At 66.2% G+C, this 115,343-nt stretch carries 86 protein-coding genes, 1 tRNA gene, 3 other RNA genes and 2 pseudogenes (1 of these 92 only partly in view); 53 read left to right on the forward strand and 39 right to left on the reverse strand.

Features of this window, described 5'->3' with window-relative positions:
• Window positions 1–56: the end of a cytochrome P450 gene (locus tag QRM89_RS10700; protein ID WP_103700140.1), read on the forward strand. 1,138 nt of this gene lie to the left of the window's left edge; 56 of the gene's 1,194 nt are visible here — the last part of the coding sequence; the start codon falls outside the window, past its left edge; the stop codon is at window positions 54–56.
• A gap of 222 nt (window positions 57–278) precedes the next feature.
• Here the strand turns inward: QRM89_RS10700 and QRM89_RS10705 are convergent, their stop codons facing one another.
• From QRM89_RS10705 to QRM89_RS10720, 4 genes are all read right to left on the reverse strand, one after another.
• Window positions 279–2,678: a TonB-dependent receptor gene (locus QRM89_RS10705; protein ID WP_103700141.1), complete on the reverse strand. Its 2,400-nt coding sequence runs from the start codon at window positions 2,676–2,678 to the stop codon at window positions 279–281.
• A 331-nt stretch (window positions 2,679–3,009) separates the two neighbouring features.
• On the reverse strand, window positions 3,010–5,397 hold the full coding sequence (locus QRM89_RS10710; protein ID WP_225041171.1) for a TonB-dependent receptor: 2,388 nt from the start codon (window positions 5,395–5,397) through the stop codon (window positions 3,010–3,012).
• A 275-nt stretch (window positions 5,398–5,672) separates the two neighbouring features.
• Window positions 5,673–6,098, reverse strand: a complete 426-nt coding sequence (locus QRM89_RS10715) for a VOC family protein (RefSeq protein ID WP_016944029.1) — start codon at window positions 6,096–6,098, stop codon at window positions 5,673–5,675.
• Between the two features lie 187 nt (window positions 6,099–6,285).
• Window positions 6,286–8,667: a TonB-dependent receptor gene (locus QRM89_RS10720; protein ID WP_285448007.1), complete on the reverse strand. Its 2,382-nt coding sequence runs from the start codon at window positions 8,665–8,667 to the stop codon at window positions 6,286–6,288.
• Window positions 8,668–8,845: 178 nt separating this feature from the next.
• Here QRM89_RS10720 and QRM89_RS10725 point away from each other — a divergent pair, with 178 nt between their 5' ends.
• Both QRM89_RS10725 and QRM89_RS10730 read left to right on the forward strand, forming a co-directional pair.
• Entirely contained in the window at window positions 8,846–10,762 is a 1,917-nt protein-coding gene (locus QRM89_RS10725; protein ID WP_285448008.1) for an ABC-F family ATP-binding cassette domain-containing protein, read from the forward strand.
• Between the two features lie 50 nt (window positions 10,763–10,812).
• Window positions 10,813–11,313 (forward strand): YcxB family protein, encoded by a 501-nt coding sequence (locus QRM89_RS10730; protein WP_285448009.1) that lies wholly within the window; start codon window positions 10,813–10,815, stop codon window positions 11,311–11,313.
• Window positions 11,314–11,335: 22 nt separating this feature from the next.
• Here QRM89_RS10730 and ampR read toward each other — a convergent pair whose 3' ends face one another.
• On the reverse strand, window positions 11,336–12,211 hold the full coding sequence (gene ampR / locus QRM89_RS10735; RefSeq protein WP_285448010.1) for a LysR family transcriptional regulator AmpR: 876 nt from the start codon (window positions 12,209–12,211) through the stop codon (window positions 11,336–11,338).
• A 100-nt stretch (window positions 12,212–12,311) separates the two neighbouring features.
• On the opposite strand from ampR, the gene bla reads away from it, so the two are divergent.
• The 3 genes and pseudogenes from bla (at window position 12,312) to QRM89_RS10750 (ending at window position 14,439) form a co-directional block, all read left to right on the forward strand.
• Window positions 12,312–13,202: a class A beta-lactamase gene (gene bla, locus QRM89_RS10740; RefSeq protein ID WP_285448011.1), complete on the forward strand. Its 891-nt coding sequence runs from the start codon at window positions 12,312–12,314 to the stop codon at window positions 13,200–13,202.
• A 135-nt stretch (window positions 13,203–13,337) separates the two neighbouring features.
• Window positions 13,338–13,421: pseudogene (locus QRM89_RS10745) on the forward strand (iron dependent repressor); the annotation flags it as partial.
• A 43-nt stretch (window positions 13,422–13,464) separates the two neighbouring features.
• Window positions 13,465–14,439 (forward strand): alpha/beta hydrolase, encoded by a 975-nt coding sequence (locus QRM89_RS10750; RefSeq protein WP_285448012.1) that lies wholly within the window; start codon window positions 13,465–13,467, stop codon window positions 14,437–14,439.
• A 100-nt stretch (window positions 14,440–14,539) separates the two neighbouring features.
• Here the strand turns inward: QRM89_RS10750 and QRM89_RS10755 are convergent, their stop codons facing one another.
• The 4 genes from QRM89_RS10755 to QRM89_RS10770 form a co-directional block, all read right to left on the reverse strand.
• A complete protein-coding gene (locus QRM89_RS10755; RefSeq protein WP_285448013.1) occupies window positions 14,540–16,687 on the reverse strand; it encodes a phospholipase C, phosphocholine-specific in 2,148 nt (715 codons plus the stop codon).
• Between the two features lie 410 nt (window positions 16,688–17,097).
• Window positions 17,098–19,506: a TonB-dependent receptor gene (locus tag QRM89_RS10760; protein ID WP_285448014.1), complete on the reverse strand. Its 2,409-nt coding sequence runs from the start codon at window positions 19,504–19,506 to the stop codon at window positions 17,098–17,100.
• Between the two features lie 169 nt (window positions 19,507–19,675).
• The gene (gene ggpS, locus QRM89_RS10765) at window positions 19,676–21,970 is read right to left on the reverse strand and encodes a glucosylglycerol-phosphate synthase (protein ID WP_228418280.1); all 2,295 of its coding nucleotides are present in this window, start codon (window positions 21,968–21,970) and stop codon (window positions 19,676–19,678) included.
• 59 nt (window positions 21,971–22,029) lie between these two features.
• The gene (locus QRM89_RS10770) at window positions 22,030–23,271 is read right to left on the reverse strand and encodes an MFS transporter (protein ID WP_042594817.1); all 1,242 of its coding nucleotides are present in this window, start codon (window positions 23,269–23,271) and stop codon (window positions 22,030–22,032) included.
• A gap of 893 nt (window positions 23,272–24,164) precedes the next feature.
• Here QRM89_RS10770 and QRM89_RS10775 point away from each other — a divergent pair.
• Together QRM89_RS10775 and QRM89_RS10780 are read left to right on the forward strand one after the other, a co-directional pair.
• Complete coding sequence (locus QRM89_RS10775; protein ID WP_115577487.1) at window positions 24,165–24,476, forward strand: zinc ribbon domain-containing protein; 312 nt, start codon at window positions 24,165–24,167, stop codon at window positions 24,474–24,476.
• On the forward strand, window positions 24,473–25,150 hold the full coding sequence (locus QRM89_RS10780) for a hypothetical protein (RefSeq protein WP_285448015.1): 678 nt from the start codon (window positions 24,473–24,475) through the stop codon (window positions 25,148–25,150). Before QRM89_RS10775 ends, QRM89_RS10780 begins: the two co-directional genes overlap by 4 nt.
• 4 nt (window positions 25,151–25,154) lie before the next feature.
• On the opposite strand, the gene QRM89_RS10785 is transcribed toward QRM89_RS10780, so the two are convergent.
• A non-coding RNA gene (locus tag QRM89_RS10785) (sX9 sRNA) lies at window positions 25,155–25,229 on the reverse strand.
• Window positions 25,230–25,450: 221 nt separating this feature from the next.
• On the reverse strand, window positions 25,451–26,221 hold the full coding sequence (locus tag QRM89_RS10790; protein ID WP_115006266.1) for a DUF3011 domain-containing protein: 771 nt from the start codon (window positions 26,219–26,221) through the stop codon (window positions 25,451–25,453).
• A gap of 160 nt (window positions 26,222–26,381) precedes the next feature.
• On the opposite strand from QRM89_RS10790, the gene aspS reads away from it, so the two are divergent.
• The 19 genes from aspS to QRM89_RS10885 all read left to right on the forward strand — a co-directional run bounded on the left by aspS (window position 26,382) and on the right by QRM89_RS10885 (window position 43,848).
• Window positions 26,382–28,148: an aspartate--tRNA ligase gene (gene aspS / locus QRM89_RS10795; RefSeq protein ID WP_285448016.1), complete on the forward strand. Its 1,767-nt coding sequence runs from the start codon at window positions 26,382–26,384 to the stop codon at window positions 28,146–28,148.
• Window positions 28,149–28,495: 347 nt separating this feature from the next.
• A complete protein-coding gene (locus tag QRM89_RS10800; RefSeq protein WP_011038144.1) occupies window positions 28,496–29,023 on the forward strand; it encodes an N-acetyltransferase in 528 nt (175 codons plus the stop codon).
• A gap of 124 nt (window positions 29,024–29,147) precedes the next feature.
• The gene (locus QRM89_RS10805) at window positions 29,148–29,807 is read left to right on the forward strand and encodes an alpha/beta fold hydrolase (RefSeq protein ID WP_285448017.1); all 660 of its coding nucleotides are present in this window, start codon (window positions 29,148–29,150) and stop codon (window positions 29,805–29,807) included.
• Between the two features lie 75 nt (window positions 29,808–29,882).
• Window positions 29,883–30,611, forward strand: coding sequence for a YebC/PmpR family DNA-binding transcriptional regulator (locus tag QRM89_RS10810; protein WP_042594807.1), 729 nt, complete (start codon window positions 29,883–29,885; stop codon window positions 30,609–30,611).
• Between the two features lie 129 nt (window positions 30,612–30,740).
• A complete protein-coding gene (gene ruvC, locus QRM89_RS10815; RefSeq protein WP_011038141.1) occupies window positions 30,741–31,265 on the forward strand; it encodes a crossover junction endodeoxyribonuclease RuvC in 525 nt (174 codons plus the stop codon).
• 112 nt (window positions 31,266–31,377) lie between these two features.
• Window positions 31,378–31,962, forward strand: a complete 585-nt coding sequence (gene ruvA / locus QRM89_RS10820) for a Holliday junction branch migration protein RuvA (RefSeq protein WP_006450983.1) — start codon at window positions 31,378–31,380, stop codon at window positions 31,960–31,962.
• A gap of 198 nt (window positions 31,963–32,160) precedes the next feature.
• The gene (locus QRM89_RS10825) at window positions 32,161–34,068 is read left to right on the forward strand and encodes a potassium transporter Kup (RefSeq protein WP_228439452.1); all 1,908 of its coding nucleotides are present in this window, start codon (window positions 32,161–32,163) and stop codon (window positions 34,066–34,068) included.
• Window positions 34,069–34,070: 2 nt separating this feature from the next.
• Complete coding sequence (locus QRM89_RS10830) at window positions 34,071–35,192, forward strand: SMI1/KNR4 family protein (protein WP_285448018.1); 1,122 nt, start codon at window positions 34,071–34,073, stop codon at window positions 35,190–35,192.
• Window positions 35,193–35,231: 39 nt separating this feature from the next.
• Entirely contained in the window at window positions 35,232–36,272 is a 1,041-nt protein-coding gene (ruvB, locus tag QRM89_RS10835) for a Holliday junction branch migration DNA helicase RuvB (RefSeq protein WP_012437668.1), read from the forward strand.
• Window positions 36,273–36,324: 52 nt separating this feature from the next.
• Complete coding sequence (ybgC, locus tag QRM89_RS10840; protein WP_285448019.1) at window positions 36,325–36,783, forward strand: tol-pal system-associated acyl-CoA thioesterase; 459 nt, start codon at window positions 36,325–36,327, stop codon at window positions 36,781–36,783.
• An 11-nt stretch (window positions 36,784–36,794) separates the two neighbouring features.
• Window positions 36,795–37,574 (forward strand): protein TolQ, encoded by a 780-nt coding sequence (gene tolQ, locus QRM89_RS10845; protein WP_011038137.1) that lies wholly within the window; start codon window positions 36,795–36,797, stop codon window positions 37,572–37,574.
• 91 nt (window positions 37,575–37,665) lie between these two features.
• Window positions 37,666–38,115, forward strand: a complete 450-nt coding sequence (gene tolR / locus QRM89_RS10850; protein WP_011038136.1) for a protein TolR — start codon at window positions 37,666–37,668, stop codon at window positions 38,113–38,115.
• Window positions 38,105–39,142: a cell envelope integrity protein TolA gene (tolA, locus tag QRM89_RS10855; protein WP_011038135.1), complete on the forward strand. Its 1,038-nt coding sequence runs from the start codon at window positions 38,105–38,107 to the stop codon at window positions 39,140–39,142. The genes tolR and tolA overlap by 11 nt, the downstream gene beginning before the upstream one ends.
• A gap of 263 nt (window positions 39,143–39,405) precedes the next feature.
• Window positions 39,406–40,725, forward strand: a complete 1,320-nt coding sequence (gene tolB / locus QRM89_RS10860) for a Tol-Pal system beta propeller repeat protein TolB (protein ID WP_014508613.1) — start codon at window positions 39,406–39,408, stop codon at window positions 40,723–40,725.
• A 57-nt stretch (window positions 40,726–40,782) separates the two neighbouring features.
• Window positions 40,783–41,301, forward strand: a complete 519-nt coding sequence (gene pal, locus QRM89_RS10865) for a peptidoglycan-associated lipoprotein Pal (RefSeq protein ID WP_011038133.1) — start codon at window positions 40,783–40,785, stop codon at window positions 41,299–41,301.
• A gap of 6 nt (window positions 41,302–41,307) precedes the next feature.
• Window positions 41,308–42,126: a tol-pal system protein YbgF gene (gene ybgF / locus QRM89_RS10870; RefSeq protein WP_285448020.1), complete on the forward strand. Its 819-nt coding sequence runs from the start codon at window positions 41,308–41,310 to the stop codon at window positions 42,124–42,126.
• Window positions 42,127–42,170: 44 nt separating this feature from the next.
• Entirely contained in the window at window positions 42,171–42,854 is a 684-nt protein-coding gene (queE, locus tag QRM89_RS10875) for a 7-carboxy-7-deazaguanine synthase QueE (protein ID WP_115530919.1), read from the forward strand.
• Between the two features lie 196 nt (window positions 42,855–43,050).
• Window positions 43,051–43,725 carry a 7-cyano-7-deazaguanine synthase QueC gene (gene queC, locus QRM89_RS10880; RefSeq protein ID WP_042594792.1) on the forward strand — a complete coding sequence of 225 codons (675 nt, stop codon included), beginning with the start codon at window positions 43,051–43,053 and terminating at the stop codon, window positions 43,723–43,725.
• A gap of 47 nt (window positions 43,726–43,772) precedes the next feature.
• Window positions 43,773–43,848: transfer RNA gene (locus QRM89_RS10885), tRNA-Lys, on the forward strand.
• Between the two features lie 321 nt (window positions 43,849–44,169).
• Here QRM89_RS10885 and QRM89_RS10890 read toward each other — a convergent pair.
• Both QRM89_RS10890 and QRM89_RS10895 read right to left on the reverse strand, forming a co-directional pair.
• The gene (locus QRM89_RS10890) at window positions 44,170–44,481 is read right to left on the reverse strand and encodes a hypothetical protein (protein ID WP_147424108.1); all 312 of its coding nucleotides are present in this window, start codon (window positions 44,479–44,481) and stop codon (window positions 44,170–44,172) included.
• A 195-nt stretch (window positions 44,482–44,676) separates the two neighbouring features.
• Complete coding sequence (locus QRM89_RS10895; RefSeq protein ID WP_285448021.1) at window positions 44,677–44,982, reverse strand: hypothetical protein; 306 nt, start codon at window positions 44,980–44,982, stop codon at window positions 44,677–44,679.
• A 340-nt stretch (window positions 44,983–45,322) separates the two neighbouring features.
• Here QRM89_RS10895 and QRM89_RS10900 point away from each other — a divergent pair, with 340 nt between their 5' ends.
• Together QRM89_RS10900 and QRM89_RS10905 are read left to right on the forward strand one after the other, a co-directional pair.
• Window positions 45,323–46,330, forward strand: coding sequence for an HWE histidine kinase domain-containing protein (locus QRM89_RS10900; RefSeq protein ID WP_029628883.1), 1,008 nt, complete (start codon window positions 45,323–45,325; stop codon window positions 46,328–46,330).
• On the forward strand, window positions 46,327–46,677 hold the full coding sequence (locus QRM89_RS10905) for a response regulator (RefSeq protein WP_042594790.1): 351 nt from the start codon (window positions 46,327–46,329) through the stop codon (window positions 46,675–46,677). The genes QRM89_RS10900 and QRM89_RS10905 overlap by 4 nt, the downstream gene beginning before the upstream one ends.
• Window positions 46,678–46,812: 135 nt before the next feature.
• Here QRM89_RS10905 and QRM89_RS10910 read toward each other — a convergent pair whose 3' ends face one another.
• On the reverse strand, window positions 46,813–48,066 hold the full coding sequence (locus QRM89_RS10910; protein WP_285448022.1) for a lipase family protein: 1,254 nt from the start codon (window positions 48,064–48,066) through the stop codon (window positions 46,813–46,815).
• A gap of 566 nt (window positions 48,067–48,632) precedes the next feature.
• On the opposite strand from QRM89_RS10910, the gene QRM89_RS10915 reads away from it, so the two are divergent.
• Window positions 48,633–50,432: a chloride channel protein gene (locus tag QRM89_RS10915; protein ID WP_285448023.1), complete on the forward strand. Its 1,800-nt coding sequence runs from the start codon at window positions 48,633–48,635 to the stop codon at window positions 50,430–50,432.
• 72 nt (window positions 50,433–50,504) lie between these two features.
• Here QRM89_RS10915 and QRM89_RS10920 read toward each other — a convergent pair whose 3' ends face one another.
• Window positions 50,505–51,422 (reverse strand): LysR family transcriptional regulator ArgP, encoded by a 918-nt coding sequence (locus QRM89_RS10920; RefSeq protein ID WP_285448024.1) that lies wholly within the window; start codon window positions 51,420–51,422, stop codon window positions 50,505–50,507.
• 106 nt (window positions 51,423–51,528) lie between these two features.
• Here QRM89_RS10920 and QRM89_RS10925 point away from each other — a divergent pair, with 106 nt between their 5' ends.
• Together QRM89_RS10925 and QRM89_RS10930 are read left to right on the forward strand one after the other, a co-directional pair.
• The gene (locus QRM89_RS10925) at window positions 51,529–52,155 is read left to right on the forward strand and encodes a LysE/ArgO family amino acid transporter (protein WP_285448025.1); all 627 of its coding nucleotides are present in this window, start codon (window positions 51,529–51,531) and stop codon (window positions 52,153–52,155) included.
• 166 nt (window positions 52,156–52,321) lie between these two features.
• Window positions 52,322–52,747 (forward strand): annotated as a pseudogene (locus QRM89_RS10930) (GNAT family N-acetyltransferase).
• 162 nt (window positions 52,748–52,909) lie between these two features.
• Here the strand turns inward: QRM89_RS10930 and QRM89_RS10935 are convergent.
• The 3 genes from QRM89_RS10935 to QRM89_RS10945 all read right to left on the reverse strand — a co-directional run bounded on the left by QRM89_RS10935 (window position 52,910) and on the right by QRM89_RS10945 (window position 56,677).
• Window positions 52,910–53,257 (reverse strand): hypothetical protein, encoded by a 348-nt coding sequence (locus tag QRM89_RS10935; RefSeq protein ID WP_285448063.1) that lies wholly within the window; start codon window positions 53,255–53,257, stop codon window positions 52,910–52,912.
• Window positions 53,258–53,657: 400 nt separating this feature from the next.
• Entirely contained in the window at window positions 53,658–55,826 is a 2,169-nt protein-coding gene (locus QRM89_RS10940; protein ID WP_285448026.1) for a methyl-accepting chemotaxis protein, read from the reverse strand.
• A 644-nt stretch (window positions 55,827–56,470) separates the two neighbouring features.
• The gene (locus QRM89_RS10945) at window positions 56,471–56,677 is read right to left on the reverse strand and encodes a hypothetical protein (protein WP_042594779.1); all 207 of its coding nucleotides are present in this window, start codon (window positions 56,675–56,677) and stop codon (window positions 56,471–56,473) included.
• 185 nt (window positions 56,678–56,862) lie between these two features.
• Here QRM89_RS10945 and QRM89_RS10950 point away from each other — a divergent pair, with 185 nt between their 5' ends.
• Entirely contained in the window at window positions 56,863–57,573 is a 711-nt protein-coding gene (locus tag QRM89_RS10950; protein ID WP_103700164.1) for an rRNA pseudouridine synthase, read from the forward strand.
• 1,418 nt (window positions 57,574–58,991) lie between these two features.
• Here the strand turns inward: QRM89_RS10950 and QRM89_RS10955 are convergent.
• The 4 genes from QRM89_RS10955 to QRM89_RS10970 all read right to left on the reverse strand — a co-directional run bounded on the left by QRM89_RS10955 (window position 58,992) and on the right by QRM89_RS10970 (window position 62,798).
• Window positions 58,992–59,396 (reverse strand): response regulator, encoded by a 405-nt coding sequence (locus QRM89_RS10955; protein WP_011038072.1) that lies wholly within the window; start codon window positions 59,394–59,396, stop codon window positions 58,992–58,994.
• 78 nt (window positions 59,397–59,474) lie between these two features.
• The gene (locus QRM89_RS10960; protein WP_014508595.1) at window positions 59,475–59,957 is read right to left on the reverse strand and encodes a hypothetical protein; all 483 of its coding nucleotides are present in this window, start codon (window positions 59,955–59,957) and stop codon (window positions 59,475–59,477) included.
• Window positions 59,958–60,096: 139 nt separating this feature from the next.
• Window positions 60,097–61,899, reverse strand: coding sequence for a DNA helicase RecQ (recQ, locus tag QRM89_RS10965; protein WP_285448027.1), 1,803 nt, complete (start codon window positions 61,897–61,899; stop codon window positions 60,097–60,099).
• Window positions 61,900–62,246: 347 nt separating this feature from the next.
• Window positions 62,247–62,798: a Dps family protein gene (locus QRM89_RS10970; RefSeq protein ID WP_011038069.1), complete on the reverse strand. Its 552-nt coding sequence runs from the start codon at window positions 62,796–62,798 to the stop codon at window positions 62,247–62,249.
• Window positions 62,799–62,885: 87 nt separating this feature from the next.
• On the opposite strand from QRM89_RS10970, the gene hrpA reads away from it, so the two are divergent.
• A complete protein-coding gene (hrpA, locus tag QRM89_RS10975) occupies window positions 62,886–67,001 on the forward strand; it encodes an ATP-dependent RNA helicase HrpA (RefSeq protein ID WP_285448028.1) in 4,116 nt (1,371 codons plus the stop codon).
• Between the two features lie 198 nt (window positions 67,002–67,199).
• Here the strand turns inward: hrpA and QRM89_RS10980 are convergent.
• The 10 genes from QRM89_RS10980 to pqqA form a co-directional block, all read right to left on the reverse strand.
• Window positions 67,200–67,274: non-coding RNA, sX9 sRNA (locus QRM89_RS10980), on the reverse strand.
• 116 nt (window positions 67,275–67,390) lie between these two features.
• Window positions 67,391–70,027: a TonB-dependent receptor gene (locus tag QRM89_RS10985; RefSeq protein ID WP_285448029.1), complete on the reverse strand. Its 2,637-nt coding sequence runs from the start codon at window positions 70,025–70,027 to the stop codon at window positions 67,391–67,393.
• 106 nt (window positions 70,028–70,133) lie between these two features.
• The gene (locus QRM89_RS10990; RefSeq protein ID WP_285448030.1) at window positions 70,134–71,168 is read right to left on the reverse strand and encodes a glucokinase family protein; all 1,035 of its coding nucleotides are present in this window, start codon (window positions 71,166–71,168) and stop codon (window positions 70,134–70,136) included.
• Window positions 71,169–71,510: 342 nt separating this feature from the next.
• On the reverse strand, window positions 71,511–72,998 hold the full coding sequence (locus QRM89_RS10995) for a PhoPQ-activated protein PqaA family protein (RefSeq protein ID WP_285448031.1): 1,488 nt from the start codon (window positions 72,996–72,998) through the stop codon (window positions 71,511–71,513).
• Window positions 72,999–73,260: 262 nt separating this feature from the next.
• Window positions 73,261–73,773, reverse strand: coding sequence for a hypothetical protein (locus QRM89_RS11000; RefSeq protein WP_042594766.1), 513 nt, complete (start codon window positions 73,771–73,773; stop codon window positions 73,261–73,263).
• 60 nt (window positions 73,774–73,833) lie between these two features.
• Window positions 73,834–74,964 carry a pyrroloquinoline quinone biosynthesis protein PqqE gene (pqqE, locus tag QRM89_RS11005; protein ID WP_285448032.1) on the reverse strand — a complete coding sequence of 377 codons (1,131 nt, stop codon included), beginning with the start codon at window positions 74,962–74,964 and terminating at the stop codon, window positions 73,834–73,836.
• Window positions 74,961–75,239 (reverse strand): pyrroloquinoline quinone biosynthesis peptide chaperone PqqD, encoded by a 279-nt coding sequence (gene pqqD, locus QRM89_RS11010; RefSeq protein WP_076054311.1) that lies wholly within the window; start codon window positions 75,237–75,239, stop codon window positions 74,961–74,963. The genes pqqE and pqqD overlap by 4 nt, the downstream gene beginning before the upstream one ends.
• On the reverse strand, window positions 75,236–75,988 hold the full coding sequence (pqqC, locus tag QRM89_RS11015; protein ID WP_285448033.1) for a pyrroloquinoline-quinone synthase PqqC: 753 nt from the start codon (window positions 75,986–75,988) through the stop codon (window positions 75,236–75,238). The genes pqqD and pqqC overlap by 4 nt, the downstream gene beginning before the upstream one ends.
• Window positions 75,985–76,884, reverse strand: a complete 900-nt coding sequence (pqqB, locus tag QRM89_RS11020) for a pyrroloquinoline quinone biosynthesis protein PqqB (protein ID WP_285448034.1) — start codon at window positions 76,882–76,884, stop codon at window positions 75,985–75,987. The genes pqqC and pqqB overlap by 4 nt, the downstream gene beginning before the upstream one ends.
• 66 nt (window positions 76,885–76,950) lie before the next feature.
• Entirely contained in the window at window positions 76,951–77,031 is an 81-nt protein-coding gene (pqqA, locus tag QRM89_RS11025) for a pyrroloquinoline quinone precursor peptide PqqA (RefSeq protein WP_002812057.1), read from the reverse strand.
• A gap of 305 nt (window positions 77,032–77,336) precedes the next feature.
• Here pqqA and QRM89_RS11030 point away from each other — a divergent pair, with 305 nt between their 5' ends.
• Window positions 77,337–79,496 carry a bifunctional (p)ppGpp synthetase/guanosine-3',5'-bis(diphosphate) 3'-pyrophosphohydrolase gene (locus tag QRM89_RS11030; RefSeq protein WP_285448035.1) on the forward strand — a complete coding sequence of 720 codons (2,160 nt, stop codon included), beginning with the start codon at window positions 77,337–77,339 and terminating at the stop codon, window positions 79,494–79,496.
• Window positions 79,497–79,582: 86 nt separating this feature from the next.
• Window positions 79,583–81,097, forward strand: coding sequence for a hypothetical protein (locus tag QRM89_RS11035; protein ID WP_285448036.1), 1,515 nt, complete (start codon window positions 79,583–79,585; stop codon window positions 81,095–81,097).
• A gap of 74 nt (window positions 81,098–81,171) precedes the next feature.
• On the opposite strand, the gene QRM89_RS11040 is transcribed toward QRM89_RS11035, so the two are convergent.
• Window positions 81,172–83,274 (reverse strand): glycosyltransferase, encoded by a 2,103-nt coding sequence (locus QRM89_RS11040; protein ID WP_285448037.1) that lies wholly within the window; start codon window positions 83,272–83,274, stop codon window positions 81,172–81,174.
• Between the two features lie 95 nt (window positions 83,275–83,369).
• On the opposite strand from QRM89_RS11040, the gene mrcB reads away from it, so the two are divergent.
• From mrcB to QRM89_RS11070, 6 genes are all read left to right on the forward strand, one after another.
• Window positions 83,370–85,814: a penicillin-binding protein 1B gene (mrcB, locus tag QRM89_RS11045; protein WP_076054322.1), complete on the forward strand. Its 2,445-nt coding sequence runs from the start codon at window positions 83,370–83,372 to the stop codon at window positions 85,812–85,814.
• Between the two features lie 12 nt (window positions 85,815–85,826).
• Window positions 85,827–86,351, forward strand: a complete 525-nt coding sequence (locus tag QRM89_RS11050; RefSeq protein WP_285448038.1) for a hypothetical protein — start codon at window positions 85,827–85,829, stop codon at window positions 86,349–86,351.
• Between the two features lie 486 nt (window positions 86,352–86,837).
• Window positions 86,838–88,844, forward strand: a complete 2,007-nt coding sequence (locus tag QRM89_RS11055) for an ATP-dependent DNA helicase (protein WP_285448039.1) — start codon at window positions 86,838–86,840, stop codon at window positions 88,842–88,844.
• Window positions 88,845–89,042: 198 nt separating this feature from the next.
• Window positions 89,043–89,117, forward strand: a non-coding RNA gene (locus QRM89_RS11060) — sX9 sRNA.
• 202 nt (window positions 89,118–89,319) lie between these two features.
• A complete protein-coding gene (tsaB, locus tag QRM89_RS11065; RefSeq protein ID WP_115540771.1) occupies window positions 89,320–90,039 on the forward strand; it encodes a tRNA (adenosine(37)-N6)-threonylcarbamoyltransferase complex dimerization subunit type 1 TsaB in 720 nt (239 codons plus the stop codon).
• On the forward strand, window positions 90,039–90,962 hold the full coding sequence (locus QRM89_RS11070; protein ID WP_285448040.1) for an ADP-ribosylglycohydrolase family protein: 924 nt from the start codon (window positions 90,039–90,041) through the stop codon (window positions 90,960–90,962). The genes tsaB and QRM89_RS11070 overlap by 1 nt, the downstream gene beginning before the upstream one ends.
• 217 nt (window positions 90,963–91,179) lie before the next feature.
• On the opposite strand, the gene QRM89_RS11075 is transcribed toward QRM89_RS11070, so the two are convergent.
• Window positions 91,180–92,055, reverse strand: a complete 876-nt coding sequence (locus tag QRM89_RS11075) for an energy transducer TonB (RefSeq protein ID WP_115556537.1) — start codon at window positions 92,053–92,055, stop codon at window positions 91,180–91,182.
• Window positions 92,052–93,002, reverse strand: a complete 951-nt coding sequence (gene gshB, locus QRM89_RS11080) for a glutathione synthase (protein ID WP_076054329.1) — start codon at window positions 93,000–93,002, stop codon at window positions 92,052–92,054. The genes QRM89_RS11075 and gshB overlap by 4 nt, the downstream gene beginning before the upstream one ends.
• 237 nt (window positions 93,003–93,239) lie before the next feature.
• Here gshB and pilG point away from each other — a divergent pair, with 237 nt between their 5' ends.
• From pilG to QRM89_RS11125, 9 genes are all read left to right on the forward strand, one after another.
• Entirely contained in the window at window positions 93,240–93,641 is a 402-nt protein-coding gene (gene pilG, locus QRM89_RS11085) for a twitching motility response regulator PilG (protein WP_011038048.1), read from the forward strand.
• A 17-nt stretch (window positions 93,642–93,658) separates the two neighbouring features.
• The gene (locus QRM89_RS11090; RefSeq protein ID WP_011038047.1) at window positions 93,659–94,021 is read left to right on the forward strand and encodes a response regulator; all 363 of its coding nucleotides are present in this window, start codon (window positions 93,659–93,661) and stop codon (window positions 94,019–94,021) included.
• Window positions 94,021–94,551, forward strand: coding sequence for a chemotaxis protein CheW (locus tag QRM89_RS11095; protein WP_014508568.1), 531 nt, complete (start codon window positions 94,021–94,023; stop codon window positions 94,549–94,551). Before QRM89_RS11090 ends, QRM89_RS11095 begins: the two co-directional genes overlap by 1 nt.
• A gap of 39 nt (window positions 94,552–94,590) precedes the next feature.
• Window positions 94,591–96,627 carry a methyl-accepting chemotaxis protein gene (locus tag QRM89_RS11100; protein WP_011038045.1) on the forward strand — a complete coding sequence of 679 codons (2,037 nt, stop codon included), beginning with the start codon at window positions 94,591–94,593 and terminating at the stop codon, window positions 96,625–96,627.
• A gap of 113 nt (window positions 96,628–96,740) precedes the next feature.
• Window positions 96,741–103,718, forward strand: a complete 6,978-nt coding sequence (locus QRM89_RS11105) for an Hpt domain-containing protein (RefSeq protein ID WP_285448041.1) — start codon at window positions 96,741–96,743, stop codon at window positions 103,716–103,718.
• A 7-nt stretch (window positions 103,719–103,725) separates the two neighbouring features.
• Window positions 103,726–104,907: a chemotaxis protein CheB gene (locus tag QRM89_RS11110; protein ID WP_116921598.1), complete on the forward strand. Its 1,182-nt coding sequence runs from the start codon at window positions 103,726–103,728 to the stop codon at window positions 104,905–104,907.
• A 34-nt stretch (window positions 104,908–104,941) separates the two neighbouring features.
• Window positions 104,942–105,418 (forward strand): chemotaxis protein CheW, encoded by a 477-nt coding sequence (locus QRM89_RS11115; RefSeq protein ID WP_012437706.1) that lies wholly within the window; start codon window positions 104,942–104,944, stop codon window positions 105,416–105,418.
• A 161-nt stretch (window positions 105,419–105,579) separates the two neighbouring features.
• Window positions 105,580–105,729 (forward strand): hypothetical protein, encoded by a 150-nt coding sequence (locus QRM89_RS11120; RefSeq protein ID WP_285448042.1) that lies wholly within the window; start codon window positions 105,580–105,582, stop codon window positions 105,727–105,729.
• Entirely contained in the window at window positions 105,726–106,298 is a 573-nt protein-coding gene (locus QRM89_RS11125; protein ID WP_116921599.1) for a GNAT family N-acetyltransferase, read from the forward strand. The genes QRM89_RS11120 and QRM89_RS11125 overlap by 4 nt, the downstream gene beginning before the upstream one ends.
• 240 nt (window positions 106,299–106,538) lie before the next feature.
• Here QRM89_RS11125 and QRM89_RS11130 read toward each other — a convergent pair whose 3' ends face one another.
• The 3 genes from QRM89_RS11130 to QRM89_RS11140 form a co-directional block, all read right to left on the reverse strand.
• On the reverse strand, window positions 106,539–108,416 hold the full coding sequence (locus QRM89_RS11130; RefSeq protein ID WP_343237680.1) for a hypothetical protein: 1,878 nt from the start codon (window positions 108,414–108,416) through the stop codon (window positions 106,539–106,541).
• The gene (locus QRM89_RS11135; protein WP_042594995.1) at window positions 108,413–108,985 is read right to left on the reverse strand and encodes a sigma-70 family RNA polymerase sigma factor; all 573 of its coding nucleotides are present in this window, start codon (window positions 108,983–108,985) and stop codon (window positions 108,413–108,415) included. The genes QRM89_RS11130 and QRM89_RS11135 overlap by 4 nt, the downstream gene beginning before the upstream one ends.
• An 87-nt stretch (window positions 108,986–109,072) precedes the next feature.
• Window positions 109,073–110,557 carry a VWA domain-containing protein gene (locus tag QRM89_RS11140; protein ID WP_285448044.1) on the reverse strand — a complete coding sequence of 495 codons (1,485 nt, stop codon included), beginning with the start codon at window positions 110,555–110,557 and terminating at the stop codon, window positions 109,073–109,075.
• Window positions 110,558–111,154: 597 nt separating this feature from the next.
• Here QRM89_RS11140 and QRM89_RS11145 point away from each other — a divergent pair.
• Entirely contained in the window at window positions 111,155–112,219 is a 1,065-nt protein-coding gene (locus tag QRM89_RS11145) for a N(4)-(beta-N-acetylglucosaminyl)-L-asparaginase (RefSeq protein ID WP_285448045.1), read from the forward strand.
• Window positions 112,216–112,959 carry a copper homeostasis protein CutC gene (locus tag QRM89_RS11150; RefSeq protein ID WP_161962010.1) on the forward strand — a complete coding sequence of 248 codons (744 nt, stop codon included), beginning with the start codon at window positions 112,216–112,218 and terminating at the stop codon, window positions 112,957–112,959. Before QRM89_RS11145 ends, QRM89_RS11150 begins: the two co-directional genes overlap by 4 nt.
• A gap of 127 nt (window positions 112,960–113,086) precedes the next feature.
• Here QRM89_RS11150 and QRM89_RS11155 read toward each other — a convergent pair whose 3' ends face one another.
• Window positions 113,087–114,154 (reverse strand): sialidase family protein, encoded by a 1,068-nt coding sequence (locus tag QRM89_RS11155; protein ID WP_285448046.1) that lies wholly within the window; start codon window positions 114,152–114,154, stop codon window positions 113,087–113,089.
• Between the last annotated feature and the right edge of the window lie 1,189 nt (window positions 114,155–115,343).

Consider the following 115,343-nt stretch of genomic DNA (forward strand, 5'->3'; position numbering starts at 1 on the left):
ACTGGAACGATCGCGCCAACCTGCGCGGAGTGGATGCGCTACTAGCGTCCTGGTGACGGAGCATTGCTGCAGGGCCTGCGCTGCGGCGTGCAGCACCTGCTGCGCATGCATGTGCATGCAGGCTCGAAAATAAAACAGGCACCACAGCGTTAGCAGTGATGCCTGTTGCATGCATGCGTTGGTCGCCATCGCGATCAACGCAGGCGTCTTGAGTCGCTAAGACCTAGCGCGCGTTGCGCATGCACACCGCGCGCAGGCCCTTCGGTCTACGAGCTCGATCAGAACCGGTAGGTCACCCGGCCATACCAGTAACGGCCGTTGAAGCCGAACGGGGACAGCGAGGAATACTGCAGGCCACCGGCACGGTCGTCGTAGGCGGTGGTCAGCTGCGCCTTGGTCGGGTATTGGTTGGTGAGGTTGTCCGCGCCCACGGTGAAGGTGAAGGCGTTCCAGGTCTGGCTGGCGGACAGGTTCAGGATCCAGCGTGCGTCATAGGTCTGGTCCTGGCTGCCGTCGACCGGGTCGCTGATGCGCTTGATGGAGCCGTAACGGGTGGCGTTGCCGTTGAGCGTGAATCCACCGATCGCCCAATCCGCCGAGGCCATGTACTTGGTGCGCGGCGTGGCATCGGTGAGCAGGCCCTGGCTGGCGCGGCCGAAGTTGGGGTTGGACAACTCCAGGATGGTGGTCTTGTTGTAGTTGGCGCTGGCACCCAGGGTCAGCTGGCCCAGCTCGCCCAGATCGGCGATGTAGCTGTTGACCCAGTCCACGCCGCGCGTGCGGCTGGTGGCACCGTTGACGAAGAACTGCACCGCGGCCACCTGGCCGATCGGCTGCGCCAATTGCAACTGGTCCGAATACAGGATCTGGTCCCAGATGCGGATCTGGTACACGTCCAGGCTGGAGGTGAAGTTGGCGGTTGGCTGCCAGACGCCGCCCAGGCCGTAATTGCTGGATTTTTCCGGGCTCAGCGGGCGTGCGCCCAGCGCCAGTGCCACCGGATCGGAGGTGCGGTAGGTGCCCACCTGCACCAGCTCGCCGTTCTGGATCAGCGTCACCACCGAGGCGTAGTTCTGCTGGGCCAGCGACGGTGCGCGGAAGCCGTTGGAGATCGTACCGCGCAGCGAGAAGGTGTCGTTGAAGGCATAACGCGCCGACAGCTTGCCCGAACGCGTGGCGCCGGCATCGCTGTAGTTTTCATAGCGCCCGGCGATACCGCCGGAGAGCTTCTCGGTGAGGTTGGCTTCCAGGTTGGCGTAGACCGCGTTGCTATGCCGGCCGAACTCGCCCGCCACCGACGGCTCCAATCCGGAGAACACCTGTGCGCCACCAGGGTAGGGCGCGCCATCGGCCGGATTGATGGTGTTTGGATCGAAGAAATACGAATCCGGCGAGCCGGCGGTGATGCGGTAGCGGTCCTGGCGATGCTCGGCGCCGAAAGCGACATTGACCGGATACGCCAGGCCCCAATCGAAGGCGCGGCTGATGTCCAGATTCACCGTGCCCTGCTGGGTTTCGAAGCCGCCGGAGTTGAAGTTGGTCGGCGATGCACCGGTGGTATAGAACAGGTTGGTGTTGATGCTGTTGAGGATGTTGAAGCTCATGTCGTTCTTGCCGTACGACGCCGACAGATCCCAGTTCCACTCGCTCTCGGTGCTGCCCTTGATGCCGAGCACTGCCGAGCGATCGTTGACCGGGTTGTAGATCTGCGGCAGGAAGCCGTTCGGGTAGATCGAAGGCACATTGCGCGCGGGGTTGTCGGCGGCGCGGTAATAGCCGTTGGAGGTCACCTCGCGGCGGCTGGCACTGAAGTGGCCGTACAGTTCCAGGTTCGGCGAGAACTCGTAGCCGAACGCGGCCAGGCCCTGGTAGAACGTGGACTTCGGGTCGCCGTGGCGCTGGTACGGCACGCCACCGGGGTTGGGCGTGCCGGGCACGGTGGTGGCGCGGTTGGTGTTTTCGCCGCGGTTGGTGCTCATGGTGTTCTGGTAGTTCCACGACAGCCGCACCCAGCCTGGCGCGGTATCGCCGCCGGTGCCGCCGAAGCCCATGCCGACCGAGCCGTCGATGCCATTCTGCTCGCCGTCGCCCTTGTCCATGAAACCGCCGTTGACCGACACGCTGTTGTCGCCGGTCTTGGCACCGTGCTTGAGCACGATGTTGACCACGCCGGCGATCGCATCGGAGCCGTATTGCGCCGAGGCGCCATCACGCAGCACTTCGATGCGCGCCACCGCCGACATCGGCAGCGAGTTGAGGTCGGCCGGCGCCGAGCCACGCCCAACATACGGGTTGTAGTTGATCAGCGCAGAGGTGTGATAGCGCTTGCCATCCACCAGCACCAGCACCGCATCCGGCGACAGGCCGCGCAGCGTGGCCGGGCGCGCGGCATCGTTACCGTCGGAAATGGCCGGGCGCGGGAAGTTCAAGGACGGCAGCAGCTTGCCGAGCGCGGTGGCGATATCGGTCGCACCGGTGGCCTGCAACGACTGCTCGGTGATGATGTCGATCGGCGATTCGGATTCGGCCACGGTGCGGTCGGCCACGCGCGTGCCGGTGACGATCAAGGTGTCGAGGGTTTTCTGTGGGGGCGGCTGCTGTGCCTGCGCGGTACCGGCGAACGCGCTGGCGGCCAGTGCGATGGAAACCGCAATCGAAAGAGACGTGGACGTGTGCATGGGATGAGGCGCTCAGGAGGAAAGGGAAGCAGGGGGAAAGGGATGGAGTAGCAAACGCACGGCCATGCGGCATGCAGGAGCGCGACAGCGGCGGGCAGTTGCACTGCAACCGCAGCGATGGCGCCGTTCGTCCTTGCGTGGGGCAGGTGCAGTCAATGCAGGTGCGCTGGTCGCCGCGGTGGCCGCGCCTGCAAACGGCGCGGCTTTAGGCCGATCAATGCACCGAATGAGGAGTCACCCCGGCGCGTCGTTGCCAAAGGCGCCGGGGCGGATACCGCAATGGAGCACCGGCAACGCCCCGAGGGGAGGCGTTGCCGGCTGTCCTAGTGACTTACCACTTGTAGTTCACGTTGGCGTACACCAATGCGCCGTTGAAACCGAACGGCGAGGCGCTGCTGTAGGGCAGGTAGGTCCGCGTGCCCAGGCCGGCTTCCTGACGGTCGGGATATTCGTTGAGCACGTTGTCGCCACCGACGGTGAAGTTCCAGCTACCCAGCTTGTAGGAGGCGGCCAGGTCCAGCGTCCACTTCGCGGCATAGGTCTGGTCGCTGCCGGCGTTGGTGCCGAAGGTGGTGAATTCGCCCCAACGCGTGGCGGTGCCGGTGAACGACCAGTTGCCCGGCGACCAGGTGCCGCCCAGGAAGAACTTGTCGCGCGGCGTGCCTTCGGTGATGCGGCCGAGCTCTGCACGGCCGATACGCACCGCGCCCGGATCGATGGCTTCCAGCGCGGGCGGATTGGCCGCGATCTGTTCGACCTCGGTCTTGTTGTAGTTGTAGCCGGTGGTCAGCTCCACGCTGCCGCTGTCCAGGTTCCAGCGGTAGGTGCCGACCGCGTCCACGCCCTGGGTCTTGGTGTCCACCGCATTGGTGAAGTAGCGCCCGCCGCCGATCCCCGGGAAGCCATTGGCCTGCAGGTAGTTGCGCGCTGCGATGGAGGTGAGGTTCTCCGACAGCACGATGCGGTCATCGATGTCGATGCGGTACGCATCGACGGTGATGTAGAGATTCTCCACCGGCTGCAACACCACGCCCAGGCCGTAGTTCTTGGACTCTTCGGCCTTGAGCGGCTCGGCGCCGAGCGCGATGGCGGCCGGGTTGTCGGTACGGAAGGTGCCGATCTCGAACGGAATCGCCGACACGCCACCATTGGGCTGCGCCACATTGAGGAACTGCGTGGCAATCGACTGGAAATTCTGCTGCTGCAGCGACGGTGCGCGGAAGCCGGTGGAGGCGGTGGCACGCAGCGCCACCTTGTCGGTGAATGCGTAACGCAGCGACAGCTTGCCGGTGGCGGTGTCGCCGAAGTCGCTGTACTTCTCATAGCGCCCGGCCAGGCCGGCCGACAGCTTTTCGGTGAGATCCGCTTCCAGGTCCACATAGGCCGAGTGGCTGTTGCGGTTGTAGTAGCCGGCATCGGAGAGTTTGAAGCCGGGGAATACCTGCGCACCGGGAATCAGCGCGCCGTTGGCCGAGGGAATGCCGCCATTGGCCGAAGACGCCGCATCACCGGGCGACTGGTTGAACTTTTCGCCGCGCCATTCCGCGCCGAAGGCCAGCGTGACCGGGTAGGCCAGACCCCAGTCGAGCGTCTTGGTGAAGTCGGCATTGAGCACGTTCTGGGTGACTTCCAGCGTACCGGCGTGGAAGTCGGTCGGGCTGGTCAGCCCCAAGCTGTTGTTCAAGCTGTTGCGCACATCGAAGGTGAGGTTGTTCTGGCCGTAGTTGTAGCTCAGATCGATGTTCAGGCCGCCTTCGGTGGAGGTCTTCAAACCGCCCACCCACGAGACGTCCTTGCTGACGTTGTAGATCTGCGGCAGGAAGCCGTCCGGGTAGATTTCCGGGCGGTTGCGGTTGTCGCCGGCAAAGCGGAAGTAGCCGTTGGAGAGCACTTCGCGCCGGCTGACCATGCCGAACGAGTAGAAGGTCAGGTAATCGGTGGGGCTGTATTCGCCGTTGAACGACACCGCGCCCTGATCGATCTCGGGATCGCCGTAGCGCTGCTCCACGCGGCCCTGGAACGGCAGCGCGCGGTTGGTCTGGTCCGAATGCCCGGCCTGCGCGGCCAGGTGCACCTTGCCGGTACCGGCAAAGCTGAAGCCGGCATCGCCGGACAACTGATACTGCTCGCCGTCGCCGGCGCTGTACTTGCCATAGCGGCCATTGACGCTGCCGCCTTCGCCGCTGCCCTTGAGCACGATGTTGATCACGCCGGCAATCGCATCCGAGCCGTATTGCGCCGATGCGCCATCACGCAGCACTTCGATGCGCTCCACGGCGGCGATCGGAATGGTGTTGAGGTCGGCCGGCGAGGAGCCGCGGCCCTGGGTGTCATTGAGGTTGATCAGCGCGGTGCTGTGATAGCGCTTGCCGTTGACCAGCACCAGCACCTGATCGGGCGACAGGCCGCGCAACTGCGCAGGGCGCACCGCATCGGAGCCATCGGAGATGGCCGGGCGGGGGAAATTCAGCGAGGGGATCGCGCGCGACAGCGCGGTGGCCAGCTCGGTGGTGCCGGTGGATTCCAGTGCCTGCGGCGAAATGATGTCGATCGGCGAGGCCGATTCGGCCACGGTGCGATCGGCCACGCGCGTACCGGTCACGATCAGCGTGTCGAGGGTCTTCTGGGTAGGCGCCTGCGACTGTGCGATGGCGGTTGAAGCGGAAAACGAGAGTGCAAGAACAACGGCAACAGCGAGTGGACTGGTCTTGCAATTCATGCGGTGACAACTCCGAGTGGGGAACGGATGCATCGCAGGGGGCCCCCTCCCGGGCCGCGTCCGTTGCGGCAGCTGCGGTGCGTTCCCAACCATTAACCACGCGTAACCACATGTCAAATTTTGGTTACGTTGCGCAAGTAACTGTCATCAATGACGTGCTACTGCCATCGTTGTCATCGTGCACCAAAGTGATGCGTTGCTTGCACCACACCTGCAATGGTGCGGCCTGGTTTGCACCATGTTGGACAATGAATACCAGTTATGAAACTTCGGCATCAGTAAGTGATTTGCACCGCCTCCGCACTGCGTTGCGCAGGACCATGGAAGACCGCTTCGATGTTGTTGCCATCCGGGTCGAGCACAAACGCGGCGTAATAACTTGGGTGATACGGGCGCACGCCCGGCGCGCCGTTGTCACGGCCACCGTGTGCGAGTGCGGCGGCATGGAAGGCGTGCACCATCGCCACATCGTGTGCCTGGAAGGCCAGGTGATGGCGGCCGGTGAGTTCGCCCTGGGCAACGGTGTGGCGATCGGACACGAACAGCTCGTCGGCCCAGAAGAATCCCTCGCCTTCGCCGCCCAAAGGCACGCCCAGGACATCGAGCACGGCGCCATAAAAGCGCCGGCTTGCCTGCAGGTCCTTCACCACCAGGTGCAGATGATCGATCAAGCGTCCACGCGATAACTGTGCTGTTTCCATCGGAGCGCTCCACATGACAGGAGCGCACGTGATAGCACTGCCGAGGCGGGAAACCCTTCACCCGGCGTTGAGGCCTCCGGCAGCCACGCCATGCCGCAAGCAAAACCGCAGGGAGTAGCCGCCAGCGGCCCAAAACGCACACGCCCCGGGCAGGCCGGGGCGTGTGCGTTTTGCAGTGTGGCAAGGCTTACCAGCGGTAGTTGATGCGGCCGTACACGTAGGCACCGTTGAAGCCGAACGGCGACAGATTGCTGTACGGGAACTGCCCGCTGGTGGAGTTGGCGAAGTTGTTCTCGTCCGGGTACTCGTCCAGCAGATTGTCCGCACCCAGGGTCAGCGTCCAGCGATCGATCTTGTAGCTGGCCGAGGCATCCACCACCCACTTGGCGCCGAAGGTCTGGTCGTTGATCGCCGCGGCCGGACGCGTGCTGTACTTGCCATAGCGCGTGGCACCCAATGCCAGCGTCCAGTGCTCCAGGTTCCAGCTGCCGTTGATCAGGAACTTGTCGCGCGGGAAGCCTTCCTCGATGCGACCGCGTTCGGTGCGGTCGATGCGCTCCAGGCTCAGCCCGTTGGCCGACAACGCAGCCGGATTGGCGGCGACGCTGCGCACTTCGGTTTCCGAATAGTTGTAGCCGGCGGTCAGGTCCACGCTGCTGGCGGCGAGCTGCCAGCGGTAGCTGCCGACCACGTCCACGCCGCGCGTGCGCGTATCCACCGCATTGGTGAAGTAGCGCCCGCCGTTGATGCCGAAGATGCCCTGCGCTTCGAGCAGGTTACGCACGCCGGTACCGGTGAGGTTGGACGACAGCACGATGCGGTCGTCCACGTCGATCTGGTACGCATCCACGGTGAGGTAGAGCGCATCGGTCGGCTGCAGCACCAGGCCCAGGCTGTAGGACAGCGAGGTCTCGGCATCCAGCGGCTCTGCGCCCAGCGCGCGCGCCACGTTGCTGTCGGCCGGGAAGGTGCGGATCTCGAACGGGTTCGGATTGCCGGCCAGGAAGGTGGTGCTGGTGGACTGGAAATACTGCTGCGCCAGCGACGGCGCGCGGAAGCCCGACGCCACCGTGCCGCGCAGCGCAATCTTGTCGGTGAACGCATAGCGCCCGGACAACTTGCCCGATGCCTGGCTGCCGAAGTCGTTGAAGTCTTCGTAGCGCCCGGCCAGGCCGGCGGAGAACTTGTCGGTGAAATCGGCTTCCAGATCTGCGTACAGCGCGTAGCTGTCACGCGAGTACCGCCCGGACACGCTGGGCGCGAATCCGCCAAAGCCCTGCGCGCCACCGGCCAGCGTGCCGGCCTGGAAATACGAGCCCACTTCGCCTGGCGACTGGTTCCACTTCTCGTTGCGGTATTCGGCACCGAAGGCCACCGTCACCGGATACGCCAGGCCCCAGTCGAAGCCGCGCTTGACGTCCAGGTTGACGATGTTCTGCGTGGTTTCCAGCGCGCCGTCATAGAACGACGTGGGCGAGGTCGGCCCCAGGCTCACGTTGAGCGTGTTGCGGGTGTGGAAGTCGATCTTGTTGTAGCCGTAGTTGTAGCTGGCATCCCAATCCCAGCCGCTGGCGGTGGAGCCGCGCACGCCGGCGACCAGCGAGCGGTCCTTGGCGTAGGTCTGGATTTCCGGCAGGAAGCCCTGCGGATAGATCGACAGGATGTTCTGCGCGGTGCTGCCCGGCGCGCGGTAGAACGCGAACGAGGTGATGTCGCGGTTGCTCGCGGTGGCGAACGCGTAGCCGGTGATGCTGTCGCTGAAGTTGAATTCGGTGTTGGCCGACACCGCCTGTGCGTTGACGTCGGGGTCGCCGATCTTGAAGGCCTTCTGGCCAACGGCTGGCTGCGAGGCGCTGGGTGCGCCGGCGTAGGCGCGGGCGCGGTCGGTCGGGTCCTGCTGGTTGAGCTGGGCGGCCACGTGCAGCCAGCCGCGGTCGCCGCCATAGGCCACGCCGGTGTCGCCGGACAACTCGTAGTTGCTGCCGTCGCCCGCCGAATACTGGCCGAATCCGGCCTGCAGGCTGCCGCCCTTTTCCGCGCCCTTGAGCACGATGTTGACCACGCCGGCGATGGCGTCGGAGCCGTATTGCGCCGACGCGCCGTCACGCAGCACTTCCACGCGCGCGATCGCCGCCACCGGAATGGTGTTCAGATCCACTGCCGCGGCGCCGCGGCCGATGGTGCCGTTGAGGTTGAGCAGCGACGAGGTGTGGCGGCGCTTGCCATTGACCAGCACCAGCACCTGGTCGGGCGAGAGCCCGCGCAGCTGCGCAGGGCGGATAGCGCTGGTGCCATCGCTCAGGGCCGGGCGCGGGAAGTTCAGCGAGGGCAGCGCACGCGCCAGCGCAGTGGCCAGCTCGGAGGTGCCGGTGGCCTGCAGCGACTCGGCACTGATGATGTCGATAGGCGATTGCGACTCGGCCACGGTGCGGTCGGACACGCGGGTACCGGTGACGATGACCGTGTCCAGGGTGTTGGCGGTGGCCGCCGGGGCGTTCTGGGCGAGGGCGGGGGAGGCAAGCAGCGCGGCGACGATGGCGGTCGCAAGCGTGGACAGCGGGGTATTCATGACAACTCCAAAACGAGGGCCCTGGCGGGACCAGCAAGGCTAGGCAGGCCGGGGTCGCGGCAAGGCGAAGACTGCCGCAGCCAACCTGAAGGCGCTAATTATTCGTTAACGCTAGAATGGCGTCGCAGGAATGCTGCTCATCTGCTCATTCCTTTTCGTTCTATCGGACTGTCCATCAATGATTTCCCTGCGCAACTTCTCCATGCGACGCGGCGAGCGTCTGCTGCTGTCCAACGTCGACCTGACCATGCATGCCGGCTACCGCGTCGGTGTGGTGGGCCGCAACGGCACCGGCAAGTCCAGCCTGTTTGCCGCGGTCAAGGGCGAGCTGGAAGCCGACAAGGGCGACGTCGACCTGCCCGGCAAGGTGCGCACCGCCAGTGTCTCGCAGGAAACCCCGTCCTTGCCCGACCCGGCGCTGTCGTTCGTGCTCGGCGGCGACATCGAGGTGTCCGCCATCCTGCAGAAGGAAGCCGAGGCGACCGCGCGCGAAGACTGGGAAGCGGTGGCCAATGCGCACCAGACCATGGCCGAACTGGGCGCCTATGACGCCGAAGCGCGCGCTGGCAAGTTGCTGCACGGCCTGGGCTTCCCGGCCGATACCCACCATCGCGCGGTGTCCTCGTTCTCCGGCGGCTGGCGGGTGCGGCTGAATCTGGCGCGCGCGCTGATGATGCCCAGCGACCTGCTGCTGCTGGACGAGCCGACCAACCACTTGGACATGGACGCGGTGCTGTGGCTGGAGCAGTGGCTGCTCAAGTACCCGGGCACCTTGCTGCTGATCAGCCATGACCGCGAGTTTCTGGACAACGTGGCCACCCACACGCTGCACCTGCACGGCGGCACCGCCAAGCTGTACGTCGGCGGCTACACCGATTTCGAGCGCCAGCGCATCGAGCACCTGCGTCAGCAGCAGATTGCGCACGACAAGGAACAGGCCGAGCGCGCGCATCTGCAGAGCTTCATCGACCGCTTCAAGGCGCAGGCCAGCAAGGCCACGCAGGCGCAGAGCCGCATGAAGCGCCTGGCCAAGATGGCCGGCACCGAGGCGGTGCGCGCCGAGCGCGAATTCCGCATCCAGTTCGCCCAGCCCAATCGGCTGCCGTTTTCGTTGATCCGGCTGAATCATCTGGATGCCGGGTATGCGGCTGCGCCGCGGGAATCGGGAATGGGGAATGGGGAATCGCAAAAGCGTGGGTCCAGCAATGCGATCACCGTGCTGCACGATGTCGGGTTTGGGCTGGAGGCGGGCGACCGGATCGGGTTGCTGGGGCCCAATGGCGCGGGTAAGTCGACGCTGGTCAAAACACTGGTGGGTGAGCTTGCACCGCTGTCGGGCGAGCGCAGTGCGCACCCGGACCTGCGCATCGGCTACTTCGCCCAGCACACGGTGGAATCGCTGCATGAAGGCCAGTCGCCGATGGACCATTTCCGCGATCTGTCGCCGGACGGTTCCAATCAGGCGTTCCGCGATTTCCTGGGTAAATGGAATTTCGCCGGCGACCGCGCGTTTGAAGTGGTGGATGGTTTCTCCGGGGGCGAGCGCGCGCGCCTGGCGCTGGCGCTGATCGCCTGGCAGCAGCCGAACGTGCTGCTGCTCGACGAACCGACCAACCATTTGGATCTGGAAATGCGCGAGGCGCTGGCCGAGGCGCTGAGCGACTTTGAAGGCGCCATCGTGATGGTCTCGCACGACCGCCATCTGATCGGCCTGGTCTGCGACAGTTTCTGGCGCGTGGCCGATGGCGTGGTCGAGCCGTTCGATGGCGACCTGGACGAATACGCCGCCTGGTTGCGCAGCCGCCCGGCCGCGCAGGGCACCAAGCAGAAGATGGCCGAAGTGGCACCGACCCCGCCACCGCCGACCAAGCCACTACCGCCGAAAAAGGCCGTCAATCCGCACAAGTTGGCCAGCGCCGAAAAGCGCGTGGGCGAACTGGAAGCCGCGTTGGCGGACCTGGACCGGCAGCTCGCCAACCCGGCCAACTATCCAGATGCCGACAAGATGGCGGTATTGGGCCGCGAGCGCGAAACCACCGCGCAGCAGCTGGCCGCTGCCGAAGCGGCCTGGATGGAGTTGCTGGACGGCGCGTAACGCGCAGGCGTTACGATGCGCAGCGAGCCAACTACACGGATGTCGCGAACATGATCAACGCCACCATCAGTCTGGAAGACCATCTGGCCGCGCAGCGGTTGCATGCGCGGCATACGGCCAAGCGGTTGATCGTGGTGCTGGTGGTCCTGCTGCTGATCGGGATGGGTTTGCTTCAACTGATCGGGGCCGGCGACATCATCGGGCCGGTGTTGATCGGCGCAGGCGGCGGTGGCTTGATCGGCCTGGCGGTGTTACACATCTGGGGCTTGCCACGAAAGATCAAGCGCCTGCATGCGCAGCAGGCCGCGCTGCGGCACACCTACACCTATGCGTGGGACGACACCGGGCTGGAAATCACCTGGGCAGACGGGCATCTGCGCCGACCCTGGTCCGATTACATCCGCTGCCGCGAAAACGAGCGCGTGCTGTTGCTCTATCACAACGACCGGTTGTTCGAGCTGTTCGCTTCGCACTGGTTCGCCGACAGGGCGCAGTACGAAGCGTTTCGCCACTTTGCGTTGCAGGTGGGGAGGGCGTCCGCGCGCCGTTGAACGCGGCACGCGGCGACGCCGCTCAATCGGCGCGCTGCTGTTCGGCCAGCAGCCAGGCGCGCAGCCGGGCTTCGGCGTCGCTTTCCGGGCGCGAGCGCAACCGGGTCAACCAGTAGCGCCCCGCATTGATCTCGATCGGGAATGGGCAGGCCAATCGCCCCGCTCCCAGGTCCTGGGCAAACAAGCGCAGCGGCAACAACGCCACACCAGCGCCAGCCGCGGCCGCACTGGCCAGTGCCAGCGACGAATCGAACATCGCGCCACGCGCAGGCACCTCCGAGGTGCCGGCAGCACGAAACCACTGTGCCCATTCGTCCGGCCGGTACGAACGTAGCAACGGCACGTGGGCCAGATCGGCAGGCGTGTGCAAGGCACGCGCCATCGCCGGAGCGCATACCGGCGCAAATGGCGCCTCCATCACGGCATGCGCAATCTGCCCCTGCCAGTCGCCGTCGCCGAAACGGATTGCCAGATCCAGCCCTTCGCCGGCCAGATCCACCCGATTGTTGTGGGTCGACAGGCGCAGTTCGATGTCCGGATGTGCCGCGTGGAAGGCGGCCAGGCGCGGCAGCAACCAGCCGGTGGCAAACGTGGCCACCACGCCCACGCTGAGCACCTCGCGATAGCGGCCGCCGGCAAAGCGCTCCAGCGTGGCGGCAATGCGGTCGAATGCGTCGCCCAGCACCGGCGCCAGCGCGGCGCCCTCTTCGGTGAGCGCCACCCCGCGCGGCAGGCGATGGAACAGGCTGGTGCCCAGTTGCTGTTCCAGCGCCTTGATCTGGTGGCTGAGCGCGGCCTGGCTGACGCACAGCTCGCCGGCCGCGCGGGTCAGGTTCTGATGGCGTGCGGCGGCCTCGAAAGCGCGCAGGGCATTGAGCGGGAGACGCAGTCTGGGCATGCCAAGAGATTAGTTCAATTCATGCCAGGGATCGAAACATTGCGGTGGTCGGCCAGCGCGCCGGCCCCGATACTGCGGGCTCTCTCAAGGAGGCAGCGCCATGTTGAACCGACGGCAGTTCCTGTCCATGACCGGCGCAAGCGTGCTGATTGCGGCGTCCAGACCCGCATGGGCGCTCTCCCCGGCGGTGAACGAGTACGATGTGTTGCGTGCGCGCTGGGCCGAGATCCAGCGCGGCACCGGCGGCCGCCTGGGCATAAGCCTGCTCAACAGCGTCACCGGCTGGCACATCGGTCAGCGCGAGAACGAGCGCTTTCCAATGTGCAGCACCTTCAAATTTGTATTGGCTGCGGCGGTGCTGCAGCGGGTGGACAAGGGGGAGCTGCGGTTGACGCAGCAGATCAAGATCCGCGCCTCCGACATGCTCGAACACGCGCCGGTCACCGAGCGCCACGTCGGTGGCTCACTGAGCGTGGCCGAGCTGTGCCAGGCCACGATGATCCATAGCGACAACCCGGCCGCCAACCTGCTGTTTCCGTTGATCGGTAACCCGCCGGGCCTGACCCGCTTCCTGCGCGGGATCGGTGATACGAAGACCCGCAGTGACCGCCTCGAGCCGGAGATGAACGGGTTCGCCCCGGGCGAGCCGCGCGACACCACCACGCCGGCGGCGATGGCCACGACCTTGCGCACGCTGCTGCTTGGCGATGCGCTGCAACCGGCGTCGCGCAAACAGCTCACTGCCTGGATGATCGACAACCGCACCGGCGACGATTGCCTGCGCGCCGGCCTGCCACGCGACTGGAAGATCGGCGACAAGACCGGCAGCAATGGCACCGACACCCGTAACGACATCGCGATCATCTGGCCGCCCGGGCGTGCGGCGCCGTTGCTGCTGACCGCGTATCTCAACGGTGCCACCGTTGATGCGGCCGGCCGCGACGCGGCGTTAAAGGCGGTGGCGGAAGCGGTACGCGACCTCGTGGGTTGAGCGGTGCGGCCAGCGCAGCCGCGGCGGCTTGGTGCACCTGCATCGCGTGATGCGTCCGCGCCGCGCGTCGACTGCAACACACGCCATCGCGGCGTGGGAAGCGGCGCGCGCCTGAGGCGATCCGCAGCGCATGCGCGAGACGCCGAAAGCATCGAGCACCATGTCAGCGAAGCCACCTTCGCCACGTTTCTGGAGCGGCAGGGTGACAGCACACCGTGAGCGCCAGGATGTTTCCGCTTCACTTCAATTTCGGAGGTCGACAATGCACTGTCTTCGTGTTGCCCGGACTGCGGCGCTGGCGTTGCTGCTCGCTCCCGCCGTGGCGCCGGCGCGCGCCTGGCTGCCGCCACCTGGCCACGTCCAGATACCGCTCTGGCCGACCGTGGTGCCTGACGCGTTGCCTCACCCACGCCCCGAATCGGTCGGCACCGGCGAGGGCAAGCGCCCCTGGACCAAGGTGGGCGATGTCAGCCGCCCGACGATCACGGTCTATGCCCCCAAGGGGCAGAACACCGGCGCGGCGGCGGTGGTGTTTCCCGGTGGCGGCTACCAGGTGCTGGCCATGGACCTGGAAGGCACCGACATATGCGATTGGTTGAGTGGGCGCGGCATCACCTGTGTGCTGCTCAAGTACCGCGTCCCGAATTCGGGGCCGATCTGGACCAATGGCGGCCGCTATTACCCCAAGGTGCAGACGGCCTTGCAGGATGCGCAGCGCGCACTGGGTCTGGTGCGGCAGCATGCCGACGACTGGGGCGTGGACCCGCACAGGGTCGGCGTCATTGGGTTTTCCGCCGGTGGCCACCTCGTGGCTGCGGTGAGTACGCATTTCACTCGGCGCACGTACCCATCGGTCGACGCGGCCGATGCACAGTCCTGCCGCCCGGACTTTGCCATTGCCGTCTATCCGGGCCATCTGTGGGCGCACGAGGACGCAGATCATGCCAAGCGTGATCCAACGCATCTGCCGCTGCGGCCGGACATCACGGTGACCGCCGACACGCCACCCACCTTCCTGCTGCAGGCCGAGGACGACGAGGTGGATGGCGTCAGCCAGTCACTGGCCTACTACGTGGCCCTCAAGCAGGCTGGCGTGCCGACGGAAATGCATCTGTACGCCGAAGGTGGGCATGCCTTCGGTCTGCGCGCAGGCAACCTGCCGATCGCGCAGTGGCCGCACCTGGTGGAAACCTGGCTGGGAACGATCGGCATGCTGGGCACGGCCAGCGCGCCGTGAACGATGCGGGGCGCGGCAGTACGGCGCTGCCGCGCGCACGACCGCGTGCGTCGGGCTGCGTCTTCGTGAGTGGCCAACGCGCGACAGAAAGCCGCAGCGCTCAGCCGAGCGCGCCGATCGCGACGGGGTGGTCCTGATACAGCCGTGCCGCTCCGCCCATGGCCGGGTCGCTGACGCTGTCTGCACCGGTTTCGATGCGGCCGGCCAAGCGTTGGCTTGCGCCATCGTGTTCGATCCACAGGTCGTACCAGCCGCCGGTGGCCGCGGCGCTCCAGCTGCGCTGGTGATGCTGCCCGGGCGCGATGGTGACACCCTCGCGCGGTTGCGCGTTGGCATACGCGGCCGGTTGCAGCGTGACCGCGACCGGCACGCTGCCGGGGTTGTGCAGCGTCAGGCGGAGCGCCTGTGCATCATCGGGATCTTGCGCAATGTCGGCGATCAAGGGAACGACGCCCACATTGCCGCGGTAATGGCGATGGAACCCGTTCGGCCCGAGAACCCACAGGTCGTAGCGGCCGTCGTAGGTGGTCCAGGTGCCGTCCAGCGGCGCATCGGCGCCGACGGTGTAGCGGCGCGGAATCGCGGCCAGGTCGTAGCGGTCGTAGACGTGCAGCACGGCGGCTGCGCCGGTATTGGCCATGCGCAACACCACGTCGCCGCGGGCCTGCACGACATCGAGTTGCACACGGGGGCGATACGGCACCGCGCGCGAACGCCGGAGGCCGAAAGCTTGCTCCGGTGGCTGCAAGGTGGGCGGTAGCGGTGGCAACGTGTGTTGGTGCAGGGCGGCGGCGCGCGTGGCGGTGGCGCTGATATCCGGCAGCGTGCCAACGAACGGGCGCGTGTCCGTGCGGCTGAAATCGAACGCCGCGGTGAGATCGCCACACACCGCGCGCCGCCACGGGGTGATTGCAGTGCATGGCACGCCGAAGCGCCGCTCCAGCAGGCGCAGCACCGAGGTGTGGTCGTAGACCTGCGAATCCACCCAGCCGCCGCGGCTCCAGGGCGAGAGTACGTACAGCGGCACGCGCGGGCCCAGGCCGTATGGGCGGCCGCGCAACTCCGGCAGGTCCACCTTCTGCTCGCCCGGCGCCGGGTGGCGGTGATACTCGTCGTCGGTGGCGATGCTCGACGCACCGGCGAAGCCGCCGGCCGCACGTGGGTCCGGCGAAGGCGGCGCCGGCGGCGGCATGTGGTCGAAGAAGCCATCGTTCTCGTCGAACATCAGCAGCAAGGCCGTGCGGCTCCACACCTGCGGATCGGCGGTGAGCGCATCCAGCACGCGCGCGGTATAGGCCGCGCCCTGGGCCGGGCTGGAGGGGTCGGGATGTTCGCTGCCGGCGGCATCGGCAATGATGAAACTCACCGACGGCAGGCGCCCGCCGATGACGTCTTCGCGCAGTTGCTCCACGCCACGCGTACTCACCCCACGCGCGCGCAGCTGCGCATCGTGGCCGGGCGTCTGGCTGTAGGCCTGGCGGAAGACGTCGAAGCCGGCCAGCGGGTTGTCGGTGAAGTTGTCGCGCATGTCCTGGTAGATCTGCCAGGACACGCCGGCACGCTGCAACTGCTCCACATACGTGGTCCAGCGATAGGGCTCGGCAAACCCGCCCAGCGCTGGAAAGTTGTCGTGCGAGTTGCCGATCACCGGCCCACCGGCGCGCGCCTGCGGATCGTTGCCGCCGGTCCACAGGAACACGCGGTTGGAGTTGGTGCCGGTCTGGATCGCGGCGTGGTACGCATCGCAGATGGTGAACGCATCGGCCAGCGCGAACTGGAACGGAATGTCCGCGCGGCGGTAATACCCCAGCGCGTGGTTGTGCTTGGCCGCCGGCCAGTTGCCGAGCCGGCCGTGATCCCAGGCGCGCTGCGCGTCCACCCAGCTGTGCGGCGTACCCTGCACACGCATGTAGCCGAACTGCGCTGCGGTATCCAGCGCGAACGGGGCCAGCCATTGGCGGCCGTCCTCGCTGGGTTGCAGCCACACGGTACGCGCAGGCGCGCCCGGCAGCGGTGGTGCGGGAATCGGAAAGCGGTCGCCGAAGCCACGAACGCCCGGCAGGCTGCCGAAGTAATGATCGAACGCGCGGTTTTCCTGCATCAGAATCACCACATGCTGCAGGTCTTCCAGCGTGCCGCTGCGGCGGTCCGGTGCGATGGCCGCGGCCCGCGCGATGCTCGGCAGCAAGGTGGAAGCACCACCGGCAAGGCCGGCCTGCAGCATGCGGCGGCGAGGAAGATCGATCATTGCGTCACCTGCTGGGTTGATCCTTGGAGGGCGATTGCTGCATCAGTGGATGCGGCGGCTGCGCGCGGCTGAGCAGCGATGGTGCCCGAGTGGGAAGGCGAATGCTTGCCCTCGCACGCTGCGGCAGCGGCCCGATCCTGCAGGAGTGCGTGTGCTGCCATTTGACGTCTCGGTGATGCGTCGTCGCCTGTGTTGCATGCCGACGAACGGTGTCAGCAGCGAGTGGTCTCATGCCACTAACCAAGCCTTCCGCGATCCGGGAGGCCGCCACCCTGCATGCAGTCACGGGTGACGCCTTTAGTCCATGACACCGGCTGAGTGACGACACCGCCACCAACCACATGTCCGGAACAATGCCAGGCGCGAACGCACGACGCGCCTGGCACATGTTCCAGCGCAGTGCTTCGACCTCAAAGATCCAGCGTCAAGGTCAGCCCCAGCGTGCGCGGCGCGGCAATGAACGCGCTGTCGCTGCCATCCACGCCTTCCAGGTAGCGCTTGTCGGTGAGGTTGCTGACATTGAGCGCCACCTGCATGCCCTTGAGCTGCGCGGAAAGTTGCGACAGTTCCAGGCCGAGATTGGCATCGAAGGTGGTCACGCCATCGAGTGCGGCGCGGTTGGACGCATCCAGATAACGCTTGCCCAGGTAGCGGCCGGAGATGCCGAAACGCCAGGCATCGCTGCGCCAATCCGCCGACACCACCAGCGTGTTGCGTGGTTGGCCGATGACCTGCGCACCGGGGGTGATCTCCAGCGCGGTGTCGCGCGCCGCATCGCCACTGCCCAGGTAATCGGCCTTGTTGTAGGTGTAGGCACCGTTGAGGCGCCAGCCGTTGTCCCAGCCGTAGCCCAGGGCCGCTTCCACACCGCGCGCATGCACGCCGCCGAAGTTTTCGTACACGCCATCGGTTTCGCCCAGGTAGTCGATGCCGCTGACGAAGTTGGCCGGCACGTAGACGATGCGGTTGTCGAAGCGGATGTCGTACAGCGTGACGCTGCCGGTCAACGGCCAGCGGCTGATGCGCAGGCCCAGTTCGATGTTGTCGGCGGTTTCCGGTTGCACGCGGCTGAGCGCGACCGGGTCGGTCTCGCCCAGTACGCCGGACGGAATCGCCGCGAAGTTCTGCGAATAGCCGGCGAAGGCTTCCAGCCCTTGCACCGGCGTGGTCCAGGTCAGGCCGGCCGAGAGCAGCGGGTCCGAATGCGCGTCCGATTCCACATGCTGCGCATCGCCGATGCGGCGGTCGCGGGTTTGGTCGACGAAGAACTGCTTGACGCCCACGCGCCAGGCAAACGCGCCGTACCGCATCACATCTTCGACGTAATACATCTGTTCGTCGGTCTGGTAGTTGTCCTTGAACTGCACCCAGTACGGCTGATGGTCGAAGCTGATGTTGGTGCCGACATTGAGCAGGCGATGCCAGTCGCGGGTGACGCTGCGGTCATAGCGCTCCAGCCAGGCGCCGGCGCGTACGGTGTTGTCGATCGGGCCCAGGTCGTGGCGCCATTCCACATCGGCCATGGCACCGGCGCGGTGATTGTCGTAATGGCTATGGCGATACGACTGCACCGGTACCGACCCTGCCGGATAGCAGGCCGGGTTGGATTCGGCCGGGACCGCATCGCTGCCGGCGCAACCGGCCAGCTGCGTCGCCGCCGCGCCGCCCGGGGTGAGGTAATACAGCTTGCCCAGGTCGCTGCCGGCATACACGGTGTTACCGCCGCGCGCCTCCGATTCCGGCGCGCCCGCGCCGTCGTTGGTGACGTCCACCAGATACGGCGGAATCCAGTCGCCGCGGCCTTGCATGCGATGCGCGTAGCCGGTGAGCGTGGTCTTGAAGCCGTTGCCGCCATCGAAGGCGCCGCGCAGATAGCCGAAGGTGTTCTCGCGCAATGCGCGGGAGCCAGAGCGGTAGTTTTGGTCCAGGTACGGAATGCCGGTGAGCGTGCCGGTCAGGAGGTCGTGTTCGGGATCGCGTGCGAACTGCGCCGGAGTCACGCTGGTGTATTCGGATTCGTCGGCATCGTCGTAGGACAGATAGCCGCTCAAGGTCCACTTGTCCAAGCTGCTGACGAACTTGCCGGCCAGATGATCGCGGCGGGTGTGGCCGCTGCCGTCGATCCAATCGTCGTTGCGTGCCGAGGAGCCGCTGACCCAGGCGCGGGTATTGCCCCCGAGCAGGCCGGTGTCGTAACGCGCGTAGTACTTGCGCGCCTGGTTGTCGCCAATGCCGCCGATCACGCGCACGCGCTGTTCTTCGAGCGGCTCGCCGGTGAGGTAGTTCAAGGTGCCGCCCAACGCCTCGTTGGAGCGGGAGGCGATATCGGCGGTGCCCTGGCTCACTTCCACGGTTTCCAGATCCGGCATGTCGATGAAGCGGTTCGCCTTGGAGCCGCCGCCGTAGGCCGAGCCGCCGTTGGGCACGCCGTCGATGGTGGTGCCGATCTGCTGCGTATCGCGGTTGCTGACGAAGCCGCGCATGCTGATCTGCGTGCCCCAGTCCGAGGAGCCGAACGCATCGGCTTCGGTCACCACCACGCCGGGCAGCTCGTTGAGCGCATCGTTGACGCTGCCCAGCACGAACTGGCGGTCCAGCATTTCCTTGCTTACCGTGGTCTTGGAATACGTCATCGCCTGGCCCACCACCTGCACCTGATCCAGCGTGGACACCTGCGCGCCGCCGTCTGGTTCGGCGGCTGCCGGTGTCGACGCGGCGCCGTCGGGCGTTTGCTGGGCGTAGGCGGGCAGGGCGAGCGGAACCAGCAGCAGGGCCAGCGTGGCCGGGTGGCGCACGCGCGAGGAGGACGTCGAATCCATTGCAATCCACGGGCAGGGGGGAGAACCCCAGCCTGCCGCGCTTGCATTGCGTGATCATGACCGCGCTGCCGGTGGGCCAGCGTCACGCTTGTCTCCACACAGCAACGCCCGGAGGACCCGGGCGTTGCTGTGTGACTGCGCGTGTTGCAGTGCGCGCGCCGGTGCGCGCCTAGTCGACCGGCTCGGCCACCGTGCTGGCCGCCGCCAAGGGCACACGGGCATGCGCGCCACGGCTACGTGCCACCGCGTCCAGGAAGTCGCGTCCCCAGTGGTCGATGTTGTAGTACTCCACGCTGTCGTACAGCTGCCGCAGGCGCCCGGCCGCTTCGTCATCGGGCATCGCCAGTGCCTGCAACAGGCCGGCCGCCAGATCGGCCGGGTCGTGCGGGTTGGTCAGCACCGCGCCTTTGAGTTCTGCAGCCGCGCCGGCAAATTCGCTTAGCACCAGCACGCCGCTGCCGCCTTCGATGCCTTGCACCGCGACGAATTCCTTGGCCACCAGATTCAAACCATCGCGCAGCGGGGTGATCCACATCACCTGCGCGGCGGCGTAATGCGCCACTACCTGCTCGAACGGCAGCGCCTGTGCGAAGAAGCGCACCGGCGTCCAGTCCAGCCGCGAGAACCGCCCGTTGATGCGGCCCACCGCCTGCTCGATCTGCGTCTGCAAGGTGCGGTAGATGGTCATCTCGCGCGCCGCCGGCACGCACACCATCAGCAAGGTGACCTTGCCCAGCAACTGCGGCTGGCTGTCGAGCAGGCGCTCGAACGCCTCCAGTTTCGCCAGCGTGCCCTTGGTGTAATCCAGCCGCTCCACCGACAACACCAGCTTGCGCGCACCGATCTCGCGGCGCAGCTTGAAGATGTCGTTGCGCACGTCCGGCTTGCTCAATGCGGCGCGAATGCGGCGCAGGTCGGTGCCCACCGGATGCGCGCCCAGCGCCACGTCGCGATCGGCCACACGCAGGCAGGTGGTCATGGTGTCCAGGCCCACCGCGCAGCCGTAGGTGAGAAACCGTGGCGCGCAGCTTTCCTGCGCCAGCCGTTCCACCGGCATCACGCCGCGCACCACGTCCACGAAGTTCTCCACCTGGCGTGGGATATGGAAGCCCACGTAATCGCAGCACATCAGGCTGCCGATGATCTCGCGCCGCCATGGCACCACATTGAACACGTCAGCCGAGGGGAAGTAGGTGTGATGGAAGAACGCGATCTTCAGATCCGGGCGCAGCTCGCGCAGGTACGCCGGCACCATCCACAGGTTGTAGTCATGGATCCATACCGTGGCGCCGTGCGCGGCCTCGGCCGAGGTGGCGTGCGCAAACTTGCGGTTGACCGCAAGAAACACTTGCCAGTCGTCCTCGCGGAAACGCGCGCGTTCCCAGAACACGTGCAGCATCGGCCAGAACGCTTCCTTGGAAAACCGCTTGTAGAAGATGTCCACCTCGCTCTTGCTCAGCGGCACGCGTGCAGCAGTGAGGGTGGGGTAGCGCTGCGCATCCACCTCGGTGTGGGTCTGGAACGGCCCGCGCTTGGGGTCGTCCACGCTCCAGGCCACCCACGAGCCGCGCTGGCCGCCTTCGAAGAAGCTCAGCAGTGAGGGAATGATGCCGTTGGGCGAGCGCGGCGCGCGGCGTACCAACTCGCCGTGCTCGACCACCTCGTCATAGGGCAGGCGGTGATAGACCATCACCAGCTCGGCGCCGCCCTTACGCGGGACCTGCGCTGCCGGCACATGCGGGTCGTCGTCGGCAAGCAGGCCGAAGTGCGCAATCGCCTCCAGGATGCCGCCGCACCCGGGCGCACTGGCGTGATAGGTCGCCTCCAACTGCGCAGTGGCCTGCGTCAGGGCTGTTTCCGAATCGCCCACGCAGACGCCGCGGAAACCGGCCAGATACATGGAGAGATCGTTGAGCGTGTCGCCAGCGACCAGGATGCGCTCGCGCGGCAGCTCCAGCTGGCGTGCCAACGCCCCCAGGGTGCGGCCCTTGTCGGTGTCCGGCGGCAGAATGTCCAGATAGCGGTCGGCCGAATACAGCACGTCGCAACCAAGCGCGCGCGCGGTCTGCTCGATCTGCGCACGCAGCGGCGCCAACGTGTGCGGATCGCAGAAATACGAGCAGCGGCGCTCCTGCGGCACGTCCTGGCGCTGCAATTGCGGGAATGCGCGCATCGCCTGCGCCACCACCTGCTCGCCGGGCCAGTGCGCGTCGATCATCGATTGCAGGGGCTGCAGCGGTTGCAGCGTGTGGCCGTCCACCACGGTGGCACCCACGTCGCACACCACATAGTCGGGCCGGGGAATGGTGGGGTCGGTGAGCAAGGGCATCACCGCTTCGAGTCCGCGCCCGGTAATGAAGATCAGGCGGATTTCGGGATGCTGGTCGACCAGACGATACAGCTGGTGACGGTGTTCTGCGGAGCCGGCCAGGAAGGTGCCATCCAGGTCGGTGGCCAGGATCACGGCAGGATCCGGGCGGGGGTGGGTCAGGGATGAGGTGTTCGGGAGTCTGGTTTGATCAGTCAATGTGTTTCCTTGTGAGGAGGGGAGGGTGAATCGGTTTCCGGCATCAGCTCCAGCGCCGATGGCGTGGTCCGCAACATCGGGCGGAACGCAATGGGATGGGTGCGCAGGCGCTGGAAGCGCAGCAGGCGCGCCAGCGTGAAGCCGGCCAGGGCCAGCAGCATCACCGCGAAATACGCAGGCAACGCCGCCGGGCCGAATTTCTGCATGGCCCCGCCGGCCAGCGCCGGGCCGATCGCCGCGCCCACGCCATGCACCAGCAGCAGGCTGCTGCAGCCCGACAACAAATCCTCGCGCGGCAGGTAATCGAGCATGTGCGCCACCGCGAACGGATACAGCGAGAACGCCAGCCCGCCATACACGAAGAACAGCAGGAACAGCACCTGCGTCTGCGCCTGCACCATCGGCAGCGCAGCGGCGATGGCGATGCCGGCGGCCAACACGCTCACCGTGACCAGGCCAATGCGGCGGTCGTGGCCATCGCTGATGCGCCCGATCGGCCACTGCAACACCGCGCCACCCACGATGGCGGTGAGCATGAACATCGCCACGCCATCGGCATCCAGCCCGATCCGGTCGGCATATACCGGCAGGAGGCCCCAGAACGCGCCCATCGCCAACCCGGACAGGCCGGCGCCGATGGTCGCCACGGGCGCCAGCGCATACAGCGTGACCAGCCGCAGCCGCGACACGTGCGGCACCTCGGGCGGAATCAGCCGCGTGGTCACCACCGGCATCACCGCCGCGCAGATCAGGATGGCGGTGAGCGTGAACATCGCCGGCGCCGTGGCATCGCCCGCACTGAGCAATACCTGGCCCAGCGCCAGTGCCGACAGGTTGATCGCCATATAGACCGAAAACACCCGGCTGCGGCGGCGCGCGTCCGGCTCGGCGTTGAGCCAGCTTTCGATCACCGTGTACAGGCCCACCAGCGCGGCGCCGGTAACCAGGCGCAACAGGCCCCAGCCCCACGGATCGAGCCAGATCGGGTGCAGCAACACCGCGATTGCGGCCAACGCGGCATAAAACGCGAACGCGCGGATATGCCCGATCCGGCGGATCAGCGGCGGTGCGAAGAAGGTGCCCAGAAAGAAGCCGGCAAAGTAGCCGGACATGATCAACCCCAATGCACGCGCATCGAAGCCGGCTTGGCCACCGCGTACGGCAAGCAAGGTGCCCAGCAGCCCGCTGCCGGTCAGCAACAAGGCCACGCCAAGCAACAGCGCAGTCAGCCGCAACACGAATGCGGCCCTCGTGGGGGAAAAGGCGCGTCGGTCACGTGCCCAAGTGTAACAGCTCGATGGCAGCGGCCTGTTTCACCTGGGACTGTGTGATGGCTGTCGCGCGCTGTTTTTGCGGTGTTTGCACACCTGTACGGGCGTGTCTTTCGGCGGTAATCCGCTATGTAAGTGGCTGGCTGGATGGAAGCGCGTTGCGCGTCACGTGCGGCCGTTGCGCTGCGCGAATGTGGTGCATCGCTGTGCTGGTCCCTGCATGCGCACTGCGGTACCTGGCATTGCGCGGTGCAGAAGAGGAGCAGCGGATGCGAAATATGGCCTTACGCTGCGGCGGCGCCAACCGTAGCGAGTGATGGCTGCAGTGCGATGCAGGGCGCGCATGCGGCATTCGTGGGAACCAGATAGAACGCCTCCGGCTCAGACTTGCATCGGGCGACGTGTACAGACGAATTCGGGCGCTGACCTTTCACTGCAGTGGCAAGCAGTCGCAGCGGCAGGACGCTGCAGCGTGCAATGCCGGACGCGCACGTCGGCGTTCGCAGGGCCTCGGCAGAACGCTCTCAGGTACTCCGCTCCGTCGAGCAACTACGGACAGACGAATCCGTCTGCCGATCACTCGGTCCTGCTGCGGCCAAACACGGCCCAAGCACGCAAAGCGCCGCTGCCTGCGGTACGGAAATGCCGTCACGCCGCCATCCGCCTCCCGCAGTCCAGCCCAGGTGACGATGCGCGCGGCCCCAAGTCACGACCAGCCGGTAATGCATGTTGCCATGCGCGTCGATGACCACATCTGTGCCGGCCCGTCTGCGAAGATGCCCGCAGCACCGACGCGCGCGCGCGGCGGTCCGCGGCGGTCTAGAATCTGCGCCCTCGCGTTCTCTTTCCGCTGACTCACCATGCCTATCTACGCCTTCCAGTGCACCGCCTGCGACCATCAATTCGATCGGCTGCTGAAAATGTCCGACCCGGTGCCGGAAAGCTGCCCCGCCTGCAGCGCCAACGCCATCAAGCGTCAGGTCACCGCGCCGTCGTTCCGCCTCTCGGGCAGCGGCTGGTACGAGACCGATTTCAAATCCGCCGGCGAGAAAAAGAAGAACCTCACCGAAAGCAGTAGTGGCAGTAGCAGTAGCAGCAGCGGTGGCGATGCAAAGCCGGCCGCGGCCAGCGAGAGCAAGCCGGCCAGTAAGCCCGCGTCCGACCCGGCGTGACCCCTCTGGCGCGGCGGTGGCCTGGTCGCAACCGCGTCGGTCTGTGTCTGGTGGCGCTGGTCGCCGGCCTGGCCGGCTGCGCCACACCGCCGCCGCCAGCATCCGCCACCACCACCACCACCGCCACCGCCACCGCCACCGCCACCGCGCCAGCTGACCAGTTTCTGGCCGCGCTTGCCGCCTACTGCGGGCAGGCCTTTGCCGGGCGCGTGCTGATCGACACGCCAGCGTCCAAGGCGCCCAGCCCATTTGCGGGGCAAGCGCTGGTGATGCATGTGCGCGGCTGCGATGCGCCCACCCGCGAACTGCGCGTGCCGTTTCATGTCGGCAACGACCACGCGCGCACCTGGGTGTTGACACGCACTGCCACCGGGCTGCGCCTCAAGCACGCGCATCGCCATGCCGACGGCAGCGCGGACGTACTGAGCAATTACGGCGGCCACACCGTCAGCGCTGGCGCTGCCACGCGCCAGGAATTCCCGCTCGATGCCGACTCGCGCGCGCTGTTCCAGCAGCAAGGCGCGGCGGCGTCCCTGCACAACACCTGGGCCATGGAGGTCCACCCGGGGCGGAGTGTGGTCTACGAACTGAGCCGCCCGGATGGGCGCCTGTTCCGGGTGGAATTCGACCTTACCCGGCCGGTGGCGCTGCCGCCGGCACCCTGGGGCGGCTAAGAACGGCTAACAAAACGTAGCGAGCAGTCGTCAGGTGGGTGCGCACGGCGCGTGGGAACCGGAGTCTAGGTAGGGACATGCCGATTTCGAGCACCGGCCGCGCCCGCCTGTCGGCTGCGCAGTCGTTTTGATAGCGGCGCTAAGCCAGCGCACCGGCAATCGAACCACGCCGTATCGCCACGTCGTCGGCGTTGAAACAGCACCGTTCCGGCCTCGCTGCGGATCAAGCCGAAGCGAGGCAAACCCGCGCTGGAATGCGCAGGCGCAGAGATACTTGCCGCTCAGATTCCGACGCAGGCCTCAGCGCGCCTCAAAGCGCGCGCGGCAGCCGTCGTTGACCCACACGGTGGCGCGACGCGGGTCGTAACCCCAGCTGTGGCCTTCTTCGCAGCGGGTATCGGACAGCTGGCGGGTCAGCACCGGCCGGCCATACCGGCCATCCCAGCCGCAGGTGCGCAGGCGGCGGTCGTCGCTGCTGCAGGTGATGGTGTAGTCGTTGCGCGGGCGGTCGTCGCGGCCGCCGTAGCCGCCGTCACCACGGTCCCAGCCGCCGCCGCGCGCCTGCGCAAACTCGCCCCGGCAGCCGTCGTCCACCCAGATCCGGCCACCGTCCTGCCGCCAGTTGCGGCCTTCCACGCAGGGCGTGTTGGACAGCTGGCGCACCAGGATGGCGCGGCGCCAGCCGGTGTCGCAGATCTTCTGACGCTTGTCGTTGCTCTCGCAGCGCACCGTGCCGGCAACCCCGCCTGGGCCGCTATCGCCGCCCCAGCCGCCGCCATTCCCGCTGCGGCCTTCGACGAAGCGCCCCCGGCAGCCGTTGTCCACCCAGACCCGGCCGCGGTCGCTACCCCAGTTACGGCCCTCGATGCAGCGGGTGCCGGAGATGTTCTCCACCAGCACCGCGCGGCCGCGGAACGGCGTATCGCATTCGCGGCGGCGGTTGTCGTTGCTGGCACAGGTGATGCTGGGGCCATTCCAGCCGCGGTCCTGCGCGGCGGCCGGGCTGCTGCCCAGTGCGCCGGTCACGGTGATGAGGCAAAAGCCGGAGATCAGCAGGGCGGTGCGCAGCATCGTGGCGTCCTTGGGTATACGAGAGAGGCGTGGTGCCTATTCAGCCGGGCGCTCACTTAAGCGACCGTGACCGCCTCCGCATTTGCTCCCGCCGCCCGCCGGCCCCAGAATATCGGGCTCTCCGGCGCCGTCCTGTGCCGGGTTTTCAGCGGAGCTTTCGATGCGTACCCACTTTTGCGGCCTGGTCGATGAGACCTTGATCGGCCAAACCGTCACTCTCGCCGGCTGGACCGACGTGGCCCGCAATCTGGGTGGGGTGTGTTTCATCGACCTGCGCGACCACGAAGGCATCGTGCAGGTGACCGTGGAGCCCGCCGAAGGCGACGCCAACTCCGCCGAAGTGTTCAAGGTGGCCGCCAGCCTGGGCTACGAAGACGTGTTGCAGGTGGAAGGCGTGGTGCGTGCGCGTCACGCGGTCAATGACAAGATCCGCACCGGCAAGGTGGAAGTGATTGCCACCCGCATCACCATCCTCAACAAGGCCGCGCCGCTGCCGTTCCATGCGCACGAGAACCCGGGCGAAGACACCCGCCTGAAGTACCGCTATCTGGATCTGCGTCGCCCGGAAATGCAGCGCATGCAGCGCACTCGCATCAAGCTGGTGCAGGCGCTGCGCCGGCATCTGGATGCACGCGATTTCCAGGACATCGAAACCCCGATCCTGACCAAGGCCACCCCGGAAGGCGCACGCGACTTCCTGGTGCCGGCGCGCATGCATCCGGGCGAGTTCTACGCCTTGCCGCAGAGCCCGCAGCTGTTCAAGCAGATCCTGATGGTGGCCGGCTTCGATCGTTACTACCAGATCGCGCGCTGCTTCCGCGACGAAGCGCTGCGCGCCGATCGCCAGCTGGAATTCACCCAGCTCGACATGGAATTCGCCTTCGTGCGCGAGCGCGACGTGCAGGATTTTGTCGAAGACATGATCCGCGCGATCTTCAAGGAAGTGGTGGATGTCGAGCTGGCAGTGCAGTTCCCGCGCATGACCTGGGCCGAGGCGATGCGTCGCTACGGCTCGGACAAGCCGGACCTGCGCATCGCGCTGGAATTGGTCGATGTGGCCGAGCTGGTCAAGTCCAGTGAATTCCCGGTGTTCACCGCCGCCGCCAACGATGCCGACGGCCGCGTGGCCGCGCTGCGCATCCCCGGTGGTGCCACGCTGAGCCGCAAGCAGATCGACGACTACGCCGCACACGCCGCCAAGTACGGTGCCAAGGGCCTGGCCTACATCAAGCTGTCGGAGACCGGCGAGGTGAGCTCGCCGATCGCCAAATTCTTCGGCGAAGAGGCCTTTGCAGCGCTGCTGGCGCACGTGGGCGCGGCCAATGGCGACATCGTGTTCTTCGGTGCCGGCAGCTACAACAAGGTGTCCGACTTCATGGGCGCGCTGCGCCTGAAGGCCGGCAAGGACTTCGGCCTGGTCGCCGCCGGCTGGGCGCCGTTGTGGGTCACCGACTTCCCGATGTTCGAATGGGACGAGGAGGCGCAGCGCTACGTGGCCCTGCATCACCCCTTCACCGCGCCGGCTGTGGACGACATCGCCGACCTGCGTGCCAACGCCCGCACCGCGGTGTCGCGTGGCTACGACATGGTGCTCAACGGCAATGAAATCGGCGGCGGCTCGATCCGTATCCATCGCCCGGACATGCAGAGCGCGGTGTTCGAGCTGCTTGGCATCGGCGCCGAGGAAGCGCGCGCCAAGTTCGGCTTCCTGCTGGATGCGCTGAACTACGGCGCGCCGCCGCATGGCGGCATCGCGTTCGGTATCGACCGCATCGCCGCGCTGATGGCCGGTACCGAGTCCATCCGCGACGTGATTCCGTTCCCCAAGACCACCGGCGCGCAGGATCTGATGACCGACGCCCCGTCGCCGATCGCGGCCGAGCAGCTGGCCGAAGTGCACGTGCAGGTGCGGCCCAAGCAGGCCTGACCTGCCGCAGTGCTCGGTCATGCAGTGGCATGGCCGTGCCTGGTTTATCGGCCGTCGTTGACGGCTTTGCGTGAGTTGCCTCCGTCAGTAGGGCGCGGCTGCTCATCGGGCCGGTCTTCATCGGCAAGCGTCATCCGCCCGGTGCTTGTTCGGAGTGCATCAGTTGCCGCTCCGACATGCTGTCGTTGAGGGCCAACGCGCCACTGCAAGCAGATCCCTGCGCCATGCAGGGCTCACGGCCCTGGAATGCACCGCGCTGGTCCCGCAGGCCACCGTCCCGCCCCCGGCTTGCGGGAGCGCCGCCGCATGCGAGAAGCTGCAACGTCACCCTGCACGAGACGCCCCGCATGACCCGCATCCGCCGCGCCACGCCCGACGATGCCGAAGCGCTGTCGCTCCTGGCCGCGCGGACGTTTACCGAAACCTTCGGCCATCTGTATCCCGAAGAGGACCTGCGTGGTTTCCTGGAAGAAACCTATGCGGTCGAGCGCGCACGCATCGTGCTGGCGCACCCCGACTATGCGATCTGGCTGCTGGAAATGGATGGCCTGCTGGTTGGCCATGCCGCGGCCGGCCCCTGCGGGCTGCCGCACGCAGACGTGCAACCGGGCGATGGGGAGCTCAAGCGGCTCTACTTGCTGAAGGACTACCAGAACACCGGCTGGGGCAGCCGGCTGTTCGAGACCGCGCTGCAATGGCTGGAACGCGACGGGCCCGGCACGCTCTGGATCGGCGTGTGGTCGGAGAACTTCGGCGCGCAGCGTTTCTATGCACGCTACGGCTTCGAAAAGGTTGGCGAGTACGAATTCCCGGTCGGCCGTATCCTGGATCGCGAATACATCCTGCGCCGCGCGCCGGTGGTCGCGGAACCGTAGTGCCGGGCTCGGTGGCTGGGCGCGGCGTGGTCGTGCACGCCACCACATTGAATTCGGGCTGCGGTGGTCGATGTGTCGCTCCTGCGGTAATTCGCGCGGCGCCATCCTCCCGGAGCGCCCACGCATGAGCGGCGGCGCTGACCTGCAGACATACAGCGGGCATCCCGAGGCTGCCTCCGCCGATGTGTTGCTCGTGCATGGCATCTGGAATACCGCGCACTGGTTGCTGCCGCTGGCACGGCGTCTGCGTGCGGCCGGCATGACGCCGGCCCTGTTCGGCTATGCCAGCGTGCGCGGCGGCCCGGCGCAGGCGGTGCCCCAGCTGATCGCCCGCCTGCGCGCCACACGCGCACTGTTACTGGTCTGCCACAGCCTGGGCGGGTTGATGGCCTTGCAAGCCTTGCAGCAGGCGCCGGACGTGCCGGTGCAACGCGTGGTCTGCCTGGGCTCGCCGTTGTGCGGCAGCGCGGCTGCACGTGGGCTGGCGCGGCGTGGCGGCCACTGGGCGATGGGGCGCAGTGCGGCGCTGCTGCAGCGCGGGTTTACGCATTGGGACGGCGCTGCCCAGGTGGGCCAGATTGCCGGTTGCGTGCCACGCGGCCTGGGCCGCTGGCTGGCGCCGCTGCAGGCCGGCTCGGACGGCACGGTGGGGCTGGACGAAACCCGCCTGCCCGGCCTGCACGACCATTGCGTGGTGCAGGCCAGCCATAGCGGCCTGTTGCGCTCGCCCGCCGCCGCGCAGCAGGTGCTGGCGTTCCTGCGCGATGGCCGTTTTGCGCACTGAACGGCCTCACCCCGGTGCGGGCAGGCAATCAGGTAAAATCCGCGCCCTGTCATCCAAGCCAGTCTGGAAACACTCATGGGTAGAGGCCCCTCCATCGAAGGCCGCAAGAACGCGTCCGACGCCAAACGCGGCAAGATCTTCACCAAGATCATCCGTGAGATCAGTGTGGCGGCGCGCGCCGGCGGCGGCGACCCGTCCAACAACCCGCGCCTGCGCACCGCCATGGACAAGGGCCTGTCGTCGAACATGTCCAAGGACGTGATCGAGCGCGCCATCAAGAAGGCGACCGGCGAGCTGGAAGGCGTGGAATACGAAGAAGTGCGCTACGAGGGCTATGCCCCCGGCGGCGTGGCGGTGATCGTGGATTGCCTCACCGACAACCGCGTGCGCGCGGTGGCCGACGTGCGCCATGCTTTCAGCAAGTGCGGCGGCAACATGGGCACCGACGGCTCGGTCGCCTTCATGTTCAAGCGCCTGGGCGTGCTCAGCTTCGCCGCCGGTGCCGATGAGGATGCCCTCACCGAGGCCGCCATCGAAGCAGGCGCCGACGACGTGGTGGTGTACCCGGAAGACGGCGCCATCGACGTGCTGACCGCCCCGGACACCTTCGCCCAGGTCAAGCAGGCCCTCGCCACCGCCGGCTTTGAACCGGCCCACGCCGAGATCACCTTCCGCGCCGAAAACGACATCGCCGTCGACGGCGACACCGCCGTGCAGGTGCGCAAGCTGCTGGACATGCTCGAGGACCTGGACGACGTCCAGGACGTGTATTCGAACGTCGACCAGGCCAGTCTCGGCGCGTAAGCGCCGGGAATCGGGAATGGAGCATCGGGAATCGCAACAGCTGCATCCGGCATCGTTCGGTCTCTCCCGGCGCGCCAGCACGTTGCTTTACCCATTCCCAATTCCCGATTCCCCACTCCCGGCCCATAGATGACCCGCATCCTCGGCATTGATCCCGGTTCGCAGCGCACCGGCATCGGCATCATCGACGTCGACGAGAGCGGTCGCAGCCGGCATGTGTTCCATGCGCCGCTGGTGCTGCTGGGCGAGGGCGACTTCGCCCAGCGCCTGAAGCGCCTGCTGCACGGGCTGGGCGAGCTGATCGAGACCTACCAGCCGCAGGAAGTGGCGATCGAGAAGGTGTTCATGGGCAAGAGTGCCGATTCGGCGCTCAAGCTCGGCCACGCGCGCGGGGCGGCGATCTGCGCGGTGGTGCTGCGCGACCTGCCGGTGCACGAGTACGCTGCCACCGAGATCAAGCTCGCGCTGGTCGGCAAGGGCGGCGCGGACAAGGTCCAGGTGCAGCACATGGTCGGGATCATGCTCAATCTCAAAGGCAAGCTGCAGGCCGACGCCGCCGACGCGCTGGCGGTCGCCATCACCCACGCCCACGTGCGCGCCACCGCGCAGCGCCTGGGCGTCAATACCCAACAGGCGTGGAGCCGGAAAAGATGAGAATCGGGAATCGGGAATCGGGAATTGGGAATCGCAACGGCACACGCGGAGTCAGCTCTGACGATTCCCCATTCCCGATTCCCGATTCCCGGCGCCCCGCAGGCGGTGCCCAATGATCGGCCGTCTGCGCGGGATCCTGGCCTACAAGCAGCCGCCGTGGCTGGTGATCGACGTGGGCGGGGTGGGCTATGAGCTGGAGGCGCCGATGAGCACCTTCTACGACCTGCCCGATGTTGGTCGCGACGTCATCCTGTTCACCCATTACGCGCAGAAGGAAGACAGCGTCTCGCTGTACGGTTTCTTGCGCGAGGGCGAGCGCCGGCTGTTCCGCGACGTACAGAAGGTCACTGGTATCGGCGCCAAGATCGCGCTGGCGGTGCTGTCCGGGGTCACCGTGGACGAGTTCGCGCGGCTGATCACCAGTGGCGACATCACCGCGCTGACCCGCATCCCCGGCATCGGCAAGAAGACCGCCGAGCGCATGGTGGTGGAGCTGCGCGACCGCGCGGCCGACTTCAGCAGCGGCGCGCCGATCACCGGCCAGCTGGGCCCGGATGCGGTGTCCGAGGCCACCGTGGCGTTGCAGCAGCTGGGCTACAAGCCCGCCGAGGCCGCGCGCATGGCACGTGAGGCCGGGGCCGAAGGCGACGAGGTCGCCACCGTTATTCGCAAAGCCCTCCAGGCCGCGCTGCGCTAGGCGCGGCGGTCCAAAACCACCGCGCCGCCGCCAAGCGGGCGCGGCCAGTGCTCGGCATCGGCGGGTCGGGCCCGTACACTGCGCATCCCGAGCGCAGTGCCCGGCCTCACCTGGCGTTTGCCCGCAAGGCCGGGGCGGTGCCCCGGTAGCGCGCCGTCTTCCTCTTCTTCACGCTGTCTGGCGAAAACTCCTCACCTCATGTCCCACACCCCCACTCCCGCAGCCGGCTCCGGCCATGCGCCCGCCAATGGCCACATGGCCCTGGTCATCGGCGCGATCGGCGTCGTCTTCGGCGATATCGGCACCAGTCCGCTGTACACCCTCAAGGAGGCGTTCTCGCCGCACTACGGGTTGACCAGCGATCACGACACCGTGCTGGGCGTGCTGTCGCTGGCGTTCTGGGCGCTGATGATTACGGTGACGCTCAAGTACGTCACCATCATCATGCGCGCCGACAACGAGGGCGAGGGCGGCATCATGGCGCTGATGGCGCTGACGCAGCGCACCCTCAAGCAGGGCTCGCGCTCGGCGTATGTGGTGGGCATCCTGGGCATCTTCGGCGCCTCGCTGTTCTTCGGCGACGGCGTGATCACCCCGGCCATCTCGGTGATGGGCGCGGTCGAAGGCCTGGAGATCGCTGCGCCCAGCCTGCATCCCTTCATCGTGCCGATCACCGTGGTGGTGCTGCTGGTGGTGTTCATGGTGCAGCGCTTCGGCACCGAAAAAGTGGGCAAGGTGTTCGGCCCGATCACCTGCCTGTGGTTCCTGTCGCTGGGCGCGATCGGCATCTGGAACATCGTCGACGCACCCGAAGTGCTCAAGGCCTTCAACCCTTGGTGGGCGATCCGCTTCTTCATGCAGCACGGCTGGCACGGGGTCTTCATCCTCGGCGCGGTGGTGCTGGCGGTGACCGGCGGCGAAGCGCTGTATGCCGACATGGGCCATTTCGGTGCGCGCCCGATCCGCCACGGCTGGTATTTCTTCGTCCTGCCGATGCTGTTGCTCAACTACCTGGGGCAGGGCGCGCTGGTGCTGAACCACCCGGCCGCGCTGAAGAACCCGTTCTTCGAGGCGGTGCCCAGCTGGGCGCTGTACCCGATGATCATCCTCGCCACGCTGGCGGCGGTGATCGCCTCGCAGGCGGTCATTACCGGTGCGTACTCGGTGGCCCGCCAGGCCATGCAGCTGGGCTACATCCCGCGCATGCTGATCAAGCACACCTCGCGCGACACCATCGGGCAGATCTACGTGCCCGGCATCAACTGGCTGTTGATGGTGATGGTGATCGCGTTGGTGCTGATCTTCCGCAGCTCCACCAACCTGGCGGTGGCCTACGGCATCTCGGTGTCGATGACCATGCTGATCGACACGCTGCTGCTGGCCCTGGTGGCCCGCTCGCTGTGGCCGCGCTGGCGCAACTGGGTGCTACCACTATGCGTGGTGTTCTTCATCATCGAGCTGGCGTTCGTGATCGCCAATGGTGCCAAGCTGCTGCAGGGCGCCTGGTTTCCGCTGGCGCTGGGCATCGTGGTGTTTACCCTGATGCGCACCTGGCGCCGTGGTCGCGCGCTGCTGCGCGAGGAAATCCGCAAGGACGGCATCCGCATCGACAGCTTCCTGCCCGGCCTGATGCTTGCGCCGCCAGCGCGCGTGCCCGGCATGGCGGTGTTCCTGACCGCCGACCCGATGGTCGTGCCGCATGCGCTGATGCACAACCTCAAGCACAACAAGGTGCTGCACGAGCGCAATATCTTCCTCAACGTCGACACCTTGCCGATACCGTACGCACCGGCCGACAAGCGCCTGCAGATCGAATCGATCGGCGACGAGTTCTACCGCGTGTACGTGCGCTTCGGCTTCATGGAAACGCCCGACGTACCGCTGGCACTGATGCGCTCCTGCGACCAGGGCGGCATCCATTTCGACCCGATGGACACCACCTTCTTCGCCAGCCGCGAGACCATCGTGGCCAGCGCCAACCGCGGCATGCCGATCTGGCGCGACAAGTTGTTCGCACTGATGCATCGCAACGCCGCCCCCGCCACCGGCTTCTTCCGCATTCCCGGCAACCGCCTGGTGGAACTCGGCGCGCAAGTGGAGATCTGAGCGTGGCCGGCCTGGAATGGAAGGTCTACGGTCGCGCGCCGACCCTGGACACCTTCTGGGACGAAGCACTGAACCTTGGACGATCTCCGGCCACGGATGGGTCCATCGCCGCGGCGCAGGCGCGGCTCGGTGTCCGCCTGCCGGACTGGTTGCGGCATCTCTACGCACGCTACGACGGTGGCGCGGTGCAGATGGCGCGTGGTCGGGCGCTGCAACAACCGGACAATTGGCTTGCCGCCGAATGGCTGATTCCGCGAGCGCGCCTGTTGGGTGCGGAAGCGCTATTTTCGTTCGCGCAGGTGCACGCCCGCGAGGACTACCGTGACGATGCCTACGCCGGCCTGGCCGCCAGTGGCGACGACCGCTGGTTGATCGCCATCGCCGCCGATGCCCGCGCGCCCAGCCGGGCGCTTTGCATGGACTACGCAGCGCCCGACACCGAGCCGACCTTGGTCTACGTCGATGCGGGCAGCGGGCAGCGATTGATCGTGTTCGATGGGGTGGAGGATCTGCTCGCGCAGCTGGTCGATGTCGTGTACTGGTCGCCCGCGTTGCAGGCGAAATACGACGACAACGAGCGCGTGCAGTGGCAGCCGCAGCCGCCTGCGCTGGAGACGTTCTGGAGCGGTCCCGGGCACTGGAACGACACACTAACGGTTGCGGACACCAAGGCCCTGGCAGCGGCCGAAGCGCGTCTGGGCGTGCGCTTGCCGGCATTGTTCAAGCGTCTGTACGGCGTCCAGGACGGCGGTGATACCGGCTGGTGCTGGGCGCCACGCACCCGTTTCCCTTCGGACCGCTACGTGGATTGGGAGTGCGTGCTGGTCGACCGCTACTTATCGCCGCTGGCCCAGATCGGCAGCGTGCTGGACTTCGCCGCCGCGTTCGAAGACCCGCACGATTTCAGCTCAGCGGCATATCTGCATGCCGGTCTGGACCAGGTCCTGGTGCTGTCGAGCCACAACGTCGACTGCCTGCTGTGCCTGGACTATCGGGGCCGCGGGCCGCAGTACGCGCCCGAGGTGGTCTACTTCGAACGCTGGGAAGGACTGCATCCGACCTGGCGCGCGCCGAGCTTCGAGGCGTTTTTCAGCACGCTGCGGCAGGCCGACCTTGATTTCTAGATGCTGCGCCGGCTGCGCGCGGCATGAGAAGATGGCGGGATGACTGAACAGCGCACCATCGCCAGCAGCGCCACCCGTGAGGACGAGGCCGCCGATGCGAGCATCCGCCCCAAGCGCCTGGCCGATTACCTCGGCCAGCAGCCGGTGCGCGACCAGATGGAGATCTACATCCAGGCCGCCAAGGCGCGTGGCGAGGCGATGGATCACGTGCTCATCTTCGGGCCGCCCGGCCTGGGCAAGACCACGCTCAGCCACGTCATCGCCAACGAACTGGGCGTGAGCCTGCGCGTCACCTCCGGCCCGGTGATCGAAAAGGCCGGTGATCTGGCCGCGCTGCTGACCAATCTGCAGCCGCACGATGTGTTGTTTATCGACGAGATCCATCGCCTCTCGCCGGTGGTGGAAGAAGTGCTGTATCCGGCGATGGAAGACTTCCAGATCGACATCATGATCGGCGACGGCCCGGCCGCGCGTTCGATCAAGATCGACCTGCCGCCGTTTACGCTGATCGGCGCGACCACCCGCGCCGGCCTGCTGACCGCGCCGTTGCGCGACCGCTTTGGCATCGTGCAGCGCCTGGAGTTCTACTCGCCGCAGGAGCTGACCCGGATCGTGATCCGCTCGGCGGCGATCCTGGGCATCGACTGCACGCCCGATGGCGCCGCCGAGATCGCGCGCCGCGCGCGTGGCACGCCGCGGATCGCCAACCGGCTGCTGCGGCGAGTGCGCGATTTCGCCCAGGTCAAGGCCGCCGGCCACATCGACCTTGCGGTGGCGCAGGCCGCCATGCAGATGTTGAAGGTGGATCCGGAGGGCTTTGACGAGCTCGACCGCCGCATGCTGCGCACCATCGTCGATCACTTCGACGGCGGGCCGGTGGGCGTGGAGTCGCTGGCCGCATCGTTGTCCGAGGAGCGCGGCACGCTGGAAGACGTGATCGAGCCCTATCTGATCCAGCAGGGCTTCCTGATCCGCACCGCGCGCGGCCGCATGGTCACGCCGAAAGCCTATCTGCACCTTGGGCTGAAACCGCCGCGCGACCGTGCGCCCGCAATCGGCGAACCCGGAGACCTGTTCTGATGGCTGCTCGCTTTAGGCGCGTGTGGGCTGTCTCGACTAGAAGCATGCTCCCATGACCGCCAATTCCCCACTCCCGATTCCCCAATCCCCGCCTGTATTCAGTTGGCCGACACGCGTGTACTGGGAAGATACGGACGCCGGGGGCGTGGTCTACCACGCGCGCTATGTTGCTTTCATGGAACGGGCGCGCACGGAATGGATGCGGGCACTGGGCTTTGGGCAGGAACGCCTGCGCCAGCAGCACGATCTGGTGTTCGCGGTCCGCTCCATGCAACTGGATTTCCTCAAGCCGGCTCGGCTGGATGACGCACTGTCGGTCTCGGCAGTGCTCACCCGGTGCAAGCGGGCCAGCCTGATATTTGCGCAGTCGGTCAGGCGCGAGGGCGAAGTTCTGCTGACCGCCGAGGTGCGCATTGCCGCACTCGGTGGCAGCGATTTCCGCCCACGCGGCATGGACGATGCGCTGTTTGACGCGTTGAAAGCTCTAGAAACCACAGAATCCGATTACTAAGGAACCAACGGATGTCGATCGCATTGCTCCTGGCCCTGCAGGACACGGTAGTGGAAGCACTGCCGCAGGAAGTCACCGCCGCTGCGGCGCAGACCGCCAGCGTGGCGCACAACAGCAGCATCAACTACGCCGAGTTGATCCTGCGGGCCAGCATCCCGGTGAAGATCATCGTGCTGTTGCTGCTGATCGGCTCGTTCATCAGCTGGGTCATCATTTTCCGCAAGGCGCGTGCCTTCAAGCAGGCCAATCGTGAGGCGGACGAGTTCGAAAACCGCTTCTGGTCCGGTGCGGATCTGGCCAAGCTCTACGCCTCGGCAACCGATCGCAACCGCACCGTCGGTGGTCTGGAGTCGATGTTCGAAAGCGGCTTCCGCGAGTTCTCGCGACTGCGCGACCGCCGTCGCCTGGATGCGCGCGTGCAGCTGGAAGGCGCCCAGCGCGCCATGCGGACCGCTTTTACGCGGGAAGTGGACCAGCTCGAGCGCAATCTCGAATTGCTGGCCAACATCGGCTCCACCGCGCCGTACGTGGGCCTGGTCGGTACCGTGTTCGGCATCATGGTGACCATGCACGACATGGTCAGCAGCGGCGAGCAGGCCGGTATCGCCGCGGTGGCGCCGGGTATTTCCGAAGCCTTGTTCGCCACCGCCATCGGCCTGTTCGTGGCGATCCCGGCGGTGTGGGCCTACAACCGCTTCACCACCCGCGTGGAACGGCTGTCGGTGCGCTATGAGACCTTCGCCGACGAGTTCAGCTCGATCCTGCAGCGCCAGGCCGGCGCGGACGAATAATGCGCGCCGCTGGCAGGCGCCCGCATACAGGCGAGTCCCTCGCAAACACCCGCACCTGCATGTGCGGGGCATCCCTTAGGAACGTTCCGCGATGATGTCCGGTATTTCCCGCCGCAAGAAGCACAAGCTCAAATCCGAGATCAACGTCGTGCCGTACATCGACGTGATGCTGGTGCTGCTGATCATCTTCATGGTCACCGCGCCGCTGCTCACGCTGAGCACCGACGTGACCCTGCCGAGTTCGCGCGCCAAGGCGCTGGAGAGCAAGCAGGATCCGATCGTGGTGGTGGTGGCCGCCGACGGCCAGCTGGCGCTGCAGTTGCCCAAGGGCAAGCCGCAGGCAATGGACGTGGCCGGGTTGCAGGCGCAGCTGGCCGCGATCGTGGCGCAGGACAAAGAGGCTCGCGTGGTGGTGGCCGGCGACCGCGCCGCGCCGTACCAGAAGATCATGGACGCCATCGACGTCCTCAAGCAGGCCAAGGTCGAGAAGGTCGGCCTGATCTCCGACTCCGGCGGCGCTGCAGGCAGTGATGCACGCTGACGCTTTCCCCCAACAGACAGCGCGCGAGGATGGCTGGGCCCGCCCGGTCATGCTGGCTTTGGCTGTGCACATTCTGGTGGCGCTGGTGTTCATCGCCGGCTGGCTGTGGTCGCCCGAACGTTCGGTAGAGCCAGCCGCTGGCGACCCGAGCATGGAGGCCTCGCTGGATGTGTCGGCTGCCGAGGCCCGCGTTGCCCGCCAGGCATTGAACGCGACCCCGATCGCGCCACCTCCGCCGCCGGCCCCCTTGCCCGAGCCTGCGCCGGAAGACAGCGTGCCGCCGCCGCAGCCGATTCCCGAGCTACGCCCGCAGGATGCGCCGACGCAGCAGCAGGCGCAGGCGCAAGAGCGCGTCGCCCAGCCCGACAAGGTCGATCAGGACAAGGTCGATGCATTGGCCATTTCCGAGGAAAAGGCCAAGCAGGAGCAGGAAGCCAAGCGCCGGCAGGAGCAGATCGACCTGACCGAACGCAAACGCCAGGAAGAGGCTGAGCAGAAGCTGCGCCTGGCCAAGCAACAGGAAGAGGAAGACGCTAAGAAGAAGCAGGCCGCCGCGCAGCAGGCTGCCCAGGCCGAGCGCGAAAAGAAGATCGCCGACATCCGCCGCCAGCGCGAGCAGGCCGACAAGGAAGCCAAGCTGGCTGAGCAAAAGCTGCGCCAGGTGGCTGCGGCACGTGCGCAGCAAGCGTCTTCGGCCGCTGCCGCAACTGCCCAGCCCACGGCAGGGCAGGGCGGCACCAACACCGACCTGTCGGCCAAGTACGCCGCTGCGATCCAGCAGAAGGTACTGGCGCAGTGGGTGCGTCCGCCGTCGGTCCCGCCGGGCCAGAAGTGCACCATCAACATCCGCCAGTTGCCCGGAGGCCAGGTGATGGAGGCCAAGGTCGCGCCGGGCTGCCCATACGACGAGGCAGGCCAGCGGTCGATCGAGGCCGCCGTGCTGAGCGCCCAGCCATTGCCGTACCGCGGGTTCGAATCGGTGTTCCAGCGCAATCTGACCTTTGTGTTCACCGCGCAGGATCAGTAAGCGGGAGGTGTCTGCGGCCGCCTCCCTGCGGGGCGCTGTACGCGCGAATCCCGCCCCGGGAGTTGCGCAACACGCAGGCGCATGCGTCCGGACGCGGTGGCCGCTGCCAGATCCCGCGACGGGCAGCATCAGCGCCTGCAACGGTTTTGCGCAGTCCCGGCACCACTCGCTTCATTTTCACGTTGTCTCGTTCATGATTGCGAGTATGTTCACTCGCTGATTGGTATCCCTTGCCCACTTTTCCTGCCCGATCCGAGCCGTCCATGAAGAAACCGCTGCGTTGGTTAGCTGCCTTGACCGCCCTGTTGCTGCCGCTGAGCGCGCTCGCGCAACAGCAAGGGCTCACTATTGATATAGTCGGCGGCAGCGCCTCGGCCACGCCGATCACTGTCGTTCCCATGCCATACCAGGGCTCCGGTACCGCGCCGCAGACCGACGTCTCCGCCGTGGTCAGTGCCGACCTGGACCGTTCCGGTCAGTTCCGCACCCTGCCGGCCGCGCAGATCGTTGAAAAGCCGACCCGCGGCACCGAGGTGCAGTTCCAGACCTGGCGCACGCTCAAGCAGAACTACATTGTGGTCGGCCGCGTGATGGACGCGGGCGAGGGCGCCTATCGCGTCGAATACGAGCTGTTCGACGTGGCCAAGGGCGAGCGCCTGCTGGGCCTGGCAATGACCGCACGCGCCAATGCGATGCGCGATGTCTCGCACCAGATGGCCGACGCCATCTATGAAAAGGTCACCGGCGTGCGTGGCGCGTTCTGGACCCGTATCGCTTACGTGACCGCCAGCGGCAGCGGCGGCTCGATGCGCTATGCGCTGATGGTGGCCGACTCCGATGGCTACAACCCGCAGACCATCGTGCGTTCGGCCGAGCCGTTGCTGTCGCCGAACTGGAGCCCGGACGGCAAGAAGCTGGCCTATGTGAGCTTCGAGCGTGGCAATTCCTCGATCTACCTGCAGGACATCGCCAGCGGCGCACGCGAACTGGTTTCCAGCTTCCGCGGCATCAACGGCGCGCCCTCGTTCTCGCCTGACGGCCGTCGCCTGGCATTGGCCCTGTCGCGCAGCGGCAACCCGGAAATCTACGTGATGGACCTGGGTAGCAAGCAGCTGACCCAGCTGACCAACCACTTCGGCATCGATACCGAGCCGACCTGGGCACCGGACGGCGGCAGCATTTATTTCACCTCCGACCGTGGGGGCCGCCCGCAGATCTATCAGGTCGCAGCCAGTGGCGGCAGCGCCAACCGCGTGACCTTCCAGGGCAACTACAACGCTACCGCCAGTGTCTCGTTCGACGGCAAGAAGGTCGCCGTGGCACAGGGCAGCGGCAACACCTATCGCATCGCCATGATGGATCGCAGCCTGGGTTCGCCCAGCTGGAGCACGTTGTCGCCGGGTTCGCTGGACGAATCCCCGAGCTTCGCGCCGAATGCCAGCATGGTGTTGTACGCCGCACGTGAGGGTGGCCGGGGCGTCCTGTACGCCGTGTCCGCCGACGCACGGGTCCGCCAGCGCCTGGTTCTGGCCGACGGTGATGTAAGAGAACCCGCATGGGGGCCTTACCGAACCGCGCATTAATGTTAATATTTCGCTGCGTTAAACCACTCATTGGCCCAGAGCCTCCATAGGTATCCCATGAACAAGTCCACCCGCGTCTTGCTTGTCTCCTTGTTGTCCGTTGCAGTGCTGGCCGGTTGCTCCAAGAAGGTGAAGGAAACTCCGCCTCCTGCAACTGACACCACCGCCGGTTCCACCGCTCCGACCGGTCCGTCCACCTCTGGCCTGTACGGCCCGGGCGACCTGGATACCGATGCTTGCCTGCGCCAGCGCGTTGTCTACTTCGATCTGGATCAGGACTCCCTGAAGCCGGAATTCCAGGCCATCATGGCGTGCCACGCCAAGTACCTGCGTGACCGTCCGTCCTCGCGCATCACCCTGCAGGGCAATGCCGACGAGCGTGGTTCGCGTGAATACAACATGGGCCTGGGCGAGCGTCGCGGCAATGCCGTGTCGTCGGCTCTGCAGGCTGCCGGTGGTTCGGCCAGCCAGCTGACCGTTGTCAGCTACGGCGAAGAGCGTCCGGTCTGCACCGAAACCAGCGAAAGCTGCTGGTCGCAGAACCGCCGCGTCGAGATCGTGTACACGGCTCAGTAAGAAGCGATGCGCTTTCGAGTGACATCCCTGTTCGTCGCGGCGGCCCTTGTGGTCGCCGCGCCGGCATACGCGCAGCGGGCCAGTCTCGCTGACCGTGTTGCCGTGCTTGAGCAGCAGCAGGCCAATAGTCAGGCCAACAACGATCTCCTCAATCAGCTGCAGCAGGCGCGTTCGGACCTGCAGGCGTTGCGGGCGACAGTGGAACAGCTGCAGCATGACAACGAGCAACTCAAGCAACAGTCCAAGGACCAGTACCTGGATCTGGACGGGCGTCTGAATCGGCTGGAAGGTGCGGGTGGTGCGGTTCCGCCACTGCCATCGGCTACCGGCAGCGTCACACCAGCCCCGGCACCGGCCGCGCGACCTCCAGCGGCGGCGACTTCCGAGAAGCCGCCCACCGTCCACGGCGACCCTGGCACGCTGGCCATCAGCAACGAAGAGCGCACTGCCTACAACGTGGCCTTCGATGCATTGAAGAACGGCAAGTACGACGATGCGTCGCAGTTGTTCCTTAGCTTTCTTGAGCTATATCCCAATGGCGTCTACACCCCCAATGCACTGTATTGGCTGGGTGAGAGTTATTACGCCACCCGAAATTTCCAGCTGGCCGAGGCGCAGTTTCGCGATCTCGTGAGCCGCTACCCCACGCATGACAAGGCCGCTGGCGGCCTGCTGAAGCTCGGCCTGTCGCAGTATGGCGAAGGCAAGAACACCGAAGCGCAGCAGACCCTGCAACAGGTCGCTACGCAGTACCCAGGCTCCGACGCAGCACGCGTTGCGCAGGAGCGTCTGCAGTCCATCCGCCTCGGTCAGCAACTGCGCTGAGCCGTTTCGCGCTGCCGCCTTCGGGCGCGGCGCATACTTTGCCCATGAACGCCGCCGCCGTCCCCAGCGAGATCGTCCAGTCGCCGTTGCCGCGATTGAAGATCACCGAGATTTTCCTTTCCTTGCAAGGCGAGGCCGAAGCGGCCGGCTGGCCGACGGTGTTCGTACGCCTGACCGGCTGCCCGTTGCGCTGCACCTACTGCGATACCGCCTACGCCTTCCATGGTGGCGAATGGCATGACATCGACGCGATCGTGGCCGAAGTCGCCAGCCACGGCGTGCGCCACGTCTGCGTCACCGGCGGTGAACCGCTGGCACAGAAGCGCTGCCTGGCGCTGCTGCACAAACTCTGCGACGCCGGCTTCGATGTCTCGCTGGAAACCTCCGGTGCGCTGGATGTGTCCGCTGTGGATGCGCGCGTCTCGCGCGTGGTGGACATCAAGACCCCTGCCTCGGGCGAAGAGCACCGCAACCGCTGGGACAACCTGCCGTTGCTGACCGCGCGCGACCAGATCAAGTTCGTCATCTGCAGTCGCGCCGACTACGAATGGTCGCGCGATGTGGTCGCCACGCAGGCGCTGGATCGCCGGTGCACGGTGTGGTTTTCGCCCAGCAAGGGGCAGGTAAGTGCGCGGGAGTTGGCCGACTGGATCGTCGCCGACCGGCTGCCGGTGCGTTTCCAGATGCAGTTGCACAAGATCCTCTGGGACGACGCACCGGGCCGCTGAAGCGCCGGCCTTACCGCTGCGGTGCATGTGGAGGCGCGGATTGAGTTGAGGTGAGCGCCGCGGTGTGTGGTGTGTTGCTTGCGCCGGTGCGTCAGGCGCAGAAGATGAAAAGTCTTCTGCCTTATGCGCTGCGCTACCGCCTCACCGACCGACCCTGCTAGCCTTTCCGCTTCTGTTGTCCACTGTCTGATCCGTCATGAAAAAAGCCGTTGTTCTATTGTCCGGGGGCATGGATTCCGCCGCCGTTATCGCGCTTGCGCAAGAGCAGGGCTTCGCGGTGCATGCGTTGAGCGTGCGCTATGGGCAGCGTCACACCTCCGAGCTGGACGCGGCGGCGCGCGTCGCCGCCGCGCAGGGCGTGGTGGCGCACAAGGTGGTGGACGTTGATCTGCGCAGCATCGGCGGCTCGGCGCTGACCGCTGACATCGACGTGCCGGAAGCTGGAGGTGCGGGAATCCCGGTCACCTACGTGCCGGCACGCAACACCATCATGTTGTCGCTTGCCCTGGGTTGGGCCGAAGTGGTCGGCGCCAACGACCTGTTCTGCGGCGTCAACGCGGTCGACTATTCCGGCTACCCGGACTGCCGGCCAGAGTTCGTGCGTGCCTTCGAGGTGCTGGCGAATCTGGCCACCAAGGCCGGCGTGGAAGGCGCGGGCCTGCGCGTGCATGCGCCGCTGCAGTTCCTCAGCAAGGCCGACATCGTACGTGAGGGCGTGCGCCTGGGCGTGGACTTCGGCCTCACCGTGTCGTGTTACAGCGCCGACGCCGACGGACGTGCCTGCGGCCATTGCGATGCCTGTCGTCTGCGCGCTGCCGGCTTTGCCGACGCCGGCGTGCCGGACCCGACGCATTACGCGATTTCGTCTTGACGCCGGTGTAGGGTAGAATGCGCACCCCGGCGCACAGTCGGGGCAGTGGGCCGTTAGCTCAGTCGGTAGAGCAGAAGACTTTTAATCTTTTGGTCGATGGTTCGAATCCATCACGGCCCACCATTCAATCCAGTCAGCAAAAAGGCGCCTTTGGCGCCTTTTGTTTGTCTGTACGAGCCCGTTCTGGTTGGCACTCCGCGGCCCCGGTCGGTCGTTGCAGGGAGCGGGCCTGCGTTCCGAGGCGTCTACGAGTGGCCAAGATGGCAGCTCGTGTCCGACATGCATCCCCTGGGGCAACAGTCGTCGCGGCTGTCACAGCTGCCGCCATGATGCCGCACGCGTAGCACGGCGGGCTGCGGTCAGCGCTGGATACTGTCAGTCGGTGACGCCGGCCCAAGCCACTGCCCCGGTCTTGCCCGGGGCCGCTGTCAGATGGCGATATGATCAGCCTTTGCAGATCCATTTGCCGGTGACGGCGAAGGTCTTCGCGTTGATTGCACGTGCGTTGACCCGGCCCAGCCGCACGGCGGTGGTTTGCGGAAACGCATCGCGGCATTGCGCTGCGCCATCAGCCCATTGCTGATTAAAGATCTCGGTCCGGCCGGGCCCGCCAGCGGTGAAGGAGGTCATCTGAGTCGTTTGATAGACGAAGTTCAAGGGCTTTGCGACGGCCAAATTGGTTCCCGCAAATAAAAGAAAAATTGCCGAAACAATGATGGTCTTTTGAATCGATTTTCGACGCAGGGGCTCGTGCATGTTCATAGGAGTCGCTTTGATAGGAAGTGGAGTTATGCGGCTGGTGGAGCGTTGTCGTCGCGCAGGCTACGGCGCCGATAAGACGATCCCATGACGCTTGCCACGTCTTTCGTATTACCGATGTGCGTTATTCAGCATGCTGCGGCGACTGGTTGATTGTCTATCTCAGGATGCTAAGAATTGAACGCGTTCGATTCATTCTTCAGGCGTGTCGACAGCCTCGCCATAGATCTGCGCGCACTGCTCGGGTGACACGAAGCTGACCCTGTAGAAACTTTCCTGATCCTGGATCTGGCACAGCCATTGTGTCCAATGCCTGCGTAGCGTGAGGAAGGAATGCGCGGGAGCGATTGGTGCGTTTCCAGTGCCGCTTGAATATCGATGCGACGAATGTATTTCATTTTGATAGAGAAAGAATGCGGCCGTTAAAACCAGTAACGAAGGAATGACGCCCTGTCGGAATTTATTGAGTTTTTCGGGGATTTCTCTTGAGAGGGTCATATCGATCGGCCTCGCCCATTACCGCGTTGGCGGGACGTTACGCAATTTGGTCACTGGTCTGGAAAATCGCATTCGCTCTGGCGGCTGGTTATTCCGATCGATTCCCAATATTCAAAAAAGCGCTGCATCGCGGTAAGTGATGCAAGCCGGTCAGATCCCTGTCGAAGTGACCCGCGATTGCTCGCACGTCGCCAGTAGGTCGAGGTCATGGCACTCGATTCGATGCCACTGGTGCGCCTGGCGTGCGCAATGGATCAGTTCGCCTGCCGGGCGTGGTTCATGATGAGGTTTTCACATCAGCCTGCTATCGTGCACGCCAATTCCGGGGCCAGATGACGTGATAGCCGAGCAGCAAGAAGACGCCGCGAAATCGCGCATCTACAAAGCGCTTTTGCAGGCCACTCCCGATCTCCTGTACGTGTTCGATACCCAGCACCGTTTCATCTATGCCAATGAAGCGCTGTTGGCGATGTGGGGCATGGAGTGGGAGCAGGCGTCCGGCAAGACCTGTCTGGAGATCGGCTATGAGCCGTGGCACGCGGCGATGCACGATGAGGAAATCGAGCGCGTCATTGCCACCGGCCAGCCATTGCGTGGCGAAGTGCCGTTCCCGCACATCAGCAAGGGCGTGCGGGTGTATGACTACATTTTTACGCCGGTGTTCGGGCCCGATGGCCGCGTTGAGGCCATCGCCGGTGCCACCCGTGACGTCACCGAACGCAAGCAGCATGAGCAGCATCTGCAGCTGCTGATCAATGAGCTCAATCACCGGGTGAAAAATTCCCTGGTGATGGTCCAGTCCCTGGCGCGGCAGTCGCTGAAGAATGCTGAGAGCCTGGACGATGCCAATGAAAAGATCGACGCGCGCCTCATGGCGCTCTCCAGTGCGCACAACACCTTGACCCGCGAGAATTGGGTGAGCGCTGATATCGCCGAACTCACACGCGATGCGGTGGAGCTGTGCGAGTCGCACCAGGGGCAGCGGTTCGAGCTGCATGGCAGCTCCTGCCGGCTGGACCCGCGCCGCGCACTCGCGCTGGCGATGGCCTTGCATGAGTTGTGCACCAATGCGGTGAAGCACGGTGCGCTGTCGTCTGCGGAAGGGCGCGTGCGGATTGCCTGGGAGTGCACCATGCGCGAGGGCGAGAATCGCCTGGAGTTGTTGTGGCAGGAAAGCGGTGGCCCGGAAGTGCAGCCGCCGCAACGCAAGGGCTTCGGCTCGCGATTGCTGGAGCGGGGCCTGAAGCACGATCTCAATGGTGATGTGTCCTGGGTCTTCGATACGGCGGGTGTGTCCTACCGCGTGTCGTTGGCGTTGCCGGCTGCGACCGCGGAGTTGGCAGCATGAGTGCGCGCGTACTGGTGGTAGAAGACGAGTCGCTGGTGGCCATGTTGCTCGAAGATTGCCTGGCCGAACTGGGCTACGAAGTGGCCGGCACCGTGGGCGATGTCAGTACCGCGCTCGAAGCGGTGAAACAGGGCAATCTGGATATGGCGGTGCTGGACGTCAATCTGGGCGGCACGATGTCCTTCCCGATTGCCGAAGAACTGGATGCGCGCGGCGTGCCGTATATCTTCGTGACCGGCTATGCCTCCAGCGGGATTCCGGAGAAGTTCCGTCACCGGCACGGGGTGCAGAAGCCCTTTCGTTTCCGCGACCTGCAGGACGCATTGGCGCTGTTGCAGAAGACCTGATCGCGCCTAGCGTTGGCACGCACTGCGTCAGAATCGCTGAAGCGCCTACGTCGTCCATGCGATCACCCTGCACTGCAAAACTCTCCGGAACGCCCGAAAATCGCGGCGTTCCGGGGAGCCCTTGCGCAGGATCGATCAGCGCTGCTTGTCCAACAGTTGCTGGCGCACCGCCACGATGCAGCTGTCCTTGATGGCCAGATGCTCACCGGCACTGTTGTCGCTGGCCTTGCCGGTGCCCAGGTCCACCAGTGACACCTGGGTGCTGCCGCGCTGCTTGAAGGCGGCGATGGCAGTGGTTGCATTCTTCAGCGGCACGGTGGCGTCGTTTGACGACCCACAAAGCAAGGTCTTGGTCCGCGGGCTCCAGTCCAGCAGGTCGTTGCGGGCCAGGTCCTTGCGGAAGGGATTGTTCGGGTTGCTGGCAAAGTCGCGGTAGAAATCGGCCTGGAAGTACTGTTTGACCTTGCCGATCTCCGGCAAATCGACAAACAGGTCCAGCAGGCTCTTGCTGCCGGGGAATTGTGATTCGACCGTGGCCGCCCACGGCGCGCGGAACACCTGCGATGGGGCGGTATAGATGTTTTGATACGCGTGCTGCATGCCGACGATGGCGTAGCTCGCCAGCACCAGGCCGAAGGTGCTCTCGCCGACCGCATTACGCCCGCTCCAGCTATCGACGAAGGTCTGTTCGAGCGCGTACGGGCCGGCAATCGGTGCGCTGGCGACCAGATGGAATTCCTTCGACAGATGCGCTTCGATCTCGCGTTGGCTGGCCATCGCCGCGTGCCCGCCGACCGAGTAACCCGACAACATCACCTTGCCCGACAACGGCGTGTTCAGCCGGTCCAGCACGGTGCGGGCCGCGCGCAGCGCATCGATCATCGCGTTGGCTTCGGCCGCGCTATGCAAATAAGGATGGAAGGCATAGTTGGACTTGCCGAGCCCGAGGTAATCGGTGCTGACGACCACATAGCCCTGACTGGCCAGGTGCGTGACCAGCGGGTCATTGCCCTTGGCATCGCGGATGTCCTTGGCCATCTCATCGCGCCGCAGCGTCTGCGTGCCGTCGCCCCAGCCGAGCAGCGGATAGGGCCCCTGACATTGCGGACCGCCCGGTACCAACATCGCGGCGGAGGCCGTGGTGGGCTCGCCGTTGACACCAACGGTGGCATAGGTGAATTCGGCCAGCCGCACATTGCATTTGGGCTGCTCAAGCGGCTGGTCATCCTTGACCAGCACGGCGATCGCATCGCGCGTGTAACTGCTCAGGAAGTTACTGTTCAATAGCGTGCCGCGTGCAGGCGCAGCCAACGCCATGCCGGGCAGCAGGGCGCCGGCAACGGCGATGGCAAGGATGTGAGGCGCTGTACGGTGTTGGCGTGGAAACATGGAAGTGGCCTTGTTCAATGGCCCAGGGGGTGGGCCGGAAGTAGGAGTTGGTCAGTGCGCTGATCAAGGTGATGCCGGGTGCGCGCGTCCGGCGCGCAAGCAGGCTGCAGCGGACTCAGGAGGGGGTATTCATCGATCAAAGCTCAGCGCGTTGAGAGCGCGCACTATGTGCCTGCATAGCGCCGCGAAGAGTCGGCATGGCGAAGCACATGGTCATCGTACGAAGCGGCATGACCTGCGCTGACGCTGGTTTAGCCGGCAGGCACGTAGCGGCGCACGCACTGCGTTTCACCGCTTGCCGGTGACTGCTGCAATGTGACAGGCGCTATCGTTTTGCCGCAGTGCGTGCGCCTGAGGACTCATGCGTTGGCTGCGCGTTGTCTGTCTGCGGTGCAGACCAGCTGGAGCGTCTGTTGTTCTCAAGAGTCGCGACGCCCGGTGAGGTGGGCGCTGCGAGATGAGACTCCCAGGGCCTCAACGGTGGCGTCCGCAGCGATGTTGCACAATGACGCATCCTCACTGCGCGCGTGATCCTGCTCTGCCGGGCAGGACGTGCTTCTGCCCTCATGCAATCGCTACGCCTTCGCGTTTCCCGGTCCTTACAGCGTGCACGGGTCCCGCTCGATCTGCTGCTGGGCTGGCTGCGCCGGCAGTTTCGCGCCAACGATCTGTGGTTCATCAGCCTGGCTGCCGTGGTGGGCTTGATTGCCGCAGTACTGACCGTGCTACAGGCCGGTCTGGCCCACACGTTGCAAACGTGGCTGTACGGGTTGGCGCCAGGCGAGCGGCTCAGTACGGCGGACGGCATCGGCGTGCAGCAATTATTGGTGTTGCCGCTGGGCGGCCTGCTGGTGGGCCTGGTCGCATTGCTGGCGCGCCGCCGTCAACGGCCATTGGTGGACGCGGTGGAAGCCAATGCGCTGCACGGCGGGCGCATGTCGATGCGCGACAACCTGATCGTCGCGGTGCAGACCTTGCTCTCGAACGGGTTCGGTGCATCGGTCGGCCTGGAAGCGACCTACACGCAAATGGGCTCCGGTGCGGGCTCGCAGCTGGGACGGGTCCTGCGCGTGCGTCGTACAGACATGCGCACGCTGGTCGGCGCAGGCTCGGCGGGTGCGATCGCCGCCGCATTTGGTGCCCCGCTGGCTGGCGCGTTCTACGCATTCGAGATTGTGATCGGTGCCTATACGCCATCGGCGCTGGCGCCGGTGGCAGCCGCCGCGCTGGCCGGCGCGTTCATGGCCAACGCCTTGGGTGCCACGCCCTACGCATTGCCGGCGGCGGTGGCCTACCAACTGCAGCCGCGCGACTACGCGATCTATATCGCCTTGGGCCTGGCCTGTGCGGTGATCGGCATTGCGGTGATGCGGCTGGTTGCCGGCATCGAGCGTGGCGTCGGGCGGATCAATCTGCCGCTCTGGGGCCGGCCGGTGATCGGTGGCCTGTTGCTGATTCCCCTGGCCGCGTATTCGCCGCAGGTGCTGTCCTCCGGCCACGGCGCCTTGCATCTGGATCTGACCAGCACCACCACGCTGCAGTTTCTACTGACCTTGCTGGTATTGAAGTGCCTGGCCTCGGGCATCTCGCTGGGATTCGGGTTCCGCGGCGGCCTGTTTTTTGCGTCGCTGTTCATGGGCTCGTTGGTGGGCGCCTTGTTTGCGGTGGGCACCAATCTGCTGATGGGTGCGGCAGTGGTGGATACCACGAGTGCCTCGCTGGTGGGCATGGCGGCGCTTGCGGCGGCGATTGTGGGCGCGCCGATGACCATGGCAATGCTGATCCTGGAGGGCACGCACGATTTCGTGCTGGCCAGCGCCGTGATGGCGGCGGTGCTGGTGGCCAACACGGTGGTGCGACAGGTATTCGGTTATTCGTTCTCCACCTGGCGTCTGCACCTGCGTGGCGAGAACATCCGTAGCGCGCGCGATGTGGGTTGGGTGCGCCACCTGTCGGCCGGCAAGATGATGCGCAAGGATGCCAACCACACCCGCGACGACACCAGCGTCAGCGAATTCCGTCGGCGCTTTCCACTGGGCTCCACGCAGCGGGTGGTGCTGGAAGACGCCCTGGGGCGATACGCCGGCGTGGTGCCACTGGCCATCCTGTATGGCGATCGCGTGCGCGAGGATGCGCCGGTGAGCGACTACGCACAGCACCGCGACGCCGCGTTGCTGGCAGACACGGACATCGTGGCGATGATGAAGGTCTTCGATGCCACCCAGGCCGATGAGCTGGCGGTGATCGATCAGCAGCGCACCGTGCTGGGCGTGTTATCGGAGGGCTTCGTGCGCAAGCGGTATGCCGAAGAGCTGGAGAAACGCGAGCGCGAGCTGATGGGCGAGCGGGGGACTGGCGAGGAGTGAGCGTGCGTTGGCCGCGTGGGCGTGGGCCGCGCGGAGTCTGGAACGCGACACGCGAAGCGCTTCGAGCAGCGCTCAGTGAGTGGGTCCCTGCTTGCCAACGCGCAAGCTCGCCGCCGCTGCGGTTCGCAAGCTATCGCCCAGGCGCTGCAAGGTCGTCGAGCGCACCGCAGCATGCTGCCAGTACAGCGGCACATCCAGCCAGCGCGTCGGGTCGATGATAACCAGCGCCTTGCGCTCGACTGCCGGCAACACCATCGCCTCCGGCGCCAGGCACCAGCCCAGCCCACGCGCGGCGGCGTCCACGAAGCCGGTGGATGTGGGCAGGTAGTGGATCGGCGGCGACAACTGCATGCGCGTGATGCGTCGCGCAAAGCGTGCCTGCAGCGCGTCCTTGCGGTTGAACACCATCATCGGTGCGCGGCTCAATCCGACGGCGTCCAGGCCGCTGCTGAAGTAGCGGGCCACCACATCCGGCGACGCGATGGCGTGGTAGCGCATGGTGCCCAGCGGCTGCACATTGCAGCCTTGCAGTGGCCGGCGTTCGGCGGTGACCGCACCCAATACCGTGCCGGCGCGCAGCAGCTCCAGGGTGTGGTCCTGGTCATCGACATGCACGTCGAACAACAAGCCGTGCGCCTGGTGCAACTCGGCCAATGCAGCCAGCACCCAGGTCTGCAAGGAATCGTCGTTGACGGCGATGGACAGCGTGCGCGGCATGCCGCCAGCACCCGCGTCAGGCAGGAAATCGGCCATTGCCTCGGCTTGCAGCACCTGCATCGGCCGCAGCCTGCGGAGCAAGCGCTCGCCGGCCGGGGTCGCGCGGCAGGGCGCTGTGCGCAACACCAGAACTTGGCCCAGCCGGTCTTCCAGTGCCTTGATCCGCTGCGAAATCGCGGACGAGGTCACCGACAGCCTGCGTGCAGCCAACTCAAAGCTGCCTTCATCAAGCACGGCAGCGAACGCGGCCAGTTGTGGATGCAACAACTCCATGCGAGTTCGCCGGATTAGATTTTCTTTGGAGCATACAGAATATTTAGGTTTCCTAATCCTAAGGGCGGCGGCAGTCTTGCCGCACGCAACCAACAGAGACCGCGCCATGGTCTTTAACGCAGCACTTTCCGGCTTCATTGCCAGCGCCGGGCTCATCATCGCCATCGGGGCGCAAAACGCCTTCGTCCTGCGCCAGGGGCTGCAATGGCGGCATGTCGGCCTGGTCGTGGCCATCTGCGCCTTCGGTGACATCACCTTGATCCTGGCCGGCGTCGCCGGCATTGGCGCGGTGGTGCAGCACTGGCCGCAGATCCTGCAGGTGTTCCGCTATGCGGGTGCGGCGTTCCTGGCGGCGTACGGGGCGATGGCCGCCCAGCGCGCCTGGCACGGGCAGGGCGCACTGGCACCGGCCGAACGCGAGGATCAGCGCTGGCAGCAGGCGGCGCTGACCTGCCTGGCTTTCACCTTCCTCAACCCGCACGTGTATCTGGACACCATGGTGCTGCTGGGTAGCCTCTCCGCACGCCATGCCGGCGTCCTGCGCTGGGCATTTGCACTCGGCGCCTGCCTTGCCAGCATCACCTGGTTCTGCGCGCTGGGCTATGGCGCGCGGCTGCTGCAACCGGTGTTCCGTAACCCACGCGCCTGGCGGGTGCTGGATGCTTGCATCGCCGTGTTCATGCTGGTGTTGTGCGTGGCGCTCCTGCTGCCGCAGCATACGACCTTGGGTTAACTGCGACGAACGCAAGCAAGTGCGCGGTCGTCCGTTGGTGCGGAGGGTTTAAAGCAGCCTGAGTGTGCGAGCTGCCCGTGCCGGATTCTGCTCACCGGCCGCACGCACACGGCGGATGCGCACGTCGCTTGTTCGTCGCTCCACGCCCTTTGCCAGGACACTTCACATGCCGCACGTGCACGTCAGCACCGACAACTCCCTGCTCGATATCGGCTTGATCCATCGCACGCTGTCACAAGACACCGATTGGGCCAAGGACATTCCCCTCGCCCTTGTGCAGCGCGCGATCGATCATTCGTTGTGCTTCGGCGGGTTTGTCGATGGCCAGTAAGTCGCGTTCGCCAGGGTGATTTCCGACTATGCGACCTTTGCGTACCTGGGCGATGTGTTCGTGCTGCCGGAGCACCGCGGCCGCGGCTACAGCAAGGCGCTGATGGATGCGGTCATGGCGCATCCCGATCTGCAGGGGCTACGCCGCTTCAGCCTGGCCACCAGTGATGCGCATGGCCTGTACGCCCGCTACGGGTTTACGCCGCCATTGTTTCCGCAGTCGTTGATGGAGCGGTATGTGTCTGGGTTGTATTCGACCTAGATACCGTGCGCGCTTTACAGCTTTGCTGCTGGCTAGTTAGCCAGCGATGCGCGGGGGTGACCCTGCGCGATGCGCGTCACTCGCGTTGTGCAGCCGTGGCGCACAACGCAGCCGTCGCAGGCGGCGGGCGCGATGGGAAACAGCATGCAACGCGCGCAGCCATCATCTCTGCGCGGCATGCATCCAGTCTTCTGCACATGCCAGTGCGTCGGCTTGGGTTACGCTACAACCACCGGCCAGATGGCGATCGTGCGCAGGGTCGATCGCCTCCCATTCCCAATGTCGTGCAGACGGCCACACTGCGAGCATGCACATGCGCGCATCGGCCAGCCGGACATCGCGTTGCCAGATTTGCAGCGCGTCTACCCACACGCGGTGCCAATGCAGATGCGTGCGGTCGGCGTCGGCACGCACGCCTGGATCGCGCATGGACGACGCAGAACGGGCAGTGTTGGGACTAGTGCGTGCGGAGCGCATCCGGAAGGGGGGAGCGGGAGCGGTGACGATCATCACGGGGATCCTTGGTCGAGCAGATGCGCCATGCGGGATATGTCACTCCCACCCACACATCTGCGTTACCGGCAATGCCGGCTGCGGATGTCGTGGGTACCTGGTGGCTAAGATGCCGCCTGTCTGGCGGTGGCCGGGCTACCATCCGGCCTGCTCTCTTTCGACCGCGGCAGCGTACCCAGCTGACGCCATCTGCGCAAGCACTCCTGCTATGCGTTTGATGCTTGTTTCTGGCGGATTTCTGTGTGCAAACGGGTGTGTTGCCGGCGATGTCTGCCTGGACGGAGCGGCCCATGAAACGCGCTTGACACACACGAAGAGAGCGCCGCGCGGCGCTCTCTTCGTGTGCTGCACCTGAGCTGGCAAGACACAGCCGGCGAGCTGATCCCGGCACTGGCGATCAGGCGCTACGTACCTTGCTCAACAGCTGTGCCACCGGCTCGGCGGTGCGGGTATTGGCGCTGCGTGTCTGCCGCGCATCGATCTTGAAGATGGCTACCGCGTCAGTGAGTTGCTCGGCTTGCTCTTCCATCGAACGCGCCGCGGCAGTGGCTTCTTCCACCAACGCGGCATTTTGCTGCGTGGTCTCGTCCATGTGAGTGATGGTCTGATTGACCTGCTCGATGCCCGCCGACTGCTCCTGCGAGGCCGCGGAGATCTCCCCCATGATGTCGGTGACACGTTGCACGCTGGCTACCACGTCGCCCATGGTCTTGCCGGCGGTGTGCACCAATGCGGAGCCTTCGGCGACGCGCTGCACCGAGTCGTCGATGAGATCCTTGATCTCCTTGGCGGCGCCGGAGGAGCGCTGCGCGAGCGTGCGTACCTCCGAGGCGACCACCGCAAACCCGCGGCCTTGTTCACCTGCACGCGCCGCTTCCACCGCAGCGTTCAAGGCCAGGATGTTGGTCTGGAAGGCAATGCCGTCGATGACGGAGATGATGTCGGCAATTTTCTTCGAAGAGGCTTCGATGCCGGTCATGGTCTCGACCACCTTGCCAACCACCTCGCCGCCTTGCGAGGCCACCCGCGCCGCGCCGATCGCCAATTGGTTGGCCTGGCGTGCACTCTCGGCGTTCTGCTTGACCGTGGAGGTGAGCTCTTCCATCGAAGCGGCGGTCTCCTCCAGATTGGCGGCCTGCTGCTCGGTGCGCTGCGAAAGGTCTTGATTGCCGGCGGCAATTTCGCTGGCCGCCGCGTTGATCGACACTGCGGACTGCTGGATGTTGCCGACGATCTGCGCCAACTGGATGGCGGTGGCATTGGCATCGTCACGCATCTGCGCAAAGACGCCGCGGAACTCGCCACTCATGCGCGCGGTCAGGTCACCGGCCGCGATCGACTGCAGCAGCGAGGACAGCGATTGCAGGTTGCCGTCGGCGGTGGACATGAGGTGATTGAGGCTTTCCACCATCACCCGGAAATCGAACTGGAAGCGCTCGGCGTCGCCACGTGCACTGAAGTCGCCGTTCGCCGCCGCCTGTGCCAGATGCTTGATCTCGTGATTCATTGCCGAAAGGTTGAGCTTCACCTGCGACATCGTGTCACTGAACACCGCCTTCTCGCCGGGCAGCGGCTGCATGTCTTCGCTGAGCTCGCCCACTGCATAGCGGCCCATGATGCGTGCCAGATCGGTCTGCACGGCGACGTGCGAGGCCACCAGTAGATTGGTGTCGTTGGCCATGCGGCCGTAGTCGCCGGGGAAGGCGGACGCATCGATGCGGAAGCTGATCTGGCCATTGTCATGGCGCTTGGCCATGTCGGTCTGTGCGGCAATCAGGTTGCGCAGCTGCAGCTGCATCTTGTCCATGGCCTGCAGCAGCCGCCCGGTTTCGTCGGTGGCCGTGGTGTGGACGTCGTTGTGCAGGTTACCGGCGGCGATGGATTCGGCGGTGCGGGTCGCCTGGCTGAGCGGGGCTGTGAGGCTGCGCGTGATCAACCATGCGAGTAATGCACTGATCAGCAGTGCGGCGATGCCGCCAGTGGCCAACGTGACCTTGCCGCGATGCATGGAGGCAACCGCCGCGGCGTAGGCTTCCTTGCTGAGGCGGCGTTCCAGGGCCGCATTTGCGCGGATAGCGGCCTGCTGTGCGTCCATCGCCACTGCGGCTTCGCCCTGCAGCAATGCCTGCGCCTGATCGTTCTGATCGCGCAGGCCGTATTCAAGGATTTGATTGTTGAACTTCACCGACACATCGCGCTTCTGCTGCACCAATGTGAGCGCGTCTTTTTCCAGCGCGCTGCTGGGCATGGCTGCCAACGCGTCATGCGCGTTCTTGTACCGCTTGCGGTTGGCTTCGATCATTTCCATCGAATGGCGGTTGGCCGCCTCACCTGACACCATCACGATGTCGCGCAGGCCGATCGCCACATTGGTATTGGCGTCGAGCATTTCAGTGGAGAGCTGGATGCGCTCCATGTTGTTGTTGACGATGGTGTCGAGCTCGAAGCGTGCGTTGGACATCGTCACCAGGCCGGTGGCAACCAACAGGCCGGAGAGCAGGATCAAGATGCCGAAGGCCATACCGAGCCGACGGCCGACGTTGAGGCGTTGCAGATAGTTGTTCATCACAGCATCCAGGGTGGTGCAGCTGAGGGGCCTGCGGGGATGCCATGCATCGGCGCGGGCGTCTTGACCAGCTAGCGGCCCGGAATGGGATGCCTAAAGGTACAAAACCGTAAATAGTTACTACAGATTCAGTGCCTTAGAAGGGATCTCCTGACAGCTGTCATTAGGGACCTGACAGACGCAGTGACCAGCGCTGGTTTAGAGGCTTTTTGAAAGACGATTTGACGTATGCGCCTGGTCGAAGTGACCGCATTTGGCGGCGCTGCGCGACGGTTCGATTCCGCCCACCGCTACGACGCTCCGGCGATGTCGATCCAATCGGGGCTGGCCATTCGGCGGTCACCACAATGGCAACTGCCAATGGCAGCGTCTGCTTGCGGGTCTGGTGTCCCACTGCAGAAAAGCGCGCCTTGCAGGCAGGCAACGTGCGGTTGCCAGCCGCACCGGGTACGGTGGGGCAGTGTGTCCGACAGGCGCTACACAGAAGCCCAAGAACGCAGTGGAGGCGCCTGCCTCAGTGGCTGCGTGTCACGCGAGCGTGGCAAGGCGCTGCTTCCACACCGCAGCAATGTAAACAACGCCGCACCGAACAATGCTGCGCCGCATGCAGGCGCAGCCGGCGAGGGCGCACACGTTGGCTGTGATCAGGCTTCCAGTGCGGCGAGCACGTCTGCGTGCAACTGCTCGGCGCCTGCCTCGGTGTTGAAGCGTGCCACGACCTCTTCGCCAGAGATCAGGCCGATGCGGACCGTGTGGCAATACGAACCAAAGTTCTCCCCGGCATTGAACGGATCGCTGATGACGGAGATATGGTTGAGGCGAACCCGGGTGGTGCCGAACGTGATGAACATCTGTGGTCTCCTGTGTGAGTGGCGAGTGTCCCACTTTGTGCGGCATGGCAGAAGCACGACGCTTGCCAGGCCTTGGCTGGCGCCGCTGTGCGGATGAGAGAGGCACACCTTGGCACAGGGCTGCGGGCGTCGTACCGGCGGCGGCGACCACGTACACTGCCCGGCCCTGACGTAGAGCATGACCGATGTCCGATCCGATCCGTCTCGACAAGCACGTGGCTGCCGTGTTCGGCTGTTCGCGCGGCGAGGCGCAGCAATACATCGAAGGGGGATGGGTCAGTGTGGATGGCGTGGTGGTGGAAGAGCCGCAGGCGCCGATCACCGGCCAGCAGGTGAGCCTGGCGGCCGACGCGGTGCTTGGGCAGGCCGAGCCCGCCACCTTGCTGCTGAACAAGCCGGCTGGCATGAGCTGCGAGGCCGCCGTGGCGCTGGCCACGCCGCAAAGCCGCAGCAGCCTGGATCAGACCGAGATCCGCGTGCTGAAGCGCCACTTCCTGCGCCTGAGCGCGCCGATGCCGCTGGACGACGAGGCCAGCGGGCTGCTTGTGCTCAGCCAGGATGGCCGGATCCTGCGCAGGCTCACTGCCGACGCGGCCACAATCGAGCAGGAGTATCTGGTGGAAGTGCGCGGCGAACTGCGCCCGTACGGCATGGCGCGGCTGGCAAGCGGCCTGGTGTATCAGCAACGGAGCCTGCCGGCCTGCAAGGTGAGCTGGCAGAACGAAGAGCGTCTGCGCTTTGCCATCAAGCACGTACAGCCGGGGCAACTACGCTACATGTGCAACGAGGTAGGGCTGGAGGTGGTCACCATCCGTCGCCTGCGGGTTGGCCGGATTTCGCTGGGCAAACTCGCATTGGGCGAATGGCGTTACCTGCCCACCGGCGAGCGCTTCTGATCTTGTGGCGTCTGTCGCCAGATAACTCGTGCGGCGATAAAAAAGCGGTTGGAATTCCGAGCGTTGCCTGATGTGCTGCGCTGAGAGCATCACGATGCGCCTGCCTCTGCCTCTGCAGATGGGCGCGGGCTGATCGTGATGTGAGCCGCTGCAGTAATCGGTTGGCTGATCGAGACGCGAGAGTAAGCAAGCTTTCGGCGCGCTAGGCTGTTCGTCATTGTACATGCCGCGAACAAACTGCCGATCCGCGAGTACTTCGAACTCCCCAACGCTAGAGTAGAGACGCGCCTTTCAGCGCGCCGACGTGCTCCGCCGCAGTTGCTGCGTGTGAATCACTTCTTGTTGCGCTTCTTCTTGGCGCGGGTCACCAGCCACACCACCACGGCGATGATGCCAACCACCAGGATGACGAAGGCCGGTGACAGAAATGAGTTATCGCCCATGTGGATCTCCTGAAATTCAACAGCCAAGCGCTGCACTGGGTTTAGCCTAGCGAGCGCCTTGGGTGATAGCGTGAAATGGACACGCAATCGCGGATGCATGCGTGGTTCGCAGCGCTGCAGGTTTGTCTTCAGCGCGTTCGATTGCGTTGCCGCAGCGTATGCGTCGAGCGCCAGGCTGGCTTGGTCGAAAGGTGGATGGCGAAGTTCAGTGCATGCGTTTCAAGCGCGCGTGCGGCTTGGTCGCAGGCTCGAACCATGTGCATGCAGCCGGCCGGTTGGCAGGCGCTGATGGACAGAACGGCGTGAGGACGATCAAGGGCTGCGGATGCAGTGCAGCCAGGGGACGCCGCTCCCGGGGTGTACACCCAGGGTGGATACAGCAAGCGTACTCAGCGATGCATTCAAAATGCGCTGCTCGTAGCCGTGGTCACTGAGGACTGGAATGTTGAACGCGGCCTCAGGCGCCAAGCACTACAGCAGAATCAGTTGCTGCGGCAAGTTCGATCGCTGAACTTGAGAAGCATCGATCGCAAGCGCGATGCGCATGCCTTGGTCTGGTGTGGCCACAGGCCAGGGGAGTTGCTGATCTGCTGATCAGGGAGGGTATGAAACCTGGACCGCATTCGGTCGATCTTGCGCGGGATCGTAGACGTGCTGACTACTTACGCCATGCAGCTAGCGACTTGTGCCGTGCAGCTAGGCACCTGTCACTACCATCTAGCAGCGAGCACAACCACTTCAGGGCAGCGTCAAGCAAACAGGCCAGGCAAACAGGCATGCTCCGCCTAAGGCAGTGACCATCATGATCCGGCGAGGGCGTGCTCCGCGCCCCGCGAGTTGAGCGGCCAACAGGCCTCGCGTCCGGCAGCTGCAGTATCAAGTGGGATGTGCGTCACGAAAATCAGGGGCGAACTGACGGGCTGTCAGGGCGTTCCTGACAGCGGTCTCGGCCGCAAAACGCCTGCTGCGCCGGGCTTACGCCATCGGGGTGGACGGCACGCGGTGCTTGGCCATGACGCTGCGGATCGCATTCAACAACTGCTCGGGCGTGTACGGCTTTTCGAGGAAAGCCACGCCGTCGGGCAGGATCTCTTCCACATATTCCACGGCTAGACCGGAGGTCAGCAGGATCGGCAGGTTGTACGGCGCATGCGCCGCTTTCAGCGCGAGGTCCACGCCTGTGAGGCCGCCCGGGAAATGGATGTCGGAAAACAGCACATCGACGCGCGGGTCGCTTTCGATCAACGCCAACGCTTCTTCCACCGAACCGGCACTGCGGCAGGTGAAGCCATAGCTCTCCAGCACAAGGCAACTGAGTTGACGTGTTCCATCGCCGTCTTCGACGACGAAGACAACCGGTCGTTCCTTGTTCTGTGACATGAGTACATCTCGTGAGGCAAGCCACATTTTCCGCAAAGCAGGGGTGAACCCCTTGTCAATGCAGGCCGAGCTGTAGTGTTACCAACCGAATGGGCCGGGCCCGTAACCGCCAGGTGCGTAGCGCGGGCCGAAAATGGGGCCTTCGCCGCGGCCAACGCTGATGCTGACGCCGATCTGATGCGCCTTGCCGTCATCGTCGTAATAGGTCTTGCACGAATTCAGATTGACGGCCTGCCAGTTGCTGTTGCCGCCACGGTTCGAATAGCCCATGCCGGTCTCGACCGCACCGTGCAACTTGCCCTGACACTGTTCGGCCCGCTCGGCGGCGATGGAGGCAGCGGAAGGACGCGCCAACGCCGGTTGTGGGCCCGTCTTGTCGCCATAAAAGGTGCCAGGCGGATCGGTGCTGTATTCCGGATCGGAACGGTACTGCACCGGCTCCTTGGGAATGCTCAAGTCCAGCGAACGGGGCGTCACCGCGTCGGTGCCGCTGTCGCCGGTCTGGGCGAGCGCACTGCCGGTGGCGAGCAGGGTGGCCAAAAGAAGCAGGCTGCGTTTCATCGGTTGGACTCTACAGGAGGGACTGGCGGCGCGCGCCAGATCGCTCCGTTGAAACTAGCAACGGCAGATTGAATGCGCGCTGTCGCTTCCGCGGATTGTTGTGCCGGCCGCGGCACCGGGCCGACACACACCTGGCGCATCAGCCCTGTTCGCGCACGATCTCGATCAGTTGCGCACCGTAACGGGCCAGTTTGCCGCCGCCGATGCCGCTCACTCGCGAGAGGGCGTCGATGCTGGTTGGCCGTTGTTCGGCGATATTGCGCAGTGTGCTGTCGTGGAAGATCACGAAGGCCGGCACGTTCTGCTCCTTCGCCAGCTCCGCGCGCAGGCCGCGCAAGGCGTTGAATAGCCCCAGGTCCTGCGGCTGCACCGGCAGCCCGGTGCGTTGCGCGCCGCGGTCGCGCTCTCGCCCGGCAGCCGGGTTTTCGCGCCGCATCATCACCTGGCGCTCGCCTTTGAGCACCTGGCGGCTGGCATCGGTGAGGCGCAGGCCGCCATGGCCTTCGCTGTCGACCTCCAGCAGGCTGGCGGCCACCAGCTGGCGGAACACCCCGCGCCAGGTGCGCTCGTCCATGTCGCGGCCGATGCCGTAGGTGCTCAGCTGGTCGTGGCCGAGCTGCTTGATGCGCTCGTTTTCGCTGCCGCGCAGGATGTCGATCAGATGGCCCACGCCGAAGCGCTGCCCGCTGCGATACACACAGCTCAGCGCCTTCTGCGAGGCCACGGTGGCGTCCCAGGCGGCGGCCGGGGTCAGGCAGTTGTCGCAATTGCCGCAGGGCTTGGGATAGGTCTCGCCGAAGCCGGCCAGCAGCACCTGGCGGCGGCACTGCATGGACTCGCAGTAGCCCAGCAGGTGATCGAGCTTGGCGCGTTCCAGGCGCTTGCGCTCTTCGGCAGCCTCGCCCTGTTCGATCATCTGCTTGAGCAGCACCACATCGCCCAGGCCATAGCAGAGCCATGCCTCGGCGGGCTCGCCATCGCGGCCGGCACGCCCGGTTTCCTGGTAATAGCCTTCCATCGATTTGGGCAGGTCCACGTGCGCCACGAACCGCACGTCTGGCTTGTCGATGCCCATGCCGAACGCGATCGTGGCAGCCATGATGATGCCGTCCTCGCGCAGGAAGCGGCGCTGGTTCTCCGCGCGCACTTCCGCCGGCAGGCCGGCGTGGTAGGGCAGGGCATTGAAGCCTTGCGCACACAGCTGTTGCGCGGTTTCTTCCACCTTGCGCCGTGACATCGCATAGACAATGCCGGCCGAGCCGCGGTGGCGGCCCAGGAACTCCTGCAGCTGCTTACGCGCGTTGTCCTTCTGCACCACGGTGTAGCGGATGTTGGGGCGGTCGAACGAGCTCACGAAGTGGCGCGCCTCCACCAGGTCCAGGCGCTCGGCGATCTCGCGTTGGGTGGGCGGGTCGGCGGTTGCCGTCAATGCCATCCGCGGAATGTGTGGCCAACGCTCGTGCAGCACGGTGAGCTGGCGGTACTCCGGGCGGAAGTCGTGGCCCCACTGCGACACGCAGTGCGCTTCGTCGATGGCGAACAAGGCGATGCGGCTACGTTCCAGCAGCGAGAGGAAGCGCGGGGTGAGCAGCCGTTCCGGTGCGACGTACAGCAGGTCCAGATCGCCCGAGAGCAGGGCGCGTTCCACCCGCTGGGTGTTTTCCGCATCCAGGGTGGAGTTGAGGAATTCGGCGCGTACACCGAGCTGGCGCAGGGCTTCCACCTGGTCCTGCATCAGGGCGATCAGCGGCGACACCACGATGCCGATGCCGTCGCGCAACAGCGCCGGGACCTGATAGCACAGCGACTTGCCGCCACCGGTGGGCATCAGGACCAGCGCGTCGTTGCCGGCGGCGACGTGTTCGACAATGGCTTGCTGGGGGCCGCGGAAGTCGTCGTAACCGAAGACGCGGCTGAGCAGTTCGTGTGCGGGGGAAGACATCCGCCTAGGATACCGCGCGGGTCAAGCCCGGGCCGGTGTCACGCGGGCGGTGTTGCGCAGTGGTGTGTCGGGGATCGCCGCGACGTGACAGGTGCGGTAGACGAATACGTTCGCGGATGCAGCTGATCGCTTACCGCGTGGCGCAAGAGATGCCAGGCAGCGGTGCGTAGACCAGGGCTTCGCTCCGTACCCTCACCCCAACCCCTCTCCCGGCGGGAGAGGGGCTTAGTGTCCAGCGTTGCCTACCGGTGGTAGGCGGATGAGCAGGTGCCCAAGCTTGAGCAGGGCTCAAGGTTGCCCCTTTGGCGAAACCTTGGACAAACCCGTGGAGGCTACGCGTGAAGGGTTTACTGCAGCAGCGAGCGCAGCATCCAGGCGTACTTTTCGTGGGTCTGCAGACGCTGGGTCAGCAGGTCCACGGTCGGGTCGTCGCCGGCGTCGTCGGCGGTGCCCAGCACCTTGCGGGCGGTGCGGCAGACCGCTTCGTTGCCGCTGACCAGCTGGCGGACCATCTCGCGCCAGTCGGCGCTATCGCTCAGGCCCGGCTCTTCCGGGATCGAGGTCAGCGCCACGAATTCGCGGTACGAACCCGGTGCGTTGTAGCCCAGGGCGCGGATGCGCTCGGCCACTTCATCCAGCGCGCCCCACTGCTCGGTGTACTGGGTTTCGAACATGGTGTGCAGCGAGTTGAACATCGACCCGGTGACGTTCCAATGGAAGTTGTGGGTCTTCAGGTACAGCGTGAACGCGTCGGCCATGTAGCGGGCCAGGCCGTCGGAGATCTGCTTGCGATCGGCATCCTTGATCCCGATATCGATGTGTGGCGCCGAGGGAGCGGCGACCGGCAACGCGTCAGTGGGAGCCGCGGGTTTGTTTGCTGCGTTCTTCTTCTTGGACATGGATGGTCCTCCTTAGGAACTGATATGGCGTCACAATAGACAGGCTAAAGGATCACTTGTCATTCAATCTTTCACATTTTTCCATCGATGAGCGCTATCGACACTGACCTCGCCACCACGTTGCGCGAGCGCCGCGGCGCCGTAGATGCTGCCATGAGCCGCGATCGTGGCCGTTTGCTGGGCCTATGGTCGCGCTGGCAAGGCAAGCCCGGCAACCCGCAGCTGCGCCAGGCCTTCGAACAGGCGCTGGCCGCCTCGCAGGCGCAACGGCAGGCGCGTGCCGCGCAGCAGCCGGCGATCACGCTGGATACGCAACTGCCGATCGCGCGCGAAGCCGATCGCATCATCGCGCTCATCCGTGACCATCCGGTGGTGGTGATTGCCGGTGAGACCGGTTCGGGCAAGACCACCCAATTGCCCAAGCTGTGCCTGGCAGCCGGGCGGGGTGCGGCCGGCATGATCGGCTGCACGCAGCCGCGGCGTATCGCTGCGCGCGCGGTGGCCGCGCGCGTGGCTGAAGAACTCAACACCCCGTTGGGCACCACGGTGGGGTTCCAGGTGCGCTTCACCGATCGCGTGGGTGAGGACTCGCGCATCAAGTTCATGACCGACGGCATTTTGCTGGCGGAGATCGCCAGCGACCGGTGGTTGTCCGCCTACGACACCATCATCGTGGACGAAGCGCATGAGCGCAGCCTCAACATCGACTTCCTGCTGGGCTATCTCAAGCAGCTGCTGCGCAAGCGCCCCGACCTCAAGCTGATCGTCACCTCCGCCACCATCGACACCGAGCGGTTCTCGCGGCATTTCGATGATGCGCCGGTGATCAACGTGGAAGGCCGCACCTTCCCGGTGGAGGTGCGCTACCGCCCGCTCGAAGGCGAGTCTGGCGACGGCGATGCCGGCGATGGTGGGCGCGATGGCGAACGCACCGTCAACGACGCCATCGTGGCGGCAATCGACGAGATCACCCGCATCGACCCGCGTGGCGATGTGCTGATGTTCCTGCCGGGCGAGCGCGAGATTCGCGATGCGCACCAGTCGCTGGAGCGGCGCAAATACCGCGAGACCGAAGTGGTGCCGCTGTACGCGCGGCTGTCGGCGGCCGACCAGGACCGCGTGTTCAACCCGGGCCCGCGCCGGCGCCTGGTGCTGGCCACCAACGTGGCCGAGACCTCGCTGACGGTGCCGCGCATCCGCTACGTGGTGGATCCGGGCTATGCGCGCGTCAAGCGCTACAGCCCGCGGCAAAAGCTGGACCGGCTGCATATCGAGCCGATTTCGCAGGCCAGCGCCAACCAGCGCATGGGCCGCTGCGGGCGTATCGCCGAGGGCATCTGTTACCGGCTGTACGCGGAGGCGGATTTCGCCGCGCGCCCGGCCTTCACCGACCCGGAGATCCGGCGCGCGTCGTTGTCGGGCGTGATCCTGCGCATGCTGCAGTTGGGACTGGGGCGCATCGAGGAGTTTCCGTTCCTGGAAGCGCCGGACGAACGCGCCGTGGCCGATGGCTGGCAACAGCTGCTGGAGCTGGGCGCGATCGATGCCGAGCGGCGGCTGACGGCGATCGGCCGGCAGATGGCGCGCCTGCCGGTGGACGTCAAACTGGCGCGCATGCTGGTGGCCGCGCAACAGCACGGCTGCCTGCGCGAGATGATCATCATTGCCGCGTTCCTGGGTATCCAGGATCCGCGCGAGCGCCCGCCGGAAGCGCGCGAAGCCGCCGATAACGCGCATGCGCTGTTTGCCGACGCGCGCTCGGAGTTCGTCGGCATCCTGCGCCTGTGGGACGCCTACCGGCAGGTGCACGAAGACCTCACCCAGTCCAAGTTGCGCGATTGGTGCGGCCGGCATTTTCTCGGCTTCCTGCGCATGCGCGAGTGGCGCGAGCTGCACCGCCAGTTGCGCTTGCTGTGCGAAGAACTGGGCTGGAGCGAAGAGCCGGCCGGCGCGCTGCTGGCGCCGCTGCTGGCCGGTGCCAGCGCGCCGGTGCGCGAGGATGGGCAGGCGCACCGCGCCACCCGTGGGCAGCTGCACCGTGCCGCGCGGCTAGCGCGCGAAGGCAAGCCGGATCCAGCGGCGCCGCCCGCACAGGCGAAGGCCGCGCCTGCAAAGAGCCCGCCTGCCGATGCCACCGACGCGGCGGTGCGCACCACCGAGCGCGAACGTGCTGCCGCTTACCAGGCCTTGCACCGCGCACTGCTGGCGGGCCTGCCGACACAGATTGGCCACCGCACTGAAAAAGGCGATTTCCTGGCTGCGCGGCAGCGCCGTTTCGTGCCGTTTCCGGGCTCCGCGTTGGCGCGCAAGCCGCCACCGTGGATTCTTGCGGCGACCTTGCTCGACACCCAGAAAGTGTGGGGCATGACCAATGCGGCGATCGAGCCGGACTGGGCCATTGCCGAGTTGCCGCACTTGCTGGCACGCAAGCATTTCGACCCGCACTGGTCCCGCGCGCAAGGGCAGGTGGTGGCCTCCGAGCAGATCAGTCTGTTCGGCCTGGTGCTGGCGCCCAAGAAGCCGGTGCACTTCGGCAAGATCGACCCTGCCACCTCGCACGACCTGTTCGTGCGGCAGGGCCTGGTGCCGGGCGAAATCAACACGCGTGCGGCGTTTGTCGCCGATAACCTCAAGGTGCTGGAACAGGCGCGCGAAGAGGAAGCCAAGCTGCGCCGCGCCGGCATCGTGGCCGACGAAGACTGGCAGGCGCGCTGGTATCTGGACCGCATTCCGGCCGAGCTGCATTCGGCCAGCGGCCTGGATGCGTGGTGGAAGACCTTGCCTGCCGACAAGCGCCGCAGCCTGCACTGGTCGTTGAACGATCTGCTGCCCGGCGAAGGCAGCGAGGCGGACCGGTTCCCGAAGTATTTCGCGCTGGGCGATGCGCGGTTGCCGTTGCAGTACCGCTTTGAGCCGGGTGCCATCGACGATGGCGTGACGCTCGAGGTGCCGTTGCATCTGCTCAATGCGCTGGATCCGTCGCGCTTGTCGTGGCTGGCGCCCGGGTTTGTGGCCGACAAGGCGTCGGCGCTGATCCGCAGCCTGCCCAAGGCGCAGCGCCGCAATTACGTGCCGGCGCCGGATTACGGCCGCGCGTTCTACGAGGCCTTCAGCACGCCATCGGCGGACGATATGCGCGGCGAGCTGGCGCGCTTTTTGAGCAAGGCCACCGGTGCGCCGGTGGCGGCGCTGGATTTCGATGAAGAAGCGCTGGACACGCACTTGCTGATGAACCTGCGGCTGCGTGACGAGGACGGCAGGGTGCTGGCCGAATCGCGCGATCTGGTGGGATTACGTGCGCGCTTTGGCGAGCGTGCCGGGCAGGCCTTCGCCGCGCGTGCCGGACGCGCGCTGGCGGCGGAAGGGCTGCGCGATTTCCCGGCCACGCCGATCCCCGAACAGGTGGCCGGCGAAGCGGGCGTGCCCGCCTATCCGGCCTTGGTGGAGCAGGGCGAGGATGCCGCGCTGCGGATCTTTGCCGACCGCAACGAAGCGCTGCGTGCGCATCCGCGTGGTGTGCGCCGGCTGCTGGAAATTGCCTTGGCCGACAAGATCAAGCAGGCGCGCAAGCAGCTGCCGGTGTCGCCCAAGACGGGGTTGTTGTATGCGGCGATCGAATCGCAGGAGCGCCTGCGCGGCGATCTGGTGGATGCGGCGCTCAATGCGGTGTTGGCAGAGGGGCTGGGCGCGATCCGCGACCCTGCCGCGTTCGCACAGCGCCGCGAGGATGCGGTCAAGCGGCTGTTTGGCGAAGCAATGGCGCGGTTGACGCTGGCAGAGAGCATTCTCGGCGCGGTGGCCGAACTCAAGCCTTTACTGGAAGCGCCGTTGATGGGCTGGGCGCGCGGCAATCTGGATGACATGGAACAGCAGCTGCGCGCGCTGGTGCATGCCGGGTTCCTGCGCGACACGCCGGCCGATGCGCTGGCCAATTATCCGCGCTATCTCAAGGCGATGATCCTGCGCACCGAACGCGCCAAGCGCGACCCGGCACGCGACCAGGCACGCATGCTCGAGCTCAAGCCGTTCGTGGATGCACTCAACGACGCCGCGGCGCGTGGGCTGCAACAGCACCCGGATTGGCAGGCGCTGCGCTGGGATCTGGAAGAACTGCGGGTGTCGGTATTCGCGCAGGAGCTGGGCGCCAAATCCGGCGTTTCGGCGAAGAAGTTGTCGCAACGCGTGGCGGCCTTGCGAGGGTAAGGCGCGCTGGCAGATAGCGGCGGTTGCCGCTGTCTGCGGGGCGTCGCCTTGCCGTCTGGTTTCGTGCGCGTGAGTCTGCGGATGTTTGGCGTGTGATGCGCGCTATTGCGTGTGCCGCTGCCCACTCCGCAGGCGTCATCCGTAGAGCGCAGCTTCGACACCGTAGCGCCGTGCAGGTCGTACTGACCAACTAAGAGCGGCTAACAAAACGTAGCGAGCAGCCGTCAGGTGAGTGCGGACGGCGCGGAGGAACCGGAGTGTACGAGGGTGCACCGATTCCGAGCATCGGCTGCGCCCGCCAGGCGGCTGCGCAGTCGTTTTGATCGCTGCTCTAACACCACGGCGCCGGGAGCTGCTGCATTGCTCCCGGCGCCCTGGCATGCGGCCGGTCAGAACTTCAGGTGCAGGGTCGCCATGTAACGGCGGCCACTCTTGTAGCGCCCGGCCAGATGCTCCTTGTCGCCGAGATACTGCAGGTATTCCTCGTCGAGCAGGTTTTGTGCGTCGATCTGCAGCGACCAGTTCGGGCTAAACGCATAGCCCACGCTGGCGCCGAGTTCGGCGTAGTCGTCCACGCTGGCGGGCGCGGCGCCGGCCACGTAACCGCCGGCCAGGTAACTGTCACGCCAGTTGTAGGTCAGGCGAGCGTTGAGCGGGCCTTTTTCGTAGTACGGCGAGAACGCCACGCTGTTGCGCGACTGGTAGGGCAGCGGGTCGCCGGTGTTGTTTTCGCCATTGGCATAGGTGTAATTGGCGGTCAGGCCGAAGCCGCTGTCGCCGAACGGCTGCTGGAAGGAAAGGTTGAATCCCTTGACCTTGCCATCGCCAGCGTTGCGTGGCCGCTGGATGCTGTAGTCGCAATAGCCGTCGGCGGTGCAGCCATTGCTGCCGATCAGCTGCGCCCAGCTTTGCGGCGCGGTGTCGCGCAGGGCGTTGTATTGCCGCTCCACGCTGGCGCTGGTGTCGATGTAGTTGTCGATCTTCTTGTAGAACACCGACCAGGCCACCACCGACTGCGGCGCGAAGTAATACTCCGCCGACAGATTGAAATTCCACGATTCGTACGGCGATAGCTCCGCGTTGCCACCGCTGCCGGTCAGTGTGGTGTCGTTGAGGAACGTGTTGTTGACCATCTGGTTGTACGGCGCCCAGGCGATCACCTTGGCCGCGGCAAAGCGGAACACCCAGTCGTCGCTGGTGTCATACGACAGCGTGAGCGATGGCAGCAGGAAGTCTTCCTTGCGCGTGCGCGTCTGCCACAGGCTGTCGGCGTTGGCCAACGACGGGGTGCCGCTATAGACGAACCCGCTGCCTTCGGTCTTGGAGTCCACGTAGCGCACACCCAGATTGCCGCGCAGCCCGCCGCCGGAGAAGTTCACCTGTGCGTAGGCGGCGTTATTGGTCTGCTCCAGCGCCCAGCTGTTATTGAGATAGCTGGCCGGATCAGGCGCGCTGTAATCCACCGGGCTGTTGCGGATCCAGTTGAGCACATTGCCGCGGCCGGCCTGCACATGCTGCCCGTGGTCCGGATAGAAACCTTGCAGGTCGGTCAGGCCGATCGTGCCCACATCGGCCAGCGTGCCCGGCGTGACGCCGCCATAGACGTTGAGCTCGAAGCGCTCGTCGTGTTTGCCGTGGCGCACGCCCAGCAGCAGCTGATTGAACACACCATCGAATTGCAGGTTGAAATCCAGCTGGCCGTAGGTGTCCTTGCTCTCGGTGGAGAAGATGCCGTTGTTGCCGAACCAGCCGCCGGCCGAGCCCCAGTTGGCCGGGTCGCGTGCAGCGGCCGGGTCATCGAAACGGATGCCGCGGCGCGTGTCCCAGCTGAAGCCGCCGTTGTAGAACGGCTCGATGAAATACTGCGAGAGATCCTTGTTTTCGGACTTGCTCTGGCCCACCTGCCCGTTGAGGCCCCAACCCTCGCCGCGGAAGGCGCCACGCAGGTCCAGCCCTTTGGTGGTCACTTCCGATTCGCGCACGTTGTTGTCGTAGATCACCGTGCCGCCCAAGGGGTCGGCGTTGGCGCTGGAATGGCCGCTGGTGACCACGCCATTGCGCACGCCACCCAGCTGGTCCACCGCGCCAACGGTGCCTGCATTCCAGGTGAGAAAGCTGTACATCGACTGATTGTAGTTGTCGAAGTTTTCGTTGATGTACAAGCCGCTCAGATTGAACTCCAGCGCATCGCTGGGCTTGAGCTGCAGGTTGACCACGGCGCTGTCGCGTTCGCGGTCCTGCTGGAACCACGCGGCGTTGATCGAGTTGGGCACGTCCGCATCGGCCGGCACGCCGCCGGCTGCATTGGCGAAGGTGCTGGCCGGTGCATAGCCGAACACTTCCATGCCGCGCCGGTCCACGCGTTCTTCGTAGTGCTGCGCGGAGACGGTGACGCCGAAGGTCTCTGCCGGATTTTTCCAGCTGTACAGCAGCGCCGCATTCGGCTTGCCCTGGCTGGCCTGGTCGCTGTAGCTATAGCCGATGGAAGCGGCCACCTCGTTGGCCTTCAGGTCGAGCGGCTGGCGCGTGTGCATGAGCACCGTGCCGCCCAGGCTGCCTTCGGTCAGGCGTGCTTCGGAGGACTTGATGATTTCCGCACGCCCCAGGATTTGCGGTGCCAGCAAGGTGTAATCGAAACCGCGGCTGGGCTGTTCGCCGTAGAGCCAGATTGCCTGCGCCACCGGGTGGCCGTCCAGAAAGGAGAGATTGAGGCTGGGGTCGGTGCCGTCGATGCTGACGCGCTCGCCCTGGCCAAAGCGACGGTCCAGGGTGACGCCGGGAATCTGCGACAGCGCTTCGGCCACGTTGGTGCTGGGGAACTTGCCGATGTCCTCGGCGGTGATCGCTTCGGAAATGCCGGTGTTGTTACGCTTGGTGTCCAGCGATTTTTCAAGGCTGGCGCGGATGCCAACCACCTGCACGGCATCCAGTTCGGTGGCCTGTGGGTCGGCCGTCTGCTGTGCCTGGGCGGCGAACACCAGCGACATGCCAATGGCGCTGGACAGCAGCGAAGTGCGGTATTTCATGATGTCTCTCCTCATCACGCAACAGGGATGGACGGCGGGCCTGCGCTCGCCGGATGCACGGGGGGTACACGCCGCTCGCGGTCGGGAGACGCGAGTGGTGGATCGCTTACGACACCTCGGTGTGGTGTTGCAGATACCAGCTGGCCGCGCCGAGCACGCCGAGTTGCCCGTGTTCGACCAACTTGACCGGAATGCGCTCCAGCACCGGGCGCATGCGGCCCTTGGCGAGGAAGCGTTCGCGGAAATCACTCGCAGCCAGAAACTGGCCGATGCTCGGCAGGATGCCGCCGGCCAGATACACGCCGCCGGAGGCGCCATACGCCAGCGCCATGTCGCCGACCGCGCTGCCGAGCAGCGCGCAGAACAGCTGCAGGCACCGCCGCGCCAGTGCATCGTCGCTGTGGAGCGCGGCGTGGGTGATGTCGGCGGGCAACGGGTGGATGGGCGTGGCCGCGTGCAGTTCGCACAGCGCCAGATACAGGTTGCGCAATCCGGGGCCGGAGAGCACATGCTCGATCGGTAGATACGATGCGTCGCGCGCCAGGATGCGCAGCACCTGCGCGGTGTCGGGGTCATTGCTGGCCAGTGCGACCTGGCCGGCTTCGGTGGCGAGCACGGTCGGCTGGCGCGGTCCGTTGATCCACACCGCAGCGCCCAGCCCGGTGCCCGGGCCGACCACCAGGATCGGGCCACCGGGCTGCGCATGCCGCGGCGTGGGGCCGCTCAATTGCACCACCGCACGCTGTTCCATCTGCGGCGCGGCATAGGCCACCGCTTCGAAGTCGTTGACCAGATGCACCGCACGCACGCCGAGCGTGTCGCGCAACTGACGCGGCGCGATGGTCCAGGGCAGGTTGTTGCTGATGAAGCGGCCGTCGTCCAGTGCGATACCGGCGCTGGCGATCACCACTGCATCGACGGCGCGGCTATCGCGCAGGAAATCAGCCAGGATCGCGTCCAGGCTGGCATGGTCGGCGCAGCGGTAGGTGCGGTACTGCGAGAGCTCGATCGGCGCACCCGCGCCATGCGAGACCCGTCCGACACGCACATGCGTGCCGCCAACATCGGCAGCCAGAAACGTGGTGGGAGCGGGGACAACGGGCAGAGCAGAAGCGCAAGCAGAGTGCGAGGTCGCAGCCACGGTCAGTCCTCTGGGACGCCTGGATCGGCCGATGCCGTCAGCGCGTAGTGGCCTGTTTAGGAGCCGATGACAACGCTGTCAATGGTCCAGTCGGGTTGGATCGATCTTGTTGACAGGCTCAAGCGCAAAAACAGCTCCGTGATGGGCTTTGTGCGGAGTTCATTGCGCAAACTGTCGAAGCCATACCAATCGTTTGCAGGGATCTAACGGCCGTGCATGACATCGTTGTGCCTGCCGCGTGGCACCCACGGCTGGGGTCTATCGCGACGGTCGAAGGCGGCCATGAGGGACGCCCAGGCCAAATTCCTGTCCTGCTCCAGCGACCAAGTCCTGCCGGCGTGCTCAGGTGGCGGGCGGCGGCGCGACCGCAGGCAAGGTCCGGCAGGCGGCGTTGTCCGAGGGCGGCGCCTGGGTCGGGTAGTCCTGCTTGCCCAGTACATAGGTCTGGCTGGTGGCGACAAAACCGTCTGCGTAGGTGGCTTCCACAAAATAGGCGCGCCAGCCGGCGTCAGGAATTTGCACCGGAACCGTCACCGCACCGCGCTTCCAGGTCACCGCCGTGGCGGTGTAACGGATGCCGCAGGCAAAGCGGAAGTCACGCGCCTGCGGGTTACTCGCGCTCCATACCTTCACCTGCACCGGGCGCTCGCTGGAACGCACGCGGATCGCGGGCGTTGCGCCACCACGCAGGCTGCCGCGCAAGTCCGGCAGCGGGCGCTGCTGCTGCAGCCGGTTGACGAACGGCACCAGCGTATCCACCACCGATGCGCGGATGCCACCGTGCGATGCATTGGGCACCACGCGCAGGGCCTTGGCGCCGGGCAGTGCGTCGTAGAAGAACTGCGTGTTGTCTGGCACGAAGAAGTCATCGCCACTGGCATTGACGATGTACTTGGGCACGGACAGCCGTTTGCGGTAGCGCGTGTGCAGGTACTGCAAGGGGTCCTGGATCTGTACCAGCTGCGCAAACGCAGGCGTGGTGAGCTGGTTGGTAATGCCTTCCTTGGCGTAGGCGTTGAACGCCACCGGCCAGTTCCCGCCATAGACCTTGGCCATGTGCGTGAGCACGGCCGGCATGTTCAGGATGTCGATCACGAAGGGCACCACGGCCTCCACGCGCTGATCGGCGATGGCCGCATGCCAGCTGGCCCAGCCGCGCTTGGACGCCCCGGCCAGGATGAAACGGTGAATCTGCAGCGGCGCCAGTTCGCGTTCGGCCAGGCTCATGGTGCGCGCGATCGCCGCGGCCATCGGAACATGCAGCGGCAAGGTCTTGCGCTGCGCCGGCGCTTTCATAAACAGCGACCAGGTGTGCGCAACGCTGTCGTCTTCGCGGCGTGCGGTGCCGTCATCGCGATAGGTCAGCGCCTGGCTGGGGAGGTCGCTCAGCACGATCACCACGGTGCGCGTGCGCTGCGCCAGGGCCGCGATCGCCTCGGGGGCCAGTTCACTGGATGGCTGCGCCGGGCCACCATCGACGGGCTGGCGCGTGCCATTGCTGGAGATCAGCAGCGCACGCGTGGGCAGGGCACCGGGCGGCACATAGAGCGCCACATCGTGCTGCCAGCTGGCCGGCAGGACCAGGTCTTCCGGTGACCAGTCCTGCGAGGTCAGCAGATAGTCGCGGCGTTCGACCCCGGCCACGCTGCTGGTAGCAGTGCGCCGGTAGCTCAGCGGCTGCGCCTCTACCGCATCGTGGTAACACACCATCGCCTCGCCGAATGCCACGGCGGGATCGGTGGCGCAGCGCTGCGTTGCGGGCGATGCGCAGGCCGACCCTGCAGCGAGCAGGGCGAGGAGTAGAACGCTGCGACGAGCGAAGGACGTCATTGCATATCTCCAGACGCAGGGTGCGGGGCTAGCGGGTCTGCAGTGAGCAAGACGGCAAGCATGTCACAGCGCTGCTCGGCGATGGCCAGCCGTGCGAACCCATTGCAGCAAACACGCATCTGCGGCGTGCATGAGTTTCAGACCAGGGCGTGTGCGGCGCGCCAGCAGGCGACGCCGCTGTGCGCGCGGGCTTGGGAACGGTGTGCTCCCGCCGGGTGATCGGAAACGATCCCTCCGCCGCCGGCACTCAGCTCGCAAATGCTTACTTGACCCGGCGCACCTTGGCCTGGGTGTTGTAGCCCTCGATCTGCATGTACCACACGCCGATCAGGCCGGGCTTGATCTTGGTCTTGGGCGAATCTTTGCGCACGCCGGGCAAGGTCACGCTGTCGGTCTGCTCCCACTCCTGCCCATTGGCGAGGGTGTAGGTGCGGCCCTTGGAGAAGCCCCTGAATTCACCGACCACGGTGCTTTCAATCGGGTCCTTGATACCGAAATCGGAGAAGCCGCGATTTTTCACGATCACTTCCTGGCGGCCGGCTTCCTTGGCTTGCTCCACCACCACCGCCGCTTCCTTGGCTACCTTGCCCTGCAGCCAGTCGTTGAGCGCGGCGAGTTCGCGGGCATCGAGCTTGTCCAGGCCAGCGGCCTTGAACTGTTCGGCGCTCATCTGCGACTGCAGGTCGCCCTGCACGGCGCGCTGCGCCAGGACTGGCGTGGTGTGTAAGGCGAGGGTCAGGCAAACCAGGAGGGGGACGCGGCGCGCGAACGACATGGAGGCAACCCGGAGAGAGAGGTCGCTAGTGTAGACGCTCGGCCGCGTGCCGCCAGCGGCTCATTCGGTGTCGCTGATCGCGGCCTCGGCGGCGACGGCGGCAGGTCGCTCCGGCCGGCGATAGACGAAGTCCGGTGCCGGCGATGCGGCCTCGCGTTCGGCGGTGGCGCGGATCCCGGCATGGGCCGGGGAGCGTTCGCAGACCGGGTCCAGGGTGGCGGCATCGCCGGTCAGGGCCAGTGCCTGGCAGCGGCAACCGCCCCAGTCGATCTCCCGCTTCGGGCAACCCTGGCAGACCTCGGGCATCCACGCGGTGCCGCGAAACCGCGCAAACGCCTCGCCGTGATTCCAGATATCGGCCAGCGAGCGATCGCGCAGGTTGTCGAACTGCAGGCCGTCGATGGTTTCGGCCGCATGGCACGGCAGCACGTCGCCACGCGGTGAGATATTGACGAAGCGCTGCGCCCAGCCGCCCATGCAGGGCTTGGGCTGGCGTGCGTAGTAATCGGGGGTGACGAAGTCGATCGCCAGCTGGTCGCCAAGGCTGCGCCGCGCGGTCTCCACCGCCACGATGGTCGCGGCCAGCTGCTCGCGGCTCGGCATCAAGGCGGCGCGGTTGCGCAGGCCCCAGCCGTAGTACTGCGTATGCGCCACTTCAATGCGCTCGGCACCCCATTCCAGCGCCAGCGCGATCATGCCGGGCACGCGCTCGGCGTTGTGCCGGTGGATTACCGCGTTGAGCGTCAGCGGCAGGCCGCGCGCGCACACCGCGGCGGCGAAGGCGCGTTTCTTGGACAGGCTGTTGCGGTAGCCGGCAATGTGGTCGGCGCCGGCCGGGTCCACGTCCTGCACGCTGAGCTGCACATGTTCCAGGCCGGCGGCCTGCAATTGGTCGAGCATCGGCTCGCCGCCGGCCACGCCGGAGGTGATCAGGTTGCTGTACAGGCCCAGCGCGCGTGCATGCGCCACCAGTTCGGGCAGGTCTTTGCGCAGCATCGGCTCGCCGCCGGAAAAATGCGCCTGCAGCACGCCCATCTCGGCGGCCTGTTCCAGCAGCGAGCGCCAGCCGGCGGTGTCCATTTCCTCGCGCAAGGCCGCCAGCGCGATGGGATTGGAGCAATACGGGCAGGCGAGCGGGCAGCGATGCGTCAGCTCCAGCAGTACCGACAGCGGTGGCGGCACAGTGCTCATAACCGCAGCAAGCGCTTCTGGTGCAAGGTGGTGGTGAGTTCGATCACGTCGGTCTCGATCTCGCTCGCATCGGCATCGAATTCGGCGGCCAGCGTCTGCGCGATCTGCGCCAGCGACTGCGACCCGTCGTAGCGCTGGGCCACCACCAGTGCAATGTCATCCAGCTCTACCACGCGCTCCGGTGCCAGCAATACCCACTGGTCGCGAGCGCGGTCGTGCTGCAGGCGCACGCCGGCACGCAGCGCAGGGCAGCTGTCGCGGCTGATGGTGCTCACGCGGCGGCCCGGTTGCTGTCGCGCTCCGGCACGAACGCATCCGGCCAGACAATGCCGGGGCTGACGTAGGCCACGTGCAGTGCGTCGAGTTGTGCCCACAGTACCGAGCATTTGAAATGCAGCGCGGCTTTCACCAGCTGCTGTTTTTCTATGGTGTCGGCGTGTTGCTTGACGTAGTCCAGCGCGAAATCCGAATCGCGCGGCGCTTCGGTCAGGCGGTGCTCGAAATACGCCAGTGCTTCTGGCGAGACAAAGTCGTAGTGCTGCAGCATGCCGGCCACGCGCTGGCCGATGATGTTGGGCGCAAACAATTCGGTGAGCGAAGAGGCGATCGCTTCCAGCAGGCTCTTTTCGCGCACGAAATGCAGATAGGCCTGTACTGCGAAGCGCGTGCCCGGCAGCAGGGCACGGCCCGATTCGACCAGCTCGCGTGGCAGGCCCAGCGCGTCGGTGAGGTGCAGCCAACGCGCGATGCCGCCATCGCTGGGGCTGTTGCCATCGTGGTCGAGAATGCGCTGGCGCCAGATGCGGCGCAGTGCGGGGTCTTCCATCCGCGCCAAGATCGCCGCGTCTTTCAGCGGAATGCAGCGCTGGTATTCAAAACGGTTCAATGCCCAAGCCTGCACCTGGCCGCGATCGAGCTTGCCGTGGTGCAGCAGGGCATGGAAAGGGTGCTGGTCGTGATACAGGCGCGCGCCGATCGCGCGCAGATCCGATTCCAGCTGGTCGGACGAGAGCAGGGCAGTCACAGGGAAATCTCCAGGCCGTCGTGCGCCACATCCCAGCCGGCCGCGCGTACGGCGGCGTGCTCCGGCGAGTGCGCGTCGAGGACGGGGTTGGTGGTGTTGATGTGGATAAAGACCTTGCGCGCCACCTGCAACGGCGCGAACGCGGCCAGGGTGCCGTCGGCGCCGTCGATGCTCATGTGGCCCATGCGCTGGCCGGTTTTCTGGCTCACGCCCAGTTGCACCATTTCATCGTCGCGCCACAGCGTGCCGTCGAAGAACACTAGCTCGGCGCCATGCAGGCGCGCGCGCAGGTCATCGGTCATGGCCGCGCAGCCGGGAATGTAGTGCACGCGGTGATGGCCGTCGTCGATGGTCAGCCCAAGCGTCTCTTCGTTGGAGCCGGCCAGGTCGCCGCCGCTGCGCGATTCCATGAACAACGGCACCTTGCCGGGAACCGAGAACGGCGTCAGCTGCAGGTCGCACAGGGTCAGCGGGGTATTCAACGCGAACGGATGCCGGTCCACGTACTGCGGATTGAGCGCGTCGAAGATCGGGTTCTGCGCAAGCAGGTCAAGCACGCGGCTGCTGGCATGCAACGAAAAGCGTTGGCTTTCGCGCATCGAGAGCAGGCCGGCAATATGGTCGATCTCACCACTGGTCAGCAGCACCGATTCAATTGGTGAATGCCGCAGGCCGTGTTGCGGCCAAAGCGCGGGCGTGGCGAGAATCTGTTGGCGAAAATCGGGAGAGGCGTTGATCAGGACCCAGCGCTGGCCGTCGGTACTGACGGCGATACTGGCCTGGGTACGACGCTGGGCACCGTCCGCTTGCTGCCACGCCCGCTGGCTCGCGGGTGTGTGGCAATTCCACTGCGGGTGCCCACCGCCGGCCGCCGATCCCAAAACGATGATGCGCATGGAGAACTGTTACCTGTCTGCCGGCAGCAGCCGGTCATGCATCGAAAGAGAGGGCGGCAGGGTCGCTCAGAACTCGCCGGAAACGTAGCAGTTGATCTCGGCGCCACAATTGACTTCACGTACAACAGGCTTCTTCCAGGTCTTCATCGGCTACCTCGCAGTTGGTTGGAGTAACGCCGGCGCAGATTGCGCCGCGACGACGTGCAGGGAGCATAGGCACGCGGTTTGGGCCAGTTGTAAAGAGCATGTAAAAAGCTTGGACCACGTCGCGCTTTGCACCGGCCTGGCGCCGCGATGGGTTGCGAATCAAGGCGTTGCCGGGTGAACCGTGCGTAAGCGCGGCGGCTACTCTTAGGCGTGAGGGCGCAAGAAACACGCGTTGTGGAGATGGTGACGCGCACGTTACCGTAGCTGTCAGCCCCCCTGTCCCTGCCGCCTTCGTGTCCAGCGTTGTGACCAGTTCCGCCCCCGATCGCCTGCATGCCGTGCTGCAGCGTCCCGCCCTCGCATCGATCGCGCCCGCCTTGCGCGATGCGTTGGCCCAGGCCTGGGCAGCGTCCGAAACGGCGCAGGCAGACAGCGTGCCGTGGGCCTTGCTCACCGACACGCTGGACGCCCTGGCGCACCTGGCGGCCGACGAAGCGACCCTGGTGGCCGCGTTGTTGTTCGATATTCCGGCGCTACGCCCAGGTGTCGCCACGCTGCCCTGGCAGCCGGCGGAACGGCGCGGCGTGGTGGAGGGGCTGCTGGATGGCCTGGATGCCGCCGACCAGGTCTGGGCGCTGCATGCCGGGCGCGAGGCGGGGCGTAACAGTGAAGGCCTGCGCCGCCTGCTGTTGTCCATCATCCACGACCTGCGTGTGGTGCCGATCCTGCTGGCCCGCCAGCTGGCGCGCATGCGCGTGGCCGACCGGCAGAGCGAGGAAGAACGCCGCGCGCTGGCCCAGCTCACCCGCGACATCCACGCACCGTTGGCCAACCGGCTGGGGATCTGGCAGGTCAAGTGGGAGCTGGAGGATCTGGCGTTCCGGCACCTGGAACCGGATACCTACCGGCGCATCGCCCGCGATGTGGACGAAACCCGGGTGGCGCGCGAGCGCTACATCGAGGCGGTCAAGCGCACGCTGTCGGCGGCGCTGGCACAGCAGGGCCTGCGCGCGGATGTCAGCGGGCGGCCGAAGCACATCTACAGCATCTGGCGGAAGATGCAGAAAAAGCGGCTTTCCTTCGACCAGCTCTACGACGTACGCGCGGTGCGGGTGATGGTGGACGACGTGGCCGCCTGCTATGCCGCGCTGGGTGCGGTGCACGCGCTGTGGGCGCCGGTGCCTAGCGAGTTCGACGACTACATCGCCCGGCCCAAGGCCAACGATTACCGCTCGCTGCATACCGCGGTGGTGGGCCCGGAGGGGCGCACCATCGAGATCCAGATCCGCACCCACGAGATGCACGCCCAGGCCGAACTCGGCGTGGCCGCGCACTGGAAGTACAAGGAAGGCGGCAAGGGCGCGGAAAAGGCGTTCGATCGCAAGATCCTGTGGATGCGGCAGTTGCTGGAGCAGGTGCAGGACGGCGAACACGGCGAACTGGCCGGCGCGCTGGATGCGGAGCTGATCGAAGACCGCGTTTATGCGCTCACGCCCAAGGGCGAGGTGATCGACCTGCCGCAAGGCGCCACGCCGCTGGATTTCGCTTACCACGTGCACACGATGGTGGGGCACCGCTGCCGCGGCGCACGCGTGAACAACCGCATCGTGCCGCTGACCTACCGGCTGCGCAGCGGCGACCGCGTGGAAATCATGACCGCCAAGGAAGCCGACCCGCGCCGCGATTGGCTGTTGGCCTCCAACGGGTTCCTGGCCAGCGGGCGCTCGCGCGACAAGGTACGCGCCTGGTTTCACAAGCTCGACCGCGCCCGCAACGTGCAGGCCGGCAAGGACGTGCTTGATCGCGAGCTCAAGCGCTTGGGGCTGCAGCATGCCGACCTCAGCGTGGCCACGCGCAAGTTCCACGCCGACAGCATCGACGACCTGTACATCCAGGTGGCGCTGGGCGATACCGGGCCCAACCAGGTTAGCCGCGCGCTGCTGGAAGCCGAGCGTGCGGCCTCGCAGCCGGCCGTCCCGGCGCCGCCGCGCCCGACCGCGCGCCGCGACGGGCTGGGCAAATCCAAATTTACCGTGCAGGGCGTGGGCAATCTGCTGGTGCAGCTGGCGCGCTGCTGCCAGCCGGTGGCGGGCGAGCCGATCGCCGGCTATCTGACCCGCGGCCGCGGCATCACCGTGCACCGCACCGACTGCGTGGCGCTGTCGCGTCTGGCTGCCGCGCATCCGCAGCGGGTGCTGCCGGTGGAGTGGGGCCAGGCCGGGAGCGGTTACGAGGTGGACGTGCAGGTGCGGGCGGTGGACCGGCGCTGGCTGCTCAAGGACATCACCAACCTGATCGCGCAGGAAGACGCGCACGTGCTGGAAATCAACAGCGACAACGTGCGCGACAGTGGCCGCGCGCAACTGCGGCTGCGCCTGAAAGTGAGCGATTACGAACAGCTCTCCGCACTGCTGGGCAAGCTGGACGCCTTGCCCGGGGTGAACGAGGTGCGCCGGCTGGGCTGAGCGCACGCAGTCTTCGCAGCCGGGGCGGCTACCATTGCGTGGTGAACGCGTCCCCGTCAGGTCGCGCCAAGGACGGACGCCACCGCATGTTCCCGCTTCCGCGCTGGGCCAGATCGCCGCGCCTCTGGGCGCCGCTGCGCAGCCGTGCGTTGTGGCGCGTGGTGCTGGTGCTCGCCGCCTGCCTGTTGCTGAGTGTCATCGTGTTCCGGCGCCCGCTGGCCGATCTGCTGTGGCCAGACAGCCGCATCCAGCAACTCCTGCAGCGCGGCGACGCGGCGCTGGCGCGTGGTCAATTGAGTGCTGCCGATGGCAGCGGGGCGCGTGAATTCTTTGCCGCGGCACTGGCACTGGACGGCGACCGTAGCGAAGCGCGGCAAGGCCTGGCCCGCACCGGTGCGGCCGCGGTGGTGCAGGCGCGTGCAGCACTGGCTGCGGGCGATGTGCCGGCGGCGCAGGGCGGGGTTGCGTTGGCTCGCGCGCTGGAAGTGCCGCAGGCGCAGATTGCGCCGGTCGAGCTGCGCCTGCGGCAACTGCAGGCGCGCCGGGCCGGCCTGGATGCGCTGGTGGCCCAGGCCGTCGCCGCGCAACAGCAGGGCCGCCTGGATGGCACGCCCTACAGTGCACTGCCGTTGTATCAGCGGGTGCTCTCCCTGGCCCCAGACCGCACCGATGCCCTGGAAGGCCGCGAAGATGCGCTGACCGACCTGCTGGCACAGGCCCGCCACGCTCTGGCACGCGATGCACTCGCCGAGGCGGCCGCCTTGCTGGCCGCGGCCAAGCGCTACGACGCCGGGCATGCCGATGTTCCTTCGACCGAGGGCCAGTACCACCGGCTATTGGATCAGCGCCGGCAGCGCGCCGACACGCTGTTGCGGCGCGGCCGGCTGGCGCCTGCGGTGCGCGACTTCACTGCCGTGCTGGCTGCCGAGCCGGGCGATGTGCAGGCGCAACGCGGAGTGGAGCGGGTTGCTGCCGAATATGCCGCGCAGGCCACCCGGCAGGCCGCGGATTTTCAGTTCGATGCGGCAACACAGTCGCTGCAGCAGGCGCGCGCTCTGGTTCCCTCTGGCCCATCCATCGCCGCGGCCGAGCAGGTGATTGCGCGCGCGCGCGATGCGCAGCGCGGGCCGGAATCCGGGTTGTCGCGGGGGGCGCGCGAACGCCGCCTGCGCAGCCTGCTGCAACGCGTCGCCGCAGCCGAAGCGCAACAGCAATGGATGACGCCGCCTGGCGCCAGCGCCTACGACGCCGTGCGCGCCGCACAAGCGCTGGCACCCCGCGACCCGCGCGTGCTGCAGGCTGCCGCACGCGTGGCGCCGGCCAGCCAGCGCTGTTTCGAAGACGAGTTACGCAACAACCGGCTACGCGCCGCGCGCGGCTGTCTGGATGCCTGGCAGGCCCTGATGCCCACCGGCGACGCTCTTGCGAGCGCGCGCCGGCGTTTGGCGCAGCGCTGGGTGGCGGTGGGCAGCGAGCGGCTGGGCCAGGAAGACGCGGCCTTTGCGCGCCGCGCGCAGAACGAGGCCCGTCAGTTGGATCCCTCGTTGCCGGAGTTGGCGGACTTCAGCCGGCGCGTCAAAGCGGTGAGTGAAGAGCGCTGAGCGAATGATCGGTTGAGGCGTTGTCTGTAGGAGCCCATGCAGTGCACCAGCCGGCACATGCAAGTCCCTTCGCCTCACTCGGCAAGAAACAAGGTCCGCACCGTCGCGCGTGCGGCATCCAGCGAAAAATGCTGCGCCACGTTGCGCAGTCCGTTGTCGGCCAGGCGTTGCCAGAGCGCGGCGTCCTGATACAGGCGCACGATGGCGGCGGCGAACGCATCTGCTTCATCGGCCACGCACACATCCTCGCCGTCGTGCAGGTGCATGCCTTCCACCGCGCAGGTGGTGCCTACGACCGGCTGGCCGTGCGCCATGCTCAGGTTGATCTTGCCCTTGACGCCGGCACCGAAGCGCAGCGGCGCCACTGCAATACGCAGCGTGTCCATGTACGGCACCAGATCCGGCACGTGCCCATGCAGCTGCACGCCTGGCGTTTCATCGGCCAGTAACTGCAGCGCGGCGGGCACGTCGGCGCCGATGCAATGGAACACCACGTCCGGCAACTGGGCGCGCACCAGCGGAAAAATTGCACTGATGAACCACTGCACCGCATCCACGTTCGGCGGATGCCGGAAGCCGCCGACAAACACCAGATCGCGCCGCTGCGCGAACGGCTGGCCGCTGCCGGCAACCTCGTGCAGGTTGGAGAGCAGGGCGGTGCGGATCTGCGGTGCATCCGCGTGCAGCTGTGCCTGCTCGGCGGCCGACACCAGCACCGTCACGTCGGTGGCCGCCATGACCTCCAGCTCGCGCAGGCGGGTGCGTTCGGCGCTGCGCAGCAGGTTGGCGTCGCCGGCAAGCTCGGCGCCACGGCGCTCGCGCAGATAGTGCAGATCCACCGTATCGAACAAGGTGCGTGCCTGCGGCGCGTAACGCTTGAGCAGCGGCAGGCAGGCATGGGCGACGTGGTGGCGCACCAGCAGCACCGCGCTGAAACGTGGGCCATGCGTGCGCAGCCAGGTGCCGATGCCTTCCAGGAACGGCGCGTACCAGACTTCCACGCCGAGTTGCTGCAAGGCCTGCGTGTGGCGGCCGGCATGCTCGCGACGGGTGGGCACGAACACCACGTGTGCACCTTCGGCGCACAACAGGCGGATCAGGTTGAACTGCCGCAACGAACCGGAGTCACGGTCCGGCTGCGGCACGCATTCGTCCAGGATGAGGACCTGGCGTTGGTGGCGGTGCAGGCTGGCGGGGTCGGGGACGCTGCCAACCGGCAACTGCGCCTGCAGCACCTGCTGCCATTTTTCGGCGAACACGCTGCGGTTGCGCACCTGATACGCCTTGACGCCGGTGCGGGTGTCGGTGCCGTTGCTGGTGCCTTCGTCATGCACCACCACGCTTGCCGGCTGCACCAGCACGCTGTGGCCTGCGGCACGTACCGCGAAGGCCAGGTCGGTGTCTTCGTAATACGCCGGCATGTAGCGCCGGTCCAGCCCACCCAAGGTCTGCAGCAGCGCACGCGGCAGCGCGATCGCCGCGCCGGAGCAATAGTCCATCTGCCGCACGTAGGCGTAGCGCGGATCTTCGGCCGACTCAAAACGCCCGTAGCTCCAGGCGCTGCCATCGCCGAACACCACGCCGCCGGATTCCTGCAGGCGCCCGTCCGGATACACCAGCTGTGCGCCCACCAGACCGGCGGATGGATGCGCGGTAAAGGTGCCGATCAACTGGTCCAGCCAGCCCGGCTGCGGCACGGTGTCGTTGTTGAGCAGCACCACGTAGTCGCCGCGTGCCAACCCAATGCCATCGTTACAGGCAGCGATGAAGCCGCCGTTGCGTGCGCGCTGGTGGTAGTGCAGGCCCTGCACGTGCGGCAGATTGGTGGCGGTGGCGTCGCTGCTGCCGTCGTCCACCACCACGATCTCGATGCCCAGCGCCGGTGGATGCGCGGCCAGTGCACGCAGGCAGGCGAGTGTGTGCGCGATCTGGTTGTACACCGGAATCACCACCGTCACCTGCGGCGTAGCGCTGTGCGGCACCGCAAATGCCGCAAATGGCGCAGCCTCGGGCAACCACAGCGGCGTGCCGAGCGCGACCGGCGGCGCCTGCGTGTGCACGCGGATGCGCTGCCAGGTGGCGCGCCATCCGCGGGTTCGCATGCTGGCGACGCTGCGGTGGATCAGGCCAAGCACGCGATTGAATAGATAGCGTGCATCGGCCAAGGACATCGACATTCCGTTGGAACTCCAGCTTAAGCCACAGGGTCCGGCACGCCGCAGCCACGACAGGGCTGCGCTAGACTCGCCGGACTCTACATTCTCGCATCCCTGTGCCCCGACGCTACGATCACGACGCTCCCGACGATTTCGAGGACGACTCCACCGAGCAAGGCTCCCGCTGGCAACGCAGGCTGATCGTCTGGGGCCTGGCGGCATTCGCGCTGGCGCTCGGTTTCCTGATCCCGTACACGATGTATCTGAACAAGCAGGTGACCCAGCGTTTCGGGGAGCTGCGCTGGCAGATCCCCACGCGTGTGTACGGCCGGCCACTGGTGCTGGTGCCGGGCAAGGCGCTGGACGCAGCCACGCTGAAGACCGAGCTGGACGCGGCGTCCTACCGTGATGACGGGCTGGGCAAGCTGGCGGGCACCTATCAGCAGGACGGCAGCCGCTTCGTGATTGCCAGCCGTGGCTACATCGACGTGGACGGGCAGGTGCCGGCGCGTCGGATCGAGGTTGCGCTGTCCGCTGGACGGGTAGCCAGCGTGCGCGATGCGGCCGACCGCAAGACGCTCAAGAGCGCGCGGCTGGATCCGGCACGCATTGCCACGCTGTACGGCCAGAAGCAGGAAGAGCGCCGCCTGGTGCGCATGGAAGAAGTGCCCGAGCTGCTGGTCACCGGGCTGCAGGCGGTGGAAGATCGCGACTTCAACAGCCACCACGGCATCGACCTGAGCGGCATGGTGCGCGCCGCCTGGATCATGGCGCGCTCCGGCGGCCAGGTGCGTCAGGGTGCCAGCACGCTGACCCAGCAGCTCGCGCGCAGCGGCCTGCTCGGCATCGGCAAGGAACAGACGGTCACCCGCAAGTTCAACGAGATTTTGTATGCGGTGATCATGGAGGCGCGTTACGACAAGCGCACCATCCTGGAGGCGTATCTCAACCAGGTGTACCTGGGCCAGCGCGGCGGGCAAGCCGTGCATGGCGTGTCGTCCGGTGCGGAGCTGTGGTTCGGCCGCGAGCTGGGCTCGATGACCACCGAACAGGTCGCGCTGCTGATCGGCCTGGTCAAGGGGCCGTCGTATTACGACCCGCGACGCAGCCCCGCACGCGCGCTGGACCGGCGCAATTTCGTGCTGGGCAAACTGCGTGAGAACAATCTCATCGACGAGGCCGAGTACAAGCGCGCGCTGGCCGCGCCGCTCGGCGTGCCCAAGGAGCCGGGCCTGGTCGCCGCCAATCGCTTCCCGGCCTACGTGGACCTGGTACGCCGGCAACTGGCGCATGACTATCCGGAAAGCGTGCTGCAAGGCGCCGGCATGAGCGTGCTCACCGGCATGTCGCCGTCTGCGCAGGCGTATGCCGAAGGTGCGGTGACCGGCACCATCAAGCGGCTGGACAACAAGAAGCGCCCGCCGTTGCAGGCCGGCCTGGTGCTGACCGACGTGCATAACGGCGATGTGCTGGCGGTGGTCGGCAGCCGCGATGTGGCCAAGCCCGGTTTCAACCGCGCCGTGGAAGCGCAGCGCCAGGTTGGCTCGCTGCTCAAGCCCTTCGTCTACCTGCTGGCACTGGCCTCGCCTGACCGTTGGGCGTTGTCCAGCTGGGTCGACGATTCCCCGGTGACCGTGCAGCTTGCGCGCGGCAAGACCTGGTCGCCCGGCAATTCGGACAACCGCAGCCATGGCACGGTGCGCCTGATCGATGCGCTGGCGCATTCGTACAACCAGGCCACGGTGCGGGTGGGCATGCAGGTGGGTCCGGAGCGCGTGGCGCAGCTGATCCAGGTGCTGGCCGGCATCAAGGCCGAGACCAATCCTTCGTTGATCCTGGGCGCTACCGACCAGAGCCCGTACGGCATGGCGCAGCTGTACCAGTTCCTGGCAGCCGGTGGCGAGATCCAGCCGCTGCATGCGGTGCGCGGCGTGCTCGATCCGCAGGGCAAGTTGCTCAAGCGCTACGACAAGACCCCGGCGCCGGCGCAGGAAGGCGATTCGGTCGCCGCCAACCTGATCAGCATCGGTCTGCAGCAGGTGGTCAGCGGTGGTACCGCGCGCCAGTTGCTCGGCGATGGCCTGGGGCGGTTGTCGCCGGCCGGCAAGACCGGCACCTCCAACGACGGCCGCGACAGCTGGTATGCCGGCTACACCGGCGACCATCTGGCGGTGATCTGGATGGGCAACGACCAGAACGCCGAAACCGGCCTATATGGCGCCACCGGCTCGATGCGGGTGTGGTCGAGCATCTTCGCGCGGCTGCCGAGCGCGCCGTTGAAGGTCAGCGGCAAGGGCCTGGATTGGCAGTGGGTGGACGCCAGCGGCACCGGCGTCACCGACGCCGGTTGCCCAGGTGCGCGGCAGTTCCCGTTCGTGGTCGGCTTCACCCCGGCGTACGCGTCGTGCGCCGGCAACGCACCGTCCATCGAAGAGGCGCCTGCCGACGGCAGCGCACCGGCAGAGCAATCCAGCGGCGGCGGCTGGCGCCGGTTCTTCGGCCTGGACAAGAAGACCGAAACGCCCGCGGCCGCACCTGCCTCGCCCCCACCTGCGCACTGACAGGAACGACTCATGATCCGATTGCACCGTTTGCTTGCCCTGGTTGGCGTCCTCGCCGCCCTGACCGCCTGCACCAGCGCGCCGCCCGCGCCACCACCGGCGCCGGTGGACACCACCACCCCGGCGCAACGGCTGGCCTTGATCGAACGCGAAGCCGGCGTCGACGATACCGAGCTGTCGGTGCAGCCGCTGCGCGACCCGCAAGTGGACGATCTGCGCGAAACCGCCAAGGCCAAGCGTCAGATCGGCGACCTGGCCGCGGCGGCGGCCGCGCTCGATCAGGCATTGGGCCTGGTCTCCGGTGATCCGGCGATTCTGCAGGAACGCGCCGAAGTGGCCGTGTTGCAGGGCGATTGGAATGCCTCCGAGCGCTTTGCCAAGCAGGCTATCGAACTGGGTTCCAAGACCGGCCCGCTGTGCCGCCGTCATTGGGCGACCATCGAACAAGCACGCTTGGCGCGTGGCGAAAAAGAAAACGCGGCCTCGGCCAAGGCGCAGATCGTCGGGTGCACGGTGCCAGGCGTGAAGCGGTATTGATCGAGCTGCAGGGCGGGTAGCCGCCCTGGGAGTGGGGTTGGGGCGCAACGCGCGCGGCTGCATGCGCTGCGTTGATGCGTGAGGGCGGTTAGGTGGCATGCGCGCAGCGCTGCTCGCAGCCTTGAGGATGCGCGCAGTCAACGGCCTGCTGTTTGTCTCGTTCGCCCGTGGCTGCCTGGCATGTCATGTGGCTGGTTCGAAACCTTGCCGGTAAGCCGGCAGGTCCTGAGGACCATGGCGCGCCCCAAGGTGCGGCGTCGGCAGCCGGATAGCGCATTCAACCTCCAAGCCCGCCCGTGGCCGCCAACGATTAGCGCCTCACGTCGAGGCCGCCAGTCGTGTGGTGTCACGCCGCCCGAAGCAGGCTCCGCACCCAGGCCCGTCTTTCAACAGCATCGCCTCGCGTGCGATCCGCCATGCCCCGCCAAGGCAGCCGCCGCGCACACGCGTTAGGCTGTTGCGTTCCCCACGCTGTCGTCGTCCGTCATGTCCCAACTTGCCACTGCCAGCATCGAGGCGCTTAGCGAAGGCGGGGCGCTCGCGCGCCAGCTCGACGCGTTCGCGCCACGTGCCGCGCAGTTGCGCCTGACCGGCGCCATTGCCGAGGCCTTCGAACAGCGCGACGTGCTGCTGGCCGAGGCCGGTACCGGCACGGGCAAGACCTATGCGTATCTGGTGCCGGCGTTGTTGTCCGGGTTGAAGACCATCGTCTCCACCGGCACGCGCGCGCTACAGGACCAGCTGTTCCATCGCGATCTGCCGCGCGTGCGCGCCGCGCTTGGCATCGGTCTGCGCAGTGCGCTGCTCAAGGGACGCGCCAATTATCTGTGCAAGTACCGCACCCAGCAGGCGCGTGGTGAACCCCGGTTTGCCAGCCCCGAGCAGGTCACCCAGTTCCAGCGCATCGTCGCCTGGAGTGGGCGCACCCAGTTCGGCGACATGGCCGAGCTGGACGCATTGCCGGACGACTCGCCGCTGCTGCCGATGGTCACCTCCACCGTCGACAACTGCCTGGGCACCGAATGCCCGTTCTATTCGGAATGTTTCGTGGTGCAGGCCCGGCAGCGCGCCCAGGCGGCCGATCTGGTGGTGGTCAACCACCATCTGTTACTGGCCGATCTGGCGCTCAAACAGGAAGGGTTTGGCGAAATCCTGCCGGGCGCGCAGGCCTTCGTGATCGACGAGGCGCATCAGCTGCCGGAACTGGCGGCCAATTTCTTCGGCGAGAGTTTCGGCATGCGGCCGTGGCAGGAACTGGCCCGCGATTGCATGGTGGAGGCGCGCTTGGTGGCCGGCGCGCAGGCCAGCCTGCAGGCGCCGATCCTGGCGCTGGACGACGCCCTGCGCGGGCTACGCGCAGGCATGGAAGGCCTGCCGCCGCGTGGCACGCAATGGCGCGCGCTGGCCAAGCCGCAGGTGCGCGAGGGCTTCGATGCGGTGCTGTCCGCGCTGGCGCGGCTGGGCGAGGCGTTGCTGCCGTTGCGCGAGGCTTCGCCGGGGTTTGACGGCTGCACGGCGCGTGCACAGGAGGCGCTCAATCGCTTGTCGCGCTGGCTGGGCGAAGACGTGCCGGTGCCGGATTTCGAACAGGACCTGCCGGAAACGGTGGACAACGACGTGCTCTGGTATGAACTCAGCCCGCGCGGCTTTCGTTGCCAGCGCACGCCGCTGGATGTGTCCGGCCCGCTGCGCGAGCACCGCGAAAAATCGCAGGCGGCGTGGGTGTTTACCTCCGCCACACTGGCGGTCGGCGGGGAGTTCGACCACATCGCCTTGCGGTTGGGCTTGAACGACCCGATCACTTTGCTGCAGCCCAGCCCGTTCGATTGGGCGCGTCAGGCGCTGTGTTATCTGCCGCCAAATCTGCCGGACCCGGCCGCGCGCGGTTTCGGCACGGCGTTGATCGCCGCACTGCATCCGGTGCTGGAAGCCTCCAATGGCCGTGCGTTCTTGCTGTTCGCCTCGCACCGCGCCCTGCGTGAAGCGGCCGAAGCCCTGCGCGATGGGCCGTGGCCGTTGTTCGTACAGGGCGAGGCGCCGCGCGCGACCCTGCTGCAGCGTTTCCGCACCTCGGGCAATGGCGTGCTGCTCGGTTCGGCCAGCTTCCGCGAGGGCGTGGACGTGGTTGGTGATGCGTTGAGCGTGGTGGTGATCGACAAGCTGCCGTTCGCCGCACCCGACGACCCGGTATTCGAGGCACGCCTGGATGCGATCCGCCGCGATGGCGGCAATCCCTTCCGCGATGAACAATTGCCGCAGGCGGTGATCGCCCTCAAGCAGGGCGTGGGCCGGCTGATCCGCAGCGAAACCGATCGCGGCGTGTTGGTGTTATGCGACCCGCGGCTGTTGAACAAGGGCTACGGACGTACCTTCCTGAATTCGTTGCCGCCATTTTCGCGCACCCGCGAGATCGATGATGTACGTGCGTTTTTCGGTGCGGAGCCCGGGGCCGGCCAGGCCGGAGTAGAGGTTGCGACGTTGCTGCCCGACTGAGCAGCGATTAGTCGCGATCGCGTCGCTGCGCGTGGATGGATTCGCTGCGAAGACTGCCGGAGGTACGCACGCCGAACTGTGCCGAAGGCGCTGCCGACAGCGGCAGTGCAGCACTGTCGCTGCTGATGCAAATCTTAGAGCAGCTTCCAAAACGACTGCGCAGCCGCCAGGCGGGCGCGGCCGGTGCTCGGAATCGGCAGGTACCCCCGTACACTCCGGTTCCTTCGCGCCGTCCGCACCCACCTGACGGCTGCTCGCTACGTTCTGTAAGCCGCTCTTAATCAGTACTGCTGCGAGCCTCCCGTCACCGCAGCACGTGGCGTCATCCATCGACACAGACGCCCGTCGCATGTCGGATGCCGCCAACCCGCTACGACCCGGCTCACGCCCCGACTCGGGTGCCCCAGGTCGATCAGTTAAGCTTTGCGTCTCTCCGGGCCCCCAATTCCCGGTCCATGATTCACGGTTCTCGCCCATGAAAATCCTCGCATTCGAAACCTCCACCGAAGCCTGCTCCGTCGCGCTGCATGTCGATGGAAACGTGCAAGAGCGCTTCGAACTCGCGCCACGCCGGCACGCGGAGCTGGCGCTGCCCTGGGCCGAGCAGTTGCTTGCCGAAGCCGGCATCAGCCGTCGCCAGCTGGATGCGATTGCAGTAGGCCGCGGGCCCGGTGCCTTCACCGGCGTGCGCCTGGCGATCGGCATCGCGCAAGGCATTGCCCTGGCATTGGATCTGCCGGTGCTCGCCATCTCCACCCTGCAGGTCTTGGCACTGCGCGCACCGGCCGAGGCCACCCATGTGCTGGCCTGCATCGATGCGCGCATGGGCGAGGTGTATGCCGGGCTGTTCGAGCGTCAGGGCGAGGCGCTACTGACGCTCGGGTCCGAAGTGGTCTGCGCGCCGGAAGCCGTGCTGCTGCCGCAAAGCACACCGCAGTGGGCCGGCGTCGGTACCGGCCTGGCTGCCGGCGAGATGCCGCTGCAGCAACGCTTCGCCGGCCGCCTGTCCGGCGTGGATGCGGCTGCGCTGCCGCATGCCGCAGACCTGCTGACCTTGGCGCTGCCTGCAGCGTTGCGCGGCGAAGGCGTGGCGCCGGAGCGGGTGGAGCCGGCCTATCTGCGTGACAACGTCGCGCTCACCCTGGTCGAACAGCAGGCCGCACGCGCAGCGAAGGCGGCGGAGGTTCGACGTTGATGGACAGCGCAACGGCACAGGCGCGTTTCCGCGGTTGCCTGCTGGGGCTGGCGGTGGGCGATGCACTCGGCACCACGCTGGAATTCTGCGTGCCCGGCAGCTTCACCCCGGTCACTGACATGCACGGCGGCGGGCCGTTCGCCTTGCGCGCCGGGCAATGGACCGACGACACCTCCATGGCGCTGTGCCTGGCGCACAGCCTGCTGTATCGGCAGGGCTTCGACGCCGCCGATCAGATGAACCGCTATTGCAACTGGTACCAGCACGGTTATCTCAGCAGCACCGGCACCTGTTTCGATATCGGTGGCACCGTCCGCCAGGCGCTGGAGCGCTATCTGGATGGCGGCCCGGCATTCAGCGGCAGCGACGACCCGCGCGCGGCGGGCAACGGCTCGCTGATGCGTCTTGCCCCGGTGGCGATGTATTACGCGCAGCGTCCCGAGCAGCTGGGCGAGCGCGCCGCAGACAGCTCACGCACCACCCATGCCGCGCCAGAGGCGCTGGATGCGTGCCGCCTGTTTGCGTTCCAGCTACGTGCGGCGCTGCTCGGCAGCGGCCGCGACGAGGTGTTGCAGCCAGCCGCGTTGCCGTCGCAATCGCTGGTGACGCCGGCAATCGGCGCACTGTTGGTGCGCGCGCATGCATCCGTCGCACGTGCGCAGATCCGCGGCAGCGGCTACGTCGTCGATGCGTTGTCGGCGGCGTTGTGGTGCTTCGCCACCACAGACACCTTTGCCGATGCAGTGTTGCGCGCCGCCAACCTCGGTGACGACGCCGACACCACCGCCGCGATCTGCGGGCAACTGGCCGGCGCGTTCTACGGCATCGACGGCATTCCGGCGGCCTGGCGTGAACGGGTGCAGGATGCCGCCGAGATCGTCGCGTTGGCCGATCGCCTCTACGAAGCAGCGCAGGCGCTCTGACCGCGGCTGCGAAGCGCGTCTAAGCCAACGAAGGCGATCAATCGCCCGGCGTCCTGCATCTTTACGTGTGCGCAGCGATTGATTTGGCTATGTCCGGTCGCCAGACATCGAAGCGCGCTGCACTCCAGCGCGCAATGTGGGCGCTCATCAAGACGCTACCGATTGACCAGCAGCGCGTGCCCAGGCAGTACCCATGCAGCCCCAAGCGGATGCACGCTCAGCGGTCGTCGTGCAATTCGCCGCCGGGTAGGAACAACCAGGTGCGGGTGACCTGCAGGATGTCGACATCGTCTTTGCTGCGCGGCAGCGGCGGAAACGGCTGCGCCAGTTGCACCACCCGCAAGGCGGCCGCATCCAGCACTGGGGTGCCGCTGGAGACCAGTACACGGCTGCTTTCCACGCTGCCGTCGCGGCGCACGCCCACGGTGATCACCACCTTGCCGCCCAGCCGGCGGCGGCGCGCTTCGTCAGGGTAATTGAGGTTGCCGACCCGTTCGGCGCGGTCCACCCACGCGCGCAGATAATTCGCGTAGGCGTACTCGCGGGTGCTGGCGGACACGAACTTGCGGTTGGGACGCTTGGCGTATTGCTCCGAGCGCAGATGCACCTCGGCCGCCAGCCGCGCCATCTCGGCATCGCGCTGCACGCGTTGCGCGTCGGCAGGCGAGAGCCGGTCGGTCTGCGGATTGGGTTGCGGGGTTGGCACGGCCTGTTCGCCGCGGCGGCTGGACACCACCCGCGTCTGCGTCGGCAAGGGCGCCTGCACGGTGGTGGCACGCTGCGCCTGCGGCGCCAGCCCGGTGCGGTCTTGCGGCACCACGCCCGGTTGGCTGTCGCGCGGGCGCTGCGCGGTGTCGTGGTTGCCGCCGCCCTGCTGGTTGGCCTGGGCCAGGAAGTCGGCCTGCTTGGGCGTCAGCGGAGTGCTGGTCTGGCTGAAGATCACATCCAGGGTCGGCACCAGCGGTGCGTCTTCGCTCACCGCAAAGCCCACGCCCAGGATCAGCAGGCCATGTAGCAGCAGCGAGATCACCAGCGTCGCGGTCAGACGCTGGCGTTCGTCCATCGGTGCAGGCAAGGCCGCGGCCGTGCTCATTGCGCGGTGCCGGCCTCGATCGCATCGAACAGCAGCCCGGCAATATTGAGCCCGAACTGCGCATCCAGCTCGCGCACGCAGGTGGGGCTGGTGACGTTGACTTCGGTGAGGTAATCGCCGATCACGTCCAGGCCCACGAAGCGCATGCCGCGGCGTTTCATTTCCGGGCCCACCTGCGCGGCGATCCAACGGTCGCGCTCGGACAGCGGGCGGCCCTCGCCGCGGCCGCCGGCGGCCAGATTGCCGCGGAACTCGTCGCCCTGCGGAATGCGTGCCAGGCAATAGTCCACCGGCTCACCGTCCACCAGCAGGATGCGCTTGTCGCCGGCAGTGATGTCGGGAATGAAGCGCTGCGCCAGGGTCAGCTTGCGGCCGCCATCGGTCAGCGTTTCCAGGATAACGTTGAGATTGGGGTCGCCGGTGCCGCTGCGGAAGATCGAGCGCCCGCCCATGCCGTCCAGCGGCTTCAGCACCGCCTGGCCATGTGCGAGCACAAACGCCTTCAGCGCGGCCGCATCGCGGCTGACCAGGGTGGGCGGGCAGCACTGCGGGAACAGCAGCGCGGCCAGCTTCTCGTTGTAGTCGCGCAGGCCCTGCGGGTCGTTGACCACCTGGGCACCGGCGCGCTGCGCCACGGCCAGCACCTGGGTGTCATAGATGAACTCGGCGTCCACCGGCGGGTCCTTACGCATCAGCACCACCTGGCCGGGACCGAACACCAGCTCGGCGAACGCGCCCAGGGTGAACCAGCTGGCCTTGTCCTCGCGCACGCTCAGCGGCGCGACCTGCGCCACGGCGCGCCCTTCGTGCAGGCTGAGTCCGCCGGGGCGCACATAATGCAGGCGGTGACCACGGCGCTGGGCTTCCAGCAACATGGCGAAGGTGGTGTCTTTGGCGATCTTGATGGAGGCGATGGGATCCATCACCACAACGACGTCGAGCGACATGGGGCTAAACCTTTAGAACAAGCTGCCGATGGTAACTTCAAGCGGTGGGCGATGGCGCGCCCGGCGGGTTGCGAATGCGCGACTTGCCGGTCCAAGGGCGCCCTGCTGCGGTCGGAACGTCCGCCTGGCGGGGCCCCGGCAACGCACCCTTGACAGTCGATGCGGGTCTTGGGATATACATGTAGTTTCGTAGCGACGTCGGAAGGGATGAAGCGTCGCGCGCCCGGGGATATTTGCATGACTGAAAACATGGCTGCGGGTGGGGAACTCGCAGGACTGAAGGTGATGGTTATCGATGATTCGAAGACCATTCGCCGCACTGCCGAAACGCTGCTCAAGCGCGAAGGCTGTGAAGTGGTGACAGCGACGGACGGATTCGAGGCACTGGCCAAAATTGCGGACCAGCAACCTCAGATCATTTTCGTGGACATCATGATGCCGCGCCTGGATGGGTACCAGACGTGCGCGTTGATCAAGGGCAACCAGCTCTTCAAGTCGACGCCGGTGATCATGTTGTCTTCCAAGGATGGCCTGTTTGACAAGGCACGCGGCCGCATCGTCGGCTCCGAGCAATATCTGACCAAGCCATTCACCCGTGAAGAACTACTGAGCGCGATCCGTACGTACGTCAACGCCTGACCAGGGGGAAAGGCAACATGGCTCGAATCATATTGATCGAGGACTCGCCCACCGACCGGGCAGTCTTCAGTCAATGGCTGGAAAAAGCTGGCCATACGGTCGTCGCCACCGACAACGCCGAAGAGGGACTTGAGCTGATTCGCAGCCAGGCGCCCGATCTGGTGCTGATGGATGTGGTGCTGCCCGGCATGAGCGGCTTCCAAGCCACACGTGCACTTGCGCGCGATCAGGCAACCAAGGACATCCCCGTGCTGCTGGTCAGCACCAAGGGCATGGAAACCGACAAGGCCTGGGGATTGCGGCAGGGCGCAAGCGACTACATCGTCAAGCCGCCGCGCGAGGACGATCTGATCGCGCGCATCAAACAACTGGTACGTTGATGCGTTCTCCATTCGACATTCTCGAAGACTACGAGCGCCGTAGCCTTGCGCATGCCACGCCGCTGCCGGAACGTCAGTTCTCGGCCGATATCTGGCGTGGCGTGGGGTATCGCGTCGGCACCCGCCGGCTGGTCTCGGATTTCCGCGAAGTCGCCGAAATCGTGCCGATGCCGCCGGTGACGCCGGTGCCGGGCGCGCAGCCCTGGCTGCTGGGCGTGGGCAACCTGCGCGGCAACCTGTTCCCGGTGATCGATCTGAAGCAGTTCCTGGAGGGCCGGCGCACGGTGCTGCAGGAAGGCCAACGCGTGCTGATCATGCGTCAGAGCGGCGGCGACGTCGCGCTGACCATCGATGAGCTGTACGGCCAGCGCAGCTTCGAACAGGCGCAGGCGGTCGAACCGGGCGAGTTGGCGCAAGGCCGCTACGCCCACTTCATCGATCGTGCTTTCCGCAACGAGACGCAGGACTGGGGTGTGTTCTCCCTGGCGTTGCTGTCACGCACTCCTGAATTCCGGCAGGCCGCGGCCTAAGCCGCGACCCCGCCACGTCATACAGATCGAGGTCGAACCATGAGTACCGCCCCGGACGCCCGCAAGACCAACAAGCTCGGCAGCGTCAGTACCAGCTTCTGGCTTGGCCTGCTGGTGTTGTCGATGATCGTGTTCGGCGCCAATACCGGCGTCGCCACCTGGCAAGGCAGCCGCCTGGCCGGTGCCAGCACCGGCGCGGCCGACCTGCAGGTGCTCTCGCAACAGCTGGCCAACCAGGGCCGCGAAGCGGTCTCCGGTGACGCCAAGGCCTATGCCGCGTTCAAGGAGACCAAGGGCCGCATCGACAGCACCGTGAGCGAACTGGATGGCCGCTACGGCCAGGAAGGCTCGGTCTCTGGCGCGATGGCGCAACTCAAGTCGACCTGGGTGCCGCTGAGCAAGAACGCCGACCAGGTGATCGCCAGCGAACCGGCCGTGCTCGGCCTGGCCGGCAATGCTGACCGCTTCTCCGGCAGCGTGCCGCAGCTGCAGGCGCAGTTGAACGAAGTGGTGCGCGCAATGACCGTCAGCGGCGCGCCCGCGTCGCAGATCTACAACACGCTGCAGCAGGTCGTGGTCGCCGGCACCATGGCGCGCCGGGTGACCGAAATGCGCGCTGGTGGCGCCAATGCGGCGTCCTCGGGCGACGCGCTGGCACGCGACTCGGTGGTGTTCACGCAGATGCTCGAAGGCCTGCGCGCCGGTAACGACGAACTCGGCATTGCCGCAGTGCGTAATCCGGCAGCGCTGTCGGCACTGGAGCAGTCGCAGGCGCAGTGGACGACGATGAAGAAGGACGTCGACGCCATTCTGGCCAGCTCGCGCAATCTGTTCGCCGCGCAGTCCTCGGCCGCGGCGCTGACCGCCGGTTCGAGCAAGATGCTCGACGACAGCAAGAAACTGTTCGATGCGTTCTCCGCATTCGGTTCGGTGCGCGACACGCGCCTGTTCCCGAACTTCTGGCTGGGCGTGGTCTCCGGTTTGCTGGCGCTGCTGGCGATTATCGGATTCGTGTGGAGTACGGTGCGTGCGCGCTCGCGCGAGCAGGACGTGCGCTACCAGTCGCAGGTGGAATTCAATAGCCGTAACCAGCAGGCCATTATGCGGTTGCTGGACGAAATCAGCTCGCTCGGTGAGGGCGACCTGACCGTCAAGGCCTCGGTGACCGAGGACATGACCGGCGCCATCGCCGACGCAATCAACTACGCCGTGGACGAGCTGCGCCACCTGGTGACGACGATCAACGACACCTCGGCCAAGGTGGCCGTGTCGACCGAGGAGACCCAGGCCACCGCGATGCAGCTGGCCGATGCGGCCGGCCAGCAGGCCAACCAGATCACCACGGCTTCCGAGCGCATCAGCGAAATCGCCGCCAGTATTGAGCAGGTGTCGCGCAACTCCACCGAGTCGGCCGAAGTGGCGCAGCGCTCGGTGGTGATCGCCGCCGAGGGTGCCGGCGTGGTGCGCGAGACGATCCAGGGCATGGACCAGATCCGCGACCAGATCCAGGAAACCTCCAAGCGCATCAAACGCCTGGGCGAGTCTTCGCAGGAGATCGGCTCGATCGTGGAACTGATCAACGACATTTCCGAGCAGACCAACATCCTGGCGCTCAACGCCGCGGTGCAGGCCGCCTCGGCAGGCGAGGCCGGTCGCGGTTTCGCGGTCGTGGCCGACGAAGTGCAACGCCTGGCAGAACGCACCTCCAGTGCGACCCGACGCATCGAAGGCCTGGTCCAGACCATTCAGGCCGATACCAACGAGGCGGTCAGCTCGATGGAGCAGACCACTTCCGAAGTGGTGTCCGGTGCACGCCTGGCCGAAGACGCCGGCACCGCGCTGACCGAAATCGAGCGCGTGTCCAACGCACTGAACAACTTGATTAAGAACATCTCCATCGCCGCGCACCAGCAGTCCGCTGCGGCGGCGGACATCACACAGACCATGGGCGTGATCCGTCAGATCACCAGTCAGACCTCGCAGGGTGCAGGCAAGACGGCCGCGTCGATCGGCAATCTGGCCCAGCTGGCGGCCGATCTGCGCCGTTCGGTTGCCGACTTCAAGCTGCCGGCGTGACCACGACGCGGAACGGGAAAGGATCAGCAGATGGCGCGTAGTCGCGTTACGTCGATGCAGGAATGGGCCAAGCGCCGCAATTGCGGTCGTGCGGTCGTTGTCAGGGGGCTGCAATGAGTGCGCTTCGCGATGCGATGAGCCACGCCGCACTGGGCTGGGTCAAGCCGGAGCTGGATGAAACGTTGCGCCAGGCGCGCAACGAGATCGAGTACTTCGCCGAAGAACCGTCCGACACCAGTCGGATGCGGTTCTGCGCGGGCTATCTGCACCAGGTGCAGGGCACGTTGCGGATGGTCGAGCTGTACGCGCCGGCGATGGTGGCCGAAGAACTGGAACTGCTCGCCAACGCGGTGCAGGCCGGTGAGGTCAGCGACCGCGACGAGGCCTGCGCGATGCTGATGCGCGGCACCGTGCTGCTGCCCGATTATCTGGAGCGCCTGCAGAACGGCCACCGCGACATTCCGATCGTGCTGCTGCCGCTGCTCAACGAGATCCGTGCCACGCGCGGCCAGCCGGGCCTCAACGAGAGCGTGCTGTTCGCCTTCGATCCGCAGGCCGGTGTTGCTACCGAGGCCGAACTGGATCACGCCCGCGGCAGCCTGAGCGGACGTAACCGCGAATTGCTCGACACCGTCGGCAATGCGGTCAAGGAAGAACTGCTGCGCGTCAAGGACGCGCTGGATCTGCATCTGCGCACCGGCGGCGACATCGCCGAGCTGCAGACCCAGGTCAAGGAACTCGGCAGCGTGGCCGACACGCTGGGCATGATGGGCCTGGGTGTTGCACGCAACGTGGTGGTGCAGCAGCGTGACGCGCTGGCCCGCGTGGTCGATGGCCAGGTGCAGATGGACGAAGGCGTGCTGCTGGATATCGCCGGCGCGCTGCTGTACGTGGATGCCTCGCTGGACGATCAGGTCGCCAGCCTCGGTGCCGACGTCGGCGAAGCCGGCGATGAAGCCAGCACCAGTGCCAGTGCGTCGGAAGTGCGTCGTACGGTTGACGTGCTGGCGCAGGAAGCGATTGCCAACTTCGGTGCCGCGCGCGAACACTTCGTCGCCTTCATCGAGACCAACTGGGACCACGCCCGCCTCACCGACGTGCCGCATCTGCTGGGCGAAGTGGGCGGTGCGCTGCGGATTCTGGAATTGCCGCAGGCCGCCGATTACCTGGAAGGCGTGCGCCGTTATGTCGATCTGGAACTGATCGGCAAGCAGCGCGTTCCCAGTGGTCGCCAGCTGGACACCCTGGCCGATGCCATGGCCAGCCTGGAGTACTACCTGGAAGCCCTGCGCGAGCGCCGTCCCGGCCGCGAGGAAATCCTCGACATCACCCGCAACAGCCTGGAAACCCTGCGTTACTGGCCGTTGCCGTCGGGCCAGCCGTCCGAACTGCCGGTGGGTGCCGACCAACCTGGCGCGGCCGAACCGCAGCCTGCGGTGGTGCCGTTCGCACAACAGCTCAGCGAGCCGAACCCGGCCGCCAACGACGCCGCGCCCGCTGCGTCGCTGGAATGGGCCAACGAGACCGTGCATGAAGCGCCGTTTGCAGACAGCGCGGTGCAGGACACCGGCGCTGCGGCAACCGACAGCGTGTTCTCGTTCGACCCGGTGGCTGCGGAAGAAACCGTGTCCGGCCAGTCGCACGTGCCGTTCACCATTGCCCCGGTGGCCTTGTCCGATGACGGCGCGCAGGCGCCGGGCAGCTGGCAGCTGGACACTACCGAGCAGAGCGCACCGCCGACGTTGTCGGCGTTCGACCCGGTCTCGGCCGAGCAGGACGGCAGCGATGCCGAGGCCGCGCAGGTCAGCTATACCGTCGATCTGAGCGCGCTGGAACAGGACTTGCCTGTCGTGCCGGTGGTGGCCGAGGATGCACCGCTGCAGATCGAGCAGATCGACCTGCCGGGCGAAGACACCATTGCGCCGCTGGAGTTCATCACCCCGGTGCAGTCGCAGCGTGCCGGCAGCCTCGAGGATGCGTTCTCGCCGCCGCCCCCGCAGGAAGACGACAACCCGTTCGTGGAATCGGCGCCCGAGCCGACGCCGGAACCGGCCGAACCGACCACCGAGGCCGCGGGCCCGCGCGTGCAGCAGGCCACGGTCAGCGAATTCGAGCTGGACGATGCGTCCGCCGCGTTCCTGGCGCAGCTGGATGCCGCTGCCCAACAGTTCGACGTCGATGGTGCACCCGCCACGCCGGTAACCGCCGATGCGGCAGCGACGCCGGTTACAGACGCACCTGCGCCGGTCGTGGCAGAGGCCGGTATTTTCGGCGGCTTCGGCGACAGCGATATCGATGACGACATCCGCGACGTATTCCTGGAAGAATTCGACGAGGAACTGGTCAACCTGGGGCAGCTGCTGCCGGTGTGGCGCGCTGCCCCGCACAGCCAGGAAAATCTGCGCCCGATCCGCCGTGTGTTCCACACCCTGAAGGGCAGTGGCCGTCTGGTGGGCGCCAGCACACTCGGCGAGTTCAGCTGGAAGATCGAGAGCATGCTTAACCGCGTGCTCGACAACTCGCGGCCGGCCAGCCCGGCGGTGGTGGCGATGGTCGAACTGGCCTACGAGGTACTGCCGCAGTTCAACGCCGCATTGCGCGACCAGGGCCGCATCAGCGCCGATCTGCCGGACATCCAGGCCGTGGCCGAGCGCGTGGCCGCTGGCGAAGAAGCCTATTACGTGCCCGCCGTGCAGGCCGTGGCCGAGGCGCCGGTGATCCCGGCGCTGCCCGCCGGCACCGCGCCGATCACCGAAGGCACGCCCGCGTCGGTGGACAGCGTGTTGCGCGAAATTTTGGAAGCGGAAGTCGCCACCCATCTGGAAACCGTGCATGGCTGGCTGCAGGCCGCCCAGCACGGCCCGCAGTTGGCAACCGAAGAGCTATTGCGTGCCGTGCACACCATGAGCGGCGCGTTCGCCATGACCGATGTGCCGGAAATCACCCTGGTCACCACGCCGGCCGAAAGCTATGTGAAGCGCCTGCTTGGTGCGTCGGCCACGCCGTCTGCAGAGGGCGTGGAAGCGCTGGCTGCCACCGCGGCGGCGATCGCCACCACGGTGACCGCGCTGCGCGCCGATGCGCCGCTGATTCCGTCGTTCGCGCCGCTCACCGAGCGCCTGCGCGGGCTGGTGGACGAGCTGCCGGAAGCGCAGTGGCCGCCACAGGTGTTCCTGGACGAACTGGAAGAGGTGGATGCCGCGCAGGACACCGCCGGCATCGAACTGACGGGTGTGGAAGACCTGTCGCGCTACGTCGATGCGGATGCCTTGGCGACCACCGGCGATGTGTCTGCACAGACCGCTGGCGACGCGACGCTGGACACCCAGCCGCAGGGAGACACGCCGATTGCGGTCGACGAACTGGCCACCGCCGAAGCCGACGACAGCAGCGCGCTGTCGCTGGACGCCGCCGCGCCGCGCGAAACGATCAGCGACACCGCCGAACTCGAACAGCAACTGCGTGAAGCGATCGACGCGGTGCCGATGTCGGCCGATGCCTCGCGCGAGAAGACGCCGCAGGCCGACAGCGATGCCGATGCGGAGCTGGCCGCCGCGCAGGACACGGTTGCCGACGAGCCCGTGCTTGCCGCCGATGCCTGGGACGCGACCGATCTGCAGACCACCGCGCCGGCCGATGTCGATGCGCATGCTGGTGATCGGACGCACGAGGATGCGACGACGGATCACGCGGCTGACGAGGCCGAGCACACCGCGCACGCCGAGACAGAGGCCGCGACCTTTGCAGCGAGCGATGCGGTGGCCGTCGATGAACTCGCCGATGCCGAAGCACGCCTGGGCGACGCGCAGACCCTGGACGTGCCGTCGCTGGATGAGGTGCAGGCCGAGCAGCACGCGTCGAGCGATCTGCAGGCCGAGCAGGGCGAACAGCCTTCCGAGCAGACGCACGCCGATGCCGATGCACTTGGCGAGCATGCCGAACAGCAAGATCAAGATCGCGAAGAACACGCGGCCGATACGTCGGTCGAGACAATCGACGCGTTGGAAGCGGTGCACGCCGGGACCGACGCGAACGATGGTGCCTATGCCCCGGTAGCGGAAGAATGGACACCCGAAACCGCCGCGCTGGATAGCGTGGACACCACGCACGCGATGCAGAATTCCGAGCAGCACGAACTGCCGCACGACCACGTGCAGCCATCCGAGCACTTCGACGCGCAGGACGGCGACGCCGCCCACGATCACGACCAGCAGGTGGCTGACGAGGCCGCGTTGCTGGCGGTGGATGGCGCGCAGCCACTCGATGAGTTTGCCGCATCGAGCGAGACCGACGCAGCGCAATTGGACGACGCTCCGCTGGAGCACGCAGAGGCAAGCGACAGCGTGCCGGCGCAGACTATCGAGTCGGTGCAGGCGTTCGAGATGGCGCAGGTCGCCGGCCGTGTGGAAGAAGCCAGCGATCCGCTGGCCGACACGTTGCCGAGCGAGGCGATTGCCGACGCTGCACCGGCGCAGGATGCACCCGCTGGCGATGCCAACAGCAGCAACGACCAATTCGCCGACGCTGCCGATGGCGGCAGCGATCAGGACGCCGCACAGCTGCACTACACCACGCGTGACGAGCACGCCGAGCAGGACGAGCACGTCGAACAGGACGCGCAGGAAGAGCCCGCCGTCATCACAGAAGACGCAGCAGCCACCCCAGAAGAAGACACCGCGCCGGTGGCCTTCAGTGCGCCGGTGGAAGAGGCCGCACCGGCCGACACCACCGCCAACGATGCCGGCGCCGCCTTCGATATCGGCCCGCTCAACTTCGACGAGCTCGATGGCGAACTGGTCGACATCTTCGTCGAGGAAGGTCGCGACCTGCTCGACCATTGCGATGGCCTGATCGCCCGCATGCGCGAAGTGCCGGAAGACCGCGATGTCCTTAATGGACTGCAGCGCGATCTGCACACGCTCAAGGGCGGCGCGCGCATGGCCGGCATCAACGCCATCGGCGACCTTGGGCACGCGATCGAATCGCTGCTCGAAGCCGTGGCCGCCAACCGCACCGACATCGATCGCGATGACGTGCGGCTGTTCGAGCGTGGCTTCGATCGCCTGCACCAGCTGTTGACCCGCACCGGCATGCACCGCGCCGTGGCGATGCCGGTCGACCTGGTGGAAGCCTTCGAAACCCGCACCCGTGGCCGTAGCACCGCACCGCAAACCGATGCCGATGTGCGTGCCATCGCCAAGGCCTCGGTCGAGCCGGCGCCGTTGTCGGCACCGATCCCGGTGGATGGTCAGGTCGAAGAGGATTTCCTGCCGCGCGTGCAGCAGGAGCAGGTGCGCGTGCGCGCCGATCTGCTCGACCGTCTGGTCAACCACGCCGGCGAAGTGGCGATCTACCGTTCGCGGCTGGAGCAGCAGCTGGGTGCCTTCCGCGGCGCCATGGGCGAACTGGATCGCACCAACGCCCGTCTGCGCGACCAGTTGCGCCGTCTGGATCTGGAAACCGAAGCGCAGATCGTTGCGCGCTATCAGCGTGAGCAGGACCAGGGCGATCGCACCTTCGATCCGCTGGAACTGGACCGCTTCTCCACGCTGCAGCAGCTCAGCCGCGCGTTGAACGAATCGGCGGCCGACTTGGGCGGCCTGCAAGGGGTGCTGGAAGACCTCTCGCGTCAGTACGACGGCCTGCTGCAACAGCAGTCGCGCGTCAGTTCCGAACTGCAGGAGGGCCTGATGCGTGCGCGCATGGTGCCGTTCGATGGCCTGGTGCCGCGCCTGCGCCGTGTGGTGCGCCAGGCGGCTACCGAAACCGGCAAGCAGGTGCATCTGGTGCTGGAAGGCACCCAGGGCGAACTGGACCGCAACGTGCTCGACCGCATGGTCGCGCCGCTGGAACACATGCTGCGCAACTCGGTGGCGCACGGGCTGGAAACGCCCGAGCAGCGCCGCGACGCCGGCAAGCCGGAAGAAGGCAGCATCGCGATCCGTCTGCGCCGCGAAGGCTCGGAAATCGTGCTGGAAGTGGCCGATGACGGCGCCGGGCTGGACCGCGAGGCGATCCGTCGCCGTGGCGAACAGCGCGGCCTGATCGAGCCCGGCCAGGAGCTCAGCGAGGCCGAACTGGATGGCCTGATCTTCGCGTCCGGCTTCAGCACCTTCGACCAGGTCAGCCAGCTGGCTGGCCGTGGCGTGGGCATGGACGTGGTGCGCAACGAAGTGCGTCAGCTTGGCGGCTCGGTGGACATCCACTCGGTGCGCGGCCAGGGCGTCACCTTCACCCTGCGCCTGCCGCAGACGCTGGCGGTCACCCAGGCGGTGTTCGTGCGGATCGGCGAAACCACCTTCGCGGTGCCGGTGGGTTCGGTCAGCGGTATCGGCCGCATCTCGCGCACCCGTTACGAGTCGGGCGAGGGCGGTTACCACTACGCCGGCGAAGAGTACGTGCTGCACGACCTCGGCTCGCTGGTCGGCCAGCCGGTTGCGCGTGCCGATGGCCAGGCGCAGGTGCCGTTGCTGCTGGTGCGTGCCGGTGATCTGCGCGCCGCCGTGGCGATCGACCAGGTGCTGGGCAACCGCGAAATCGTGGTCAAGCCGGTGGGCCTGCAGATTGCCTCGGTGCCGGGCATCTACGGCGCCACCATCACCGGCGATGGCCGCGTGGTGGTAATCCTGGACGTCGCACCGCTGGTGCGCCGTTATCTGACCCAGCCGGCACGTCCGGCACTGGAAACCCCGGCCGAAGCACAGCGCCAAGTACCGTTGGTGATGGTGGTGGACGACTCGCTCACCATGCGCAAGGTCACCAGCCGCGTGCTGGAACGCCACAACCTGGATGTCACCACCGCACGCGATGGTGTCGAGGCCTTGGAACTGCTCGAAGAGCGCGTGCCGGACCTGATGCTGCTGGATATCGAAATGCCGCGCATGGACGGCTACGAGCTGGCCACCGCGATGCGTGCAGACCCGCGCTTCAAGGCCGTGCCGATCGTGATGATTACCTCGCGCAGCGGTGAAAAGCATCGCCAGCGCGCCTTCGAGATTGGCGTGCAGCGGTACCTGGGCAAGCCTTACCAAGAGTTGGATCTGATGCGAAACGTGTATGACCTGCTGGGGATCGCCCGTGTCCGAGAATAATGGCGCTATGGGAACTCCAGTGGCCCTGCTGGGCCGGCCCGGGCAGGCACGCGAGCGTCTGCGCGAAGCCCTGACACTGGCCGGTGCGCAAGTCGTGCTGGAAGACGAGCCGGCGGCGGTCGACGTGCAGATGCTGCGCGATGCCGAGCCGGTCGCGGTGCTGGTCGCGCTGGAGCCGGCAATCGAGGATGCGCTCGAAGCCCTGGAGCCGGCCTTCAACATGCCCGGCGTCACGGTGATTTTCGACGAAGCCGAGCTGACCGTGCGCCGCGAGGGCTGGGAAGCGCAGCGCTGGGTGCGCCATCTGGCCGCCAAGCTGCACGGCCATGCCGATGTGCTGCCGCCCGGCACCGAAAGCGAGCCATCGCTGCAGCCGGAGCCGGGCCTGGCGTTCGTCTCCAATCGTCAGGATTCGGACCTGCAGTTGGATCAGCATCTGGAAGCGGCCGCGCATGCCTTCGAACGCGTGCCTGGCGATGCGATGTTCAGTCACGTAGCCGAGGCCGCACCTGCGGTGTCTGCGTCGACACCGGCGCTGGGCGATTCCAGCACCTGGGGCCTGGTCGATGAGGTGGCCGTGGTGGTGCGTCCGCGCAGCGAGCCGGATATGGCCGCGCTGTCCACGGGCAGTCTGTCGCTGGTGGATCTGGATCAGGCCGCGGCCAGCAAGGGTGCGGTGCTGGTGATGGCCGGGATTGGCGGGCCGGATGCGATCCGCCGCCTGCTGGCCGCGCTGCCGCCGGCCTTCCCGCGCCCGCTGCTGGTGCGCATGGCGCTGGATGGCGGGCAGTACGGCAACCTGGTGCGGCAGATGGGCCGGGTGTCGGCGTTGCCGGTGGAGCTGGGAGAGATTGGCCAGCCGATCGAGGCTGGCAAGGTCTATGTGTTGTCCGACGAGGTCGGCGTGCAGCAGCAGGCCGGTGCACTGGCCTTTGCCGCGCAGACCGACCCGGCGGCGCTGGTGGCCGCGTTGCCGCCGGCCGACAGTGCGGTGCTGATGCTCAGTGGTGCCAACGAAGCACTGGTCGAGGCCACGCTGGCCCTGGCCGGGCAGGGTGGTTGGGTAGCCGGGCAATCCGCCGATGGCTGCTACGACCCGGCCGCCGCCGCGCGCCTGGCGCAGCAGGGCATGCTTTCCGGTGACCCGGCCCAGTTGGCGCAGGCGTTGGCGCAGCGTTGGCCGGCGTAAGCCGGGCGTTCCCACCCAGATTGGAAGACAAGCGATGAGCTACGCCAACAATGACGAAATCCGCGGCGTCCTGATCCAGGCCGGACAGGAGCGCGTGCTGCTGCCCAACGCCACGGTGGCCGAGGTGATGTCGCGCGTGGCGGTGGAACCGCTGGCCGACATGCCACGCTGGATGGTGGGCCGCATCGACTGGTACGGCTGGAAGGTGCCGCTGCTGTCGTTCGCGCGCCTGAGTGGCATGGGCGAAGAGCCCACCGCGCTCAACAACAAGGTGATCGTGCTGAAGGCGCTGGGTGGCAACCCGGTGCTGCCGTATTTCGCATTGCTCACTGCCTCGTTCCCGCAGCTGATCTCGGTGCCGCGCGATGGCCTGCTGGCCGACGCCTCCGAAGATGTGCTGCCCGACGGCGTGCACATGCGCGTGCTGCTGGGCGAACAGAGTGCGTTGCTGCCCGACCTGGACGCCATCGAGGCGCAGGTGGGCCAGGCGCTCGCCGCCGCGGCCGCCTGACACCAACGCCCCACGGCTGCGTGACCGCCACGCAGCCATGTGTGCCATCGCCTCCGGTAGCGAACGTAGCGACGCGATGGATGCGTTGCAGCGCTGCTCGTTTAGAGCGGCCACCAGTGCTCTGTTTCAGCCGTCGTTCTTTCTATCCAAATGAGCCGCGCATGCTGCGGTTGCGTGCGGGCGTCGCCCTTGTTGCTGCGGCTACGCATTGTGCGAATAGCCTGCTCGAAACGCTGTTTTTCGCGATGCAGTTGATCGGCGCGAGCGTGCCGCGTTTGGGCAGGATGCGTCGTTCGAGCGCGCCACCGTGAGCATCCCGGTGTTTGCACCGCTACGGCATGCCGACGGCGTGGTGTTGTGCGACCTGGCCGTGGTGGACCCAGCAGCCATGGCCGACTACCACACCCGCAATCGCGCTCACCTGGCCGATGCCATGCCGGCACGGCCGCCGGCGTTCTACACCACCGATGGCTGGCGGCGCCTGTGCATCGCGTACCGCACCGCAGTGCCGGGCGAGCGCGAACTCCAGCTGGTGTTGCTGATGGAGAGCCAGGTGATTGGCACGCTGGGCTTTACCCAGATCCAGCGCGGTGCGTTTCAGGCCTGCCACATGGGCTACGGGCTGGATGCGCAGCAGCAGGGCCGTGGCCTGATCCACTGGGCTGCCACCCAGGGCATTGCTTTTGTATTCGAGGCGCTGGGCCTGCACCGCGTGATGGCGCAGTACGTGCCCGACAATCAGCGCAGTGCGCGCGTGTTGCAGCGCCTGGGCTTCCAGGTGGAAGGGCAGGCGCGCCGCTATCTGCAGTTGAACGGCGTGTGGCGCGACCATGTGCTGACCAGCCTGCTGCGTGAGGATGGGTTTCCGGCCGAGGAGTGATGGATGGCCTTTGAGTAACCGTTGCACTCGGTTGCATGCGCCGGATCGGTCACGTTCCCAGTTGTTGTTGAGTTGGCGCTGATGACCACGTTGCGGAATAACTCGCATCTGTATGCATCGCGCCGCTTAAGGACGTCTGGGGACGGCAAAAGCCACATCGTGTGAGGCGAACGCATACGTCGTCTGAGTGTCAAAGCCTTTGCGGCCCAGCGGCTACGGCTGCTCGACAGGCCGCTGGCGTCACTCCCGCGCGTTGCTGGAAGACATGTCCACGCGCAGTTGGTCCACTGCCAGCTGTGTGTCCTGCAAAACGTCCACGCGCGTTGTCCAGTCGCGTTGCTGAATCTGCTCGCGCAAACCCGCGGCCCAGCGCTGTACAGCCGGTGTGTCGGGCGCTGCAGCCCACAGACGGATGCGCGGCGGCGCAGTGCTGGGCGCACGTTGGGCGAACCACGCGGTAGGGCGTACCGAAAGTGCGACGACCTCGCCTGCGGGTCGTGGCGCCGGGGATGGCTTGGCGTGGACCTGCATCGCAAGCGACGCTTCGGCAGGCAGCGGTGCCGACTGGATATCGCGCTGCGCGTCGTTATGGATGAGCGGTGCGCGACGCGCTGATGCGCTGAACTGACCGACCACGGTTGCAGCCGGGACGGATGCCATGTCGGCAGGCGATATGGAGGATGTGGATCTGCTGCGGTCCATCACCGAGGGTAGTGCCTCTGCCTCTGCCTCTGCCTCTGCCGCGGCCGCTGTGCGAGGCATCGCAGCAGGGCGCGTCGGTGTTGTTTGTGCAAGCAACGCATCGGCAGACGCATCTGCCCGGCTCGCGGCGATCGGTGCAGGGGGTGGTGGTGCTGGGGTAGGTGCGGCTTCGGCTGCAGCATTGCCTTCTGCCATCGGTTCCGGCAACGACGGCGCCGCTGCGACTGCGAATTCGGAGGGCGCCGGTGGCGCTGGTGCCGCTGCCGGTGGTGCAACGGCAGGCGCCAACGGAGGCGCAGGGTTCGGCAGCGATTTGGCTGTGACTGCGGGCGCTTCGGCAGGCGAGGGCGGAGCAGGTTGCGCAGATTCAGTGGAAGATGCAGGTGCATCGATGGGCGCCTGCACGGCCATCGAAGACGCTGCGGGCGCATCGATCAGCTGTGCCATCGGAAGTGGTGGTTGGCCAGAATCCGTCGTTGCTTGATGTGCATCCGATGGGGGGGCTGGCGCTACGTCCATCGCAGCATCGGGCACGGGTTGATGGGCCTGCCATTGCAGCCCCACACCGACGGCGAGCGTGATCGACGCGGCAAATGCGAGTGTCGGCATCCAGCGCCGCCGCCGTGTGCTCCTGAGGGTTGGCGTTGCGGGCACATGCGTGTCAGCCATGGCAGGTTGCTGTGCTTGCGTCGTTGCCGCTGCGGCCACCTCGCGCGTATCGTGTTCGGAGGCGGGCTGAGGAACAGGTGCGCTGGAGGCTTGTACCGCGTGTGCGTGCACATGCTTGCCCAGGCGATGATTGTCGCTGTCGCTGTCGCTGTCGCTGTCGCTGTCGCTGTTGGTTTTGTTGTTGCTGTTTATTTCAAACCGACGCGCTGAGGTAATCCCCGAGTGATCATTCACCTCAGCAGGTGCAGCCGTTCCCGCGGATGTCTCCGAATCCGACAACGCATCGCCGCGCGATGAAACGCTGCGAACAAACGCGGCGGGCCGCTCCGCCAGCTCCACGTGCTGTTGCGCGTCGATCCACGCGCGCGCCTGCGCGCTCAATGGCGCACCGACTGCCTGCACGGCGTCGCCGCCGTGTGCCAGTTGCGTCTGCACTGCCTGTCGCTGCGACGCCTGTGCTTGATCGGCCTGCGCGGCGGCTGTGGCGAATGCTGCGTGCAGGCTGGCAGGTGGCTCGAAATCAAACGTCTGCGCTCCCGCAGCGTGGATCACTGGCGCCGACCCGGCTTGCGCTTGCGGTGCTTCTGCTGCGGCTCCTGCTGTGGTTGCCGCATTCGCTGCCGCTGCCCGTGCCGCCTCTAAAAACCACGCATCCATCCCCGCTGGGGGCGCGTACGCAGGCAGTGCGCGCAGCAGCGCCGAGATGCCGTCTTCGCCCGCCAGGAACTGCTCGAACAGTGCGCTCATTGCACCGCATCCAGGCTGACGCGTAGCTTGGCGAATGCATAGCGCAGGCGGCTTTTCACGGTCTCGAAGCCTTCGCCCACCACGTGGGCGATTTCTTCAACACCAAGTTCGGCAAAGAACCGCAGCACCACCACTTCGCGCTGCGCATCCGGCAAGGCCATGACCGCAGCGCGCACGCGGTGCTGCTGTTGGCCAAGCATCGCCAACTGCTCGCCCGACAACTCCTGGTCGGGCAGTTGCAGATGCGCGTCGTCCAGTGCGGTCGAGGTGGTGTGGTGGGCGCTGCGGCGCGTGTCGATCCACGCATTACGGCCGATCTGGAACAGGAATGTGGTGAACGCGGCCTGCCCGGGCCGGTAGTCGCTGCATCGGGTCATCAGCTTGACCCAGGTCTTCTGCGCCAGGTCTTCGGCCTCGCTGAGATTGCCCTCGCAGAGCCAGGCCAGAAAATTGAACAGCGCACGGTTGTGGCGCTGGAACAGCATGCTTGCCGGTTGCTCGATGAAGCCATTGGCGACGAGGAGCATGAGCTCCTCGTCGGGAAGTTGCGCAAGATCGGTCGATGGCATGCGCGCAGTGTAGAGCGCGTGCTGCGTGGTGCAATGGCTCATTGCCAGCTCAGCGCGCATGCCATCTTCCGGGGAACGTCCTAGCGATCAGTCGTTAGTGGCAAGCGGCCGGCTGCTCAATGCGTCTGCCTGCTGCAGCAGCTGCAGGAAATCGGCGCGGTAGCCATGCCGGTCGCTGCCCAGGCTGCCAGCCGCCAATGCGCGCAGCTGCGGGTAATCCCAGCCGTGCAGCTGGCTGCCGCCACGCAGACGTTGACCAAAGCCGGCCACCGCTGCCGAAAAGCGGAACGCATCGCTGGTGGCAGCGAGCGCTTGCTGCTGGTTGGCACGCACCACGGTATCGAGCAGACGGCTGCGCTGCGCCTCCGGCAGCTTGTAGCGCAGCTTGACGTGCGCCAGCTCGTTGCCGGTCGTAGGCTGCGGGCGCCGCGCCGCGGTGGTGGCGTAACGCAGCGGGTCGACGGAGGCGGCGCCCTGTGCCGGGGTGATTTCATACAATGCGGTGACAGTGTGCCCGGCGCCGATGTCGCCGGCGTCGACCTGGTCGTTGTTGAAATCCTCGCGGCGCAATGCACGGTTTTCATAGCCGATCAGGCGGTATTCCTTGACCGTGCCCGGATTGAATTCGACCTGGATCTTGACGTCGCGCGCGATGGTGGCCAGTGTCGACCCCAGTTCGTGGGTGAGCACCTTGCGTGCTTCCAGCGCCGAGTCGATGTAGGCGTAGGCGCCATCGCCGGCGTCGGCCAGTTGCTCCATCAGCGTGTCGTTGTAGTTGCCGGTGCCAAAGCCGAGCGTGCTCAATGCCACGCCGGAACGGCGCTTTTCGGCCACCATGCCCTTGAGCTGGTCGAAATCGGTGACGCCCACGTTGAAGTCGCCATCGGTGGCCAGCAGGATGCGGTTGATGCCGCCGCGCAGATACGCCTGCTGGGCCGCTTTGTAGGCCAGCTCGATGCCACTGGCACCGGCAGTGCCGCCGCCCGATTGCAGGCTGTCGATGGCTTCGACGATGCGCGTTTGTTGGTCGCCGGATGTGGGTGGCAACACCACGGCGGTGCTGCCGGCGTAGGTCACCAGGGTGATGCGGTCCTGCTTCCGCAGTTGCCGCACCAGCAATTTGAGCGATGACTGCAGGAGCGGCAACTTGTCTGGCGCGTCCATCGAGCCGGAGACATCCACCAGGAACACCAGGTTTGCGGGCGGCAACGCGGCGGTTGGCACATCGCGGCCGGCGACGCCGATACGCAGCAGCAGCGTGTCGGTGTTCCAGGGCGTGGGTGCCAGTTCGGTGCGTACCGCGAACGGCGTGCCATCCGTCGGCGCCGGATCGTCGTAGCGGAAATAGTTGATCAGTTCTTCTACGCGCACTGCATCCACCGGTGGCAAGGTGCCGGCATTCAAGAAGCGGCGCACATTGCTGTAGCTGCCGGTATCCACGTCGATGCTGAAGGTGGAGACCGGCTGTTCGGCGGCCTGCACGATCGGGTTGTCGCTCAGCGTTTGATAGGTCTCACGGTTCTCGGTGGGCGGGCTGGGCGGCGTTGGCATCAGGCGCTCATGCATGTGCATCGGCGCTGCGAGTGCGACCGCCGGGGCAGGGGCTGCGGGGGTGGAAAGCACCGGCGGTGCAGGCAGCATTGGGCGTGACGCTGTCTTGGAGGCATACACGTTCCCTTGTGCACGCTGGCGCAGTGAGCTTTCGACCTGGGGCGCCACCATGCTGGTCTCGGGTAACGGCAGGTTTGCCGCTGAGTCCGCTACCGGCGGCTGCTGTTCGCGTGGTTTGGCAGCGTCGTGGGTGAGCGACGGGATGGTGGGCTGATTGCTGCTGCAGGCGCCCAGGAGCAGGGCGAGCGCAAGAAGGCTGTGGCGCGGCATACAACGTCCTTTGCTTGTCGAGAACAAGCGTGGCGAGAGAAGAGGTCCGGAGGTCGCCGTGCACTGCGCCTCTGAACGTCTAACGGGCCAGGATGGGAAACGGGGTTAACCGATGCGACATTTTTTTCGCCGACTTGGCGGCTGCGTTCGCGCTGCCGTGGATCGCGTTGTGCGCGGATCCGCATGCACGGCAGCGGCGTTGTGGTTTATCGGCGCGCCCCGCTGTCGCATCATGGGAGGCTGCCGCTGATCGCGCGGTCACCTGTTTCCGTCACGGAGTGCATCTGGATGATCCAACGTCGTCACTTCCTCAAGAGCGCCACGCTGGGCGCCATTGCCTCCGGGCTGGCCGGGTGGGGCGCGCGTGCGCGGGCAGCTGCGGGCGCGGCCACTACGGCACGCGTGCCGGTCCTGCCCGCTGGCGCGCCGCGGGTGATCTCGACCTGGGATTTCGGCATCGCCGCCAATCAGGCGGCCTGGAACATTCTGAAAGCCGGCGGCAAGGCGCTGGATGCGGTGGAAGCGGGCGTGCGCGTGCCCGAGGCCGATGCCAGCAATCCCACCGTGGGCCTGGGTGGCTATCCGGATCGCGACGGGCGGGTGACCCTGGATGCCTGCATCATGGATCACCTCGGCAATTGCGGGGCGGTGGCTTCACTGGAAGATGTGGTGCACGCGATCTCGGTGGCGCGCGCGGTGATGGAAAAAACGCCGCACGTGATGCTGGTGGGCGATGGTGCGCGGCAGTTCGCGCTTGAGCAGGGGTTCCCAAAGACCAAGCTGCTGACGCCCAGTTCGGAGGCGGCGTGGAAGGAGTGGTTGAAGACGTCCAAGTATTCGCCCGAAGCCAATATCGAGAACCGCGCCTGGCGCGATGCCAAGCTGCCGGGTGGCAAGGACAACCACGACACCATCGGCATGCTGGCACTCGATGCGCACGGCAATCTGTCCGGCGCGTGCACCACCAGTGGCATGGCGTGGAAGATGCACGGCCGGGTCGGCGATAGCCCCATCATCGGAGCGGGGCTGTATGTGGACAACGAGGTCGGTGGTGCGACCTCGACCGGCGTTGGCGAAGAAGTGATCCGCAATGTCGGTAGTTTCGCGGTGGTGGAAATGATGCGCCAGGGCAAGTCGCCGGCAGATGCATGCCGCGAGGTGGTGATGCGACTGGTGCGGCGCAAGCCCGAGCTTACGCGCACGCTGCAGGTGGGCTTTCTGGCGATGAACAAACGCGGCGAGGTCGGCGCGTTCGCGATCCAGAAGGGTTTCAGCTACGCGGTCTGCGATGCGCAGCGGCAGGACCTGCTGGTGCCCGGTGAGAGCCACTACCGCAACGAGCCCGCCGCATGAGTGCGGCAGACGTCGTGGTGGGATTGGAAGTGGCGGCCGATTCGGTGGGCTCGGCATTGGCCGCGCAGGATGGCGGTGCGATCCGCGTTGAACTCTGTGGCGGGCTGGATGGCGGTGGGCTGACGCCCTCGTTCGGCACCTTGGCAGTGGTGCGCGAACGTCTGCATATTCCGCTGTATGTGCTGATCCGCCCGCGCGTGGGCGATTTTGTTTTCGACGCTGCGGAAGTGGAGGTGATGCGGCGCGACGTGGAGCAGTGCGTACGGCTGGGCTGCGACGGCGTGGTGCTGGGCGCGCTGGATCCGCAGGGGCAAGTCGACCTGCCGGCGATGCGTGCGTTGATCGAGGCCGCAGGAACGCTGGGCGTGACGTTCCATCGCGCGATCGATGTCAGCGCCGATCCCGCACGCGTGCTGGAGGATGCGATTACGCTGGGTTGCGAGCGTGTGTTGACCTCGGGTGCGCGTGCGAGCGCGCTTGAAGGTGTAGAGACCATTGCTGCCCTGGTGCGGCAGGCCGGCGAGCGGATCAGCATCATGCCGGGTGCGGGTGTCTCGGCGGCCAATGTACAGGCACTGCGCGCAGGCACCGGTGCGCGCGAATTTCATGCCTCGGCGCGCGGCCCGGTGGCGGCACAGGTGCACGCACCGCATCCGTACATCACTGACCTGGGCGGCGATTATCAACGCACCGACGTGGCGCGCGTGCGCAGCATCGTGCAGTTGTTGCAGACAGCGTAAGTGGCGGGTGCGGGCGGGCTGCTACTGGGTGCTTGGATTGCCTGATGGTGGCCTGGTGAAGCGTGGGCGCACCAGTAGCGGTTGGTTATTACGCAGCTCACGCGCTCGCTCAACGCACCAACCCCAATCAACGCACGATTAATTTCGCCGGGTCGATCACCACATGCTTGATGCGCTGGCGCTTCCAGGTGTAGCTGATGTGCACCAGGCCATCGCGGGTCTGGATCACGGCCGGGTACGAGAATTCATCTTTCGGGCTGTCTTCCAGGGTGAGCACGCGGCGCCACTGCACGCCGTCGTCTGACACCGCAACGGCCAGCGTGCCGCGGCCATCCCACCATTGCTTGCCGGCGATGCCCGCGTTGTAGACGAGCAGGGCGCGGCCGTCGCGCAGCATCACGGCATCCGTGCCGCTGTTGGGGTTCTCCACGTCCAGCAATTGCATTGGCTGCCAGTGCAGCCCGCCATCGTTGGAGAAGGTACTGAACAGTTTGTTTTGCTGGCTGCGGCCAAGCGCTTGCAGGCGGCCATCGGCGTGCAGCAACAGGCTGGGCTGGATGGCGCCGATGGTGGCGGCGTCGTTGAGCGGCAGGCCGCGCTGCCAGTGCGCGCCGTCGTCATCGCTCCATTCCAGGTGGGCGCGCCAACCGCGGTCCTCGCTGCTGCTTGGGGCCAGGATGCGTCCATTGGGCAACTGCAGAGGCTTGTTCTTGATCGGCCCGAGAATGCCGTTGGGCAAGCGCTGCGGGGGCGACCACTGCGCGCCGTCATCGGTGGAGGTGATGCGCAGGCCCCACCAGTCGCGCGGGTTGGGGCCGAGCTTGTAATAGAGCTGCACCGGGCCATGCCGGGGCTGGAACAGCACCGGATTCCAGGCCGGCAATGCCGCGCCATCTACGCCTGCGTGCGCGCCGTCTGCGATGCGGCGTGGTGTCTGCCAGTGCTGCGGACCGCGTTGGGCGAGCCAGATACCGACATCGAGCGCACCCTCGTGTGCGCCGCCGAACCAGGCCGCAAGCAGGGTGCCATCGCGTGTTTCCAGCAAGGTCGACGCGTGTGCCTGCGGGGTGGGCGCGGGGTTGGCGATGAACTCGCTCAGCACCACGGCCGGGGGTGCAGGCGCGGGTGATTGCGCCTGCGCGCATAGCGCGGCCAGGCTCAAGACAACACTGGTCAACAGGCATGCCGGTCGCATCGTGGTTCAGTTCTCGACGGATTTTAAAGATACCTGTTTATCAGCTATTGAATGCCATTGCTTTGGTTATCCGAGGTGGTTCCGGTTGCCGACCACGGCGGGGAGCGCGATGTCATCACACTCGCGCCCCGTTGCGCTGGCTGGACGTCTTTGGTGACGGTGCCTATCGCCATTGCGCAGAATTTCGCCGTGGTCGGACCCTAGTTGGCTCGTTGCGCTGTTGAGGGCAGAGCTTTCGCCCCGTTGGGTCGAGTCACTTTTCTTTGCTTGTGCAAAGAAAAGTAACCAAAAGAAAGCACACCCCGTCCTCGCGCCTTCCGCGCTACGCGCTCCAGGTCCGCAGGCCATCCGGGAATTTTTCAAAGGGACGTCCCTGTCCCTTTGAAAAACGTCGCGCATCCATTCGTGGCGCCCCGATGGGGTTTGACCCGGAGCGCCTGCCGCTGCGGTATGGGGCCCCAGGGAGCAGTAGCAGAGGCAAATGCAGAAGCCGAAACCGAAATAAGAGTGGGAGCCTGTCTGCAGTTGCTGGTGCCAAAGCCCAAGCTTTGCTCGTGCTCGTGCTCGTGTCGATGCTTTTTAAGTTCAATCGCAATAGCCAGTCGCATGCCTGTCGGCGTGCAGTGCATCGACCGCCGATACGGCGCGACGGTGACGGCGTGGAAATGCTGGAGCAGCGACAGCAACAGCCAGGCAGGTTTACGGAAAGCAGATCTGCGGCAGCTGCGGTTGCAGTTGCGTTGGGGCGGAGTAGTGACGTGCACTGCCACGCAATCGATACCAGCGCTAAGGCGGATTTTTGGCGCCTGACGTTCAAGCAAAGAGCCAAACAAGAAAGTAAATAACGCAGAACAAACGCCACGCCAAAGCAGTGCGTTGCAGTGTTGCCCTGAGATTGCATCCGGCTAGGTGCGCGTCGCTACCAGCGTGCCGGCCCCATCACCGGCCGGGTCGCGCGCCTGTCCATGCAGGCGGTGGCGCGGCGTGGGCTCGACGCATTCAGTACAGCCGTGGTGATCCCACCATCTGCGTCATCGTGCGAGCGGTCGGCAATACGGCGACACATCGCATTCCCGCAAGCCGGGCATGCGGGAGGTTGAGGCTGTCTCTGTGATCGAGCGTGGTGTTGGCGATGCCGGCGATCGGTGACCCACAAAGGGGGCCGGTCTGCGCGCCGGTGACAGCAATG

Source organism: Xanthomonas sp. LMC-A-07, assembly GCF_030208825.1.
GTDB lineage: Bacteria > Pseudomonadota > Gammaproteobacteria > Xanthomonadales > Xanthomonadaceae > Xanthomonas > Xanthomonas campestris.

Excerpts from the sequence above, each read along its gene's own strand:
- hrpA (WP_285448028.1), top strand. The coding sequence starts at position 62,886 with ATGAGCGCTATCGACACTGACCTCGCCACCACGTTGCGCGAGCGCCGC.
- tolA (WP_011038135.1), top strand. The coding sequence starts at position 38,105 with ATGCACGCTGACGCTTTCCCCCAACAGACAGCGCGCGAGGATGGCTGG.
- QRM89_RS10790 (WP_115006266.1), bottom strand. The coding sequence starts at position 26,221 with ATGCTGCGCACCGCCCTGCTGATCTCCGGCTTTTGCCTCATCACCGTG.
- QRM89_RS11090 (WP_011038047.1), top strand. The coding sequence starts at position 93,659 with ATGGCTCGAATCATATTGATCGAGGACTCGCCCACCGACCGGGCAGTC.
- recQ (WP_285448027.1), bottom strand. The coding sequence starts at position 61,899 with ATGTCTTCCCCCGCACACGAACTGCTCAGCCGCGTCTTCGGTTACGAC.
- QRM89_RS10760 (WP_285448014.1), bottom strand. The coding sequence starts at position 19,506 with ATGGATTCGACGTCCTCCTCGCGCGTGCGCCACCCGGCCACGCTGGCC.
- QRM89_RS11140 (WP_285448044.1), bottom strand. The coding sequence starts at position 110,557 with ATGCACATGCATGAGCGCCTGATGCCAACGCCGCCCAGCCCGCCCACC.
- pqqA (WP_002812057.1), bottom strand. The coding sequence starts at position 77,031 with ATGAAGACCTGGAAGAAGCCTGTTGTACGTGAAGTCAATTGTGGCGCC.
- tsaB (WP_115540771.1), top strand. The coding sequence starts at position 89,320 with ATGAAAATCCTCGCATTCGAAACCTCCACCGAAGCCTGCTCCGTCGCG.
- QRM89_RS10970 (WP_011038069.1), bottom strand. The coding sequence starts at position 62,798 with ATGTCCAAGAAGAAGAACGCAGCAAACAAACCCGCGGCTCCCACTGAC.
- QRM89_RS10925 (WP_285448025.1), top strand. The coding sequence starts at position 51,529 with ATGGTCTTTAACGCAGCACTTTCCGGCTTCATTGCCAGCGCCGGGCTC.
- tolB (WP_014508613.1), top strand. The coding sequence starts at position 39,406 with ATGAAGAAACCGCTGCGTTGGTTAGCTGCCTTGACCGCCCTGTTGCTG.
- QRM89_RS10905 (WP_042594790.1), top strand. The coding sequence starts at position 46,327 with ATGAGTGCGCGCGTACTGGTGGTAGAAGACGAGTCGCTGGTGGCCATG.
- QRM89_RS10950 (WP_103700164.1), top strand. The coding sequence starts at position 56,863 with ATGTCCGATCCGATCCGTCTCGACAAGCACGTGGCTGCCGTGTTCGGC.
- QRM89_RS10910 (WP_285448022.1), bottom strand. The coding sequence starts at position 48,066 with ATGTTTCCACGCCAACACCGTACAGCGCCTCACATCCTTGCCATCGCC.
- QRM89_RS10920 (WP_285448024.1), bottom strand. The coding sequence starts at position 51,422 with ATGGAGTTGTTGCATCCACAACTGGCCGCGTTCGCTGCCGTGCTTGAT.
- QRM89_RS10710 (WP_225041171.1), bottom strand. The coding sequence starts at position 5,397 with ATGAATTGCAAGACCAGTCCACTCGCTGTTGCCGTTGTTCTTGCACTC.
- QRM89_RS10715 (WP_016944029.1), bottom strand. The coding sequence starts at position 6,098 with ATGGAAACAGCACAGTTATCGCGTGGACGCTTGATCGATCATCTGCAC.
- QRM89_RS10720 (WP_285448007.1), bottom strand. The coding sequence starts at position 8,667 with ATGAATACCCCGCTGTCCACGCTTGCGACCGCCATCGTCGCCGCGCTG.
- QRM89_RS10960 (WP_014508595.1), bottom strand. The coding sequence starts at position 59,957 with ATGAAACGCAGCCTGCTTCTTTTGGCCACCCTGCTCGCCACCGGCAGT.
- ybgF (WP_285448020.1), top strand. The coding sequence starts at position 41,308 with ATGCGCTTTCGAGTGACATCCCTGTTCGTCGCGGCGGCCCTTGTGGTC.
- ruvC (WP_011038141.1), top strand. The coding sequence starts at position 30,741 with ATGACCCGCATCCTCGGCATTGATCCCGGTTCGCAGCGCACCGGCATC.
- ampR (WP_285448010.1), bottom strand. The coding sequence starts at position 12,211 with ATGCCCAGACTGCGTCTCCCGCTCAATGCCCTGCGCGCTTTCGAGGCC.
- QRM89_RS10810 (WP_042594807.1), top strand. The coding sequence starts at position 29,883 with ATGGGTAGAGGCCCCTCCATCGAAGGCCGCAAGAACGCGTCCGACGCC.
- QRM89_RS10890 (WP_147424108.1), bottom strand. The coding sequence starts at position 44,481 with ATGCACGAGCCCCTGCGTCGAAAATCGATTCAAAAGACCATCATTGTT.
- queC (WP_042594792.1), top strand. The coding sequence starts at position 43,051 with ATGAAAAAAGCCGTTGTTCTATTGTCCGGGGGCATGGATTCCGCCGCC.
- QRM89_RS10730 (WP_285448009.1), top strand. The coding sequence starts at position 10,813 with ATGATCAACGCCACCATCAGTCTGGAAGACCATCTGGCCGCGCAGCGG.
- ruvA (WP_006450983.1), top strand. The coding sequence starts at position 31,378 with ATGATCGGCCGTCTGCGCGGGATCCTGGCCTACAAGCAGCCGCCGTGG.
- QRM89_RS11050 (WP_285448038.1), top strand. The coding sequence starts at position 85,827 with ATGATCCGATTGCACCGTTTGCTTGCCCTGGTTGGCGTCCTCGCCGCC.
- bla (WP_285448011.1), top strand. The coding sequence starts at position 12,312 with ATGTTGAACCGACGGCAGTTCCTGTCCATGACCGGCGCAAGCGTGCTG.
- QRM89_RS11040 (WP_285448037.1), bottom strand. The coding sequence starts at position 83,274 with ATGTCGATGTCCTTGGCCGATGCACGCTATCTATTCAATCGCGTGCTT.
- tolR (WP_011038136.1), top strand. The coding sequence starts at position 37,666 with ATGATGTCCGGTATTTCCCGCCGCAAGAAGCACAAGCTCAAATCCGAG.
- pqqB (WP_285448034.1), bottom strand. The coding sequence starts at position 76,884 with ATGCGCATCATCGTTTTGGGATCGGCGGCCGGCGGTGGGCACCCGCAG.
- QRM89_RS10895 (WP_285448021.1), bottom strand. The coding sequence starts at position 44,982 with ATGACCCTCTCAAGAGAAATCCCCGAAAAACTCAATAAATTCCGACAG.
- QRM89_RS11150 (WP_161962010.1), top strand. The coding sequence starts at position 112,216 with ATGAGTGCGGCAGACGTCGTGGTGGGATTGGAAGTGGCGGCCGATTCG.
- ybgC (WP_285448019.1), top strand. The coding sequence starts at position 36,325 with ATGACCGCCAATTCCCCACTCCCGATTCCCCAATCCCCGCCTGTATTC.
- QRM89_RS11115 (WP_012437706.1), top strand. The coding sequence starts at position 104,942 with ATGAGCTACGCCAACAATGACGAAATCCGCGGCGTCCTGATCCAGGCC.
- QRM89_RS10705 (WP_103700141.1), bottom strand. The coding sequence starts at position 2,678 with ATGCACACGTCCACGTCTCTTTCGATTGCGGTTTCCATCGCACTGGCC.
- QRM89_RS10995 (WP_285448031.1), bottom strand. The coding sequence starts at position 72,998 with ATGACGTCCTTCGCTCGTCGCAGCGTTCTACTCCTCGCCCTGCTCGCT.
- aspS (WP_285448016.1), top strand. The coding sequence starts at position 26,382 with ATGCGTACCCACTTTTGCGGCCTGGTCGATGAGACCTTGATCGGCCAA.
- QRM89_RS10940 (WP_285448026.1), bottom strand. The coding sequence starts at position 55,826 with ATGAACAACTATCTGCAACGCCTCAACGTCGGCCGTCGGCTCGGTATG.
- pilG (WP_011038048.1), top strand. The coding sequence starts at position 93,240 with ATGACTGAAAACATGGCTGCGGGTGGGGAACTCGCAGGACTGAAGGTG.
- QRM89_RS10750 (WP_285448012.1), top strand. The coding sequence starts at position 13,465 with ATGCACTGTCTTCGTGTTGCCCGGACTGCGGCGCTGGCGTTGCTGCTC.
- QRM89_RS11135 (WP_042594995.1), bottom strand. The coding sequence starts at position 108,985 with ATGCCATCGACCGATCTTGCGCAACTTCCCGACGAGGAGCTCATGCTC.
- QRM89_RS11155 (WP_285448046.1), bottom strand. The coding sequence starts at position 114,154 with ATGCGACCGGCATGCCTGTTGACCAGTGTTGTCTTGAGCCTGGCCGCG.
- gshB (WP_076054329.1), bottom strand. The coding sequence starts at position 93,002 with ATGTCGCTCGACGTCGTTGTGGTGATGGATCCCATCGCCTCCATCAAG.
- queE (WP_115530919.1), top strand. The coding sequence starts at position 42,171 with ATGAACGCCGCCGCCGTCCCCAGCGAGATCGTCCAGTCGCCGTTGCCG.
- QRM89_RS11095 (WP_014508568.1), top strand. The coding sequence starts at position 94,021 with ATGCGTTCTCCATTCGACATTCTCGAAGACTACGAGCGCCGTAGCCTT.
- ruvB (WP_012437668.1), top strand. The coding sequence starts at position 35,232 with ATGACTGAACAGCGCACCATCGCCAGCAGCGCCACCCGTGAGGACGAG.
- QRM89_RS10935 (WP_285448063.1), bottom strand. The coding sequence starts at position 53,257 with ATGATCGTCACCGCTCCCGCTCCCCCCTTCCGGATGCGCTCCGCACGC.
- QRM89_RS11105 (WP_285448041.1), top strand. The coding sequence starts at position 96,741 with ATGAGTGCGCTTCGCGATGCGATGAGCCACGCCGCACTGGGCTGGGTC.
- pqqE (WP_285448032.1), bottom strand. The coding sequence starts at position 74,964 with ATGAGCACTGTGCCGCCACCGCTGTCGGTACTGCTGGAGCTGACGCAT.
- QRM89_RS11075 (WP_115556537.1), bottom strand. The coding sequence starts at position 92,055 with ATGAGCACGGCCGCGGCCTTGCCTGCACCGATGGACGAACGCCAGCGT.
- QRM89_RS10805 (WP_285448017.1), top strand. The coding sequence starts at position 29,148 with ATGAGCGGCGGCGCTGACCTGCAGACATACAGCGGGCATCCCGAGGCT.
- QRM89_RS10985 (WP_285448029.1), bottom strand. The coding sequence starts at position 70,027 with ATGAAATACCGCACTTCGCTGCTGTCCAGCGCCATTGGCATGTCGCTG.
- QRM89_RS11110 (WP_116921598.1), top strand. The coding sequence starts at position 103,726 with ATGGGAACTCCAGTGGCCCTGCTGGGCCGGCCCGGGCAGGCACGCGAG.
- QRM89_RS11120 (WP_285448042.1), top strand. The coding sequence starts at position 105,580 with ATGCTGCGGTTGCGTGCGGGCGTCGCCCTTGTTGCTGCGGCTACGCAT.
- QRM89_RS10955 (WP_011038072.1), bottom strand. The coding sequence starts at position 59,396 with ATGTCACAGAACAAGGAACGACCGGTTGTCTTCGTCGTCGAAGACGGC.
- QRM89_RS11145 (WP_285448045.1), top strand. The coding sequence starts at position 111,155 with ATGATCCAACGTCGTCACTTCCTCAAGAGCGCCACGCTGGGCGCCATT.
- QRM89_RS10800 (WP_011038144.1), top strand. The coding sequence starts at position 28,496 with ATGACCCGCATCCGCCGCGCCACGCCCGACGATGCCGAAGCGCTGTCG.
- QRM89_RS11100 (WP_011038045.1), top strand. The coding sequence starts at position 94,591 with ATGAGTACCGCCCCGGACGCCCGCAAGACCAACAAGCTCGGCAGCGTC.
- pal (WP_011038133.1), top strand. The coding sequence starts at position 40,783 with ATGAACAAGTCCACCCGCGTCTTGCTTGTCTCCTTGTTGTCCGTTGCA.
- QRM89_RS11000 (WP_042594766.1), bottom strand. The coding sequence starts at position 73,773 with ATGTCGTTCGCGCGCCGCGTCCCCCTCCTGGTTTGCCTGACCCTCGCC.
- QRM89_RS11055 (WP_285448039.1), top strand. The coding sequence starts at position 86,838 with ATGTCCCAACTTGCCACTGCCAGCATCGAGGCGCTTAGCGAAGGCGGG.
- tolQ (WP_011038137.1), top strand. The coding sequence starts at position 36,795 with ATGTCGATCGCATTGCTCCTGGCCCTGCAGGACACGGTAGTGGAAGCA.
- QRM89_RS11070 (WP_285448040.1), top strand. The coding sequence starts at position 90,039 with ATGGACAGCGCAACGGCACAGGCGCGTTTCCGCGGTTGCCTGCTGGGG.
- QRM89_RS11035 (WP_285448036.1), top strand. The coding sequence starts at position 79,583 with ATGTTCCCGCTTCCGCGCTGGGCCAGATCGCCGCGCCTCTGGGCGCCG.
- QRM89_RS11130 (WP_343237680.1), bottom strand. The coding sequence starts at position 108,416 with ATGAGCGCACTGTTCGAGCAGTTCCTGGCGGGCGAAGACGGCATCTCG.
- QRM89_RS10915 (WP_285448023.1), top strand. The coding sequence starts at position 48,633 with ATGCAATCGCTACGCCTTCGCGTTTCCCGGTCCTTACAGCGTGCACGG.
- QRM89_RS10825 (WP_228439452.1), top strand. The coding sequence starts at position 32,161 with ATGTCCCACACCCCCACTCCCGCAGCCGGCTCCGGCCATGCGCCCGCC.
- QRM89_RS10755 (WP_285448013.1), bottom strand. The coding sequence starts at position 16,687 with ATGATCGATCTTCCTCGCCGCCGCATGCTGCAGGCCGGCCTTGCCGGT.
- QRM89_RS10775 (WP_115577487.1), top strand. The coding sequence starts at position 24,165 with ATGCCTATCTACGCCTTCCAGTGCACCGCCTGCGACCATCAATTCGAT.
- QRM89_RS10945 (WP_042594779.1), bottom strand. The coding sequence starts at position 56,677 with ATGTTCATCACGTTCGGCACCACCCGGGTTCGCCTCAACCATATCTCC.
- QRM89_RS10725 (WP_285448008.1), top strand. The coding sequence starts at position 8,846 with ATGATTTCCCTGCGCAACTTCTCCATGCGACGCGGCGAGCGTCTGCTG.